Origin of the sequence: Pantoea sp. Ft-CA_14 (genome assembly GCF_024520875.1) — a bacterium.
In the GTDB taxonomy this organism is placed as follows: domain Bacteria; phylum Pseudomonadota; class Gammaproteobacteria; order Enterobacterales; family Enterobacteriaceae; genus Pantoea; species Pantoea agglomerans.
This window is the reverse complement of sequence record NZ_JALNPM010000001.1, coordinates 573,949-656,868: the sequence shown is the minus strand read 5'-3', so window position 1 is coordinate 656,868 and position 82,920 is coordinate 573,949. Positions and strand designations below refer to the sequence as shown.

Sequence of the window (82,920 nt, the reverse complement as noted above, 5' to 3'; positions counted from 1 at the left end):
ACCCGGTTATTCCATATCTGAGTTGTATCCGGATCCCCTGGAGTGCTGTCCAGCGTTCTGTAAGTGGATACAACTTTTTCGTTGTCGATAATCAGCGCTTTTGTCACAACCGCCGGTAAGGCCCGGGGAGTGAAAAATGCAAAATCAACTTCACCGTAGGGCATTTCGCCGGTGTCTTCCGGCGCCTGTGCCTCTCCAGCCCGGCAGCCGCTGACCATCACCAACATCAGCAGGGGAAAAAGTGTTTTCAGCCTCATACCTTCTTCCCGTCCATGCTGTAGACAGAGCGTTTCCACTGCTCATCCGGCCGGTTGATAAAGCCAATCAGCTCAGAGGGTGATGCGCCCCCGTGAATCAGACCGTCCGTATTGACCACGATGGCATTCCAGTTGGCCGAACAGTGAATATACTTCTCCGCAATCACGTCCAGCTCATCCTGACTGAACGCCTGTGGCGTCTGACCGCTGCGTGCTGCCTTACCCATCACCAGCGCTTTGTCACACAGGGGAGACAGTTCATCAGAAAGAGTCATGTTCGGATTAGCCGGGTCGACAGAGTCAAACACCACCCCGGCTTCCCGTGCGGCCTCAAGCATCACCCGCAACGCCACGCGTGACCAGTCGTTTCTGACGGTCCTTCCGCGCATGGTCAGCGCCGCAAAGCTGCGCTTCTGCATCTGGCCGTACCGGTCCGGGGGGAGCCGGGCGTCATGCCAGGTTTCTGCCGATATTTCATTTGTCCGCAGCAGCGGGGCCAGACAGGGCGATTTATCCAGGGTCTGCAACTGTGCTACTGCCTGCCGGTAAGCCTGCGTCTTCTCACCGGGCTGGCTGTACGGCACCGTCTCCGTTGCCGGGCGGGTCAGGAAAAGGTCTTCTCGTGTGACCGGCAGATAACCGCCGCCGATATCGGAATGCACGCCGGGCAGCGCCAATTCCGGCCAGGCCGGTTTAACGCTGTTCAGCGCAAAGTTAAAGCGGCACTCGTTCGCGGCGGTGATGTGAAAGACCTTCTCCGCCACACCGGGACGCAGGGTGAGTTTCACGTTCCCGGTATCCGCACTGTGCGGGTTCAGGCCATTAACCGGCGTACCTATCGCAGCAACGGTATCAAAGATGCCGATGAAGCGGGTCTTTCCTGAAGGAGAACCATTGAAAGTGATGCCCGTCATGGCCTGGCGGATGGCGCTGATAATGGCCGGGTCTTCTGACTGGATGCGGTTGGCAAAATGACGGGCTGCGGCTGCTCCGCGACTAAAGCCAAAGATGTCAAACTGAAGACAATTTATAACAATCTCACAGCCTGATTTGCTTCGTATATCCTCTGCAGCGTCTGAAATAGCTTTCACTAACTGAGATACGGCGTGGTTGGTTTTAGCAGCAACCCCTGTGTCGGATATACCAAATCCCTGGCCCAGCTTGTTGTCGGGTTTACCGGCTTCGGTACCAATACCATCAATGTAGATGCCTACCTGAACATCTGAATCTTTACCGGATATGGTTTGTTTATACAGTGTGCTCAGCCAGTGAATATTGGTGTAGTACCCGGTATAGCTGGTTGCGCCTGTACCCGACACGCCAAAATTTTCACGGGCGCATTTTGCCAGAATGGACTCGGCTTCCGGATCGTTCAGGTTGTAATGACCTGCGGTATAGGCCTTCAGCATGTTCTGCGTGTTAACGGCATTGTTGCCGGTACCGTCGAAGAACACGCCTATCGTCAGCGTGATCTCCCGTTTCTTTTTCTTTGCCGCCTGAGCATGTTGTTCCGGCTCCGGAGCGACTACCGGTGCCATCCGGGCTTTTGCCGCCGAAAGCTGCGGTATCGTACCAGGGGCAATCAGAAAATTGGTTCCCTGCGGGCATCCGCAACGGATCTCTGAGCCATCCACCGCCACAGCGGCGCTGTTTGAGTGCCGGTGATCGCCACTCACAATGATCCCTACTTCCCCGCACTTTGGGCAGGGGGTGGTTTTGTCACCGATATAGAGTTTCAGCAACCCCATGACCGACATACCGGGGCGGGTCGCGATACACTGCGCCCCTGTGGAAGTCTTATCCCCGTGCAGACCGACGTTTTTACCGTGAATGATACAGCCTCTTCGGGTCATCGGCTCAGCCCTCTGCCGGTAAAAAATCAGCATCCATCGGCAGACCTTTCAGCTCATTCAGCGTACATCCCGCCTGCGGGGTGCTGATAATCACATCACCGTTACTCAGCCGGCTGCCGACCAGCGCGATACTTTTACCGCCTTTCTGGAATTTCGCACCGCTGCCGGTGACAATCCGGGCGGTGGTGCCGTCAGGATAAACCACCTCATCACCTTCCAGCGCAACGCTGACCTTCTGTCCGTCCTCAGGCGCTATTTCAGAGCCGTTCCAGGCTGCACATACCACCCCGCCGCGGTGTGTCAGCGCCCCGTCAACCGCGATCCGGTAAATCGCCACCACCGGATGTTCAAGCAGAAATGCCTCCTGCTCTTCAACTGTCTGACGGGCACCTTCAGGCATCCCGGCCTTTTTCTCCGTCGAAAATGGCGGACGCGCCAGTAAGGCAGCTAATTCCGGGGTCAGTACGTTGGTATATTGCGGTTCCATGTCAAATCCCTTTTTTTCCTGTGATAAACGCGTCAGCAAAAGCTATGCGACGGCAGGCATCTCCCATAATGAGATACTGCAGGTTTACACAGGAATGATGGATATAAATTGAGCACAATCAATACAGCACGAGACATTAGTCATTAAAAGAATATAAGCCGGTCTATGTCCCGTCTGATAAAGCTTTAGGGCATTTTCGCTATGTGAACTGGATTATTAACCCGCCCCTGACGCAGCGATGGCTTCTAGTCCGGCAATGGCTGTGTATTCCTCCCATTTGTTGCCGCTGGCCTGTCCGGCGGCTGCTTCAGCTCTCTACAGAGTCAGCATCCTTAACAAAGCAGTGGCTGCTTAATCTGTTCGAAAGTCATCTGCCGAGCGCACCGGATGCAACCTGGCAACTTTATGCTTCATTCTGGCAGATGGCTGCGCATCACGAAGCCTATGCCGCGCTGGCAGAACAGATGACGGCAGCGTGGCAGGCGCTGGTGGAGGAGATAATTCGTGACGGCGTCACAGATGGAACGCTGCGTTGTGCCGATATACCGCGCACCGCCCGGCAAATCAGTGCGATGCTTAACGGCTATGCCGATTTGCTGACCATCAATCCGTCGGAGAAAAAGGCAAGCGAAGGGATGGCTGACTTAAGGCAGTTTATTGATCATCTCCTGTCGTAACGTGGATCTGACGCGTTATAAAGGCTTTAACAACGCCAGATTTTAATTAAATGTTAATAAAAGGTTTATTATTTTAATTGGTCTGCGCTTTTTACCCGCTATAAATGCAGCTTCTTCAGTCAAACTGACTTATGCTTTTTCCATCTGAAAAGGCCCCTTTTTGATAGCGTTTTGCCCCGGAAACAGCTATTTACACAGATTATTATCATTGACTTAGCACGCCCCGCGCCGGGTAAGCTGGTGTTTTTACGCCACTTATTAACTACGGACTAGCGAAGCGGCAATAATGTATACGTTCACAAACTCACCAAATGATTGATTCCTATAGCAAAGAATCTGTTATCTGCCGATAAAATTAAACATTGAGTCGGACCTTAAAAACACCTATATTGGCCGCGCTTAAAACACATACCCCAATTTAAATACATTTATTCAACTGCGACGCTACGCCCGTCCCGGTTGTAGGAGAGATATGATGACGGATAAAGTCCGTATTGATAGTTTGAATGCACAGAACTTAAACGCAACCAATGAAACCTATTTAGCCCGTCAGGCTGAATTTGAATCAAACGTTCGAAGTTATCCTCGCAAATTGCCGTTCGCGATTGCGAAAGCACAGGGTGTCTGGATCACAGACGTCGAGAATAATCAGTATCTCGACTGTCTTGCAGGTGCCGGAACGCTGGCATTGGGTCATAACCATCCAGACGTTCTGCAGAGCATTCAAAATGTCATTACCAGCGGCTTGCCGTTACATACTCTTGATTTAACCACGCCGTTAAAAGATGCGTTCTCTGAGTACCTGCTCTCGTTATTACCGGGTCAGGGCAAAGAGTACTGCCTGCAGTTTACCGGCCCGTCGGGCGCGGATGCCGTTGAAGCGGCGCTGAAACTGGCGAAAAAACACACCGGTCGTTCCGGCATCATCAGCTTCTCTGGTGCGTATCACGGCATGACCCACGGCGCGCTGTCTGTTACCGGCAACCTGTCACCGAAAGAAGCCGTCGACGGCTTGATGCCGGAAGTGCAGTTCATGCCTTATCCGCACCTCTACCGCTGCCCGCTGGGCATTGGCGGTGAAGCGGGCGTGAAAGCGCTGACCTACTACTTCGAAAACCTGATCAACGACGTTGAGAGCGGCGTTCGCAAACCGGCAGCCGTCATTCTGGAAGCGGTTCAGGGCGAAGGCGGTGTTAACCCGGCTCCGGCTGAGTGGCTGCAGCGCATCCGTAAAGTGACCAAAGAGCATGGCATTCTGCTGATCATCGACGAAGTGCAGGCGGGTATTGCCCGTACCGGTAAATTCTTCGCCTTTGAGCACGCCGGTATTGAGCCGGACATCATCGTGATGTCAAAAGCGGTCGGCGGCGGTCTGCCACTGGCGGTACTGGGCATTAAGAAAGAGTTCGACGCCTGGTCTCCTGGCCACCACACCGGCACCTTCCGTGGCAACCAGCTCGCAATGGCGACCGGCCTGACTACGCTGAAACTGCTGAAAGATAACAACATCGCTGACAAAGTTGCTGCACAGGGCGAATGGCTGAAAGGCAAACTGGGCGAGCTGCAGCAGCGCTACCCGGTAATCGGCAACGTGCGTGGTCTGGGACTGATGATCGGCATTGAGCTGGTGAAACCTGACGAAGCCGCTGATCACATGGGCAGCTTCCCGGCAGACGGCGAGCTCTCCGCGCTGGTACAGAAAAAATGTTTTGAGAACGGCCTGATTCTGGAGCGTGGCGGACGCCACGGCAGCGTATTACGTCTGCTGCCTTCCCTGCTGATCACAGATGCAGAACTGGACGTGTTTATGGATAAATTTGAAAACGCCCTGCTGTCAGCTGGCGTGAAACCAGTTTGAGTGGAGTGAATGCAATGTCCCGGTTAAACCCGATTCTGGCGGCCTCAGCACAAAGTACCGAGGCCTACCAGCAGGCGATTGCCCAGAGTAGCGCGGCCGTCGTGAAGTGGCTGGAACAACCTGAGATGTATCAGGGAAAAACCGTCGCAGAGCTGCGCGAGCGCATTAAGCTGGACTTCAATCCTCAGGGCCTGGGCAACCAGGCCGCGATTGAACGCGCCATTGAGTACTTCCTCAAAGACAGCCTGTCGGTTCATCACCCGCAGTGCGTGGCGCATCTGCACTGCCCGAGCCTGGTTATCAGCCAGGCGGCGGAAGTGCTGATTAACGCCACCAACCAGAGTATGGATTCGTGGGACCAGGCACCTTCAGCCACTCTGATTGAGATGAAGCTGATTGAGTGGCTGCGTTCCCAGGTCGGTTATCAGTCCGGCGACGCGGGTGTCTTCACCAGCGGCGGCACCCAGAGCAACCTGATGGGTCTGATGCTGGCGCGTGATGCCTGGTTTGCCCGCCAGGGTCATTCTGTTCAGCAGGATGGTTTAACCGGCGATCTGAAGAAGATTAAAGTCTTCTGTTCAGAGAATGCGCACTTCTCGGTTCAGAAGAACATGGCGCTGCTGGGTCTGGGCTATCAATCCGTAACGCAGGTGAAATGCGATCGCTTTGCCCGCATGGATATGGATGACCTGCGCCACAAGCTGGCAGCCTCCAAAGCCAACGGTGAAAACATTCTGGCGATTGTTGCCACGGCGGGTACTACCGATGCCGGTGCGATCGATCCCCTGCGTGAAATCGCGGCGCTGGCGGCCGAAGAGAACATCTGGGTGCATGTCGATGCGGCCTGGGGCGGCGCGCTGTTGCTCTCAGAAAAGTATCGTGACTATCTGGATGGCATTGAGCTGGTCGATTCCATTACCCTGGACTTCCACAAGCAGTTCTTCCAGACCATCAGCTGTGGTGCTTTCCTGCTGAAGGAAGCGCGCCACTATGAGCTGATGCGCTACCAGGCGGCCTATCTGAACTCTGAGTTTGATGAAGCGCAGGGTGTGCCGAATCTGGTATCCAAATCCCTTCAGACCACCCGCCGTTTTGATGCACTGAAACTGTGGATGGGTCTGGAAGCACTGGGTCAGAAACAGTATGCCGAAATCATCGATCACGGTGTGACACTGGCGCAGCAGGTTGCACAGTACGTTGATGAGCAGCCTGCGCTGGAGCTGGTGATGAAACCGCAGCTGGCCAGCGTACTGTTCCGCTATCGTCCGGCGCATCTGGCGCACTTCAGCAGTGCGGATATTGCGTTGCTGAATCAGCGCATCGGTGATGCCCTGCTGGAATCGGGCCGCGCCAACGTTGGTGTGACCGAGTTCGATGGCGTGACCTGCCTGAAGATGACCCTGCTGAATCCGACAGTGACGCTGGAAGATATCAAAGTGTTGCTGACATTGGTGGAAACCACGGCACAGCAGCTGGTGTAAATACTGGAAATAGTGGCGTTAAGGTCACTATCAGAGGCGCCTCAGGGCGCCTTTTCTTTTTCTGTGTTTATCCCTTTCATTCATCGGTGAGGCTACAGTGCCTGTGCGCTGGTTTGCCGGACACCTCTGCCTCTGACCCTTTTGTGTAGCCCCTATCCGATCTTGTATTGACTCACCCATTCGGCACAAAAATCCAGATACGCGAGTGTGATGGCTGAAGGATGTTTGTGCCGGACATAGACCAGATGTAAGGGCATCGAGTGAGTCGGATAATCGGACAACAACCGCACCAGCTTCCCGCTCTCCACATCAGGTTTCACTAAAAAATCAAACAACAGCGATACCCCGGCACCGCTCAGTGCATAGTGGCGCAGGCCCTGCGTGTTGTTCGAGGAAAAAAACGGCTCAAATTTTACCTTCTCGTCTCCGGATACCCACTCAAAGGAACCACTGTTAAGCCCTTCCCAGCTGGCTATCGGACACGTCGCCAGCGCCGCCAGCGTCTGCGGATGTCCAAAGCGTTCAGCCAGTTCAGGCGTGGCAACAAACCATGCCTCGACATTCATAACCGGTTTGGCAATCACATCTTCGGTATGCAACTCGCCCAGCCTGAGTGCCACGTCAATGCCATCTTCAAACAGATCCACCACTCTTTCCCCTGAGTGGCAAAACACTTTGATATCAGGATAGCGTTGCTGAAACGCATGCAGCAATTCCCACCAGATGGTGAAGTCAGGCGGCACCGATATTCGCAGCTTGCCCGCCAGTTTGTGCGCAGACCTGACCGTTTTGGTGGCCTCTTCCAGCAATTCAAGGCCAGGTCGCGATTGCTCAAAGAACTGTTGTCCTTTATAGGTCGGCCTGACCCCTTTCTTTGATCGCTCCAGCAACTGTACACCTAGTGCCTGCTCCAGCTCGTTCACTTTCCGCACCAGCGTAGAGATGGGGATAGTTGTTCTCTCACTTGCCGCTGAAAAGCTGCCTGCCTGAACGACTGCAATAAAGAGTTTTGTCGCGTTGAGATCCATTATCTTTCCATATCTGGCAAACATGTACCCAATTCTGACCATTTACTTCTTATTTTCAACTATTAAACTCCCTGTTTTGGCTAAGAGAATAAAAATAAAACGGCCCGTAAAAAATTCTTATTTCTAACGAATAAGTCTGGCTACACCGTATCCGGATAAGGAAAAAGCGATGAAAAACCGTGTGACAGAAATTCTGAATATTCGCTATCCCATTATTCAGGCACCCATGTACTTTCTGACCAATGCAACGTTTGTTGCCGCAGTATCAAACGCAGGCGGATTAGGCATAATTGGCCCCAACGCCGGGCAGGATACATTGCCGGACTCTCGTTTCATGGCGCTGGAGCGCATGCGTGAGCAAATCAGAAAAACCAAACAGCTGACCGATAAACCTTTTGGGGCAACCCTGATCAATGGGCCGGATATGAGTTTCTGGCGGCCAACAGCTGAAATGTTTGTTGAAGAGAAGGTAGAGGTCGTTTTAGTTAATGAAGTGCTTGATGCCGAAATATTCGATTTTCTGAAACAACATCGCATCAAAATCCTTTATCGCGCGCTGACGCCTGACGTTGCCAATTCACAACAGGCCGAAAAACTTGGCGCCGATATCATTGTCGCCACGGGATTTGATGAAGGCGGCACCGTGCCATCACGCATTATCGGAACGTTCAGCATCGTGCCTATGATCGCTGACAGTGTGAAAATTCCGGTGCTGGCGGCAGGCGGCATTGGGGATGTGCGTGGCGTGCGTGCAGCCATGGCGTTAGGTGCAGAAGGCGTCTGGATAGGCAGCCTGTTTTTAACCGCGCAGGAGAACCCGGCGGATGAGAAGGTTAAACAGCTGATTGTTTCATCGAGTGCAGAAGATCTGCTACTTTTTCGCACCCTGCCCGCTTATTACCGGACATTGCCAACGCCGCTCAGCCCCAGGCTGGCAGAACTTGATGCGCACGGCGCTGACCGTGAAACCCTGTTCACTGCAATGAATGGCTACCACTCTTTATGGCAGGCGATGCGACTGGGCAATCTTGACAAAGGCGTTGTTTCGACAGGCACCGGCATCTCGATGATCAAATCGGTGCGAACCGTTGCAGCCATCGTCGCCGATCTGGCACAAGATTTCATCACTCAGCCGGAGAAACAGAAATCTGACGACACCGTTCTCAGTCTGTAATCTGTTTAAAGTTAGGGATGACTGCCGCCACCAGCGGGATCCGGTTGTCGGATGAGTCCCGACCGGGTCCAGCGTGCTGCCCGCAGTGTTCAACTGTGGGCCGTTATTCAGCTTTTCCTCTTCACAGCCTGAAGCCATACAGGTTCAACCCTTTTCAGTCAAACAGACACAAGATAAATTAACAGCTTTTATTCCCTCATTTAGATTTCGTTTATTTAAGAATTTGCATGACGCCTTTATTTCAGCAGAGTCAGGAAAACCGCATCGCGATCAATATATAAAGATTTTACTTCAGCCATAATTAATCAACACTCACGTTAAGTCACTGATAAAATTGAGTAACATATTACAGATAAGAATAGTTTAATTTCACAGGAATTAACGCTTATGCTCCTGCGTAAAATAGTTATCATTCTTCTCGGTATGATTATGGCTGCTGTCATCATTATTGCCGACAACCATGCTCATAAAGTTAATTGCCGCGATCAGGTTTTCAGTTTGCCATCATCGCAAAGTGAATGACCTTGTCTGAATCCTTCTCTCCAGCATCCTCTTTGGCTTCAGACCTGTTGGCGGTGTTGATGACGCGAGAAGGTCAGTGACGTTGATCCGGCTGAATCGCTTACGGAATAAAACCCTGTTACATCGGCCTGAACAGAGCGGCACGTTACGCCAGTGATATTACAGCTGCATTTCTGATAAGCAGGCTGGTTTGTTGCCCTTCCCGGCAGACCTGTCAGTAAAAAAGGCTGCATAACACTTATGCAGCCTGAATTTCCCGCTCAGCTTGCTTGCCGACACTTAGCGCGACGGTGGCTCATCCAGTAGCCGCAGATGATCATCTTTGTTCAGGGTCATCAACGCAACAATACTGACCAGCGCAGTCACCATCACATACCAGGCGGGGATATCGGGATTACAGGTCTGTTTAATCAACCCGGTGATGATCAATCCGGCACAGCCGGAAAACACCGCGTTAGAAAGCGAATAGGCCAGACCCAGTCCGGTATAACGCACCCGCGTCGGGAACATCTCTGCCAGCATCGCAGGTCCCGGTCCGGCCAGCAACCCGACCACTCCGCCCGCGATAAACACCACCAGCGCTTTCAGCAGCAGCCCGGTGCTCTCTGCCTGAAGTATGTTAAGCAGCGGCAGAGAGAGCACCAGCAGCAATACCGCCGCCGTCACCATCACCGCACGGCGGCCAATCCTGTCACTCAGCATCCCGGCCGGGATGATGGTGGCAGCAAAGCCCAGGTTCGATATCACCGCAATCAGCAACGCCTGGTTAAAACCGGTGTGCAGCGATGCCTGCAGGTACGTCGGCATAATCACCAGCCAGGTGTAACCGGCCGCCGACCAGATCATCAGCCGACAGATACCGAGCAGGATCGTTTTAAGCGTATCGCCAAGGCTGGCGTCAACTTTTGCAACGGGTTTTGCCTGCTGCTGAATAAACGCCGGGGTCTCCTCCATCTGAACCCGCAGCCAGAGCGCGATAACACCCAGCGGCAGGGCAATGAAGAACGGGATGCGCCAGCCCCAGCTCAGCATCTGCTCCGGCGACAGCAGCAGCGAGAGCAGCGCTACGATGCCCGCGCCTGCCAGCAATCCCAGCGCCACAGTAAAAGATTGCCACGATCCATAAAGGCCCCGCTTACCGCGCGGTGCAAACTCGGTCATCAGTGATACCGCCCCGCCATACTCACCCCCCGCGAACAGGCCCTGCAGAATACGCAGACCGGTCACGATCAGTGGCGCCAGGATGCCCAGCTGGGCGTAGGTGGGCACCAGGCCGATAGCCGCCGTCGCCAGCGTCATCATGATCAACACAAATATCAGCGTGGGTTTGCGCCCGATGCGATCACCCATCCGGCCGAAAATGATTGCACCGAGTGGACGGAAGAAAAAGGCGATGGCGAATGACGCATAGGTCAGCAGAAGCCCGGTCAGCGCTGACTCCCCTTCCAGCCGGAAAAAGTTCTGCGCTATCACGGTGGCAAGAAAGCCATAGACGGCAAACTCATACCATTCAATGAAATTACCTACCGAACCGGCAATCAGAGCACGTTTACGGCTGGCGGAGCTGAGCAGATTATCGACGGGCACAGACATGGCAGGGGATCCTTTTTGAGCATCATCAGTCGCTTATGATTAGCACAATCGCCGCACGCCTGCGCACTCTTCTGCCTGTCACGTTAACTCAGACACATAAATCTGCGCTTAACGCGCCACGGCATGCCCTTTTTCACCTTCACGCCTTGCACAACGGCTTTACGATTGTCAGGATGTGCGGCATTGAATGAATCAGGCGGATAGATGATGAACGCACAAACCTCAAAAGATCCTCTGCATGGCGTAACGCTGGAGATGCAGATAAACAGTTTAGTCGCGCAGTATGGCTGGGCGGAGCTGGGAAAACGGATCAACATTAACTGCTTTAAAAGCGATCCGAGTGTTAAATCAAGCCTGAAGTTTTTGCGGCGCACGCCCTGGGCGCGGGCTGAAGTCGAAGCGCTTTATCTCGCCTCGTTAAAAGAGAAACCGGCCTACCGCGAAGCACCGTCTGAAGAGGCGGATCAAGCACCCGCAGAAGATCCCTGGGGCAACTGGCGCGGTAACCAGCCGGAGTAACGGGCAGACAACGCGGCAATAAAAAAGCCCGCGCAGGATAACCTGTGCGGGCTTTTTTTACGTCAGGTCGCTGTTACAGCGCCATGTCGTGCTTCGCTGAAGGCGCTGCCTGCTCAGGCTGTGCTGCTGGCGCCTCGGCTGCTTTGCCATCCATGTTGATAACCGGCGGTGTGGTCAGCTGCAGAGTCGCAGCGGTGTCATTCCATACCTGCTGCAGCATCGGCACGTTGTCATTCAGTTTCTGACCGTAGCCTGGGATCATCTTGTGGATCTTAGCCTGCCATTCCGCTGACTTAAACTCTTCCGGGAACAGTTTCTGCATCACGCTTAACGCGATAGGCGCAGCGGTCGATGCACCAGGAGAAGCACCCAGCAGTGCCGCCACGGTTTTCTGCTGATCGGTCACAATTTCTGTACCCAGTTTCAGCACGCCACCTTTGTCAGCATCTTTCTTGATGATCTGTACGCGCTGGCCGGCCTGAATCAGTTTCCAGTCCTCTTTCTTCGCGTCCGGGTAGTACTCTTTCAGCGCTTCGAAGCGATCTTCTTCTGTCAGCATCACCTGGCCAACCAGGTATTTCACCAGGTCGAAGTTATCCATACCCACGTCGGTCATTGGCACGATGTTATGGGTAGTGGTGGTGCTCAGCAGGTCAAACAGTGAACCATTTTTCAGGAACTTGGTTGAGAAGGTCGCGAACGGTCCAAACAGCACGACGCGTTTGCCATCCAGATAACGGGTATCCAGATGCGGAACGGACATCGGTGGTGCACCGGTAGACGCCTGACCGTAGACTTTCGCCAGGTGACGAGCGGCAATCGCCTTGTTTTCCGTTACCAGGAATGAACCGCCGACCGGGAAGCCTGCATAGTTTTCCGCTTCCGGGATGCCGGTTTTCTGCAGTAATTTCAGCGCGCCGCCGCCAGCACCAATAAAGACATATTTCGCGTCAACCGCACGCTCGTTGCCATTTTTGGCATCTTTAATGGTGACGTGCCACGAGTTATCACCGTTACGTTTGAAATCGGTGACTTCAGACGAGGTTTCCAGACGGAAGTTGTCATTCTTCTTCAGGCTGCCGATTAGCTGACGGGTAATTTCACCGTAGTTTACGTCGGTGCCAACTGGCGTCCAGGTTGCGGCCACTTTCTGCTGAGGATCACGACCTTCCATCACCAGCGGTGCCCACTGCTCGATCTGCTTGTGATCGGTAGAGAACTTCATGCCCTGGAACAGCGCGGTTTTCTGTAACGCCGCATAGCGTTTAGTCAGGAAGTCGACGTTGTCGCCCCAGACGAAGCTCATGTGTGGCGTTGAGTTGATGAAAGAGCGCGGATCGTGCATCACACCCTCTTTGACCTGCGAACTCCAGAACTGGCGTGAAACCATGAAGGCTTCGTTAATTTCCAGCGCTTTCGTCACGTCGATCGAGCCGTCTTTACGCTCTGGCGTATAGTTCAGCTCCATATTGGCTGAGTGACCGGTACCGGCGTTGTTCCAGCCGTTAGAGGATTCCAGTGCCACACCATCCAGCTTCTCAACCATGATCTGTTTCCAGCCAGGCTGCAGCTCTTCCAGCATGGTGCCCATTGAGGCGCTCATGATGCCACCACCAATTAACAGGACGTCGGTTTTTTCTGGTGAAGTTTCAGCATGCAGTGCTGAAGAAACTAACAAGGCCGCGAGGGAAAGAGTGGGGATAGCTTTCTTTGAATTCATCATTTTAATCTACAGCTCAGACGGTATTGGTTAAAAAAAGTCCTTAAAGTTTAAAATAATGTTATTTGTGAGTTAATGTGAAAATAGTTATAAAATTAAAAATAGCAATTTAGCCTTAATTTAATTACAAAAGGCTTACCGAATTGCTCACATATTTTAACCACACATTAAGGGTGTCCTTTGAATTATACAATCCCCTAACACAAATATTGTTCTCCGGCGATTGCCCGCGCGCAGACCGCTAAAACTGTACTGATGCGGTCAGTTAGCGTATGTTTCCGGGCGATCTCCCACCCGTGCTGAACGCCAATGACAAGCCAACCACAGAACCGACATGCCGTGACTAAACGACCCATGAAACTCAGTACCCTGACCACCCTGATGATGACTGCAGTTATCGTCACCGTGCTGCTCGCTGTCCATCTGCTCTATTTTGTGCAGATCGATAACTTTGCTCAGTCGCATCTTAAAGATAAGGCGATGGCAGTGGCACGCACTCTGGCAGACAGCCCTGAAGTGCAGCGTGGGTTACTGTTACCGGACGGCAGCAGCCAGATTCAGCCACTGGCTGAAGCCGCGCGCAAACGCAACGGCCTGCTGTTTGTGGTGGTGACGGATATGCGTGGCATTCGCTTTTCACACCCAAACGCGGCGGTGATTGGCAAACATTTTGTCGGCAACGATATCTATCCGGCCCTCAGCGGGCGGGAAAATGTGGCGGTAAATCACGGCGTGCTGGTAGAGGCACTGCGCGTATTTACCCCGGTCTATAACGCAGAGCATCAGCAGATTGGCGTGGTGGCGATCGGCATCGCGCTGAATGATGTGGCGGCGCAGATTGCCAAAAGCCGCTGGAACATCGTCTGGACTGTCTTATTTGGCGGTCTGGTTGGTCTGCTGGGGATTCTTATTCTGGTCAGGCGCCTGAAGAGCATATTACTCGGGCTGGAGCCGCACGAAATTTCCAGCCTGTTCGAGCAGCGTCAGGCGATCCTCAATTCTATTAAAGAGGGTGTGATTGCGGTCGACGATGAGTCGCGCGTCAGCCTGATTAACCACGCGGCGCAGCAGCTGCTGCATGAGACCACCCGCAAGATGCCATTAAGCGGCGATCTGATTGCTGAGGAGAGCGTGATGCACCGCCATCAGCAGGATGCGCTGCATGCGGGCAAAGCCTGGCACGATCAGGAGCTGACGCTGGGTAATCGCATCCTGATCAGCAATACCGTGCCGGTTCGCAGTCGTGACCGCATTATCGGCGCGGTGACCACCTTCAGGGACAAGACCGAAATCAGCCAGCTGATGCAGCGTCTGGACGGCATGGTAAACTATGTAGACGCGTTACGTGAACGTTCCCATGAGTTCATGAACAAGCTGCATGTCATTCTGGGCCTGCTGCATATGAAAAACTATGCGCAGATGGAAGAGTACATCCTGAAAACCGCCAACGCCTATCAGACGGAGATTGGTTCGCTGCTGCAAAAGATCAAATCGCCCATCATTGCGGGTTTCCTGCTCAGCAAAATCAACCGGGTGACCGATGAAGGCCATCAGCTGATTATCGATGAGGCGAGTTTTCTGCCCGACTGCGGCAGCGAGGAGCAGAGCGCGGTACTGATTACGGTGCTGGGCAATTTAATTGAAAATGCGCTTGAGGCGCTGGATCCGGAAACCGAAGGGGAAATCCACCTCATGCTGCATTATCAGAATGGCTGGTTAGCCTGTGAAGTGAGTGATGACGGACCCGGGATCGACGGTACGCAGCTCAGCGCCATTTTTGAGCGTGGCGTCTCGTCAAAAGGCGAAGATCGCGGTGTCGGATTGTTTCTGGTTAAGCAGCAGACCGAAAGCCTGGGCGGCAGTGTCAGTGTCGAGTCGGAACCGGGTGTATTCACCCAATTCTTAGTACAACTTCCGTGGGAGAGAGGAATGATTACCCAATGATCAATGTGTTAGTTGTCGATGATGACGCCATGGTAGCCGAGCTGAATCGCTGTTATATCGGGCAGATCCCAGGCTTTACCTGCTGCGGCACCGCCTCAACCTTACAGCAGGCCAAAGAGCGGCTGGCGCAGGCCGAACCTCAGGTTGATCTGATCCTGCTGGATATCTATATGCAGCAGGAGAACGGTCTCGACCTGTTGCCGGAACTGCGCAGCGCAGGACGTCCGGTTGACGTGATTATTATCTCGTCAGCAGCAGATGCCGCCACCATCAAAACCTCACTCAACTACGGTGTGGTGGATTATCTGATCAAGCCTTTCCAGTTTGCCCGCTTTGAAGAGGCGCTGACTGGCTGGCGACAGAAAAAATCGCTGATGGATAATCATCAGTTCTATCAGCAGTCGGACGTTGATCAGTTGTTGCATGGCAATCCGCCGGGGGCCAGCGAGCAGAAGCGACTGCCGAAAGGATTAACACCGCAGACGTTGCGCACGCTGTGTCTGTGGATCGACGCCCATCCGGGTACCGAGTTCTCCACCGACGAACTGGCAACCGAGGTGAATATCTCTCGCGTCTCCTGCCGCAAGTATCTGATCTGGCTGGCGCAGATTAATATTCTGTTCACCAGCATTCATTATGGGGTCACGGGCCGTCCGGTTTATCGCTATCGCCTGCAGCCGGAGTATCACACTTTACTCAAACAATATTGTCAGTGAACCAGCCGGTAATCGGTGTCCAGTAACTGAAAAGAAAAGTGACGTTGTGACGAGCAGATCACCTGCCTGTCACGGGTCACAAATATCGCTTCAATGCCCGGTTGCTCCGCCAGGCAGGCAATGCCCTGTTCAACGCCGAGGCCGTAAAGCAGTGTGGTGTAGATGTCGCCATCCAGTGAACGTTCAGAGATCACGGTGACGCTCAGCAGGTCGTTATCCAGCGGATAACCGCTACGCGGGTCGAGGATATGGTGATAACAGACGCCATCCAGCTCGAAATAACGCTCATAGATACCGGATGTCACCACCGAGCGATTATTCACCCCGATCACCCCGATCAGCTCATCGGCCTCACCAAAGGGTTTTTTCAGGCCGATTGACCAGCCCGCCTCTTCTGGCGGCGCACCCACCGTCTGCACGTTTCCGCCCAGATTAATCAGCGCACTGCTGACCTGCTGCTGGCGCAAAAAAGCCTGCACAACATCGGCGATATAGCCTTTGGCGATGGCGCCCAGGTCGATCTCCATCCCTGGCCGGGCCAGCATGACACTGCGGCTTACGTCATCAAGAATAACATCATGCGGATTCGTCAGCGCCATGCGCGCCTGAAGTTCTGTCTCTGATGGAACACGGTGACCCTGAAAGCCGATTTTCCAGCACTTCACCAGCGGGCCGATAGCCAGATTAAACAGGCTGTCGGGCAGCAGGCTCACCGCATGCGCGCAGGCGATCAGGTCAAACACCGGCTGACTCACGACCACCGGATGCTGCCCTGCCGCGTGATTAATCGCCATCACTTCCGACGCCCCGCGGTTAACCGTGAAGAGATTCTCCTGCTGTTTAATCAGGCGGAAGACCTGTCCGGCCAGGGTCTGATTATCGTCGAAGAGTTTGAGCAGGATGGGTGAACCCATTAAGACAGCGGAGTAAGCATAGACACGCGCATCAATTAACATAGGCGACTCTGCTTTAAAAAGAAAAGAGCGGCATCCGCAGAGCGCGGATGCCGGAGACGACCCTTAACGTCGGGCGTAAGCGGCGGCGTTACCACCGGCCAGAATGCCGAAGATAATGATATCGGCGACTGCGTTACCGCCGATGCGGTTCGCGCCGTGAATGCCGCCAACCACCTCGCCACAGGCCCAGGCGCCGTTAATCACCTGTTTCTGGCTGTCCAGCACCGCGGTGGTGGTGTCGATGGTGACGCCGCCCATGGTGTGGTGTACGCCCGGTGCAACACGAATCGCGTAGAACGGTGCTTCACTCAGAGGATGACGCAGCGCGGTCTGACGACCGAAGTCTTCATCTTTCTGCATGATAACGAAATTGTTGTAACGGGCCAGCGTGGCTTCCAGCGTATGATGCTCACTCATGTTGAGCTTCACCGCCAGTTCCGCCACGGTTGGCGCGCTGACCACAAAGCCTTTGGCGATATATTCGTCAGCCGCTTTGTTATTCATCCGCACCTGCTCGTCAAACACAATCCAGGCACTCTTCTCTGGCAAGGCGATAATCTGCGCCGAGACTTTATCGCGGGTTTCCATTTCGTTGTAGAAGCGCTCACCCGCCTGACTGACCAGGATAGCACCGCCGCCACGAATGGATTCGGAGACCAGATAAGAGGTGGTCTGTTCAACCGTTGGGTGAATCTGGATTTCGCCCATATCCACGGTACCGGCACCAATTTTTTCCAGCATGGCAATACCGCTGCCGGTGGCACCTTTGTGGTTGGTGGTGACAAAGCCATCGAGTTCAGGGCGATATTTCACTACCAGTTCACGGTTCGCACTGAATCCGCCGGTCGCCACAATCACGCTTTTCGCGTTCAGGATACGGCTGTCGTTGTACTCATCGACCACTCTCACACCCGCTACCGCGCCGTTCTCATAAAGGATTTCTGAGACTGAGGTTTCCAGCAGGACTTCGATGTTGCGGCTGTTGATGTTTTTAACCAGACCGCTGATCAGGAAGCCACCCACCGCTGAACGATCCGCCGGACGGTGGGTACGATCGATGCTCATCCCGCCGGTGATGGTGATGTCGTTAAGCTCAATGCCGTGATTCGCCAGCCACTCAATCGCCTCCGGAGCCAGCTCTACAAACTCACGCAGCAGCACCGGATTATTTTTAAACTGACCGCCTTTCAGCGTCTCCTCGTAGAACAGCTCTTTGCTGTCTTCGATGCCTTTGAGTTTCTGGAAACGGGTTTCCGCGGCGTTCATGCCCACTGAAGCTTTAATGGTGTTACCGCCGATGGTCGGCATCTTCTCGATGATGACCACGCGCGCACCTTCATCGTGCGCCTGAATCGCCGCCGCAAGACCGGCGCCGCCGCTGCCCACAATCACCACATCGTAATTCTGCGGTGCGTTAGGGTTGCCGCCCTCTTCAATCACATGCTCTTTGCTGGAGGTGGTCAGCGCGCGTGAAACCGCTTTTTTCAGCGCCTCACTCTGGGTAGTCGCACCGGTAATCGCATCGACGTGTGGGCTGTTGGCTACCAGGATGCGGCTACGCAGGCTTTCAAAGGTAGTGGTGAAGTCCACATCCAGGGTGTCATCCGGCACCAGCGAGATGTCGGTGATACGGTCAGTATCCAGCGTGACGTTGATTTTCAGTTTCAGCGCTTCGGCTTCGACTTTTTCCTGATAGACGCCCGCTTTGTATTTACGGCCCGATTCACTCATGTCGCGGATCATCGCATCGACCAGGGAGAAGCGCCACAGCGGTTCCGGGATCTGCAGCTCTTCGCGTTTGTTGCTGTCGATGTAGAGATCGAGGTGTTCGTTATTGATGATGCGGTCAGCCCAGTTCGGGTAAGCGATGCAGGCTTTACCAATCGCCACCAGATCGTAGCCCTTCTCCAGCGCCAGTTCGGCATCGGCTTTATTGACGACGCCACCAACGCCAATCACCGGCACTTTTGCCAGCACAGGCGAACGCATCGCGACGAATTTCTCAATCAGCGGCGTCGGATCCTGGGTATCAACAATTGACGGACGCAGCAGCTGGCCTACCGAGAAATGGACGTAATCGAGTCCGCGCGCCGCCAGTTTTTCCAGCAGATAGAGCGTGTCGTCAAAGCGAATGCCGGGCACTTCGATCTCTTCCGGGGAGAAGCGATAGCCGATGATGAAAGAGTTATGGGCGAAGCGTTCAGCCATCTTGTGGGTGATTTCCAGCACTTCCAGCGGGAAGCGTGCACGGTTATCGCGGCTGCCGCCCCACTTGTCATCGCGCTGGTTAGAGTTCGGCGAATAGAACTGCTGAATCAGGTAGGTGTTAGCACCATGAATTTCGACGCCATCGAAACCGGCCTTGATAGCGCGGTTCACCGCATCACCAAATTTGGTGATCATGGTTTCAACTTCTTCGGCGCTCAGCGCCAGGGGTTTGGTTGCCCCTTCACGCGGCGCCGCGATGGCGCTTGGCGCAACCGGCGTTTTGCCGCCAATCAGCTCCGGCTCCACCATACGGCCGCCGTGATAGATCTGCAAAATGGCCGTAGAGCCTTCAGATTTAATCGCGTCCGCGATGCGTTTCAGACCAGGGATTTTGTTGTCGCTGTCGATAGCAATGGCACCCGGAAATGCCGGGCCACGGTTGTCAATGAAGCAGCATTCAACGATCACGGTTCCGATGCTGCCTGCACGTGCGCGATAGTACTCGACCAGCTCACTGGTGACCGTACCGTCATAAAAGCCGGTACAGGTGGTCATCGGTGCCATTACCAGTCGGTTTTTCAACACAGCGCCGTTAGGCAGAGTCAATGGATTAAGGATGGGGGTGAGAGATTTCATTGCGATAAACTCCAAGATTTAAAAGTCTGGAAATTTTTTAGCGGACGCAAATTATCGCTTAATTAAGTGGTCCGATGTCATGAGACTAATATACCCTTTTCTTTGCCTTCATAAGCGATAAATTTACTTTTTTAACTTTTAAATGATTTAGAGTTTTTATTTGCCGAATGCATAAAGTGAAGTTATATTAATTGTTAATCATGGGTAACCAAAAATCAACCATTCGTTTACATAAAAAATAAATCGTTTATCATCATGTGGTTAAAGCAAGGCATTCAGTTTGCGTGAGCTGGTGATTTGTCGACCAGCTTCACAGAACCGTCAAAATGTCGATGCCGTAAATATAAATAAAAAATAAATGTTAAAAATGGGGAATAATGAATTAATTTCTTTGATCTGGATCAAAATCTATATTTGCAAAAATCGCATCATATTTACATGGATTTAAAAATGCAGCTCAATAGCTAAGCAGTCGATTAAAAAATCAGTGCATCGCGGTTTATTCACACTATTAAGAATAAGAAAGAAAGTCATCAGTGAAGGTCCGGGGCGCAAATCGCATTCTTCTTAACTTGCAGATAAAATACTATGAAACCACTCTCAGCTGTAACTGAACCCCCAAAAGTCGCACCTGCGGCGCCGGGTAAAAAGAAAGCTATCATGCTTGCTCTGCCGGTGCTCGTTGCCGTGTTGCTGTTGCTGGTGCCCACACCAGCCGGACTCGAACCCTACGCCTGGCACTTCTTCGCCATCTTCGTCGGCGTGATTGTCGGATTGATCTTTGAACCCCTGCCAGGCGCGGTGATCGGCCTGACCGGCGTGGTAGTCATCGCGCTGTTCAGCCAGTTTCTGCTCTTCAGCCCGGCTGAACTGGCTAACCCGAAATTCAAAGTCGCCAGTGAGTCGTTCAAATGGGCGGTCAGTGGGTTCGGCAACTCCACGGTCTGGCTGATCTTCGGTGCCTTTATGTTCGCCGCAGGTTATGACAAAACCCAGTTTGGTCGCCGCCTGGCCCTGATTCTGGTGAAGTATCTGGGTCGCCGCAGTCTGACGCTGGGTTATGCTATTACCTTTGCTGACCTGCTTCTTGCGCCCTTTACGCCGTCAAACACCGCGCGCAGTGGCGGTACCATCTACCCGATTATCGCCAACCTGCCGCCGCTTTACGGCTCTAAACCTAACGACCCGAGCGCCCGAAAAATCGGTTCCTATCTGATGTGGGTAGCGATTACCGCGGCCTGTATTACCAGTTCCATGTTCCTCTCTGCGCTGGCACCTAACCTGCTGGCACTGGCACTGGTAAAAAGCATCGTCGGTTTTGATATCTCATGGGGCATGTGGTTCCTGGCCTTCCTGCCGCTGGGTGTGCTGCTGATTCTGACCATGCCGCTGCTGGCTTACTGGTTCTATCCACCTGAAGTTAAAATCAATGATGAAGTGCCGAAATGGGCCATCGCTGAACTGGAAAAACTGGGCAGACTGACCCGCAATGAAATCCTGCTGCTGGTGTTTGTGGTCTGCGCCCTGCTGATGTGGATTTTCGCCACCTCGTGGATCGAACCTGCCATGGCGGCGCTGCTGGTGGTCGTTCTGATGTTGTGGACCGGCGTACTGACCTGGAATGACATCACCAGTAATAAACCGGCCTGGAACACCTTTGCCTGGTTCGCCACCCTGGTGGCACTGGCCGATGGTCTGGCCCGCGTCGGCTTTATTACCTGGTTAGGTAAAGAGGGTGGCATGCTGCTGCAGGGTTATGACCCGCAGGTTTCGGCCGTGGTGCTGTTAATCGCCTTCTTCCTGCTGCACTACCTGTTTGCCAGTACCACCGCACACACCACCGCGCTGTTACCGGCCATGCTGACCATTGCAGCCTCCATTCCGGGCATCAATATGCCGGTCTTCTGCCTGATGTTATGTACCTCTCTGGGTGTGATGGGCATCATCACGCCATACGGTACTGGTCCAAGCCCGATTTACTACGGCAGCGGTTATCTGCCTACCAAAGACTACTGGCGTCTGGGAACCATCTTCGGTGCCATCTTCTTAGGCTCCATGATGCTGATTGCCTATCCGTGGATGGTGTGGTTGTTCTGACGGATACAACATGCAGATCAACGCGTTATAAGATACCATTCCTGCACTTCCCCACCGCACCCGCGGTGGGGAAGCATAATAAACAATTAATTCGCCTATGATGTTGCGCCCCGCAGCCTGTCCGCGGAGGTTCAGCCGGTCATTAAGTGAGAAAAAATGTCGAACAAGCCTTTTGTCTATCAGAACCCTTTCCCGCTGTCCCACGAAGATACCGAATACTATCTGCTGAGTCGTGAGCATGTCTCCGTCTCCGAGTTTGAGGGTCAGGAGATCCTTAAGGTCGATCCGCAGGCACTGACGTTACTGAGCCAGCAGGCGTTCCACGACGCCTCTTTTATGCTGCGTTCGGCCCACCAGCAGCAGGTCGCCTCCATCCTTGATGACCCGGAAGCCAGCGACAATGATAAATATGTCGCCCTGCAGTTTTTAAGGAACTCTGAAATTGCCGCCAAAGGCGTGCTGCCAACCTGTCAGGATACCGGCACCGCGATCATCATGGGCAAAAAGGGCCAGCGCGTCTGGACCGGCGGCGGTGATGAAGCTGCGCTGTCACAGGGTATCTACAACACCTATATCGAAGATAACCTGCGCTATTCGCAGAATGCCGCCCTGGATATGTATAAAGAGGTGAATACCGGCACTAACCTGCCAGCGCAGATCGACCTCTACAGCGTGGATGGCGATGAGTACAAGTTCCTCTGTATCGCTAAAGGTGGTGGTTCCGCCAATAAAACCTATCTCTATCAGGAAACCAAAGCGTTGCTGAGCCCGGGCAAGCTGAAAAATTACCTGGTGGATAAGATGCGTACCCTCGGCACCGCAGCCTGTCCGCCCTACCATATTGCGTTTGTCATCGGCGGCACCTCGGCTGAAAGCACCCTGAAAACCGTGAAGCTCGCCTCAACTCACTATTACGACGGGCTGCCCACTGAAGGCAACGAGCACGGTCAGGCGTTCCGCGACGTTCAGCTGGAGCAGGAACTGCTGGAAGCGGCGCAGCAGCTCGGTCTGGGTGCGCAGTTTGGCGGCAAATATTTTGCACACGATATCCGCGTGGTGCGTCTGCCACGTCACGGCGCCTCCTGCCCGATCGGTATGGGCGTCTCCTGCTCGGCTGACCGTAACATCAAAGCGAAGATTAACCGTGAAGGTATCTGGATTGAGAAACTGGAAGCCAACCCAGGCCGCCTGATCCCGGAAGCACTGCGTCAGCAGGGCGAAGGTGAAGCGTTGCAGGTTGATCTCAACCGCCCAATGGAAGAGATTCTGGCGCAACTGTCCGCTTATCCGGTTTCAACCCGCCTGTCACTGACCGGCACTATTATCGTGGCGCGCGATATTGCACATGCAAAACTCAAAGAGCGCATCGATAACGGCGAAGGATTACCGCAGTACATGAAAGATCATCCGGTCTATTACGCTGGCCCGGCGAAGACGCCTGAAGGTTATGCTTCTGGTTCACTCGGCCCGACCACTGCCGGTCGTATGGATTCCTACGTGGATCTACTGCAGGCGCACGGCGGAAGTAAGATCATGCTGGCCAAGGGCAATCGCAGCCAGCAGGTGACGGATGCCTGTCATAAACATGGCGGCTTCTATCTCGGCAGCATTGGTGGTCCGGCAGCGGTGCTGGCGCAGCAGAGCATCAAAAGTCTGGAATGCGTGGAGTATCCCGAGCTGGGAATGGAAGCAATCTGGAAAATCGAGGTGGAGAACTTCCCTGCCTTTATCCTGGTCGATGACAAAGGTAACGATTTCTTCCAGCACATTGAGCGCGCGCACTGCGCGAAATGCGTTAAGTAACGAAAAAGACCTTTAATCGAACTGCCTCCGAAAGGCAGGACGCAGGAGATTTTAAAAATTTCCCCGGCTAATCAGTTTAAGGTTGGCCGGGGAACTCAACATAAATTCGCAAGTCTATTATCTGACAACTTTTCCCAGGATAGCTAACCCCCCTTCAGAACTCACGGGAAAGTGTCAAATATCCGTTGAATCGGACAGAGCACTCATCGTTATTTAGTATGCTGGAGACAATATATACATTTTTTGCGCCTTTCACATTGGCATAGGTGTATTTAACCGTCAGGTTCATTGCGCCGTTATTGTGGTAAATATCGAAGTAATCTTTGAGCAAGAGACCTTTACCTGTTATAGCGTCTTTCTGCGCAAACTGATGCGCTAACGCATCGGAAACGAGGGAAAGATTTAGCACTTCAACTATTGTTTTATCTCGCTCAATCCCATTAACACCTTCTTTGGTTATAGCAGATAAGAGCATCTCCTCGGCATAATGACCCCGAGCGGCGCATTCACTGCCAGATGTATCTGCTGTGTAACCAGCGAACGGTAACAGAGCCAGGGCCAGACTCAGCACATAATGATTAATCACCGCACCACCTCCAGAATTGCGCCGTAATCTTTACTAACCAGTAAGCGTGTTGATGGTCCCATAATTATGCAGCCAGCAGAGGCAAAACCTCTGATGCCGTGGCGTTTGTCTCCGTGCATCCTGAATGTACCCATATCACGCTCATAAGCGTTGACGCTGAGCGGAACCAGGGTAATTGTGAGCGGGCCTTTGCTGGTTCCGGTACTGCCGATTCTCCAGGTTCCTCGCGGGATTGGACCCATACCACGAACCTGCTCGCGATCAGGATTATTTTTGTTTGTAAGAATACCAGAGTAGCCTGTTTCAATTAACTTGCCATCGCGATATAACTCACCCGTACTTTGTTTATAAATCCATTTAGCCATTGTGATTTCCTTATGCTGTTTTCTGCTCTTCCAGGCTATCGGTGTGTTTAATATTGCCATCTGTATAATGCCAAGCTATTTGTTCATAACGCAGCCCGACATGCTCTACGTGACCGTGCCTTTCAAAATCCGGGTCTTTGGTATCGAACATAACCGTCACGACGTGACAAACCTTCACACACTCGAGTTTCGTTACGAAATACTCCTCTTCCTGACCGTTGTAATTGATGCGGTAGAAGCTGAACACTGCTTTTGCTAGCGTTTCCCCTGTTGTTAGCGCTTTATACAATTGCGGCGATGCGCTATCAATAGTTTTTTCAAAAGTATAAGCCTCATGTTGCCGCGCGCCTGTCACTGCACCTGTTGTGTCGTCCGTGGGAATAAATAAATTATGCTGCATCCCAGTTACCTCAATGCTTCCTTCGCGTTCAGTGACATCGACAGAGCCTTTTATTAACTTCCCTTCTTCATCGTAAAGCCACAGATATACTGGTATAGCCATTTAACACACTCCTTTGTCATATGAAGAGTGATAGTATCCTCCGCCTGCACTCCCATTATGAAATGCTGAATGATATTTAATTAATGGCAATCAATAAAAACGCATATATTTCTCCCTTTTCGGTCTGCTCACGCATCCTATCTTTGCCCTCAGGACACCCTCTTTTACTGTAATCTGAACTTAACCGGGCTGAAGCTATTGAGACGCAGGCTGATGCGTTCAGAGTTATAGTGGGGATCCCAGTGTCTATGACCTTTCTCTGCACAACTAATTCTATCTGACTCATCCAGAATGAAGTCCTGGGATTGAAGCGTGACGAAAAATCTTTTAGCTATCGCGTTATTAAAGCAGTTTCACTTACCCTAAGGACTCTGCACCACATCTGCTGCCCGAAGCTTTTAATGATAATTTGTGATCTGGATCTGCAACCGCAGTTTGATATGAAGCACGGGTGAATCAGCCGCTGATAGCCGCGTAAATGCCTTGACTGACATTTATTAACTCGCGCCGTGGCGGGATTTTCTGAACGACATTCGGACATGACTTCAGTACTGAAGGGGTAAATTATCGGAGAGAGTTAACGCTTTTCGCCGCAAACATAAAATACAGCTACCTCATTGCCCTCTTTTGATTAACGCTGCCACCGGTGCAGTCACGCTGTAAAATACTTACGACCGGCCATTTTCATGAGCGATATTTTCAGACGGGATAACTACATGGCGTATCATCGGCGTTCAGCCTTCAATTTGGTATTTGGCAGTTTTTCAGATAAATAATTGATGAGTAACGGCGTGGGTTTAACAGGCTAATTAATAATGAGCAGAGATTCGGCGACCAACAACCTTGCGCCAACGCCATAACGGGCAGCAGTTTCACGTTAGCCATCCCTCTTATTCCGGGTAATGTCTGACTACCGTAAACTGTAATACAGGAAAAGAGCCTGGACTCTTCCCTGAACTGCGTCTGATTAAGTTGAGTTTCCAACTTTTTGAGGCGGTTTTTTAGCCCCGCAGCAATCGCTGCAACGCCACATCAATCTGCACATCACCTTTGGTGAGTTCGATGATCTGATACTTAATCGCCGGATTTTCGATCAGGCCGACCAGTGTCGCCGCCACATCTTCGCGCGGGATCTCACCATACGGAATCGCCAGATCGGCATGAACCCGGCCGGTACCGGCTTCATCGGTCAGCGTACCTGGTCGCAGGATCACCCACTCCAGCTTACTCGCTACCAGCTCCGCATCCGCCAGACGCTTCACCCGCATGTAATTCTCAAATCCCTCTGAGGGAGTTTTACCGCGGCCCGCATCCGGGAAAGCGGAAACCAGCATAAAGCGTGATACCCCCGCCTGCTCTGCTGCGGCAACCGCCAGCTTCAGCCCTTCTCCGTCAATGGCATTGGTCAGCTCGATCCCGGCACCGCCCGCACCCGCCGTGAAGACAGCCACATCGTGACCGGTCATCAGATCTGCCAGTGCCGTCACGCTCAGTTGCTGAATATCGCCAGCCACTGGTTCAGCACCTGCGGCCTGCAGCATCTCTGCCTGTTCCGGTTTGCGATGCAGCGCCGTTACTGTATGGCCTTTACTGCTCAGCTGACGGGTCAGCTTTTGGCCCACTTTGCCCGCTGCGCCGATAATGAAACATGTCGCCATAGAATCCAATCCTCCATTTACTGATTGAGTGCCAGAGTATAGCTAGCAGCCTGAAACAAAACAGGCGCCTGATGCGGCGCCTGCTGGGTTATTGCGGGATCACTTTTTCCGCTTTCAGCTTATCAAACAGCTGAGTAAAGGAGTCAAGCGTGCTGCGATAGCCGGTGAAGCCCGCTTTGCGGCTCTTACTCATATCGGTAAAGGCTTCCATCGGACGTCCCAGGTCGGCATCGGTATGCCACCAGGAAGCCAGTCTGGTGACATCCGATTCACGCAACTGATGCTGCTCTGCAATCGCCTGCCACGCATTGGCGGCTTCCTGCATGCGATCTTCCAGCGGCATCATCTGCGCCGGGTATTCTGCTGCTTCAATGCCGAAATAGTCAGCCAGTTTTGGCCACATCCAGTTCCAGCGGAACACATCGCCGTTTACCGCATTGAAATCCTGATTAGCGGCATTAGGTGAGGTCGCCGCCCAGTGCAGCTGCTCAGCCAGCAGGCCCGCATCGGTCATATCAACGACACCGTTCCACTGCTCAGGTGAGCCAGGGAAGATAAACGGCCAGCCTTTCTCTTTACACAGCGTTGCGTAGACCGCCAGTGTCTGCCCCATATTCATCGCATTGCCTACGGCATAACCGATGATGGTGTGTGGGCGATGCACACTCCAGCGGTAGTCATACTTCTCTGCACCAGCGAACACTTCATCTTCCTGCGCATAGTAGAAGTTATCGACCGGCTGACGGCCCTGCTCTTCACGGAACGGCGTGACAGGCACAGCGCCTTTGCCGTAAGCTTCAAACGGCCCCAGGTAGTGCTTCAGTCCGGTTACCAGTGCCACGTGCGAACCCTGTAAGCGGTCGCCGAGTGCTTCAATCACATTCCGCACCATGCCGCCGTTAACGCGGATATTCTCTTTTTCATTTTCCTGACGCGCCCAGACGCTAAAGAACAGCGCATCCGGTTTCTCTGTTTTCAGCGCGTCCCGGACGGCATCCGCATCGGTCAGATCGGCCGTCAGGCTGGTGACACCTTCAGGTACCGCGCCACGTCCGCGTGACAGACCGCTGACCTGCCAGCCTTCCTTCTGTAATTTATCTGCCAGTCCGCGACCAATAACGCCACTGATGCCCACAATCAAAGCATGCTTTTTCATTTGATTTCTCCTCATTTTGCGTAATGCTAAGCCTAATAGAGAATTCAGTTCTTATCTCTGGCATTTATTCACAGCATTCTCAACCTGAGTTCATTAATCGATGCACGATCATCGCCTCAAAGATATTCTGCCGTTTGTTGCCAGCGTAGAGTGTGGCAGTTTTACCGCCGCTGCGGAGCGTCTGCACGTGACCGGATCGGCGATCAGTAAAAGCGTCAGCCGCCTGGAGACGCGATTAGGCTCGCGACTGCTGGAGCGCACCACACGGAGCCTGCACCTCACCGACGCGGGCAGCGCCTATTACCAGACCTGCCTGCGCATTCTGGAGGATCTGGCCGAAGCCGAAGCGGTGCTGGCGGCACAGCGAACGATTCCTTCCGGTCGCCTGCGCCTGGCGGTGCCCACCACCTATGGCCGCCTCAATGTGATGCCGCTGCTGATGCCCTTTTGTCAGCAACACCCGGAACTGGCTCTGAGCCTGAGTTTCTCTGACCGCTTTGTTGACCTGTTTGAAGAGGGCGTGGATGTGGCGGTACGGATCGGCGGCGCGCCCGACCTGCCTGCTTCGCTGGGCTGGCGTAATATGGGCCGCGAGCAGATGCAGTTCTGTGCCTCACCCGCTTATCTGGCACGTGAAGGACGACCTGAAGATGAGGCGGCGCTGCTGAACCACCGCGCCATCCTTTATGAGCGTGTAGATGGCAGCACCAAACCCTGGCTGTTCACCACCGAAGATGGTCAGCCGCACTGGCGCGAGGTGCCGTACCGGCTGGCACTGGGCGACGTTGATGCCCAGCTGCAGGCTGTCATCGCCGGGCTGGGCGTCGCACAAATGCCCTCGTGGCTGATTCAGCATGCCGTGAAACAGGGCGACCTGGAGATAATTTTGCCGCAGTTGCAGCCCGAGGGGCTGACGCTGAGCGTGGTGTGGCCACGCCGTAAACAGTTCCTGCCTAAGGTCGATGCGCTGTTATCGGCGCTCACCGCGCTGGAAATCCGCTAACCCGCCCTGCTATCTGTTTATCGCGGTTGGGATGTTTCATCCTGACCGCGATCATTTACTCTTTCCAGACGCTGATTTCCCGTTGTTCCGCCCTGCCTGAACCGCCGGTAACTTATCAACCTCCTCTATAACCCGCTTAAATTTAATGTTTTTATTTTCGCCTTGATGGAATCCCATCAAAATAAAAATGGCGGAAGGGTTGAGCTCACATAATGAAAACTAAGTTTCAAATATAATTTAACCCGAAATAAAAATATCAGTAGGGTGATGTCTTCTTCATGTTCTGACGTTTTGTCTTTGCCGTTATTACCAGGAGTATTCATGGAAAAAGAACTTTATATCTCGTCGAACCCGGCATCCGGTCCAAATAGCACCACCCGCACCGAGCCTTTTGTGAAGATTATTGCGCTGGTCGCCACCCTGGGTGGATTGCTGTTTGGTTATGACACCGGTGTAGTCTCAGGCGCATTACTGTTTATGCGCGGCGATTTGCATCTCACCCCATTTACTACCGGGCTGGTCACCAGCTCCCTGCTGTTTGGTGCAGCCTTCGGCGCGCTGGCAGCCGGTCATCTGGCGGATGGCCTCGGCAGACGACGCATTATCATTGCGCTGGCGCTTATCTTCGCTTTTGGCGCTGTCGGCTCGGCGCTGGCGCCTGATGTCACCTGGATGATCGCTTCTCGCCTGTTCCTGGGCTTTGCCGTGGGGGGTGCTGCCGCGACCGTGCCGGTCTACATCGCAGAAATCGCCCCCGCCAATAAACGTGGCCAGCTGGTCACCCTGCAGGAGCTGATGATCGTCAGCGGTCAGTTGCTGGCGTACATCTCCAACGCCACCTTTAACGATATCTGGGGCGGCGAAAATACCTGGCGCTGGATGCTGGCGCTGTCGATTGTCCCCGCTGTTCTGCTCTGGATCGGCATGATTTTTATGCCTGAAACCCCGCGCTGGCACGTCATGAAAGGCCGCAGTCAGGCAGCGCGTGAGGTCCTGGAAAAAACCCGTGCCGCCGACGATGTCGAGTGGGAACTGGAAGAGATTGAGGAAACCATTGAAGAGAACCGTCAGCGTGGCAAAGGCCGCCTGCGCGATCTCGCCACACCCTGGCTGATGAAAATCTTCCTGCTGGGCGTGGGTATTGCCGCCATCCAGCAGCTGACCGGGGTGAATACCATTATGTATTACGCCCCCACCATGCTGACCGCCGCCGGACTGAGCAACGATGCCGCGCTGTTCGCCACCATCGCCAATGGCGTGATCTCCGTGGTGATGACGCTGGCGGGTATCTGGCTAATCGGCAAAGTGGGACGCCGTCCGCTGGTGTTAATCGGACAGATGGGCTGCACCTGCTGCCTGTTCTTTATCGGACTGGTCTGCTGGCTGATGCCGGAATACCTCAACGGCACGGTCAACCTGCTGCGGGCTTATCTGGTGCTGGCGGGGATGCTGATGTTTCTCTGCTTCCAGCAGGGCGCATTGTCACCCGTTACCTGGCTGCTGCTGTCGGAAATCTTCCCCGCCCGGATGCGTGGCATCTGTATGGGTGGCGCTGTCTTCTCGCTGTGGATCGCCAATTTCGCCATCTCCATGGCCTTCCCGCTGTTATTAGCCGCATTTGGTCTGGCCGGAGCCTTCTTTATATTCGCGGCTATCGGCATCGGCGGTTCTGTTTTTGTTGTGAAGTTTATTCCCGAGACCCGGGGAAGAAGTCTTGAGCAGGTCGAGCACTATTTCTATGCGCTTTATAACGGCAACGGCAAAAAATAGTGCCTGAAACGTCCGTATTGAAAAACTCACGGCCCGCGTCATTACGCTGACTACCCGATTGCTATTAACACTGTACCCCTACATTCAAGGAAATTGTTATGAGCCTGAATATTCCCAACGCGCGCTTTTGCATCAACCGTAAAATTGCGCCCAGCCTCACCCTTCCGCAGTTTTTTAAACTGGTTAGCCAGCTCGGTATCCATAATGTCGAACTGCGTAATGATATGCCCAGCGGCCGCGTCACCGACGATCTCACCGGCGACGAGGTAAAAGCTCTGGCACGTGAGTCAGGCATCCGGATTGTGACCATCAATGCGCTCTATCCCTTTAATCAGCTGAATGAAGAGGTGCTGCAACGCACCCGCCAGCTGTTAAGTGATGCGCAGGCGGTCGGCGCTGAATCGCTGGTGCTCTGCCCGCTTAATGACGGCACGCCGATTAGCGCTGCAGACACCGTAAGCGCGCTGAAAACCCTGGCCCCGCTGTTCGCTGAGGCAGGTATTCAGGGGCTGGTGGAACCGCTGGGCTTTCCGCAAAGCTCGCTGCGTTCAGCAACTCAGGCTCAGACGCTGATCCAAGAAGCGGGTGTGCCATTCAGATTGCTGATCGATACCTTCCATCATCATCTGTTTGAAGATGCGGAACAGACTTTCGAACAGGAGATCGATATTCAGCAGATCGGTCTGGTTCACCTTTCCGGCGTCACCGACCCGCGCCCGGTTAATCAGCTAACCGACGAAGAACGCATCATGCTCAGCGCGGACGACCGCTTGCGCAGCAAGCAGCAGGTCGAGCGACTGGAGAAAATGGGTTACACCGGCCTTTACGCCTTTGAGCCGTTCTCCTCAGTGATGAACAGCTGGCAGGAAGCGGACATTGCCCGCGAAATTCGCGACAGCATCCAGCTGTTAAACCACTCAGCTTAAGGAATTATCATGACTATTAATATTGGCGTCATCGGCACCGGCGCAATCGGTCGCGAACACATCCGCCGTTGCAGCACCGTGTTACAGAATGCGCGCGTGGTGGCGCTTAACGATATCAACCGTGAAAACTGCCAGCAAATCGTTAACGAGCTGACGCCGGAAGCGCGTATTTATGACAATGCTATCGATCTGATTAACGATCCGCAGGTCAATGCGGTGCTGGTCACCTCCTGGGGCCCGACGCATGAAGCCTTCGTGCTGGCCTGCATTGAGGCGGGTAAAGCGGTGTTCTGCGAAAAACCGCTGGCGGTCACCGCGCAGGGCTGCATGAACATTGTGGAAGCAGAAATTAAGGCAGGACGTCAGCTGGTGCAGGTCGGGTTTATGCGCCCTTATGACAGCGGCTATCGCGCACTAAAAGCGGTGATCGACAGCGGCGAAATTGGTGAGCCTTTGATGCTGCACTGCGCACACCGCAACCCGGAAGTGGGCGACAGCTACACCACCGACATGGCGATCACCGACACCCTGATCCACGAACTCGATGTGCTGCGCTGGCTGCTGGATGATGATTATGCCAGCGTGCAGGTGATCTTCCCGCGTAAAACCCGTAAGGCGTCGTCAAATCTGCGCGATCCGCAAATCGTGCTGCTTGAGACCACCAAAGGGGCGCGCATTGATGTCGAAATCTTCGTGAACTGTGAATATGGTTACGATATTCAGTGTGAAGTGGTGGGTGAAAGCGGCATTGCTCGTCTGCCGGAGCCGGTCTCTGTGCAGCTACGCAGCGCGGCTAAGCTCTCCACCACCATTCTGACTGACTGGAAAAAGCGTTTTATCGATGCGTATGACGTGGAGTTGCAGGCATTTATCAACAACGTCATCAGCGGTGAGATGACCGGTCCCTCCGCCTGGGATGGTTACGCCGCCGCGGTGGCCGCTGATGCCTGCGTCGCGGCCCAGACTTCCGGTGAAATTGTGCCGGTCACTATGCCAGCAAGACCGGCGTTTTATCGCTGATAGCAACGCTGCACGGCGGGTTCCGCCGTGCATTTTCCCCTCCGTTTCATCTTTTCCAGCGGCTCTTCACGCATCATCGGTAACCGGATAAAGCCGCCAGGCAGGACATTGAGTCATACCGGCCTGAGCGCGCAGCACTGCTCACTGTTAACTCATTATCACGGCGCAGTAATCACAATTGCCACACGCCGATTTTGCGCGCGTCCCTGTGCACTATTGTTACTGGTAACCGGTGCACTCATGCCTAATCCACGTGTGATAATATTTTCGCGCGGTATAGCAGCCCCTTCCGCCCACTGTGACGCGACTGCGTTAGCTCTTTTTAGCGACAGCTGTTGGTTATAATCCGGTTTGCCGTAATTATCGGTGTGCCCGTCAATTCGCACATGCTTAATACCGGTCGACGCCAGGTTTTTTGCCATCCCCTGAATGTTACTTTTGCTGGAGGGTGTAAGTTCTGATTCGTTTACACCAAACAGGATCTTATCTGATAAGCCTAATCCCCAGCCTTCCCTATTTTGAGTGAATCCCGCACGCTTCATCGCTGCGATCTGCGCCTCAGTAAAACGTTCTTTAGACTGACAACCGACCAGCGCCAAAATAAGCAGCATCAGGGAAATATTTTTTTTCATCTTTAAGCCTTATTTGTTCGCTTATTTTTATACATATTCATGTCAGCGCGTTCGAGAATAGACTCAACCGTATCGCCGTGTTGTGACCAGGCGTAGCCAATGGTAACCGAGGTATTTATCGGCGTACCTTCTGCAAGGATGATTTTTTCCATGATGAGGTCATGGATGTCCTGCATGAGTTGCTGTAATTGCTCCTCACTGACCTGACTGCTCACCAGCATGGCAAATTCATCCCCACCTAAACGGGCGACTAAATCCTGTTCAGATGCCAGTGATAGCAGGCGTGCTGCTATCGCTTTTAATACCTCATCCCCGGCGGCATGGCCCCAGTTATCATTGATACTTTTAAAGCGATCGCCATCAAGAAACAGTAAGGCAAAACGCTCCTCAGCATATTGCTGGTCGAGAAGCCGGGAAAGGTGAGCAGCAAACGCGCTGCGGTTAGCAAGACCGGTTAACGGGTCCTCCAGCGCTTTGGCTGCCAGCGAGCGATTATCTCGGATAAGCGAAGCCTTTAGCGATTGCATTTCCCTCAGCAACGAATTCAGATCATCTGAAAATAGCTGAAACTCACTCGTCGTGCTCTCCGGTATACGCAAGGAAAAATCACCGGAATGAATCACATAGTGAATCGAGCTGGTAATGTTGCGCAGTGTAGCGAGCATACCCCGATGCAGAAATTCACTCAGCAAAAGGGAGATAATCAGTACACATAGCATACCGCTGGTCAGAATCATGAAGGAGTATCGAATGAAACTCACCGCGCCGGTCACGGTGCCTTCCAGCGTTAATGTACCGACAGCAACGTCAGAGTGAATGATACTGACGTTAAGCGGTTTAAGATAAATCCACTCACGTAATAACCGCGAATACCAGCCCGTCTGCTCCTGCTGAGCATGCCAGTTGACCAGAACAATGTGATCTTTAGTGACCAGTTTCGCAGACGCGTACATCCCTTCATTGCCGAGCCGTGCAATTTTATTGTGCGCATCGTAACTGTCGGAAAAAACGGTCGCAGCGGTTAGCGTGGTGCTGAGGGTTGCGCCGATTAATTCAAGGTTTCGCTTCTCGTAATTTTTAATGAATAGCAGCGACGTCGAAGAGAGCAACAGCCAGCACAACAGTAATATCACCGCAGCGTTGATGGTGCTTATTTTTCGCAGTTTATTGCGTATCGATGATTTGTCATTTCTTAATTTATCGAATTTCATTTTATTCGCTTCTCTCGCGGGACAGCAAAAGCACGTCCGGACTCACCCTGACACCGCTTCTGGCAAGCGAATCAAGGTTAACGGAAAAAAGCGTGTGGCCCGGATGAAAAATCAGGCAAAACGCGGCGCCCCGCGTGCAATCCGCATTGTTCTCCGCGAGGGTAAGGACGGCTCTGCCCTTAAACTGCTGAATCAGGTCCACCTGCTGTTGTGACGTCTGATCGCCGAAATAGACGGCGTCGCATCTGTGCGACGGCAGGTCGCCTGCGCTGGCAAGATAAACAACGGTGAATGTGGCTGCCGCAGAGGAGGCATTGTCCGGCAAGGAGAGATGCCGTGCTGAAGAAAAAATACATAATTGAGGCGGTTGTTTTAAGCCCGTCCACTGGGTGAAGCTGATAATACCACTGACGATATCATTGGCTTTGCCATCTTTTATTTCGGCACTGGCAATATGAGGAATAAGCAGCAGCAAAATAAGTCCCGTATAAACGAGTTTGCAGATGTGGCGTATGAAAAGCAGCACATCGACGTCATGATGAATTTGATATTTATCGATCATACTGCGTTCCCAAAAATTCTACGCATGGCAGGACGCCTTAATAAGCGCGGAAATATTAGCATAGCGGTGATTAAATTTGTACTTCTGGTTTGGTTCGCCACATACCCTGTTGGTGTACTTTTATCTGGCGTAAGAATCACTGTGCTATCTGTCAAAATAAGGTTTTAAAATTTCTTCTGTCCAGTGCATAAAGGCTCTGACACGCCGCGACAGATTTCGTCGGTGTGCGACAACAAAAGAGGCACTGAGCGGCTCAGGACACAGATCGGTAATGACTTCAACCAGCGCACCGCGCTCAATATAGGGCGCGAGTGTGGAGTAGCCGCCCTGGATCAAGCCCAGCCCGGCCAGTCCCGCCTCATGATAGGCTGGTACGCTGTTGACCCTTATTGTGCCGGGTAACATCAGCAATTGATAGCCGTCATCCGCCGGATACTCCCAGCCATCTGGCTTCGAACCAAAGCTCCGCTGGTAATGAACCATCTGATGGCCCTGATTGAGCAGATCATCAATCGTGTGCGGTACCCCGAAGCGCGCCAGATAGCTGGGGCTGGCGGCATTGATCATGCGCAGCTGCCCCAGCGGGCGAGCAATAAGCGTGTCATCAACGATTGGCCCCAGACGGATAACACAATCAAACCCTTCATGAACTAAATCAACGCGCCGATCAGTACTTGAAAGCTCGATCTCCAGTTCAGGGTGTGCCTCCAGCAACTGAGGCAGCGCGGGGATCACCACGCATTGTGCCAGCACGGCAGGCATATCAACGCGTATTCTGCCCCGCAGTGACATCCCCTCGTGAGAGAACATAGACTGTAATTCTTCGGCTTCCGATAACAGATCGCGGGCGCGTGAGTAAAAAGCCCGTCCATCTTCCGTTAACTGCACTGTTCGCGTGGTGCGATGCAGAAGCGTCGCGCCTGTCTCCCTTTCGAGTTCGCGCACCACTAATGAGGCGCGTCCTTTCTGAATTCCCAGGCTTTCAGCTGCCTGAGTAAAACTCTTCATTTCCGCCACGCGTGCAAAAATAATCAGCGCCTCAAGGTTTTTCATTCATTGTTCTCCTTCAGAGTAACAGTGCGTTATTTCTTACGTTATTTATCACCATATTAATGGGTAATAGACTGCTTTCACACCGCGGATATTGCAGAACGCGATCTGAACGTTATGAGGGTGAATCGTCTCTCTGAAAGGCTCAACGCCGTTGCGAACTGCCATGCAGGTTTATGTACATAAGCACTGGTTCAGATCCCCGCATCATTCAGAGCACTGTCGGTTCGCGGCAAACATTGCTCAGGGTATCGGGAAGCACTCAGTGAAAAGGTTGTTACTCACCACTCAATCCGTTGACCCGAAGGAAGATTTGAAAACTTAGCCCCCATTCCGGATTTGGTTAACGCCAGTCGCGCTGCCTTACGCTGGATTTCACCCCCCCTGTCAGGAAGGAAAAGAGAAATGAACAAAGGTTATTTAATCGCTCACGTGACCGTATCGGACCCTGTCGCATACGCTGACTATGCCAGAGCTGCAGGCGAAGCCATGCAGGCGTTTAATCCGAAGATCGTTGCCTGGTCAGGGCAGTATGAAAATCTGGAGGGAGAGGCGAGAGGCGCATGAACGGCATGTGGTATTTGAGTTCGAATCTTTTGCGGAAGCCAAAGGTTTTTATGAAAGCCCTGCGTATCAGGCTGCCAGGCTGTTGCGTGCAGGGGCTGCGCACGGGACGTTTGTGCTGGTTGAAGGGGCAAGCCTTTAAACACTTCACCGTCATGTGCCGATGCAGACTCCAGCGAACCAGGGGCCCGCAGGATGTCATCAGCATGCAAAGTGGTGCCTGAATTAACCGGAGAACGCGGCGTTTAATGTTCTGTGAATTGACGCTATGCCGGTTAGGTAGCGTGTAACAGGCAAGGGGGTGGCGGTGTCTGACTTAATGACTTCCGCAGATCGCTTCCATCCCCCTCTGCTTTCATTAAAGCAGCACCGATTAGGTTTTCGTACAGGCGCTCACTTTCGGGGCAGGCGCAAGCCAAAGATAGTGCGCCCGTTCTTATGCCGGTAGTAAGCACTTCCGCCATGTAAAGCGGCGATGGCGCGTACCAGCGACAGTCCCAGCCCGCTTCCGGCCGTATGACGGACGTTATCGCCCCGCCAGAAGCGTTCAAATAATTTTTCAGGCTCCTCCAGCGCTTCGCCCGCGTTCGACACCTCAATCTCAACATAGTCAGCGTGATGACAGGTACTGACCTGAATCATGCCTTTCTCTGGCGAATAACGAATGGCGTTGATCAACAGATTACTCATCGCACGCTGGAACAGCATTTTATCCGCGGTGAGGCTGCCTTCGGCGATCAGCTCAATGACTTTATCCTGCTCTTCCGCAACCGGTTCAAGAAAGTCGATCAGCGCTTCCAGCGCGTCCTGCAGCAGGAAGTCCTGTTTATTGAGTCTGATATTGTGGTGCGTGGCGCGAGCCAGAAAGAGAATGTTTTCAGTGAGACGCGACAGACTCTCAAGCTCTTCAATGTTGCCTTCGAGCAGCGTCTGATATTCAGCGGCTGAGCGTTCATGACCCAGCGCGACCTGATTCTGGCCCAGTAACACATTAATGGGCGTGCGGATTTCGTGCGCCAGATCGTCAGCAAACTGAGTCAGACGGATAAAGTCCGTGGATAAGCGCTGACGCATAGCGTTAAGCGCATTGCCAATCGGTAGCAGCTCCTGCGGGATAGCCTGTAGCGGCACGGGCTGATTTAACCGGTCACTGGCCGTTTCTGCCACGATCTTACTTAACCGGCCGATCGCCCTTAGCCCTCTGCGAATCAACAGCGGACTGACTGCGGCGCACAGCAAAATGGCCGCAAGTGAAACCAGAATGCTTTGCTGGCGATAACGCTCCAGCATCAGTGCTCGCTCCCGCGCGACCCGGGCAAGCGTAATAGTTACCGGCCCGAGCGAGGAGTTTGCCTGCAGGCTTAACGCCGACGCTTCCGTCTTATCCGCATTGATCCAGCGGTGCAGCTGTTTCTCACTGGGTGGCGTACTGACCGGCGTGGGCGAGATCGCGGGCAACGTTATCCCGGTATGATTAATACTGACGTTTTGCTCATGCTGCGAGCGGATGCCGAGAATGTCCTGATGGATATCGACCATCCGATTGAAGTAGAGCGGCAGCGAGCTGGGATGGGCACCATCTTCAAGCAGTTGTCTTAACTGCGCCGCCCGATTAATCAGCGTTTGATCGTCCCGCCAGACCAGTTCACTGCGTAACGCTTTATACAGAATCAGGCTGATGCCGCCACAGGCCATCGCCATGATCAGCGTAAAAATCGCGGTCAGCCGCAGCGTCAGAGAAGGGCTAGTCACCCTCGCCTCCTTTTTCTGACAGGCAATATCCCATGCCCCTTACCGTAGTGATGAGCTTTTTAGGAAAGGGGTCGTCGACTTTACGGCGCAGGCGGCGGATAGCAACATCGACGATATTGGTTTCACTGTCGAAATTAACGCCCCATATTTCGCTGGCCAGCAGCGTCCGCGGCAGAATCTCACCGTGACGGCTGGCGAGCAGCCATAACAGCATGAACTCTTTGCGCGTCAGTGCAAGAGTGACACCGTCACGCAGAACCTGAAAGCGCGCTGAGTCCAGCACCAGATCGCCCACCCGTAGTACGCTACTGTGCGGCTGCTGCTGCCGGAGCTGATTCCTTACCCGAGCCAGCAACTCCGCAAAAGAGAACGGCTTAACCAGGTAATCATTGGCCCCCAGTTCCAGCCCTTTCACCCGATCATCCACCGAGTCTCTGGCAGTCAGGCAAATTACCGGAATCTGACTGGCGGTACGCAGGGTTTTCAGCACCTGCCACCCATCCATCCCCGGCAGCATAATATCCAGTATCACTAGGCTGAAGGGATGTGACAGCCCGAGATGCAGGCCATCCCGGCCGTCTGCGGCGTAATCCACGATATAGCCCGCTTCTTCCAGCCCCTTACGCACCCAGGCGCTCGCCTTCTGGTTATCTTCAATCAGTAATAGTTTCATCGGCGCAGTTTGCCATGAAATTTATGACCGCCACAGTGTTTCAGCGACAGATGACAATATGGTCATCTTTCTGACAGGCAGAACGAACAACCGTACAGGTATAACAGCGGGGTGATTAACACCGGAGTATTAAAAAATGAAAAAGAGTCTCACTGCCCTGGCCCTCACTACGCTGCTTGCCGTCCCCGCGGTCACCTTCGCGGCCAGTAAAAATCCGCTGAGCGTTCACGTGCTGAACCAGCAGACCGGGCTGCCGGCCTCAGAGGTTGAGGTAATGCTTGAGCAGAAACAGGGAGAAAGCTGGAAAGTACTGAATACCGCCAATACTAATCAGCAGGGTCGGATTGATGCCCTTTGGCCAGCAAAGCCCTTTGAGGCGGGAGACTATCGGGTGATTTTTAAAACCGGTCACTATTTTGCGGCACATCAACAGCAGAGTTTCTTCCCCGAAATCCCGGTGGAGTTCCATATCACCAATACCACGACCACCTATCACATTCCGTTGCTGCTGAGCCAGTACGGATATTCCACCTATCGCGGGAGCTGAAATAAATGAAACGTTTACTGCTGGCATTGATGATGACTACCGGACCTGCCGTGGCGCTCGCTGCTGAGCCAGCCTCTGTCTATGACATGACGCAGGCGCTGAGTAATCAACTGGCAACGGAGGCTTTGTCCGCCTGCCATAACATGAATCGTCAGGGCGTGGTCGCCGTGGTGGATCGGGGTGGAAATCTGGTCACACTGATGCGGGATGACAACGTGGGGCCGCACAACACCCAGGCGGCATGGCGTAAAGCGTTTACTGCGCTCTCCACCAAAACGCCGACCAGACAACTGACCATAAAGGCGCAATCCTCACCGGAAAGCGTCAACCTGAATACGGTTAATGAGCTATTGCTGCTTGGCGGCGGCGTGCCGGTGCAATATCGCGGCCAGTGGATCGGCGCTATCGGCATGGCGGGCACCGGCGGCGCGGAATCCGACGATCAATGTGGGACCGCAGCGATTAACAAAGTGCTGGGTAACAGCAAGCAACCGTAATCATGATGAACGCGCGGCGGGTATATTCCTGCCAGACACGGGGAATAAACTGTTCCCCGTGTTGTTTAAATAAGTCGCCGCAAGAACGGCTGGCTTTGTGCCAAAAGCGGACATTGTATATTTGAATACTGCGAGAAATTTTTGATAATTATGCATATGCATTAAAAAGACAATTATCGGAGTGGCCTGTTAACAGTTCTTATGCAGATTACGATAGCCTCCTGGCGTTCTTCCGGTATGACGTTTGAAGGCCAGAGAAAAAGAGGGAACAGATTTATATCCGGTTAATCTGGCTATCTCAGTAATACTTAAGTGATGCTTTCTGAGTTCAGCGCATGCCAGCTCCATTCGCCATGACGTCAGATAATTCCCGGGCGTTGAACCGGTAAGCTGATGAAACCTACTGGCGAACGCACTGCGGGACATAGCCGATTTTGCAGACAGACTTGCCAGCGTCCAGTCTGCAGATGGAGAAGAATGTATCAGTGTCAGTGCGGGTCCTATTTTCCTGTCACCGAGGGCATTCAGCCAGGATGTCCCTTTCTGATTAATCTCTAAGTATTCCCTCAGCATCTGCACCAGAACAAGTATTGCCATGCTACTGGCCACAATGTCGTGTCCGGGACGAAGCGCTGATGTTTCATGCGAAAGCAAAGTGATAAGGGCGGTGAGTGCAGGAGAAGAACTTTCCTCTCGTCGTGAAACCAGCACCTGAGGCAGATGTTTTAAAAGCAGCGGGCTGGAAGCCTCCTCAAATACGAATCTCCCCCCAATCCCCTCACTGATAAGTTCTCCCTGTCCGTAGCGGACCACACCATCCGCTTCACGGTGAGAAGAGAAAATCTGCCGTCCGTCACTTACCATCAATGCCGGACTTGAGCCACAGCAGTAAGCGTCACCCGAAGTCAGAAGATAGAAGTCCCCTTTTTCAAGCAGCAGAGGCTGCATTCCGTCCATCCAAAGCCAGAATTTCCCCTCAAGCACAGTGCCGAACTTAATGTGTTTATAAGAGGGAAACCGCATTGCCCAGGGGCCACGTGCTTCCATACGGGCCGTAAGGATGGCCTCTGCCTTCAGAAGTGAAAGAATATCAGACAACGGATCCATAACTTCCTGGACGAATGAATAATAAAAAAGGGATTTCTATAATAAAAGAAAGCGTTTGTCTGCGTCATTATCATTTGAAGCTTAACGGAGAAAACAAAATGAAATACGCAGAACTGGGTAAAACTGGGATTTATGTTTCACGCATTTGTCTCGGGACGATGACATTTGGCGGGGCGGATAATGCCGCCGGTAATGCCATCGGCCGCCTGACGGGCAAAGAGGCGGACATTATCGTTGGTGAGGCGCTGGACGCCGGCATCAATTTTATTGATACCGCGGATATCTACGGTATGGGGGGCTCTGAAAGCGTGCTGGGCGAAGTGCTGGCACAGCGACGCAGTCAGGTTTTTCTTGCAACAAAAGCGCACAGCAGAATGAATGCGGGCGCAAACGATGCAGGGCAGTCGCGCTATCACCTTATGCAGGCGCTGGAAGCCAGCCTTAAAAGGCTTAAGACCGATCACATTGACCTTTATCAGGTCCACAATTTTGATACCGTAACACCGATTGAAGAGGTTCTGCGGACACTGGACGACATGGTGCGTCAGGGCAAGGTTCGCTATATAGGCTGTTCGAATTATGCCGGCTGGCAGATTGCCAAAGCTTTGGGTATTTCAGGTGAACATAAGCTGGAGAAATTTGCCAGCGTACAGTCTTTTTATTCACTGGCCTGCCGCGACATTGAACATGAACTCCTTCCGGCAATTAAGGATAGCCAAACCGGACTGTTATGCTGGAGCCCTCTTGCAGGAGGCCTGCTTTCAGGCAAATTTGACCGCAGTGGTAGTCATGAGGCCTCTGCAAGACGCGCAAAAATTGAATTTCCACCCGTTGATAAAAGCCTGGCATGGGACATCGTGGATGTTCTCAAAACAATTTCTGAAAAACACCGCACTACTCCTGCCAGCATCGCAATAGCCTGGCTGCTGTCTTCTAAGCAGGTGACGAGCGTCATAGCGGGTGTGCGCAATGTGCATCAGCTCAGAGATAACCTTAGCGCGCTGTCTGTTAATCTCAGCGAGGAGGAAAAAGAAATGCTGGACAAGGTCAGTCATCCGGGTACACGTTATCCCGGATGGATTCAGTCATATAATGCCGCGAGCCGCTATCCGGCAGGCTTTCCTGATACCGGGCCTAACTGGATATTAGGTGAATCCCCTGTTTAACACGGGCTCAGAGCTATAAAAATAACTAAGCTTTTAATAACTTTGCTGAGTCCGGGTTCCTGACGGGCTCTGCTGACTCAGGTAGTGAACATTATGGTTAGCATCTATTGCTGTTAACATCTTCAATTTAACTCACTCATGCTGTTAGTTCCTTACGCCGGCTGAAAACTTTCGTAGAGAGTAAAATTTTATCCTATCAAACTATTATTAAGTATAATCTAATATAAAAGCTGATTGACATGGTAAGGCTGAATATTAATGTTTTTCATATGCATCTATTTGTTGCATGAAAAAAGGGTCTATATTTAAATCGCGTCAAAAATCCAGAGTAAATAATACTTTAAATATTGCCATTATTTATTGTGGCAAATAATTCTACTCATTGTTTAATGATATGATTCTGTTAAAAATTAAATGCCATTTTGGTCAAACTTAGAGTCGGCTGATTTGTTCGTAAGGAATGCGATGTCTCGCAGCGTTGCTTTTGAAAAAGTTCTATAAGTTCAAGTTAATTTTTATGCGAGTAAGTTTTATGTATTTCTTAAAGTATAGTTTTGTTGGAGTGTTACTCTTAATTTTAAGTGAAATTTATTTGTCTTTTATGTGAAAAGAATATAAATTGAAGTTAAGATTGTAACGCTGGCAGTGTTATAGATTACTTACTATAGTTTGATAGTGACGAAACCTGTTAAAGTAAATACGATAAAATATGAAAAAATTAACTATTACTGAGTTTGCAAAGAAAATAGGTGTAGGTGTTGCAACAGTTGATCGGGTGCTTAATGATCGGGGTGGAGTATCGCCGGCCATGGAGAATCTAATACTCAAGGCCGCCCGTGATGCGGGACTTAAGCGTATTCTGCCGGAAAAGCATAGCCCCTCCTGGCAGCTTGAGGTCCTGTTGAGCAGTAATAAATCTTTTTTTTTCGAACAGCTTGCTAAAGATTTTTCCATGCTGGCTGATAACTTAGGCTATCGCAGAATAACACTTCATAAAACTTTATTCTCTGAAGCTTCTCCGGAAAAAATGGCAAAACACATTGAAGCCAGCAGTAAAAAAATGGACGCTTTGATTATATTTGCACATGAGAGCCCACTTATTTATGAAATGCTGACCCTGTGTAAATCTCGCGGTGTCCCGGTAATAACCCTTGTGGCAGATTTACCAGGATCTGATAGATTGTGCCACGTAGGAATTGATCAATATAGCGCAGGCCGTACATCAGGCTTTGTACTTGGTGGTATGCTACCATCACATGGGGACGTGGTGATAATTAGCGGCCGTACGCAATACGCAGTCCATCGTCAGCGTGTCGATGGCTTTATTTCAGTAATGCAGAAATTTTATCCTAAAATCAATGTGCGCGAACCTATTTACAGTCAGGATGAACGGGAGCTTATCAGTCTTTTATTAAACCGAACCCTTGCATCTGATAAAGATATTGTCGGAATTTATAATACAGGCATGGGTAACACTCAGGTTAGTGAGATTTTGAATGATTATAATCTTAGAGGTAAAGTAGTTTACGTCACTCATGAACTTTACAATACAACACGGCAATTACTCGAACAACGAGTGCTGACATTGACCATAGATCAAAATACGTTGAGGCATGCTCAGCTGGCAATAACACTGGCGCTACATTATCTTGAAATGGGTGAGCAGCCTGATGAATATAAGTCAGGAAAGGTTGATTTTATGCTGTACACTCCTGAAAATTATAGGTGATATAAAATTGGTTACGATTGATTCAGAATAATGGCCCCCTCATTAGTACTCTTAATCTTCCGCTGGTTGGTAAAACCCCTATAACTCTGAATGTCGGACCGCAACGAGCTGTCGCAGATACAATATGTTGTAGTTTTCTAAGCTACTATCGATACTACACATAGTAGATTCAAGATAAGCGGCAAGCCAACACCAGGCTAGGGATTCAGGAGTTTTCAGCCACTGCACGTCTTCGGCCCCCTGCGGTTTTTTTTTGCCTAAAGCGGGTTATTTATCCTGCAGATACCGTGGGATCCGTCCGGAACGCGGCCCGAGATACGCTTGCTATCTTGCCGATGCCTTTTATCATTAAGCTCAAACGGCGGCTGCTCCGACCGGCCACGATAAGAGCAAAAGCCACTGAATACCTCTTTGAACCGCCTGCACGGCGGTTTTTTTATTCTTCTCTCGGCGTTACGTGATCGGCAGCACATGGTTTGTGCCGTTCGCTTTTTTTTAGCAAGGCTTACAGGTGACAGCGTTCGCTGAACGCCGGATTTTCCGGGATGCATAACCTTTTCTCCCCGGCTGCTTCCGCAGCTGACCCACTCAGATGGCGGTTTTTTGCCTGTCGCCTGCATGTGCGATAGGTATGTTATGTCTATTTTGGCAAAACTACACTGTCATCGTACATTTGACGGCCGCTTTTCGCTCAAAGCGGACCTTGCAGCACGTATGTCCGCTTTGTGCCAAAGTTACGTAAGGAAGGAATTAAGCCATCCCGTAGGATGGCTTATGAGATACTGTTACTGAGATGACAGACCTCAGAAATGCGCCGACAGCACGCCGTTTACAGACATATAAAAGAAGCACTTAACGGAAATTTTAACCAGCGTTTGTGCGGAACACGCTAACAGCGTCCCTCAGATTAGCGGCTCGACTTGCAAGTTCATCAGCAGACGATGCTGACTCTTCAACGAGCACGGCATTCTGCTGTGTGACCTGATCCATCTGAGTAACGGCAATATTTATCTGCGATACCCCTGCACTTTGCTCTTTTGAAGAAGATGAAATTTCTCTCACCAGCTGTGCTGTCTGTTCAATCGCATCCATACTCTCCTTCACTTTTTCACCTGCATCCCGGGCCATCGAAATGCCCTGCTCAGCATTCTCCACAGACTTTTCGATCAGTCCTTTAATTTCTTTCGCCGCGCCAGCCGAGCGCTGTGCCAGCGACCTGACTTCCGCCGCAACAACGGCAAAGCCTTTACCGTGCTCACCGGCCCGGGCAGCTTCAACAGCCGCGTTTAACGCGAGAATATTCGTCTGAAACGCAATCCCATCAATGACAGAAATGATTTCCTTAATCTGCCCTGCACTGCTGCTGATTTTCTCCATGGAACCCAGCACTGATTCCATTGCCTGACCGCCACGCAATGCCGCGCTGGTAGCCGAGCTGGCCATTTCTGCAGCATGGCGGGTGTTTTCAGCATTGTTGCCGATGATCGAAGAGAGCTGTTCCATACTGGCGGCTGTTTCAGCCAGTGATGCAGCCTGTTCTTCCGTCCTCGCAGAAAGATCGCCGTTACCGCGGGCAATCTCCTCAGATGAGGTGGCAATGGTGACGGCATTAGATTTAATGTTTTCTACCGTCACCGTCAGGCGCTGACTCATCTGCAGTAATGCCTTAAGCAGACCGGCTGTTTCATTGCGTCCTGTCACGGAAAAAGATGCTGTCAGATCGCCTTCTGCTACTTCAAGCGCAAGCTTTGACGCGGCACCGATAGGTCGTGTAACAGAACGGATAATGATCAATGCGAAAAAGACAGAAAGCAGGACCATAAAGAGAAGAACGCTCAGCAAACCATACTGTGCATTCCGGTGGTCCGTAATCTGCTGGTTCAGCATGTCATTCAGTTCATTACCGCCCGCAATCGCGTAGGTGCTGAATCTGTTAATCGCGCTGGTAAAAATTGCGGCATAGTCCTGAGGATTCTGATTCGTCATACTGCGGCTAATAAATAACGCCCCTGCAGTTTTCAGGGCATTTTGGGCTTCCTGCACGGCCGCGTCTGCATCGGCACTGAATTTCTGCTTCAGCCCTGTATCAGACGAAAAAAGCTTCTCTGAGTCCTGAGCAAACATATCCAGATTATAGGCACCCGTGCTGATTAATGATTCCATACGGACAGAGTCAGCCTCACTAACGGCTTCTTTCCTGGCAAGCAGTGAAGTCCCGAACGCACGAATTTTACCCAGACTTTCGGTAAGCTCAGGCAATGATGAGAAATTGCTGATAATCAGGCGGTACGTACTGATATCTGAATCAAGCGACAAACCGTAAAAATCCAGCACGTCGCGGTTTGTGTTAAGAAGTTTGCGGATGAGTTGCGCATGTGCGTCAAGACTGGTCGTTTGATTCAGTTTCGAAGCATCAATGTCCTGCTGCAGCGCGTCCCACTGTGCACGCACCCCATTGATTTTTTCGATTAAACCCGCACTGCCTTCTGTCTGCGCCATCTCTTTCTTGATGGCATCGGTGATAGTAACAATGTCATCTCTAACACTTAGACGCGATGAGGTGGCAGGATTTTTTTGCGCAATAGCGAGGGCTGTTTCAGCGCGATGGCGCTGTATCAGATTCAACAGGGCAAGGATTTTGTTTTCAGCAGGCACTCCTGTTACTTCTTTCTGCTTGTCCTGAATATATTTATTACCTTCTGACACAAAAAGCACGGTAGGAACTGAAAAAAGAACAAGGCAAAACAAGCCCAGAATTGCAAACTTAGCGGTAAGATTAATATTGTTAAGAATATTACTCATTTTTACACCCTGCTGAATTAATTTTTATAAGAACACAAATAATGCAGATTAAAAGCATCTTAATCATCATTATCGGTTAACTATTCATTAACTTTATAGCAGGCGTAAGAAAGAGAATATTTAGGTTGAATCGCAACAAGGTCTAACCTGTTACCCAGTAATTAGACAATACTGATGTTAACAATTACCTCATAAGAGGTAGGAAAGATTGTTAATATCAACTTCTCTCTTAACGAATTTTATACATGATTCATGTCCACTTTGTGCCAGGAGCGGACGTTCATGATTTTGAGATAAGCATAAAAGTGCATACGATTTCAGAAAGCATTAACTGCCTGGTACAGATTACAGAGACAGGCCGGACTCACCAATAAAATCGACAAAGCAGCGTATTCTCGGTGAGAGATACCGGCTGGCTGGCCAGAGTGCCGAGAAAACCCCCTGCCTGGTACAGCTACCTGGCAATACCTCTTTCAGTTGCCCCGTGTTCAAAGATTCGCGAACGACAAAACCGGGCACATAGCAAATCCCCATACCTGACAGGCTCAGGCGAACAGAAGCCTCTATATTATTTACGGTCAGAACAGAGGCTGTCCTCAAATCAGCACCCGGGCACATACCGCGCAGTTCCCAGGGCTGGAGCAGCCCCGTTGAGGGAAAACGAAAAGAAATGCACCTGTGCATCGTTAAATCCGCTGGCGAGCCGGGTACGCCATATTCATTCAAATAGGAAGGGCTGGCGCAGAGCACAAAACGAAAATCACCAACCTTTTTAGATTTCAGTCGGGAGTCCGTCAGTTCACCGCTTCGTATGGCTACATCAAATCCTTCATCAATGATGTTTACCAGCCGGTCGCTGAAATCGAGATCGAGTTCTACATGAGGATAACGGCGGGAAAAGTCCGGCAGAAGAGGAAGGATCAACCTGTAGCCAATGACAGGAAGTGAAACCCTGAGCTTCCCGGCAGGCTGCGCTAAGCTGCTCGTCAGTTCTGACTCCGCCTCCTGTAATTGCTCAAGGATATGCTGGCACCGGATTAATAAAGCCGCCCCCTCCGCTGTCAGACTCACGTTTCTGGTGCTGCGATTTAAGAGACGTACGCCCAGTTTATGCTCAAGTCTGGCGACATTCTTCCCGACCGCTGAGGCAGAAATCCCAAGCAACCTTGCGGCCTGTACAAAACTCAGCGTCTCCGCTGTCCGGACAAACGAAGTAAGAGAGGTCAGACTGTCCATTGATTATAAACTTAATGTCCGTTAAGAAGAGATTTTCAGTGTATTTATTCACTCTAATGTCTGCAATAACATTGCTGAAGTTTGTTAACCCATCCGCTTTTCGGAAACATAAGGTCACCCAATGGCAACTTCAGCCAGAACACCCAGTCCATATGCCAGGAATATGGCAGCCTTTTCTGTCTATCTGGCGGCTGTATTGCTGCCGTTAAGCTTTACCGGTGGTGTAATCTCCACGCCGGCAATACAACAGGCTCTTGGCGGCTCGCCTGCCGCGCTGTCATGGCTGACGAATGGATTTATGCTGACTTTCGGCAGTTTTTTGTTGTCAGCCGGTGTTGCTGCGGATGTTACTGGCAGAAAGCGCATTTTTACCGCAGGCTCAGCCCTGTTTTGCCTGAGCAGCGTTATGATCTGCCTGACACAGGATATCTTTATGGCTGGGTTGTTCAGGTCACTGCAGGGTCTTGCTGCGGCCTTGATATTGGCCAGCGGCAGCGCCGCACTGGCCCGTCTCTATGAAGGTCCGGACAGGACCCGGGCCTTCAGCGTACTTGGCACTATGTTTGGCGTGGGCCTGGCGTTCGGCCCTGTGTTGATGGGTTTCATTACGGATGCTTTGGGCTGGAGATGGTTGTATGCCATGTTAGCTCTGCTTTCAGGCATTGTAATTTTGACCGGTGCTGCGTTTCTGCCAGCATCAGAAGAGAGCGGACATCAGAAACCAGACGGCACAGGATTAATCATGTTTACTGCATCCCTGATGTTATTTACATCAGCGGTGATGCTTATACCTGCCTTTGGGTTTTTATCGTTTCCCACATTCGCCCTTTTCATTTCCGCCATGCTGCTTTTCAGCGGGTTCGTAGTGCGTTGCCTGGGGGTTGAAAATCCTGTTCTGGATATCTCTCTGCTGCTGCGCCCGCGCTTTGCCGGCGTTCTGCTACTGCCGATAGCAACATGCTATTGCTATGTTGTGCTGCTGATTATTATTCCGCTGCATTTTATGGGCGGTGACGGGATGAGTGAGTCCCGGAGCGCTTTTTATCTTATGGCGCTGACGTCTCCAATGCTGGTTTTCCCTTCCATTGCCGCACTGCTGACAAGGTGGTTTTCTCCAGGAACCGTTTCAGCTGCAGGACTTATTATTGCATCAGTCGGGCTGCTTTTCCTCGGATACGCACTACCGCGTAACAGCAGTAATTTTCTTGTGCTTTCACTGATTATGACGGGTACCGGCGCTGCGCTTCCATGGGGACTGATGGATGGTCTGGCACTTTCAGCTGTATCTGTGGAGAAAGCGGGCATGGCCGCAGGCCTCTTTAATACCGTTCGCGTTGCCGGAGAAGGGATCGATCTGGCGATGGCGTCAGCATTTTTAACAGAAATGAATGATTTGAATCTGAAAAACACCGTTCACGGGTATGCGCCAGAGGTCATTCACCAGGCTGCCGCATGGCTGGGGGGCGGCAGTACTGAGCAGGCCGCTGCGATGTTACCCGGTATTTCACGATTATTGCTTCAGGACAGTTATGACACTGCGTATACGTTTCTTTTTAGAGTTCTGGCTGCTGTCACGCTGATTTGCGCGCTGATGGTCTGGATCACGCTGGGTCGGCAGAGGCAAGGCTGTGCTGCAGGCAATACGCTGGCCAGAGATGAGTGAAAAATCGTGATCGAATAAGGTCGTAAGCGTTCATTTCATCGCATCCGCTTTTCGCTCATAGCGCGCATTATCCGATGTCAGACCACTCTATGCCAGGAGCGGACGTTGTTGAGTTCACACAGCATGAATTCATGAAAACAGGAACGTCATATTTTGTCTTGATTAACGCGGGATGAAAGCTCCTCATGGCTCTCTTTTCGTTCACTGTAGCGATCGGCAAGGTAACCGGTCTGTCCCTTGAGTATAAGGGTGATTTTAAACAACTCTTCGGCGACATCGACGATACGATCATACCAGGACGAGGGTTTCATTCTCCCGTTCTCATCAAATTCCTGCCATGCTTTGGCCACTGAAGACTGGTTGGGGATCGTAAACATCCGCATCCAGCGTCCCAGAATTCGCATCTGGTTCACGGCATTGAAAGATTGCGAACCGCCGCATACCTGCATGACCGCCAGAGTTTTTCCCTGGGATGGGCGAACGGCCCCTTCGCTTAAGGGAATCCAGTCGATTTGTGCCTTCATCACGGCACTCATTGCCCCATGCCGCTCCGGGGAACTCCACACCATCCCGTCACACCACCTGACCAACCCGCGCAACTCGGTGACTTTTGGGTGCGTATCCGGGGCGTCGTCCGGCAGGGGTAAACCTGAAGGGTTAAACAGTCTGACCTCCGCTCCCATCGCCTCCAGCAGGCGACCTGCTTCCTCTGCTGTAAAACGACTGTAAGAACGCTCTCTTACCGAGCCATACAGAATCAGAATGCGTGGCGGCTCATGGAGCTGCAGACGTTCAGCAATATGCTGATCGAAGCAATCAGCGTTCAGGGCAGGAAAGTGCTCCATTTTTTCTCCTTCGGGTGGCTCTGGTGATTTCAAAATAAACACATATGATTTAACATATATGTATTCTAAAGGGAATGGAGTAATAAATGCTACAGCCTGTTCAGCTTTTTAAGATCCTGTCGGATGAAACCCGGCTCGCAATTGTCATGCTTCTCCGGGAATCGGGCGAACTGTGCGTATGCGATATATGTGCGGCTACCACTGAATCACAGCCTAAAATTTCCCGTCACATGGCTATCCTGCGTGAGGCTGAACTGGTACTGGACCGTCGGGAAGGGAAATGGATTCACTACCGTCTCTCACCCCACATGCCCGCATGGGCCGGCGAGACGATAACGACGGCATGGCACTGCCTGCGCGATGATGTGCGTGAACGACTGGAAAAATCCGCATGTACTTCTTGCTGAGAAGCTTAATCACATACACATAAGCATATATAAAGGAGTCTGAGCATGTTTCTGGCAGGAAGTATCTTTATACTCACGCTGGTCCTGGTCATCTGGCAGCCCAGAGGCCTCAGCATTGGCTGGAGCGCAAGTATCGGAGCCGTGCTGGCGCTGGGAACGGGAGTCATCCACTTTGAAGATATCCCTGTCGTCTGGAATATCGTCTGGAATGCAACAGCGGCGTTCATTGCGGTAATCGTCATCAGCCTGCTGCTCGATGAGTCTGGTTTCTTTGAATGGGCCGCACTGCATGTTTCCCGCTGGGGTAACGGGCGCGGTCGCCTGTTGTTTACGTGGATAGTACTGCTTGGCGCTGCTGTTGCTGCGCTGTTTGCTAACGATGGAGCAGCACTGATACTGACACCGATTGTGATTGCGATGCTGCTCGCTCTGGGGTTCAGCCAGGGAACGACACTGGCATTTGTCATGGCTGCAGGATTCATCGCTGATACCGCCAGCCTGCCGCTGATTGTCTCTAACCTGGTAAATATTGTCTCGGCGGATTTCTTTGGCCTGGGCTTTACACAGTACGCCTCCGTGATGGTTCCTGTGAATCTGGCAGCCATTGCTGCCACGCTGGTCATGCTGCATCTCTTCTTCCGCCGCGATATCCCTGCCAGATATGACGTCTCACTGCTGAAGATTCCTGGCAGTGCGATTAAGGATCCTGCGACGTTCAGGGCTGGCTGGATTGTTCTGCTGTTCCTGCTGGTCGGTTTCTTTGTTCTTGAGCCGCTGGGGATCCCTGTCAGCGCTATAGCAGCAGTTGGCGCAGCGGTGCTGTTCGTGGTGGCAAAGAGGGGCCAGGCCATTAATACCGGGAAAGTGCTTCGTGGTGCGCCCTGGCAGATCGTGATTTTCTCGCTGGGTATGTATCTGGTCGTCTATGGCCTGCGTAATGCCGGACTCACTGAGTATCTTTCTGCCGTACTCAATATGCTGGCAGACAACGGTTTATGGGCTGCCACGTTCGGCACCGGCTTCCTGACTGCCTTCATGTCGTCGGTGATGAACAATATGCCGACGGTGCTGATTGGTGCGCTGTCCATTGACGGGAGTACTGCGACTGGCGTCGTCAGAGAAGCAATGATTTACGCCAATGTGATTGGCTGCGATTTAGGTCCCAAAATTACCCCAATCGGGAGTCTGGCAACCCTGCTGTGGCTGCATGTACTGGCACAGAAAAACATGAGCATTACCTGGGGATATTACTTCCGGACAGGCATAATTATGACCCTGCCCGTGCTGTTCGTTACTCTGGCCGCGCTGGTATGGCGGCTCTCTGTCACTTTGTAATGAGATACTGATATGAGCAATATTACCATCTATCATAACCCGGCCTGTGGCACCTCACGTAACACGCTGGAGATGATCCGTAACAGCGGCAACGAACCAACAATTATTTATTATCTCGATACGCCACCGACACGAGAAGAGCTTACCAGGCTGATTTCAGAAATGGGGATTTCTGTACGTGCATTGCTGCGTAAGAATGTTGAGCCTTATGAGCGATTGGGTCTGGATGAAGATAAATTTTCTGATGCGCAGTTGATCGATTTTATACTTCAGCACCCGATCCTGATTAACAGGCCGGTAGTAGTGTCACCGTTAGGGACACGACTTTGCCGTCCCTCAGAAATTGTGCTGGATATTCTCCCTGAAGGTCAGAAAGGTTCTTTCACCAAAGAGGATGGAGAAAAGGTGACTGATGAGGCAGGGAGACGGTTTAAGTAACCTGGCGAGTTCACATTAGCGGACACCGGGCGTCCGCTTCCCGCTCATAGCGGCCCTTCCAGAGCGCAGGTCTTCTGCGTGCAAAAGCGGAACTCGATGAGAGATGAAGAAGATCACCTATCACGTTGCTTTTCTAACCGGATGAAAGTGCCATCCAGATTTGCTTTATTACCCCAGCCGAGTTGCATGTAAAATTTTGCCGCACGGCTGTTTTCATCGGTTTCCAGCCAGGCAATTTCGTGATGTCTGAATAACTCCTGTTCCGCAAGCATAGTGAGTCTGCGACCTATACCTCTGCTTTCGTATTCAGGAAGAACAAAAAGACCATAAAGGCAGCCTTTATCCTTTAAAATCATTGAAAAACCGATAATTTCGTCATTATCACAGGCAACCCATGCACAATGGTCGTTTTTGATCATATCGCCCACGACGCTTTCTGTGATCCCCATTCTTCGCATTTCTTCGCGGCTCAGATGATTCTCCGTAACAGATGTTCGGACTGAGAAAATTCCATCAACATCAGAAAGTTGTGCTGGCCTTATACCTATACTCATAAGACTTACTCCATGTATGACAAAGCTAAATCCTGATGATAATGAATTCAGATCCTCTTAGGAGCCACAGAACCGTCAATGAGATGCCTGCTATTTATTTTCCGTTCCTCGCTCAAAACGCATTTTAACCAGCTTCTGCAGTTAACCCGCCCCTTTGCCAACAGACTCAGCCAGCAGGCCCGGAACGCTGTGCGGTCCGGGGATGTTAAGCTGTTCGATTGAGGTCTCCCGACATCTTAAAATGTCACTGAAATGGTCAGTTTTGCGTTCCTTCAGCTGATGGCGAGACCCTGACCCGGAATGCAATAACCAGCGCGGCAGTGAACATGATACAGGCAGCTGTAATGAATACCCCCGTTACCCCGTTGAGGCCATATATCAGGCCACCTATTGCTGCACCCGCGGCAATGGAGGATTGAACGGCGGCAACCACCATACCCCCTGCGCTCTCGGCCTCATCGGGAAGAGTCCGGGCGACCCAACCTGACCACGCCACCGGTATGCCACCAAATGCCAGCCCCCACAGCATGACCAGCGCCGTAAGCCCGGCGATTGATAACGGCAGAGTGATCATACCCAGTGCCGCTGCTCCCACCAGAGCAGGCATAATAATCAGCGTAAAACGCAGGCTGCGTTCCATCAGCCACCCTGCCGACAGTGTCCCGATAAAGTTAGCAACGCCAAACACCAGAAGTATTAACGCCAGCCCTTTTGCGTCTATGTGTGCGAGCCCTTCCAGCGCCGGCCGTATATAGGTAAACAGCGCATACTGGCCGGTGTGTGCAAGCACGCACCCCAGCATGCCCACACTCACGCCCGGCCTCTGGAGCAGAGAAAATACGGATGCCGTCCTGGTCCTGACTACCGGCGGCATTCCGGGCAGCGTCAGCCACTGAAAAATAAAAGAGAGTGCGCCAACCGCAGCAGCGGCAACAAACGCGCTACGCCAGCCAGACATCTCGCCCAGATAACTTCCCAGCGGTACGGCAACAACAGTACCTACCGCGATTCCACTAAAAATGATCGACAGCGCCCGCGGTACCAGCCTCTCCGGCACTAGCCTCATCGCAACCGCCGCTGCCATACTCCAGAATCCACCCAACGCGATACCCAGCAGGATGCGCATTGCCAGCAGCATGACAATACCTGAAGAGAGCGCCACGAGCAGATTTGAGAAGATCATAAGGGCGGTAAAGCTCAACAACACGACGCGCCGGTCCAGCGCACGCGTTAATCGCGGTATCAGTAATCCGGCAAATAACGCAATCACCGCCGTCACTGTTACGGCCTGTCCTGCAAGAGATTCTGACACACCCAAATCCCGTGCAATAGGCGTTAATAAGCTGGCAGGCAGGTACTCTGCGGTGAGCAGGCCAAAAACACCCATGGTTAACGAAAAAACCGCAAGCCAGGCTGGCTGGATTTTCTCATCTCTTTGCACTCTTTCTTTGTGAACCCTGATAGAAGTTTCATCCGTCATTTCTAAGTCTCCTGGAAAGTCGTTTCAGGAGAAGAAGTCTATTCAGGCGCAGCTGGATGATCTATGCTCTAAAACCCTCACTTTTTTACCCAAAACCCGAAAAGGCATATGACTTCATCCTTCGCTCTGTCATCAGAACTCATCAGCGAGCTGCTTTCCGGTCTACGGCTATACGGCGTGCGATATCAGCGTATCCAGACGGGAGATACGTTTGGCCTGAACTTCGCAAGCAGGCCCGGTCATGCTTATCTGCACTACGTCGCTGTAGGGGAGATGGTGCTTCATAGTGCAAACGGCGAAGTTCTTACGCTTTCAGCCGGAGAGGCTGTATTTCTTCCCCACGGCGAACGGCATCAGCTTTTGTCGGCAACAGCCGCCGACGTGCTGGATATCGACAATATTGAAACGGCACCACTCGATGAAAAAGTGAGTGGGATTGATACCTGCCCGAGTACTCAGGAAACGCCAGGTGCTGTGCTGTTTTTTGGTTGTATGAAAATCGATCTGGGAAGCATGCAGCGGCTGGCGGATGTGCTGCCTGAAATTATGCATGCCGATGCAAAGGGGATTCAGTGGCCGGGACTCATGCATATCCTTGATGCGATGAAGCGTGAGATATGCTCCGGACGCGTGGGCTATGCAGGTATTCTCGCCAGGCTTGCCGATGTGGCTGGAGCGATGTTTATCAGAGGATGGGTGGAAGATGGTTGCGGCAATAGCCCTGGCCTGGCTGCAGCACTGCGCGATCCGCGTCTGGCTCAGGCCATCCTGGCGATTCATCGCGAACCGGGCCGGGACTGGAGCGTGGCAGAACTCGCCGCCGAATCGCATATATCCCGCTCCGCATTCGCCGAAAGGTTTCAGACCACTATCGGCGTCCCACCGCTACGGTATGTAACGGAAGTAAAGATGCATCTCGCTGTCCGCTGGCTGTCGTCAGAAAACATCACCGTCGACACCGCATCGCAACGGTTGGGATACTCCTCTCAGGCTGCTTTCAGCCGGGCTTTTAAGCGTGTAACGGGCAAGTCTCCAGGCGCGGTTCGTTTGCTTAGCTAATGGTGTTTTATCCCTGGCGGGGCTAGCAGTAATCGCGACGCAGTTTGACTTCCTTTGTGCTCCAGCAAAGGCAGCATTAAATAAATAAATCACATTAAAAACAGTGTCCGTTTCTGGCATATAGCGGTCATCAGCCCGATGACAGTCCACTTTGTGACAGGAGCAGACGTCAGTTCCAATTAATATAGTCAGCGCAATGCCTTTGAGAAACAGATAGCTTCTGTCCTGCCTATATATGGGCCGTAATTCTCAATAGGGACATAACCATTTTTCATGTAGAAATTTACAGCACGATAGTTGATGTGGCGGGTTTCCAGCCTAACTTCGATATATCCCATCTCTTTTGCTGATTTTTCAAGGAAAGTGAGTAAAGCACCACCAATCCCTGACTCACTTCGGTCTGAAAACATTCTTTTAAGCTCGGCTATATTTTGGGTAAATGGCCGTATAGCACCGCATCCCACAGCTTTGCCTTGAGAATTCTTTGCTAATGCCCATAAAGCTTTGTCATCACCCATTGCTTGGGTGGTGAAATTGCTTTTGCCGTTATCACCAGTAATAGCGGCAAGTTCTGCTGATAGCATTTCGATTAAACGATGGGATTCTGAAGAGAATAGATCTGATTTTTCTACTTTTATCATGGTTATACCCTGCAGGATGAGTGTGACCAACATAAAGCATCCTGCTAAGAAAAGCATCAGCTCAAAACGGGTAAAGGGATATCACTTATTCAAACCATCCCTGGGGTCATGGCTGCTCCTCACTCATAGCGGACATAAATCTGAACTTAGTCTGGCCCGCCTCATTGCTGTTGCCAGAAATTAATACAAAGGTAATACAGCTTGAACGTTAAACTGGAAGGCATACGGACATGATAGCTGTTTAAATTGCTCATCGGCCGAATAGGTGACAGCAATTTGTCGAAGCATTTTAATCATAACATGGCTGCAAAGATATGAGGTTCACAATCAAGATAATATAGTAAACAGGGACTTTTAAAACACAATTAATTTAAAAGCCATCCTATACTAATGCTTAAAGCATCAGCTGAAAAAATATTATTTTTTTTTGCAGTTTATCATTTTATAAAAGAAGCCGGAATGCGCATTTTCGATGATAAAACGATCATCGTAATTAGGACGTCTTACGAAGGTTATTCCGTTAACAGTAGCCTGCTGTTTAATACCACCCATGACACTTTCAAGCGCTGGGGATGCTACCTCATTACCCAGCATTTTCACTTTGTAGTTACTTCCATTGTCTTCAACGACAGCAGCTTTTGGCAAAAGCTGCGTCTCTGTATGAGAGCTGGTTATCCGGACATCACATAAATATGTCCCCAAGCCTAAATCTTCAGCTGCGGAACATAAACCGGAAAAAAACAAAGCAATCATACAATAAACAAATTTATTCATATCTGTCTTCCAGGACTTTGGATCGTTAAAAAATCGTTATCGGCAAAATATTTTGTGACTTGAGGAGTTGGTGATGTCATACGTGTATAGAGCTGATTTATGGATATTAATTTTGTTGTGGGTAAGGTTGGATGAGCCGGGTGCTATGTTGGATGCAATGGTAACAGTCAGTCATTAAGAACGGAACGTCCGCTCCTTGCTCATAGCGGACACTCACCACATGTATCTTCTTTTTATGTTGCGATCCTTAATATCCTGGCCTGATAAGAACGGCTTTCAGCTCTAATGCAACATAACATCTGTGACCAGCATGCCGCGATTCAACCCGTTCCCCTGCAGAAGAGGCCGGGGTTATGTCACAGGAGTCGGCAGAGGCCGGGCGGGAAATGGATCGTTGGGTGGTGCCGGATAAACTGCCATCACTCAGGCTGACACTATGCGATGTCTTTTAAGGAAGATCGGGATTTACTGGTGCCGGTAAAAACGACTGATATGACTTCACCGGCTTTGCAGTTCAGGCCTGGCAACCCGGTGTCTCAGCATTGCCTTGCTGTCTGCTTAGTCTGTATGCATGAAGTCGCCGGGGTCATCAATCTCCGGCAAACCACGTTAACGGCATAGGGATAACTATTTAGCTCCACTCATCCCGGGAGAACCATCATGTCCTCCCTCATTCCCGCCACTGCCACCCTGCCCGCCGACGCCGCCAGGACCCGCATCGCCTCCGTTTCCGCCATTACCTGATCCGTCACCATTACCGCCGTTCCCTCCATTTCCTCCGTTTTCACCACCATTACCGCCGTCGCCGCCATTTCCGTTGCTGCCAGAACCAGCATTCCCTCCGTCTCCCCCGTTTCCGTCACCGCCACCGTCACCACCGTCGCCACCGTCGCCACCGTCGCCGTCTGCCCATGCCGCAGTGCTGAATATTCCGGCCGCCAGAGAAGAGGTTACCGTGAGTACGACCATGAAAGGTCTCAGTAATGCTGAGGTGAGAATAATGAGATATACAGCTTTCATGAGAAGGTTTTTCATATCATCCTCTGCGCTATGACTTATATTCCGCCGCCGCTATCACCGTCATCACCACCATCACCACCATCACCACCGGATGAGTTGTTCCCGCTTCCTCCGTTGCCACCATCCCCTCCATCGGCTCCGTTAGTGCCGCCATTTCCGCCATCTCCGCCATTTGAGTTGGAGCCTGTACCAGCATTACCGCCGTTACCGCCATCCCCTCCGTTTTCGCCCGGACCACCGTCCCCGCCGTTTCCACCATCAGAAATCAGTGATAAGGAATCAGGAAAAGGAATCGGGGAGGCCGGAGAGGCATAACCGTAGTGTGTAAAAATCACCAGTATCAGAGTGGAGCACCTTAGTAGGGTACGGTATCGTTTACAGATGTTCTGACTGGTCATTGTTACCTCCATCACCGCCAGCACCTCCGGGCGCATTGTCAGTTGAACCACCATCACCCCCGTTGCCACCATTGGCGCTACCCTGTCCATTTTTATGATGTTTGTGGTGTTTATGGTAGGGTTCAGTCGCGGCGCCTGCCCCATTTCCCCCATTTCCGCCGTTACCACCTGTAGCAGAACCGTTACCGCCGTTACCTCCGTTCAGACAGCCTGTACCGGGCACGCCGTCTTTACCACTTTCTCCATCAGGCGAACTGCCGTTCCCATCTTGTCCGTTCAGGCTCTCACAGGCAGACAGCTGAATAGTGTCCTGCGGGAGTGTCTGACTGAATACCGGCAGGGAAAGGAGCAGCCCTGCAGATAGTGGAAAAAAAATCAGCGTGCTGTGTAGCTTTGACATAGAAGTTTCATCCTTTAATTAATGGCCGCCTTCATGAGGCGACCATTTTTAGTTAGATTCTGCAGCCTGATTACGCACCGCCGCCATCACCACCACCACCATCGCCACCGCTATCACCACCATCACCGCCGCCGTCACCGTCTCCGGAACCATTACCGTTAGCGGAGCCGTTGCCAGTGCCGTTATCATTACCGCTGCCATTCCCGTTACCGCTGGCGCTGTTATTTCCTCCATCGCCGCCAGGGCCACCAGGAGAATTAGAACCAGAACCCCCTTTGCCGCCGTCACCTCCATTAGCATCGCCGACAAGTAAGAAGGTCTGTGGGGAGTGATTCGTAAACGGTTGGTTATGTAACGGTGCAGCGACTGCAAGTCGCGCCGCAGAGAGAACAAAAACAGCCAAAGCAAGCGTTAATTTTTTATGTCTCATAATCCATCCTTAAAGATAATAAATACATGAGATAATCGCTGGCCCACCCCATAGCTAATGAGCTATTTCATTAAAAGTAAATTATCTAAAAAATAAAAACTATGGAGTGTAATGAAACGTTTTTCGTTGTTTTAGAATGTTTTCGTTTAATTTTAAAAAAAATTTTCGGGGATGCTATTTTTTAACTAACTAGTTAATAGCTAATGACATTAAAGGCTAATAATTACCCTGCTAACAATTTACTCTTTTCATGAAATAATACATATTGCATTTTTATTAAGGCACTTTTTTCATAAGCAGGGAATGACAATCCTGAACTCAAAAAAAAGCAAAAGCATATATCATTTTCTATAATTCATCTGACTTTTAAGAGGTATGGTAAGGGGACACTGTTTAACCACTCAGAATTAATTTTCCTGAACCTCAGAAATCCGTAATTTCAGGAAGCACTACCCTAACTGCTGCAGGCGGGACCTCGCGGGGCTGAATAAAGGTGAAACCCGTAACGCGCAGATGCATGCGATATTTATGCACCGGCTGGAAGAAATCAGGGCCCGAAATCCGGCAAATCAGAGCTGCATGTTGCGCAGTAAAGTAACTGCCCCGCTTCCCATTGATAAAGACCGCCTGTTTCGATGGTGTGCTGACATGCGGCAGAGCGGGCTAAAGCCGCCCCTGTAAACGCCTGTCGTCAGACATATCCCATCATTTTCAGCAGCGACTGCACCTGATTCATCGCTTCGCTGCGATGGGTGACGCCCAGCTTCTGATAGAGATTACGGATGTGGGTTTTGATGGTGGTGGAGGCCACCGCCAGCTCACCGGCGATTTGATCGTTGCTGTAGCCCGAATAGATCAATCCCAGCACCTGCCATTCACGCTGCGTCAGCGGACTGGTTCGGATCAGCTCCGGCACGTCAGGATGGTTAAGCAACCGGCTGACAAAGCCTTCATCGAAATGAGCGAACTTGTGACGGTGATATTTGTTGATCTCCAGCAGGATGCGCCGGGCGCGGTGGCTGTCCAGTTCATTCAGGGTATTCAGCTGGATCAATTGCCGCAACTGCTGCGCCATCATCTCGCCTTCAATCACGAAATGGCTGATAAAACCGGTGCTGCGCGCCAGTTTCAGCGCCTCTATCAGGACACGCTGCGCCTCCGCTTTGCGGTCGGTCTGCCAGTAGATCTGATTCAGCAGCAGCAGATTACGGTTTAAATCGCTCATCAGGCGCAGGGCACGGGCATTCTCATTCAGCTCCTCCAGCACCACTTCCGCCTGGCTGACATCACCCAGCAGGATCTGCGCGCGGGCGATGTTCCGCCATTGTCCCTGCAGAAAATGATTATTGGCAAAGGCAGGTTTAGGCGTCTGCCGCATCCAGTCACGGGCGTTCTGGCTGTCGCCGGTCAACTGCCAGTAAATGACCCGGACTTTGTCGGCATTGGCTATCCAGTCGCTGTGCCAGTTGCCATTGTTCAGCAGGTTTTCCAGCCGGTTCAGGTAGCTGCGGGCGTTATCCAGATTGCCGCGTGCCAGTGAGCACTGCACCAGCAATCCCAGACACTGAATCTGCTGCTGCGGCTGAAAACCGTTCAATACTTTGATGCCTTCCCGGGCCGCCTGCTCCGCCTCTTCCAGCCGTCCCCAGGCCCACAGCAACTGAGCGCGGATGCGCAGCAGAAACTCATGCAGCGGGAACTGCGCCAGGTGCTGCTCGTCGACCAGCACAAAGGCGCGGCTCTGGATCTCATAGGCTGCCTGCAAAAAGCCCTGAGCAAACAGAATCTCGCTCTGCTGAATCAGGCTCCAGAGGGCGTAGTGCCACACTTCATCGCGCCGCGCCATCTGTTCGGTCTGCCGCATCAGTTTGAGTGAATCATCCAGCTCGCCTTTGCAGTGCATCACTTCACCATGCACTGAGGTTGCCACAATGCGGCTGTAGTGACGGCTCGCTGGCAGGGTGTCGAGCGCCACTTTCGCCAGCCGCTCCGCTTCATCGGTATTACCATCGTTAATCGCCACCTGGGCGCGCAACGCATTAAATTCACCGCGCAGTGCTGTATCGATCTCGCAGCGGCTGGCCTGTTCAAAACGCGCCAGCAGACTGTCGACTTCGGAGAAGCGATGCTGACTCTGCATCAGCCACGCCTGCAGCAGTACCAGCATTGGATTTTCCAGCATCATCTCCCACGGCAGTGCTTTCAGGGAGTTCTCCAGCAGCGGCAGCTCGCTCTGATTAAACAGCGTCCAGGCGTGCTTCAGGAGCACGTCCCGCAGCATAGTGGCGTCGCCAGAGGCGAGCGCATGATGAATCGCCTCGCCGGGAAAGCCCTGCGCCATCCAGCTCTCAGCCGCAGCCCGATGCAGCGCAGGCAGTTCCGCCGCCAGTTCCCACTGGCAGCGCTGACGCAGGAAGTTACCAAACAGCGGATGGTAGCTGAACCAGCAGCCGGAATCGTCCATGCGCTGCAGAAACAGACCCTGACGCTCAATCTCTTCCAGCCGCATCTGGCCGTTCTCTTCGCGGGTGACACAGGCGATCAGTTCATCGTTCATTGAACGCAGCAGCGCGGTTTTCAGTAAGAAATGGCGGGTAGGCAGATCGACGTTATCCAGAACTTCCTCAACCAGATAATCGGAGAGGTGGCTGGCATTAATACCAGAGAGACGCCGCGCGGAGTGCTGAGCCGAACTGGCACCCTGTCGCGCCGACAGCACGATCAGTTGCAGCGCCGTAGCCCAGCCCGCTACATCATCACAGAGTCGGCTGCTCTCTTCGCTTTCCAGCGGGGCCGCCAGTCGGCAGTCAAAAAACTGTCGCGCCTCCTGGTGGGTAAAAGCCAGCTGCTGGCTGCCCAGCTCAATCAGTTGCTCACGCACCCGCAGGTTGGCGATACCGAGTTGCGGCAGGTTACGTGACATCAGAATCAGCGTCAGATTTTCAGGCTGATGGCGCAGGAAAAAGCGCATCGCGTCGTGGATCACCGGATTGGTGATCAGATGGTAGTCATCAACGATCAGCCACAGCGGCTGCTGCCACTCCACCAGCTCGATAAAGAGCTGAGAAAACAGCGCATTGAGATTGACATACTGCCGCTTCTGCGCCAGCAGTTCACTGCGCGGACAGCCACCGTGGGTGGCCTGTTGCAGTGCAGCGATCACGTAATCGGCAAAGCGCTCCGGCTGATTATCGCCCTCATCTAAAGAAACCCACCCCAGATCGCTTTTCCCTGCCGCCCACTGCGACACCAGTGTGGTTTTACCGTAGCCCGCCGGACTGGTGACCAGCACCAGCCGATAGTTACCGGCAGCGGTGAGTTTTTGCAGCAATCTCTTCCGAATCACAGTGCCTTCAAGACGCACCGGGCGGCTGAGTTTAGCGGGTATTAACATGGGCGCGCGTTTCTCCATTTGTCGAGCGCATCATTATTTTACGCTTCGTAATTATTCCTTACACAGGTTCAGCATTTCGTCAGATGAATGCAAGCAAACCCATTAATTAAACTTTACAAAAGCGTGCGCAATCACACTCCTTCAACGATTTCGGATTAGCCTCATCCTCTCCACCCTCCCCATCCTCCTCCGCTAATTCTTTGCAGGAGGATGAGCGAGGGTTTCCGCGCGGGCAGACTGTCGCCACATTGATCCATTTTCCGTTTTCACAGGACATCAACCATGACACAGCCCGATTTCAACCCGATTCAGTTCAATGCTGCCCTGACCCGTCAGTGGCAGCGTTTTGGCCTGCGCGATGCGCAGGAGATGACCACGACACAGTGGTGGCAGGCACTCAGCGGTGCGCTGGCCGATATGCTGGTCGCGCAGCCTGCTCCCCCGGCCCCGACAGAACTGCGCCATGTTAACTATCTGTCGATGGAGTTTTTGATCGGTCGCCTGACCGGCAACAACCTGCTGAACCTGGGCTGGTATGACCCGGTCAACGAGGCCCTGGCCGCCTGGGATATCTCACTCACTGACGTGCTGGAAACCGAAACGGATCCGGCGCTGGGTAATGGCGGCCTGGGTCGCCTGGCAGCCTGTTTCCTGGATTCCATGGCGAATGTGGGTCAGCCCGCTACGGGCTACGGTTTGAACTATCAGTACGGTCTGTTCCGCCAGCGCTTCGAACAGGGCGCGCAGATTGAAGGCCCGGATGACTGGCAGCGCGACCGCTATCCGTGGTTTAACCACAACGCCGCGCTTAACGTGCGGGTCGGGCTGGGCGGTAAAGTGGTGACGGTTGCGGGTCAGCCACAGTGGCAACCGGCGTTTGAACTGCTCGGCGAAGCCTGGGATCTGCCGGTGGTGGGTTATCAGAATGGTATCAGCCAGCCACTGCGTCTATGGCAGGCGAAACATGCCCAGCCGTTTAACCTTGATCGCTTCAACGACGGCGACTTTCTGCGCGCTGAACAACAGGGTATTGATGCTGAAAAACTGACTAAAGTGCTCTACCCCAATGACAATCATCAGAACGGTAAAAAACTGCGTCTGATGCAGCAATATTTTCAGTGCGCCTGCGCGCTGGCTGACATTCTGCGTCGCCATCATCGGGCCGGACGCAGCATCGAAACCCTGGCCGATCATGAAGTGATCCAGCTTAATGACACCCATCCGACGCTGGCCATCCCGGAGCTGATGCGTCTGCTGCTGGATGAGCATCAGCTGAGCTGGGATCGCGCCTGGCAGATCACGCAGCACACTTTTGCCTACACCAATCACACCCTGATGCCGGAAGCGCTGGAGTGCTGGGATGTGCGTCTGGTGCGCAGCCTGCTGCCGCGCCATATGATGATCATCAATACCCTGAACGCGCAGCTAAAAACGGCTGTCACCGCGCGCTGGCCGGACGATGAAGCGAAGTGGGCCAGACTGGCGCTGGTGCATAATAACCAGCTGCGGATGGCGAACCTCTGCGTGACCAGCGGGTTCGCGGTCAACGGTGTGGCGGCGCTGCACTCGAAACTGGTGGTGCAGGATCTCTTCCCGGAATATCACCAGATGTGGCCGGAGAAATTCCACAACGTGACCAACGGCATTACGCCGCGCCGCTGGATCAATCAGTGCAACCCGGCGCTGAGTGCCCTGATCAACCGGACATTGCAAAAACCCTGGCTGAACGATCTCGATGCCTTGCAGGGGCTGGAAGCCTTTGCGGATGACGCCGCCTTCTGCGCGGAATATCGCGCCATCAAGCAGCAGAACAAAGTCGCGCTGGCGCACTGGGTAAAACAGCGGACCGGCATTGAGATTGACCCTACCGCGCTGTTTGACGTACAGATCAAACGACTGCATGAGTACAAACGCCAGCATCTGAGCCTGCTGCACATCATTGCGCTGTGGCAGACGCTGGTCACCGATCCGCAGGCTAACCGGACGCCGCGCGTGGTGCTGTTTGGTGCCAAAGCCGCGCCCGGCTATGCACTGGCGAAAAACATCATCTATGCCATCAACAAAGTGGCCGAGGTGATCAATCAGGATCCCCGTATCGGTGACCGGCTGAAAGTCGTGTTTATTCCCGATTACAACGTCTCCGTCGCCGAGCGGCTGATTCCCGCCGCCGACCTTTCCGAGCAGATCTCCACTGCCGGTAAAGAAGCGTCCGGCACCGGTAATATGAAGCTGGCGCTGAATGGCGCACTGACCATCGGCACACTGGATGGAGCGAACGTCGAGATCGCTGAGCAGGTTGGCAGCGAGAACATCTTTATCTTCGGGCATACCGTGGAACAGGTGGTGGCGTTAAAAGCAGACGGTTATGCCCCGGCGCAGTGGCGCAAGAAAGATCCGCAGCTCAATCAGGTCTTACAGGCGCTGGAAGATGGCACCTTCAGCCAGGGCGACTGCCACGCCTTTGATGCGATGTTGCAGAGTCTCGGCCCGGAAGGCGGTGATCCCTATCTGGTACTGGCTGACTTCCAGCCCTACCTTGACGCACAGGCGCAGGTAGAAGCGCTGTGGAGCGATCAGGAGGCCTGGACACGTGCCACCATCCTCAATACCGCACGCTGTGGCATGTTCAGCTCCGATCGCGCTATCCGCGATTACCAGCAGCGCATCTGGCAAGCGAAACGCTAAGGAACGCCATGAAAACAGATCCGGTTATGGATGATTTCTCCCGGGCGGGCATCGCCGCTGAGTATATCAATGCTCACGGCAAGCCACAGGCGATCCCGACCCTGACCCGCCAGCGTTTGCTGGCGGTGATGCAGCCTTCCCATCCGCTGAGCACGCCGCTGCCACCGGTGGTGATTTTTCGCAGCGGCGATCTTATGAGCCTGTCGCCACAGCTCGCTGACGATGCCCACTGGCATCTCACCAGTGAAGCGGGTGAAATCAGCTCAGGTCGCTGCCAGCCCGCTCAGCCGCTGCATCTGCCGCCGCTGCCAGAAGGCTATCATCAGCTGACGCTGCAACAGGGCGCGCAGCAGTGGTCGTGCCGGATAATAATTGCCCCGGCCCGCTGTTATGAACCCCCGGCCCTGCTGGCAGGTGAGTCATTATGGGGCGCCTGCGTGCAGCTCTATACTTTGCGCTCGGCGGAGAACTGGGGAATCGGCGACTTTGGCGATCTGCGCCGGATGCTGCCGGAGGTCGCTGCACGCGGCGGCGCGTTTATCGGTCTTAACCCTATCCATGCGCTGTTTCCCTCCAGCCCGGAGAGTGCCAGCCCTTACAGCCCCTCGTCCCGGCGCTGGCTTAATGTGCTCTACATCGATGTGGGCGCAGTCGCTGACTTCCGGCAGAGCGCTGCCGCTCAGGCCTGGTGGCAACGTCCGGAAACAGAACAGGCGCTGGAACAGGCTCGCGCAGCAGATTGGGTGGATTATGCGGCGGTGACCCGGCTGAAAATTGCCGCGCTGAGACTGGCGTGGCCGCAGTTTACTCAGCGTGACGCCAGCGATCCCGAGGTGCAGGCGTTTAATGGATTTATACGTGAAGGAGGCGAGAGTCTTCAGCATCAGGCGCTGTTTGATGCGCTGCACGCCGATCAGATAGCACAGGATAGTGATCGCTGGGGCTGGCCGGTGTGGCCGGAGGCGTTGCAGGATCCCGGCAGTCCGGCCGTGCAGACCTTCCTGCAACAGCACGCCGATCAGGTGCGCTTCTGGCTCTGGCTGCAGTGGCTGGCCGCGAAGCAGTTTGCCGACTGCTGGGACATCTGCCAGCAGCAGCAGATGCCGATTGGACTTTACCGCGATCTGGCGGTGGGTGTTGCGCAGGGTGGTGCAGAGACCTGGAGCGAGCGCGATCTCTACTGCATGGATGCCAGCATCGGTGCGCCGCCCGATATTCTCGGCCCGCGCGGCCAGGACTGGGGATTGCCGCCCATGGATCCGCAGGTGATGCGTCAGCGCGCCTGGGAGCCGTGGATCGCCCTGCTGCGCGCTAACATGCGGCACTGCGGCGCACTGCGCATTGACCATGTGATGGCGCTAATGCGGCTGTGGTGGATTCCGGCCGGTGATAGCGCGATGCACGGTGCCTACGTGCACTATCCCATCGACGATCTGCTGGCGATTCTGGCGCTGGAAAGTCAGCGTCATCGCTGCATGGTAATTGGCGAAGATCTCGGTACGGTGCCGGAAGCGATTGTCGATAAGCTGCGTGATGGCGGGGTCTACTCCTATAAGGTGCTCTATTTTGAGCAGGAGTCAGCCCACAGTTTTCGTCCGCCCGCCGAATGGCCACGACAGGCAATGGCGGTCGCGACCACTCACGATCTTCCGACGCTGCGTGGCTGGTGGCAGAGCGATGATTTGACCACCGGCGCACAACTCGGCCTCTATCCCGACAAAGTGGTGCTGGCCGGGCTATATCAGGATCGGCTGCGAGCGAAGCAGGCGCTGCTGCAGAGTCTGCATCGCGTTGGTGCCCTGCCGAAACGTGCCGGACGCGATGCACGTCGCACCGGCATGAGTAAGGCATTAAACCGGGCGATGCAGCGCTATCTGGCTGACAGTCACAGCGCCCTGCTGGGACTGCAACCGGAGGACTGGCTGGATATGGCGACGCCGGTCAATATTCCGGGCACCAGCGATGAATATCCGAACTGGCGACGCAAGCTCAGCGCCACGCTGGAAACGCTGTTCAGCGATCCTGCCACTGACACGCTGCTGCGTGATCTGACGGCACGCCGGAAGCGACTACTGCGCGACTGAAGGTTAACACGCGACTCAGACTCGTATCTGACGCAGCCTGTTTTACATAATTTTCAGTTATTACAGCGTGCGGGACGGCAACTGCTCGCACGCTGCTACTGTAATCAGCGCCTCTCAACAGTGATAAGATCACCCTGAGCACGAGCGTCTGAAAAACAAACCAGATTCTGTTCAGGATTTAATGAACTTAAGAATTTGTATTCGCCCAATCCTGAGATTGCTTTAACAGCAATGCCCAGTCGTCAGGTGGATAGCCGTTATGCAACATTCCTGAAAATACTTTATAGGCGTCACGCTTACTGCCATAAGCACGTTTGGTCTCAGCGTCATTCATCCATGCAAGAATGATGGTTTTATGTTGCTCGCTGAATCTAAAGAACAAACGATACTGCATCAAAAACTTTGCACGGAACCAATGCTTATTTTGTTCTCCCAGCGTATCGCCCTGGCGAAACTTTGCCTGATGTGGATCGGCGCAAATCTCACTATTGATAACTTTAAACACAGCGGCTAAAAGCTTCGTCGTCGCTTTTCGCTGGTAACTTTCAGGATATTTAGCCCTGAGTAACTCCACTTCATTGGTCAGCGCAATCAGTTGCGATTCAAAACAGGGAGGAACATAAACGTGCCATCCATTTATAACCGTGCTGTCTTCCATACTTAATTACTCATCGTCCATGAGTGGAGCATCCAAATCAACGTCCATACCTTCGGTCAACGATGTAATGCGAGTTAATAATCCTCGATCCAGCATTTTAATATTTGCAGCCGTGTTGCGCCTGTCAGCAGGAAGAAAACTCAGAAAGCTCGCCTTCACTGGATCATCATCAGCCACCGTTTCCTGACGGGTAATAAGGACTTTGCCGCCCGGCAGAACAGCGTATTCGATATTCTCACCAGGTTGCAGATTCATCGCATCACGAACTGCGGCAGGGATGGTGGTCTGTCCGCGGGCTGTCAGTTTTGATGAAGCACGCAGAGAGATGTTTGCATGAGTCAGAGTTCCCATCGTGGATTCTCACTATTATTAACCAGGATAAGTCAGCAGTGATGCAGTTACATTGGTAATGCAAATGCATTGATCGCGATAAGAGCGAATGTTTTGTTACTAAGTCTTCATTAAAAGTTTCTGATTATGCTTTTCCGTATCGCCTGAAAAATTGGCGCCCTGTTTTATTTCCTGCCAGACATCAAACTCTTCGCGACTGATAAGCACAGCAGCAGAACCGCCCCGCCGGGTGATAATCACAGGCTCACCCGCCATCACGATATCCATGATTTCAGCAAGAAATTTTCGGGCCTGGGTTGTCGTGTAACTTCGCATATAGCCTCCAGAAAAGTCATCCCTGAAACAGCTTAGTTAGCCTAAATTCATCAAACGCTATTGCCCACAGCATGACTTACGTAATGCGTAAAACCACGCAAAAAAATCATGCAATCAGGATCTCTGCAACAAAAAAAGGTGCGCCGCAGCGCACCAGATGGAACAACATCAGTATTGTCGGGGCAGCTTCACCCCTTGCCTTTAACACTACTGATAAAGGTCTGCCGTGCAGAGGTGGAACCCAGCCGCTCGGCTTCATCCAGCAGTTTCAGCGCCTTATCGATATTACCGCTGTTCACTGCCTGTCTGATCTTCTGGTTAAAGTAACTCTCGGTGTCGCTCATGATCGGTTCCGCACGGGCTTTTGGCGCGGGCGCTGCGGCGGGTGCAGGCCCCGGTGCTGCGCTGTACGCTGCCGCAGGTGCGGTATTGCCGACGGTCACCGCGCTCGGGCCGGATGAACCAAACAGCGGCCCGACCAGAATGGATGAGCCGGAACTGGTCTGCATCTTCAGCTTGATTGTCCCTTCCCGGCTGTGGCGGGCGACGGGATCGGGAATATCCGGTACCGCATGACCGGTGCCCTGGGCGTAGGCCTTGGCCGGGTCAAGCAGCGTGGTGGTTTGTATCAGATCGCTGTCGGTGGTAAACACCAGCAGGTAGATTTTTTGCTGACCCAGCGCCGGGGTTAATTTCATCACCCCTTCCAGCCGATCTGCCGCCATCACGCCCGGCTTCTGATAGGTAAAGTAGCGGCTGGGGAACCAGGCCGCAGGACGCAGGTTTTCATCCAGCACCAGCACGTTCGGTGCGAAAACCTGACCGTTCGCCACTTCACTGCTCAGCGTCAGCGTCAGTTCGCCGATATTGGCGGGCAGACTGTAGGCCGCGACCGGACCGGCAATGTGTGGCGCATTCAGCGTCTGTCCGCTGTTAGCAAGTTTTGTGGTCTGTGTCTGAGAAGCAGACAGCGGTTGCCAGCTCAGGCGTTGCAGTGTCTCGGGTGCCACGACCGGTGCGGACGAGAGATCCTGCGGCACCAGATTGACATCCGCCAGGGCGGGAAGCGCGTGTCCTGTCAGTAACGCCGCACTCAGGCAGAGTGCAGCCAGTTTTTTCATTTTCATTATGTCTACCTTATTGCAGGTCGCGGCGTGAACCAGGCAATGGCACACCGCGACCAAAGAGATCCATCAGGCGCAGGCGCGCCTGTCAGAAAAGGTGCTGGCTTACCACCAGATTTCCATCTGCGCGCCGAAGGTCACTTCATCGTCTTTACCACGGCTGTTGGTCAGGATGCCGTTGCCGCTGGTGTCCGCAGAGGCGAAGGTGGTGAGATCGCCTGAGTTATCTTTGTTGTAACCCCACTTTTCATCCCATTTGGCGTAGGTCGCGAACAGACGCAGAGCCGGACGTGACCAGATGCTGTCGCCCGCCTGCCACTGCTGCGCCAGCGTCACTTTGTACTGGCCGTTGCGCTCGTTAGCCTGCTGTGATTTGACGTTGTCGTAGCCCAGTTCCAGCAACGTGCTCATAATCGGCGTCCATTTGTACATCGGACGCACACCCACGGTGTACCACTCGGTGCCGCGGTTGTTGTCCAGATCGATGTTCTGGTACATAGCGACGTACATCAGATCCCAGCGTTCGGCCAGCGAGATCGCACCGTGGTCGAGGATGCGGTACATGTCACCATTGTTGTTGAGGCTGGTGCCCTGCGGCACGCCTTTGCCCTGAGAGGTCAGCGCATCGGTGGCATACTGCAGTACGAATTTGTTATAGCCCTTCAGCATGCTCTGGGTATGTTCAGCAGTGAACATCCAGCCATCTTTAGAGGCACCCTCTTCCAGACGGTAGTCGTCACGGGCATTAGCGCGACCGTAGTCGACACCCAGCTCCAGCACGCCGTTGGTGTTGGTTTCCAGACCGGCCAGACGCACATCAAACACGTCGTTGGCAGTGCTGGTGGCGAAGTCACGGATACGATCGCTGGAGAAGGTGTAAGAGCCGCCCGCTTCAGATGAACGGGTTGCGGCGAAAGAGAGTTTACCGAAGCCGAGATCGACATCTTCCAGACCGGCACCCGGACCGGAAATATCCCAGTAGTAGAAGTCGATCATATGAACGTCATGACGCTGATAGAAACGCTTACCGGCCCAGATGGTAGATCCTGGCAGCGCGTCGATCAGGTTTTTACCTTTTACGTTGGCTTCACGGAAGGCGGGCGATGTGGCTTCCCAGTCATTCTGCTGTGCCACGGAGTAAGCCACGTTGGTGTCGAAATAGAAGCTTTTTTCGCCCTCTTTCCACACTTCCTGGCCTAATTTCAATTCGGCATAGGTTTCACATTCGTTGCCCAGACGGTATTTACTTTGGGCGCCGGTGGCCTGGAAACATTGCTGTTCACCACCGCTGCCGGTCCAGCCAATGCCGGAACGGGCGTAACCGGTAAAATCAACCGCCATCGTCGGGGCGGAGAGGGTTCCCACCGCGACGGCAACGGCGATGGGAAGTTTGCGCAGAGTTAACATTTTCTATCTCCTGAGGTCATTGCTTTTATTGTTTTTGGCAGGGCTATACACCCGGCTCCTGATACAGCCTGCGGCACGCGCTCCCGTCCTCGCGGAACAGGTGACAACGCTCGGGCGGCAGGCCAATACCGAGGATGGCGCCCTCTTTTACCAGCACGACGTCCTCCTGGCGGTAAACCAGGTTCTGACGGATAGCGGGAATCTCGATGTGGATCTGTGTTTCATGCCCCAGCTGTTCCACCACCTGCACTTCCCCTTCCAGGGTGACGTCGGCGATATCGCTGGAGAGCAGATGTTCCGGGCGAATACCCAGTGACATGTTGCTGCCGACCTGCACACCGGCGCTGTCAACCGGCAGCCAGACCAGCTGCTGATTCGGCAGCCGCACCTGAACCTGATCGATGGCGGTGGCGGTCACTTTGACCGGCAGGAAATTCATTTTTGGTGAGCCGATAAATCCGGCGACAAAGCGGTTGGCGGGATAGTGGTACAGCTCAAGCGGCTTACCGACCTGCGCAATGCGTCCGGCATCCAGCACCACGATTTTGTCGGCCAGCGTCATCGCTTCGATCTGATCGTGGGTTACGTAAATCATGGTACGCTTCAGGCGCTTATGCAGACGGGAGATCTCAATCCGCATCTGAACGCGCAGCGCGGCGTCAAGGTTCGACAGCGGTTCATCCAGCAGGAAGACGCGCGGTTCAGCCACCAGCGTGCGGCCAATCGCCACGCGCTGACGCTGCCCGCCAGAGAGAGCTTTAGGCCGACGATCGAGCAGATGCGCCAGTTGCAGAATCTCCGCCACCTGATTAACCCGCTGCTGGATCTCCGCTTTTTTCACCCCGGCCAGTTTGAGGCCAAAAGACATGTTCTCCGCCACCGACAGATGGGGATAGAGCGCATAGGACTGAAACACCATGCCGATGCCGCGTTCGGCGGGTGGCACTTCATTCATGCGCCGGTCGCCGATTAACAGCTCGCCGCTGGTGATGGTCTCCAGTCCGGCAATCATGCGCAGCAGCGTCGATTTGCCACAGCCTGATGGGCCGACGAAAACAACAAATTCCCCTTCACGAATAGTGAGATCGATATCTTTCGACACCACCGTATCGCCCCAGGCTTTCGTGACATTGCGTAACACAACGCTCGCCATGATCCCTTCCCTCTTAGCTGCATAGTCGTGTCTGCCCAGCGGCAGACGGGTTCCGGGGCTCACTATGCGAGAGGAAACAGACGGTAACATCCTCCACCGCACTGCATTCCGCTGGGGGAGGAGGCGGGAGGAGGAGAAACGCGGGCTGACGCCGCGGCCCGCACGCTGCCGCACTTTTTTGTGATCGCTCACGCAGACCCGCAGGAATTTTTGCCGCGTAAGCGCCCGCTTGAGGGGCTTTTTGCCAGCGCGATCACAGCGGCAGGCCGAGGGGCGTAGAGCAGAGGAGGATGAGAAGCCCTGGCGGATAAGCACAATGATGCCGGTACAGCATTCACCACTTCCGCTAACAGGATGGATTTATGACGATGAAAACCGGAGCAAGAATTCTGGCCCTTTCTGCCCTCTCTGCCGTGCTCTTTTCGGCCAGCGCGATGGCAAAAATTGAGGAAGGTAAACTGGTCATCTGGATCAACGGTGACAAGGGCTACAACGGCCTTGCCGAAGTGGGTAAGAAATTTGAGCAGGAGACCGGCATCAAAGTTACGGTCGAACATCCTGACAAAATGGAAGAGAAGTATCCGCAGGTCGCGGCGACCGGCGATGGCCCGGATATTATCTTCTGGGCACATGACCGTTTCGGCGGCTATGCGCAATCCGGCCTGCTGGCTGAGATCACGCCGGATGCCAGCTTCCGCGAGAAGATTTTCCCGTTCACCTGGGACGCGGTGCGCTTCGACGGCAAGCTGATTGGCTACCCGATTTCCGTTGAGTCGCTGTCACTGATCTACAACAAAAAGCTGCTGCCGAACCCGCCAAAAACCTGGGAAGAGATCGCCGGTCTCGACAAGCAACTGCGTGCCAAAGGCAAAAGCGCCATCATGTTTAACCTGCAGGAGCCCTACTTCACCTGGCCGCTGCTGGCCGCAGGCGGTGCTTACGCCTTTAAGCTCACCGACGGACATTATGACGTGAAGGATGTCGGCGTCGATAACGCCGGTGCTAAAGCGGGCATGCAGTTCCTGGTCGATCAGGTTAAAGCCAAAACCCTGAATGCGGACACCGATTATTCGATTGCTGAGGCCGCCTTTAACAAAGGCGAAACCGCCATGACCATTAATGGTCCGTGGGCGTGGGGCAACCTCGACAAGAGCGGCATCGACTATGGCGTCACCGAATTGCCAACCCTGAACGGTAAACCGTCGAAAGCCTTTGTCGGCGTGCTGAGTGCCGGGATCAACGCCGCCAGTCCTAACAAAGAGCTGGCGAAAGAGTTCCTGGAGAATTATCTGCTGACTGACACCGGTCTGGATGCGGTCAACAAAGATAAGCCGCTGGGTGCTGTGGCGCTGAAATCTTTCCAGCAGACGCTGGAAAAAGATTCGCGTATCGCCGCCACCATGAACAATGCCCGTCAGGGTGACATCATGCCGAATATCCCGCAGATGGCGGCATTCTGGTATGCGATGCGCACCGCTACCCTGAACGCGCTGGGCGGTCGTCAGAGCGTCGACGCCGCACTGAAAGATGCTCAGGCCCGTCTGAAGAAGTAATTCTCCCCTTGCAGCCGGGGCACCCCGGCTTGAGTGACCGTTAAGGAAAACCGCATCATGTCAGGAAAACCGAAAACGCGCAGTGTGCTGTTGAAAAGCGTTCTCATCGGGATCTGCTGTCTGCTGGTCGGCTATCTGCTGGTGCTGATGTACGCGCAGGGCGAATATCTGTTTGCGTTGCTGACGCTGATCCTCAGTGCGACCGGACTGTGGATTTTTGCTAACCGTCGCGCCTATGCGTGGCGTTATGTCTATCCCGGCGTGGCGGGAATGGCGCTGTTTGTGCTGTTCCCTCTCGCCTGCACGATTGCCATTGCCTTTACCAACTACAGCAGTAGCAACCAGCTCACCTTTGAACGGGCGCAGCAGGTTTTGCTGGGCCGCACCTTCCAGTCGGGTGAAGCAGTCAGTTTTTCTCTGTTCCCGGCCGGCGATCGCTGGCAGCTGGTGCTGAATGATGGCAAAGACTATGTTTCACCGCCGTTTCAGTTTGGCGCTGAACAGACACTGAAAATGGCCCCTGCCGCACCACCTTCAGGTGAACGGGCAAACTTCAGAGCGATCACGACCCATCGTCAGGCACTGAGTCAGATCCGGGCTGAACTGCCGGATGGTCGTCAGTTACGGATGAGTTCGCTGCGCCAGTTCTCCGGCACCCAGCCACTCTATCGGGTTGGCACGCAGGATGAGCTGATCAATCAGCAGAGCAACGCGCGCTATCGTGCAAATCCGCAGACTGGTTTCTACCAGGCGATTAACGCCGACGGCCGTTGGGCGAACGAAACCTTAAGTCCCGGCTTTACCGTGAATACCGGCTGGAAAAACTTCGTGCGGGTGTTTACTGACGAAGGGATTCAGAAGCCGTTCCTGGCGATATTTGGCTGGACGCTACTCTTCTCGCTGATCACGGTGGTGCTGACCGTCGCGGTGGGGATGGTGCTGGCGTGTCTGGTGCAGTGGGAGGCGTTGCGCGGCAAAGCGGTCTATCGGGTAATGCTGATTCTGCCCTATGCCGTGCCGGCGTTTATCTCGATCCTGATTTTCAAGGGGTTGTTCAACCAGAGCTTTGGTGAAATCAACGTGATGCTCAGCGCGCTGTTTGGCGTGAAGCCGGCCTGGTTCAGCGACCCGACGCTGGCGCGCACCATGCTGATTATCGTCAATACCTGGCTCGGCTACCCCTACATGATGATCCTCTGCATGGGCCTGCTGAAGGCGATTCCGGACGATCTCTATGAAGCCTCGGCGATGGACGGTGCGGGACCGCTGCAGAACTTCTTCCTGATTACTCTGCCGCTGCTGCTGAAACCACTGATGCCGCTGATGATCGCCAGCTTTGCCTTTAACTTTAATAACTTTGTGCTGGTGCAGTTACTCACCAACGGCGGGCCGGATCGCCTCGGCACCACCACGCCAGCCGGTTACACCGATTTGCTGGTGAACTACACCTGGCGTATCGCCTTTGAAGGCGGCGGCGGGCAGGACTTTGGGCTGGCCGCCGCTATCGCCACGCTGATCTTCCTGCTGGTGGGTGCGCTGGCGGTGATTAACCTGAAAGCCTCGCGGATGAAATTCGACTAAGCGTCTGGCCCGACAGGCGTCATGCTTGCAGGCAGTCCGGACGCGAAGAGCGTGGAACAACCGGAACCTGGGAGGTGAAGATTGTGAGCACTGCCCGGGTTCAGACTGACAAATAAAATAGCCTGAGGGACCAGGCTCTGAGGAGTTGTTATGGCTATGGTACAACCGAAATCGCAACGGCTGCGTCTGTTCACCACGCATCTGCTGCTGCTGTTATTTATCGCGGCGATTCTCTTTCCCCTGCTGATGGTGATTGCGATTTCGCTGCGTGCCGGGAACTTCGCCACCGGCAGCCTGATCCCGGAGCAGATCTCGTGGGAGCACTGGCGTCTGGCGCTGGGTTTCAGCGTGGAACATGCGGATGGCCGGGTGACACCGCCGCCCTTCCCGGTGCTGCTCTGGTTATGGAACTCGATCAAGATTGCGGCAATCAGTGCGCTGGGCATCGTGGCGCTCTCTACCACCTGCGCCTATGCCTTTGCCCGTATGCGCTTTACCGGCCGTGCCAGCCTGCTGAAAGGAATGCTGATATTCCAGATGTTCCCGGCGGTGCTGTCGCTGGTGGCGCTCTATGCCCTGTTTGATCGTCTCGGCCAGTATCTGCCCTTTATCGGGCTGAATACCCACGGTGGGGTGATCTTCGCCTATCTGGGCGGTATCGCGCTGCATGTCTGGACCATCAAAGGCTATTTCGAAACTATCGACGGGTCACTGGAAGAGGCGGCCGCGCTGGATGGCGCAACGCCGTGGCAGGCGTTCCGGCTGGTGCTGCTGCCGCTGTCGGTGCCGATTCTGGCGGTGGTGTTTATTCTGGCGTTTATCGCCGCGGTGACTGAAGTGCCGGTCGCCTCGCTGCTGCTGCGCGATGTGAACAGCTACACCCTGGCGGTCGGGATGCAGCAGTACCTCAATCCGCAGAACTATCTGTGGGGCGATTTCGCCGCTGCGGCGGTGCTCTCCGCGATTCCGATCACCCTGGTTTTCCTGCTGGCGCAGCGCTGGCTGGTGAGCGGTTTAACCGCGGGCGGGGTGAAAGGCTAAAACGATCATCATTGTACGTTGCCACTACTTACACAACGCCTGTTGTGGTTGAAGGATTCGGCGGCCTGCGGGCCGCCTTTTTTATGCTAATCCGATTCCGGCGCGCGGCTGCCTGCCACCAGCGCCACGACCATGGCAGTGATCGCCTGCTCTCCTTCCCGTTTGCTGACATCGCCGCGTGCCACCGCACCTGCGATGGCATCCGCGCCCCCCAGCAAGCCCCACATGCCTGCTTCCGGAATACTGCTGCTGCCTGCCAGAGGGACAAACCAGCGCTGACAGCGGGCGATAAGGTCGAGCTGATAGTGGCGTTTGACGGCAGCCAGTTCCGGTGAGGTGCTGAGCGCTGACAGCAACTCCGGAATCTCACGCCCCTCCGTCATCACACAATCCACATAACAAGCCGCAAGCACTTCCGCTTTTTGTTGCATCACCATCGGCGCGGCATTCATCGCCGCTTCCATCTTTTCGGTCTGGCGGCGATCAAAATCGTCATACAATGCCGCCAGCAATCCATGACGGGTGGTGAAGTGGTCATAAACCACCGGTTTACTGACCCCCGCCGCGTCGCCGACTCTGGCCAGCGTCAGTGCCTCGCTGCCTTCGGTTTGCATTATCTGCCACGCGACGTCTGACAACTGCCTGCGTCGTGCTTCGCGTGACAGACGCTTACGGGGTGTTTTTTCAACGGTCATGCTTTTCCTGATGGGCGAACAGACGCTGGCCCAGTTGATGCGCCAGCTGATAGTGTGACTCAGGATAACCTTCATCGCCGCTAAGCAACAGTTCACTGGTCACCACCGGCGCACCGCAATAGTCAAAGATGCCGTGATCAATCTGATTCCGCATGCTGGCGAAATAGCCGCGCCGCAGAAAGGTTCGGTTGTCAGCCGCGCCAATCGCAAGCAGATGCACGGGAAGATGGCCGAGGCGTTTTACGATATGGCCATCCTGCTCATCAAAGGCCCAGCCCGCGATGAAGACGCGGTCTATCCAGCCTTTAAGCTGTGCCGGAAATGACCACCAGTAGACCGGATAGACCAGCACCAGCGCATCGGCACGATCCAGCCGCTGCTGTTCTGCCAGCACATCGGGCGGCGTCGGTGCCAGACCGTTGAAATGTTTGTGATCGCTGAGCGTGAAACGCGGATCAAACCCTTCTGCCGCCAGATCGGCCTTTTCAGCCGTATGGTGGCCTGTCGCGATAATGCCCTGCGCCAGCTGGTCCGCCACGCGATGGGTGTGAGCGTCCTGATTGGGATGGGAAGTCACTATTAATGCATTCATCGTCGTCACCTTAATGATTAGCCATTAAGCTACTAAAGGTAAGTTACTATTGGTAGGTTAGCAAGCGGCGACCGTTGATCGATTCGCTGACCGCACTTACTGTTTAAACGCAGAAGTCGCCAGCAAGGCCTGCTCCAGCAGAGGGTGATCGAACGTAAAGGGAAGGTGCGCCAGGCTGGCGGAGGGGAAATGGATCTGCTGCGCAATCTCTCTTACCCTGTCCGCGTTAATCGCCGCAGGCAGCGTCAGAGGCGAGTGGAAACGGCGCAGCAGCGCCAGCAGTTCAGGCTCCACCTGCTTACCCTGCTGTTCAATCCAGGATTGTACCAGCAAGCTGAAACCGACCTTTTCACCATGCAGCCAGTGATGCAGCTCCGGCTGGTGAGTCAGGCGATCGTGGATGATATGGGCAAAGCCGGGAGTCGCCATCGCATCCTGAATACTGTTAGCCAGCCCCGCCAGCACAATGTTGGCTTCAATCACTTTCTCCAGCGCCGGGGTGACCTGCTGCCTGATGTTATCGGCCACCGCCGTGTCTCCCCAGCGTTTCAGCACCGTTACCGCCTGCCAGGCGGCTGCGACTTTAAGATCCAGCGCCAGCTGGTGCGGCATCTGTCGCTGATAAGGCTCAAATTCAAACCATTTGGCCAGCGCATCGACGATTCCGGCCCGCAGATAGCGTACCTCGCTGCGGGCGATAACCTCGCTGTCCACCAGAATCCGCTCCGGCATGGCATTAAGCGGCTGGCTGCGCAGATGGCCGCCGCGCTCATCATAGATAATCGCCAGCGGAGACCAGGCGGCACAGGTGGCGGCCAGCGTGGCGAAGTTCACCAGCCGGATATCCGGCAGCGCGTCGTTGACCGCTTTGGCGCAGTCCAGCACCCGCCCGCCGCCGACTGCCAGAATCAGGGTAGCGCCGTGCGTCTGCACCTGCTGTTGCAGGGCAGCAATCGCCGCGTCGGTACACTCACCGGTCAGGGTGTCGAGCTGCCAGCGGATCCCCGCCCGTTCCAGACTTATGCTCATGTCAGGATTCACCGCCTGCCAGGCCCGCGGCGAGGTGAGGATGTGAATATGCGAGGCAAGCGGCCGGATAATTTCTCCCACCCCGGCACGCAGCCCTGGCCGTTGCAGATAGCCTTTCGGCGACATCACGCGAAACATGGTTGCTCCTTATCGACGATAAGCCAGCGAGCGTACCAGCCGGTCGCCGAGTTTCTGAATAAGCATCACAAGCGCCAGCAGCACCACAATGGTGGCCGCCATGATTTGGTTATCGAAACGCTGATAACCGTAGCGAATCGCCAGATCGCCCAGCCCGCCACCGCCAACCACGCCCGCCATCGCCGAGAAGCCAATCAACATCACAATCGTCAGGGTAACGCCCGCCACCAGCGCGGGAAGCGCTTCCGGCAGCAGCACACGGCTGACGATATGCCACAGGGTACCGCCCATTGATACCACCGCTTCTATGCGGCCGCGGTCGACCTCATCCAGCGCGTTCTCCACGATGCGGGCAAAGAAGGGAAATGCCCCCAGCGTAATCGGCACAATGGCGGCAGTGCTGCCCAGCGTGGTGCCGACCAGCAGACGGGTAAAGGGGATCAGCGCAATCAGCAGCACCACAAACGGCAAGGCGCGTCCGGTATTTACCAGCGTATTCAGCAGCAGTGAAATCGCGCGATTTGGCAGAATGCCTTTTGGCCGGGTCAGAAACAGCAGCACGCCTACCGGCAGCCCTATAGCGACCGTGAAAAGGGCCGCCAGCAACACCATATACAGTGTTTCGCCAGTGGCGTTCAGCAGCAGTTCCTGAAACCGCTCACTACTCATGCTACGCATCGGGTTAACGCCTCATGCTGATATTTTTCGATAAACGCCCGGTCTGCTTCGCCATCCTTCAGCAGCATTTTGCGCAGGCGTCCCTCTTCACGTCCCATGATCTGGCTCAGGCTGCCGCTCTCAACCAGCTGGCCATTCTCAAGTAGCGCCGCCCCGTCACAAATCCGCTTCACCACCGCCATTTCATGGGTGATCAATACAATGGTGATATTGAGCTGCTGCTGAATATCGGCCAGCAGATCGAGAATCGAAGTGGTGGTTTCGGGATCCAGCGCGCTGGTCGCCTCATCGCACAACAGATAACGGGGTCGGGCGGCCAGCGCGCGGGCGATGCCGACGCGCTGTTTCTGTCCACCGGAGAGCTGCGACGGCCAGGCCGCAGCAAAGGAGGCCAGCCCCACCAGTTTCAGCAGCGATGCGACCCGCTCGCGACGTTCAGCCGCAGGCACACCCGCAATCTCCAGTGCCAGATCGACGTTGTCCTGCACGTTGCGCGAATGCAGCAGATTGAAGTGCTGGAAGATCATCCCCATCTGCTGTCGCTGCTGACGCAGTTGCGCCAGGCTCATCGCCGCGAGATCCTGTCCGTCAATTTCAATCAGGCCGCTGGTGGGACTCTCCAGCCGATTGAGGCAGCGCAATAGTGTACTTTTTCCCGCTCCGCTCCGACCGAGGATGCCAAAGATGGTCCCTTCTTCGATGGTGAGTGAGATGTCGTCTAACGCTGGCGCAGATGCGCCAGGATACTGTTTGCTGAGATGACTGAGTTTAATCATGCTGCTGGTCCGCAACCGGAATCACTGAGCCCTGATAATTTTTACGGATAAACTCCGCTACCTGCGGCGAGCGCAGATCTTTCGCCAGCTGTAACACGCGGGGATCTTTCGCCAGTTCTGGCGTCGTTACCAGCAGGTTGGCGTAGGGATTATGTGCTGCAGACTCCAGTCCCAGCGCATCTTTCGCCGGGGTCAGACCGGCTTCCAGCGCGTAGTTGCCGTTGATAATTGCGGCATCCACATCATCCAGCGAGCGTGGCAGTTGCGGCGACTCAATCTCAACGATCTTAATTTTCTTCGGGTTTTCACTGATATCTTTCGGTGTCACCAGCGTCGAACCCGTTTCACCCTGCGCGTTGAGTTTGATCACCCCTTTGTCCTGCAACAGCCAGAGTGCGCGGCTCAGGTTAGTGGTGTTGTTCGGTACCGCAATGCTGGCCCCTTCAGGTAGCGCCGCTAAACTTTTCACTTTCCGCGAATAGATACCCAGCGGCTCGATGTGAACACTGGCGGCCACGGCAAAGGTTTTCCCCAGCGCCTTCTCCTGATCTTTCAGGTAAGGCAGATGCTGGAAGTAGTTGGCATCCACATCTCCGGCGGCCAGCAGCTCATTGGCATTCACGCCCCCGCTCAGCTCAACAATTTTGAGATCCAGTTTCGGATCCAGGGTTTTGACATACTCCAGGATTTCCGCATGGGGCAGCGGATCGGCCGCTACGCGCAGCGGCGCGGCCTGTAAACTCTGGGCAATCAGCAGTGAAAGACCGGCAAGGGCCAGAAAGCGCTTTTTAATCATCATCATTTATCTCTTATCGTTATCAGTGGGTGTTGTGTTCGGGGTAGAAACGCTGGGCAACTTCCGGATGCGAACGCAGCCGGCCTTTAAGGTAGTTCCAGCCCACTTCGCGCAGCAGCGGATTAAGCGGATCGCTGCTCGGTCCCTGTGCCAGTTCAGCCAGCTGAGGAGGCAGTTGATAGATCGGCACCACGGCGTCGAGTTGCGCGCCAAGGAAAAAGGCGATTGATAAGCGCTCGCTGCTCTGCGGTGGCGACACCACACGGTGCACCGTTGCGCGAAGATAACCGTTGGTTGCCAGCTCCAGCAGCTCGCCAATGTTCACCACAAACGCGCCCGGCAGTGGTGAGGCATCGATCCAGTTGTCCGGCGTCACTTCCACCTGTAAGCCCGGCTGATCGTCCTGCAGTAACATCGTCAGGAAGCCTGAATCTTTGTGCGCGCCAACACCCTGGCGTGATTCGCCCTCCGTGCGGCCCGGATAACGGATCAGTTTGATATGTTCGTTGGGATAGTCGCCATAGAGGTTATCGAAGGCGTTGCGCGGCAGATTCAGTGCCCCGGCAAAGGCGCGCAGCAGCTCCAGCGCCACCGCTGTCATCTGCTGCTGCCAGCGGGTGACCACCGTTTGCAGTTCAGGTAAAGCTTCAGGCCACTGATTCGGCCCCTGCATCCGTTGCCAGGTGGGTGAATCGGCGGTAACGGGCAGCGCTTCCCGTTCCGCACCAATATCAAACTGCTCGCGATAGTCAGGCTGGCTGCGGGTTATTTCAACCCCCGCCAGGTTATAGCCGCGAAAATGCGGCGAGTTCGCCATCGCCACTGCGGATTTATCCGCCTGTGGCAGGGCAAAAAATTTCCGCGCGACGTGCTGAACCTCATCTAACAATTCACGGTCGATGCCGTGATTGATTAAATAGAAGAAACCGACATCACGCGCGGCCTGGCTTAATTTTTCCAGGACCTGTTGCTGCTGCTGTTGATTACCTGACAATAATGCGAAATCAATTACCGGCAATTCTGCTGTGGTTAACGCGCTCATGATTGACACTCTGTTGGCATGGAATCGCTTTACACTGCCATTTCATTTATGCGTTAACTACCAACTAATCCTGCTATGTATATGCGACGGATGGGAATATCCCACCACGCCGCGGGCTTTAAACCCGCAGATTACTCTGCGCTCCACGCCACGAATGCCGGCGGTAACCATGCCGTAATCTCAGGCAGAGGCTGTTGATAAAGCGCAATCTCGACAAAACAGGTCTGCGCACTGCACCCCTGGCCGAGTCGTGAACTGCCGCTATCCTGGGTCAGCACATTGGGATTGCCGTGTTTATCCAGCGGCTGGCCCTCCTGCTGATCGAGCGGGTCATACCAGGC

73 protein-coding genes and 2 pseudogenes (1 of these 75 only partly in view) are annotated in these 82,920 nt (G+C 53.4%); 29 read left to right on the top strand and 46 right to left on the bottom strand.

Annotation, left to right across the window (positions count from 1 at the left end; all coding sequences use genetic code 11):
* From NR195_RS03185 to NR195_RS03175, 3 genes and pseudogenes are all read right to left on the bottom strand, one after another.
* Positions 1 to 257, bottom strand: a pseudogene (locus NR195_RS03185) (DUF2931 family protein); the annotation flags it as partial.
* On the bottom strand, positions 254 to 2,110 hold the full coding sequence (locus NR195_RS03180; RefSeq protein ID WP_060679120.1) for a phospholipase effector Tle1 domain-containing protein: 1,857 nt from the start codon (positions 2,108 to 2,110) through the stop codon (positions 254 to 256). The pseudogene NR195_RS03185 and the gene NR195_RS03180, both read right to left, overlap by 4 nt.
* A gap of 4 nt (positions 2,111 to 2,114) precedes the next feature.
* The gene (locus tag NR195_RS03175) at positions 2,115 to 2,597 is read right to left on the bottom strand and encodes a PAAR domain-containing protein (protein ID WP_256844098.1); all 483 of its coding nucleotides are present in this window, start codon (positions 2,595 to 2,597) and stop codon (positions 2,115 to 2,117) included.
* A 203-nt stretch (positions 2,598 to 2,800) separates the two neighbouring features.
* Between NR195_RS03175 and NR195_RS03170 the strand changes: the two genes are divergently transcribed.
* From NR195_RS03170 to NR195_RS03160, 3 genes are all read left to right on the top strand, one after another.
* Positions 2,801 to 3,274: a TetR family transcriptional regulator C-terminal domain-containing protein gene (locus tag NR195_RS03170; protein ID WP_256844097.1), complete on the top strand. Its 474-nt coding sequence runs from the start codon at positions 2,801 to 2,803 to the stop codon at positions 3,272 to 3,274.
* A 472-nt stretch (positions 3,275 to 3,746) separates the two neighbouring features.
* The gene (locus NR195_RS03165; RefSeq protein WP_022624771.1) at positions 3,747 to 5,132 is read left to right on the top strand and encodes a diaminobutyrate--2-oxoglutarate transaminase; all 1,386 of its coding nucleotides are present in this window, start codon (positions 3,747 to 3,749) and stop codon (positions 5,130 to 5,132) included.
* A gap of 14 nt (positions 5,133 to 5,146) precedes the next feature.
* The gene (locus NR195_RS03160; RefSeq protein WP_010247242.1) at positions 5,147 to 6,613 is read left to right on the top strand and encodes an aspartate aminotransferase family protein; all 1,467 of its coding nucleotides are present in this window, start codon (positions 5,147 to 5,149) and stop codon (positions 6,611 to 6,613) included.
* A 152-nt stretch (positions 6,614 to 6,765) separates the two neighbouring features.
* Here NR195_RS03160 and NR195_RS03155 read toward each other — a convergent pair whose 3' ends face one another.
* The gene (locus NR195_RS03155; protein ID WP_256844096.1) at positions 6,766 to 7,641 is read right to left on the bottom strand and encodes a LysR family transcriptional regulator; all 876 of its coding nucleotides are present in this window, start codon (positions 7,639 to 7,641) and stop codon (positions 6,766 to 6,768) included.
* A gap of 169 nt (positions 7,642 to 7,810) precedes the next feature.
* Between NR195_RS03155 and NR195_RS03150 the strand changes: the two genes are divergently transcribed.
* Both NR195_RS03150 and NR195_RS03145 read left to right on the top strand, forming a co-directional pair.
* Entirely contained in the window at positions 7,811 to 8,815 is a 1,005-nt protein-coding gene (locus NR195_RS03150) for a nitronate monooxygenase family protein (RefSeq protein ID WP_060679112.1), read from the top strand.
* A gap of 387 nt (positions 8,816 to 9,202) precedes the next feature.
* A complete protein-coding gene (locus tag NR195_RS03145; protein WP_254920067.1) occupies positions 9,203 to 9,337 on the top strand; it encodes a hypothetical protein in 135 nt (44 codons plus the stop codon).
* A 279-nt stretch (positions 9,338 to 9,616) separates the two neighbouring features.
* Here NR195_RS03145 and NR195_RS03140 read toward each other — a convergent pair whose 3' ends face one another.
* Positions 9,617 to 10,930 carry an MFS transporter gene (locus tag NR195_RS03140; protein ID WP_256844095.1) on the bottom strand — a complete coding sequence of 438 codons (1,314 nt, stop codon included), beginning with the start codon at positions 10,928 to 10,930 and terminating at the stop codon, positions 9,617 to 9,619.
* Between the two features lie 207 nt (positions 10,931 to 11,137).
* Here NR195_RS03140 and NR195_RS03135 point away from each other — a divergent pair, with 207 nt between their 5' ends.
* Positions 11,138 to 11,449: a VF530 family DNA-binding protein gene (locus tag NR195_RS03135; RefSeq protein ID WP_256844109.1), complete on the top strand. Its 312-nt coding sequence runs from the start codon at positions 11,138 to 11,140 to the stop codon at positions 11,447 to 11,449.
* A gap of 73 nt (positions 11,450 to 11,522) precedes the next feature.
* Here NR195_RS03135 and mqo read toward each other — a convergent pair whose 3' ends face one another.
* Positions 11,523 to 13,172 carry a malate dehydrogenase (quinone) gene (gene mqo, locus NR195_RS03130; protein WP_256844094.1) on the bottom strand — a complete coding sequence of 550 codons (1,650 nt, stop codon included), beginning with the start codon at positions 13,170 to 13,172 and terminating at the stop codon, positions 11,523 to 11,525.
* A gap of 351 nt (positions 13,173 to 13,523) precedes the next feature.
* Here mqo and NR195_RS03125 point away from each other — a divergent pair, with 351 nt between their 5' ends.
* The gene (locus NR195_RS03125; RefSeq protein ID WP_010670312.1) at positions 13,524 to 15,113 is read left to right on the top strand and encodes a sensor histidine kinase; all 1,590 of its coding nucleotides are present in this window, start codon (positions 13,524 to 13,526) and stop codon (positions 15,111 to 15,113) included.
* Positions 15,110 to 15,829 carry a two-component system response regulator DcuR gene (dcuR, locus tag NR195_RS03120; protein ID WP_009093030.1) on the top strand — a complete coding sequence of 240 codons (720 nt, stop codon included), beginning with the start codon at positions 15,110 to 15,112 and terminating at the stop codon, positions 15,827 to 15,829. The genes NR195_RS03125 and dcuR overlap by 4 nt, the downstream gene beginning before the upstream one ends.
* Here the strand turns inward: dcuR and NR195_RS03115 are convergent.
* On the bottom strand, positions 15,823 to 16,785 hold the full coding sequence (locus tag NR195_RS03115; RefSeq protein WP_256844093.1) for an FAD:protein FMN transferase: 963 nt from the start codon (positions 16,783 to 16,785) through the stop codon (positions 15,823 to 15,825). The two genes, dcuR and NR195_RS03115, sit on opposite strands and share 7 nt — an antisense overlap.
* 63 nt (positions 16,786 to 16,848) lie before the next feature.
* Entirely contained in the window at positions 16,849 to 19,629 is a 2,781-nt protein-coding gene (locus tag NR195_RS03110) for a flavocytochrome c (RefSeq protein ID WP_031592419.1), read from the bottom strand.
* Between the two features lie 588 nt (positions 19,630 to 20,217).
* Between NR195_RS03110 and NR195_RS03105 the strand changes: the two genes are divergently transcribed.
* Together NR195_RS03105 and fumA are read left to right on the top strand one after the other, a co-directional pair.
* Positions 20,218 to 21,726, top strand: a complete 1,509-nt coding sequence (locus tag NR195_RS03105; RefSeq protein ID WP_010247273.1) for an anion permease — start codon at positions 20,218 to 20,220, stop codon at positions 21,724 to 21,726.
* A 156-nt stretch (positions 21,727 to 21,882) separates the two neighbouring features.
* A complete protein-coding gene (fumA, locus tag NR195_RS03100; RefSeq protein ID WP_256844092.1) occupies positions 21,883 to 23,529 on the top strand; it encodes a class I fumarate hydratase FumA in 1,647 nt (548 codons plus the stop codon).
* Positions 23,530 to 23,683: 154 nt separating this feature from the next.
* Here fumA and NR195_RS03095 read toward each other — a convergent pair whose 3' ends face one another.
* The 5 genes from NR195_RS03095 to NR195_RS03075 form a co-directional block, all read right to left on the bottom strand.
* Positions 23,684 to 24,115, bottom strand: a complete 432-nt coding sequence (locus tag NR195_RS03095; protein WP_256844091.1) for a Shiga toxin A subunit — start codon at positions 24,113 to 24,115, stop codon at positions 23,684 to 23,686.
* A complete protein-coding gene (locus NR195_RS03090) occupies positions 24,112 to 24,480 on the bottom strand; it encodes a DUF2778 domain-containing protein (protein WP_062759225.1) in 369 nt (122 codons plus the stop codon). The genes NR195_RS03095 and NR195_RS03090 overlap by 4 nt, the downstream gene beginning before the upstream one ends.
* Before the next feature lie 10 nt (positions 24,481 to 24,490).
* Positions 24,491 to 24,982 carry a type VI secretion system tube protein TssD gene (gene tssD / locus NR195_RS03085; RefSeq protein WP_033760320.1) on the bottom strand — a complete coding sequence of 164 codons (492 nt, stop codon included), beginning with the start codon at positions 24,980 to 24,982 and terminating at the stop codon, positions 24,491 to 24,493.
* Between the two features lie 1,001 nt (positions 24,983 to 25,983).
* On the bottom strand, positions 25,984 to 26,640 hold the full coding sequence (locus tag NR195_RS03080; RefSeq protein ID WP_256844090.1) for an SDR family oxidoreductase: 657 nt from the start codon (positions 26,638 to 26,640) through the stop codon (positions 25,984 to 25,986).
* A gap of 88 nt (positions 26,641 to 26,728) precedes the next feature.
* Positions 26,729 to 27,796: an SDR family oxidoreductase gene (locus NR195_RS03075; protein WP_256844089.1), complete on the bottom strand. Its 1,068-nt coding sequence runs from the start codon at positions 27,794 to 27,796 to the stop codon at positions 26,729 to 26,731.
* A gap of 100 nt (positions 27,797 to 27,896) precedes the next feature.
* Here NR195_RS03075 and NR195_RS03070 point away from each other — a divergent pair, with 100 nt between their 5' ends.
* From NR195_RS03070 to NR195_RS03055, 4 genes are all read left to right on the top strand, one after another.
* A complete protein-coding gene (locus tag NR195_RS03070) occupies positions 27,897 to 28,799 on the top strand; it encodes a LysR family transcriptional regulator (protein ID WP_010247278.1) in 903 nt (300 codons plus the stop codon).
* Between the two features lie 321 nt (positions 28,800 to 29,120).
* Positions 29,121 to 30,569, top strand: a complete 1,449-nt coding sequence (locus NR195_RS03065; RefSeq protein ID WP_022624758.1) for a sugar porter family MFS transporter — start codon at positions 29,121 to 29,123, stop codon at positions 30,567 to 30,569.
* A gap of 98 nt (positions 30,570 to 30,667) precedes the next feature.
* On the top strand, positions 30,668 to 31,495 hold the full coding sequence (locus tag NR195_RS03060; protein ID WP_010247280.1) for a TIM barrel protein: 828 nt from the start codon (positions 30,668 to 30,670) through the stop codon (positions 31,493 to 31,495).
* A 9-nt stretch (positions 31,496 to 31,504) separates the two neighbouring features.
* Positions 31,505 to 32,515 (top strand): Gfo/Idh/MocA family protein, encoded by a 1,011-nt coding sequence (locus NR195_RS03055; RefSeq protein ID WP_256844088.1) that lies wholly within the window; start codon positions 31,505 to 31,507, stop codon positions 32,513 to 32,515.
* A gap of 158 nt (positions 32,516 to 32,673) precedes the next feature.
* On the opposite strand, the gene NR195_RS03050 is transcribed toward NR195_RS03055, so the two are convergent.
* From NR195_RS03050 to NR195_RS03035, 4 genes are all read right to left on the bottom strand, one after another.
* Positions 32,674 to 33,147, bottom strand: a complete 474-nt coding sequence (locus tag NR195_RS03050; protein ID WP_201500561.1) for an OmpA family protein — start codon at positions 33,145 to 33,147, stop codon at positions 32,674 to 32,676.
* Between the two features lie 2 nt (positions 33,148 to 33,149).
* Entirely contained in the window at positions 33,150 to 34,358 is a 1,209-nt protein-coding gene (locus NR195_RS03045) for a diguanylate cyclase domain-containing protein (protein WP_060679096.1), read from the bottom strand.
* Position 34,359: 1 nt separating this feature from the next.
* Entirely contained in the window at positions 34,360 to 34,920 is a 561-nt protein-coding gene (locus tag NR195_RS03040) for a YfiR family protein (RefSeq protein WP_010670301.1), read from the bottom strand.
* A 144-nt stretch (positions 34,921 to 35,064) separates the two neighbouring features.
* Entirely contained in the window at positions 35,065 to 35,973 is a 909-nt protein-coding gene (locus NR195_RS03035) for a LysR family transcriptional regulator (RefSeq protein WP_256844087.1), read from the bottom strand.
* A 402-nt stretch (positions 35,974 to 36,375) separates the two neighbouring features.
* Here NR195_RS03035 and NR195_RS03030 point away from each other — a divergent pair.
* Positions 36,376 to 36,676, top strand: a pseudogene (locus NR195_RS03030) (DUF1330 domain-containing protein).
* A gap of 251 nt (positions 36,677 to 36,927) precedes the next feature.
* Here the strand turns inward: NR195_RS03030 and NR195_RS03025 are convergent.
* Positions 36,928 to 38,286: a heavy metal sensor histidine kinase gene (locus NR195_RS03025; protein ID WP_256844086.1), complete on the bottom strand. Its 1,359-nt coding sequence runs from the start codon at positions 38,284 to 38,286 to the stop codon at positions 36,928 to 36,930.
* A complete protein-coding gene (gene hprR / locus NR195_RS03020; protein ID WP_256844085.1) occupies positions 38,279 to 38,959 on the bottom strand; it encodes a response regulator transcription factor HprR in 681 nt (226 codons plus the stop codon). The genes NR195_RS03025 and hprR overlap by 8 nt, the downstream gene beginning before the upstream one ends.
* Before the next feature lie 136 nt (positions 38,960 to 39,095).
* Here hprR and uraH point away from each other — a divergent pair, with 136 nt between their 5' ends.
* Both uraH and NR195_RS03010 read left to right on the top strand, forming a co-directional pair.
* Positions 39,096 to 39,506 (top strand): hydroxyisourate hydrolase, encoded by a 411-nt coding sequence (uraH, locus tag NR195_RS03015; RefSeq protein ID WP_010247303.1) that lies wholly within the window; start codon positions 39,096 to 39,098, stop codon positions 39,504 to 39,506.
* Between the two features lie 5 nt (positions 39,507 to 39,511).
* Positions 39,512 to 40,003 (top strand): heme-binding protein, encoded by a 492-nt coding sequence (locus NR195_RS03010; protein ID WP_163851964.1) that lies wholly within the window; start codon positions 39,512 to 39,514, stop codon positions 40,001 to 40,003.
* A gap of 189 nt (positions 40,004 to 40,192) precedes the next feature.
* Here the strand turns inward: NR195_RS03010 and NR195_RS03005 are convergent, their stop codons facing one another.
* Positions 40,193 to 41,110 carry an AraC family transcriptional regulator gene (locus NR195_RS03005; RefSeq protein WP_010670295.1) on the bottom strand — a complete coding sequence of 306 codons (918 nt, stop codon included), beginning with the start codon at positions 41,108 to 41,110 and terminating at the stop codon, positions 40,193 to 40,195.
* 98 nt (positions 41,111 to 41,208) lie between these two features.
* On the opposite strand from NR195_RS03005, the gene NR195_RS03000 reads away from it, so the two are divergent.
* Positions 41,209 to 42,276 (top strand): aldo/keto reductase, encoded by a 1,068-nt coding sequence (locus NR195_RS03000; protein WP_033760287.1) that lies wholly within the window; start codon positions 41,209 to 41,211, stop codon positions 42,274 to 42,276.
* Between the two features lie 709 nt (positions 42,277 to 42,985).
* Positions 42,986 to 44,005, top strand: a complete 1,020-nt coding sequence (locus tag NR195_RS02995; RefSeq protein WP_256844084.1) for a LacI family DNA-binding transcriptional regulator — start codon at positions 42,986 to 42,988, stop codon at positions 44,003 to 44,005.
* Positions 44,006 to 44,869: 864 nt separating this feature from the next.
* Here the strand turns inward: NR195_RS02995 and NR195_RS02990 are convergent.
* Positions 44,870 to 46,807: a methyl-accepting chemotaxis protein gene (locus NR195_RS02990; RefSeq protein WP_256844083.1), complete on the bottom strand. Its 1,938-nt coding sequence runs from the start codon at positions 46,805 to 46,807 to the stop codon at positions 44,870 to 44,872.
* A 345-nt stretch (positions 46,808 to 47,152) separates the two neighbouring features.
* Positions 47,153 to 48,043, bottom strand: a complete 891-nt coding sequence (locus NR195_RS02985; RefSeq protein WP_207254632.1) for a LysR family transcriptional regulator — start codon at positions 48,041 to 48,043, stop codon at positions 47,153 to 47,155.
* A 121-nt stretch (positions 48,044 to 48,164) separates the two neighbouring features.
* On the opposite strand from NR195_RS02985, the gene NR195_RS02980 reads away from it, so the two are divergent.
* Positions 48,165 to 49,706 (top strand): MFS transporter, encoded by a 1,542-nt coding sequence (locus NR195_RS02980; protein WP_256844082.1) that lies wholly within the window; start codon positions 48,165 to 48,167, stop codon positions 49,704 to 49,706.
* A gap of 146 nt (positions 49,707 to 49,852) precedes the next feature.
* Here the strand turns inward: NR195_RS02980 and arsH are convergent, their stop codons facing one another.
* Positions 49,853 to 50,551, bottom strand: a complete 699-nt coding sequence (gene arsH, locus NR195_RS02975; RefSeq protein WP_031592440.1) for an arsenical resistance protein ArsH — start codon at positions 50,549 to 50,551, stop codon at positions 49,853 to 49,855.
* 86 nt (positions 50,552 to 50,637) lie between these two features.
* Here arsH and NR195_RS02970 point away from each other — a divergent pair, with 86 nt between their 5' ends.
* Genes NR195_RS02970 through arsC form a run of 3 tightly spaced genes read left to right on the top strand, consistent with a single transcriptional unit; the run spans position 50,638 to position 52,731 of the window.
* Entirely contained in the window at positions 50,638 to 50,958 is a 321-nt protein-coding gene (locus NR195_RS02970) for a transcriptional regulator (protein WP_022624488.1), read from the top strand.
* Between the two features lie 45 nt (positions 50,959 to 51,003).
* Positions 51,004 to 52,293 carry an arsenic transporter gene (locus tag NR195_RS02965; RefSeq protein WP_115758187.1) on the top strand — a complete coding sequence of 430 codons (1,290 nt, stop codon included), beginning with the start codon at positions 51,004 to 51,006 and terminating at the stop codon, positions 52,291 to 52,293.
* A 12-nt stretch (positions 52,294 to 52,305) separates the two neighbouring features.
* A complete protein-coding gene (gene arsC / locus NR195_RS02960) occupies positions 52,306 to 52,731 on the top strand; it encodes a glutaredoxin-dependent arsenate reductase (RefSeq protein WP_256844081.1) in 426 nt (141 codons plus the stop codon).
* 113 nt (positions 52,732 to 52,844) lie between these two features.
* Here arsC and NR195_RS02955 read toward each other — a convergent pair whose 3' ends face one another.
* On the bottom strand, positions 52,845 to 53,285 hold the full coding sequence (locus tag NR195_RS02955; protein ID WP_256844080.1) for a GNAT family N-acetyltransferase: 441 nt from the start codon (positions 53,283 to 53,285) through the stop codon (positions 52,845 to 52,847).
* A gap of 256 nt (positions 53,286 to 53,541) precedes the next feature.
* Positions 53,542 to 54,765 (bottom strand): MFS transporter, encoded by a 1,224-nt coding sequence (locus NR195_RS02950; RefSeq protein WP_256844079.1) that lies wholly within the window; start codon positions 54,763 to 54,765, stop codon positions 53,542 to 53,544.
* 108 nt (positions 54,766 to 54,873) lie between these two features.
* Between NR195_RS02950 and NR195_RS02945 the strand changes: the two genes are divergently transcribed.
* A complete protein-coding gene (locus tag NR195_RS02945; RefSeq protein WP_022624746.1) occupies positions 54,874 to 55,824 on the top strand; it encodes an AraC family transcriptional regulator in 951 nt (316 codons plus the stop codon).
* A gap of 188 nt (positions 55,825 to 56,012) precedes the next feature.
* On the opposite strand, the gene NR195_RS02940 is transcribed toward NR195_RS02945, so the two are convergent.
* The 7 genes from NR195_RS02940 to malT form a co-directional block, all read right to left on the bottom strand.
* Entirely contained in the window at positions 56,013 to 56,498 is a 486-nt protein-coding gene (locus NR195_RS02940; protein ID WP_060679080.1) for a GNAT family N-acetyltransferase, read from the bottom strand.
* A 384-nt stretch (positions 56,499 to 56,882) separates the two neighbouring features.
* Positions 56,883 to 57,239 carry a hypothetical protein gene (locus NR195_RS02935; RefSeq protein WP_187511108.1) on the bottom strand — a complete coding sequence of 119 codons (357 nt, stop codon included), beginning with the start codon at positions 57,237 to 57,239 and terminating at the stop codon, positions 56,883 to 56,885.
* Between the two features lie 641 nt (positions 57,240 to 57,880).
* The gene (locus tag NR195_RS02930; protein WP_022624743.1) at positions 57,881 to 58,126 is read right to left on the bottom strand and encodes a hypothetical protein; all 246 of its coding nucleotides are present in this window, start codon (positions 58,124 to 58,126) and stop codon (positions 57,881 to 57,883) included.
* 161 nt (positions 58,127 to 58,287) lie between these two features.
* On the bottom strand, positions 58,288 to 58,518 hold the full coding sequence (locus tag NR195_RS02925) for a hypothetical protein (protein ID WP_256844078.1): 231 nt from the start codon (positions 58,516 to 58,518) through the stop codon (positions 58,288 to 58,290).
* Between the two features lie 116 nt (positions 58,519 to 58,634).
* Positions 58,635 to 59,057: a hypothetical protein gene (locus NR195_RS02920; RefSeq protein WP_256844077.1), complete on the bottom strand. Its 423-nt coding sequence runs from the start codon at positions 59,055 to 59,057 to the stop codon at positions 58,635 to 58,637.
* A gap of 48 nt (positions 59,058 to 59,105) precedes the next feature.
* Positions 59,106 to 59,258 (bottom strand): hypothetical protein, encoded by a 153-nt coding sequence (locus tag NR195_RS02915; protein ID WP_232526453.1) that lies wholly within the window; start codon positions 59,256 to 59,258, stop codon positions 59,106 to 59,108.
* A 920-nt stretch (positions 59,259 to 60,178) separates the two neighbouring features.
* Positions 60,179 to 62,881, bottom strand: a complete 2,703-nt coding sequence (gene malT / locus NR195_RS02910; protein ID WP_256844076.1) for an HTH-type transcriptional regulator MalT — start codon at positions 62,879 to 62,881, stop codon at positions 60,179 to 60,181.
* A 282-nt stretch (positions 62,882 to 63,163) separates the two neighbouring features.
* Between malT and malP the strand changes: the two genes are divergently transcribed.
* On the top strand, positions 63,164 to 65,566 hold the full coding sequence (malP, locus tag NR195_RS02905) for a maltodextrin phosphorylase (RefSeq protein ID WP_256844075.1): 2,403 nt from the start codon (positions 63,164 to 63,166) through the stop codon (positions 65,564 to 65,566).
* 8 nt (positions 65,567 to 65,574) lie between these two features.
* Positions 65,575 to 67,650, top strand: coding sequence for a 4-alpha-glucanotransferase (malQ, locus tag NR195_RS02900; protein ID WP_256844074.1), 2,076 nt, complete (start codon positions 65,575 to 65,577; stop codon positions 67,648 to 67,650).
* A gap of 187 nt (positions 67,651 to 67,837) precedes the next feature.
* Here the strand turns inward: malQ and NR195_RS02895 are convergent, their stop codons facing one another.
* The 6 genes from NR195_RS02895 to malK all read right to left on the bottom strand — a co-directional run bounded on the left by NR195_RS02895 (position 67,838) and on the right by malK (position 72,658).
* Complete coding sequence (locus tag NR195_RS02895) at positions 67,838 to 68,308, bottom strand: type II toxin-antitoxin system YhaV family toxin (RefSeq protein ID WP_010670281.1); 471 nt, start codon at positions 68,306 to 68,308, stop codon at positions 67,838 to 67,840.
* A 6-nt stretch (positions 68,309 to 68,314) separates the two neighbouring features.
* On the bottom strand, positions 68,315 to 68,659 hold the full coding sequence (locus NR195_RS02890; RefSeq protein ID WP_256844073.1) for a type II toxin-antitoxin system PrlF family antitoxin: 345 nt from the start codon (positions 68,657 to 68,659) through the stop codon (positions 68,315 to 68,317).
* Positions 68,660 to 68,758: 99 nt separating this feature from the next.
* Positions 68,759 to 68,974 (bottom strand): type II toxin-antitoxin system Phd/YefM family antitoxin, encoded by a 216-nt coding sequence (locus NR195_RS02885; protein ID WP_158132275.1) that lies wholly within the window; start codon positions 68,972 to 68,974, stop codon positions 68,759 to 68,761.
* A gap of 188 nt (positions 68,975 to 69,162) precedes the next feature.
* Positions 69,163 to 70,101, bottom strand: a complete 939-nt coding sequence (gene malM / locus NR195_RS02880; RefSeq protein ID WP_256844072.1) for a maltose operon protein MalM — start codon at positions 70,099 to 70,101, stop codon at positions 69,163 to 69,165.
* A gap of 102 nt (positions 70,102 to 70,203) precedes the next feature.
* Positions 70,204 to 71,505, bottom strand: coding sequence for a maltoporin (locus NR195_RS02875; protein ID WP_154210296.1), 1,302 nt, complete (start codon positions 71,503 to 71,505; stop codon positions 70,204 to 70,206).
* A gap of 43 nt (positions 71,506 to 71,548) precedes the next feature.
* Positions 71,549 to 72,658 (bottom strand): maltose/maltodextrin ABC transporter ATP-binding protein MalK, encoded by a 1,110-nt coding sequence (malK, locus tag NR195_RS02870; protein ID WP_010247360.1) that lies wholly within the window; start codon positions 72,656 to 72,658, stop codon positions 71,549 to 71,551.
* Positions 72,659 to 73,020: 362 nt separating this feature from the next.
* On the opposite strand from malK, the gene malE reads away from it, so the two are divergent.
* The 3 genes from malE to malG all read left to right on the top strand — a co-directional run bounded on the left by malE (position 73,021) and on the right by malG (position 76,833).
* Entirely contained in the window at positions 73,021 to 74,211 is a 1,191-nt protein-coding gene (malE, locus tag NR195_RS02865) for a maltose/maltodextrin ABC transporter substrate-binding protein MalE (protein ID WP_010247363.1), read from the top strand.
* A 57-nt stretch (positions 74,212 to 74,268) separates the two neighbouring features.
* On the top strand, positions 74,269 to 75,792 hold the full coding sequence (malF, locus tag NR195_RS02860; RefSeq protein WP_089414820.1) for a maltose ABC transporter permease MalF: 1,524 nt from the start codon (positions 74,269 to 74,271) through the stop codon (positions 75,790 to 75,792).
* A gap of 150 nt (positions 75,793 to 75,942) precedes the next feature.
* On the top strand, positions 75,943 to 76,833 hold the full coding sequence (gene malG / locus NR195_RS02855) for a maltose ABC transporter permease MalG (protein ID WP_010247369.1): 891 nt from the start codon (positions 75,943 to 75,945) through the stop codon (positions 76,831 to 76,833).
* A gap of 86 nt (positions 76,834 to 76,919) precedes the next feature.
* On the opposite strand, the gene NR195_RS02850 is transcribed toward malG, so the two are convergent.
* The 8 genes from NR195_RS02850 to NR195_RS02815 all read right to left on the bottom strand — a co-directional run.
* Entirely contained in the window at positions 76,920 to 77,528 is a 609-nt protein-coding gene (locus NR195_RS02850) for a TetR/AcrR family transcriptional regulator (RefSeq protein ID WP_256844071.1), read from the bottom strand.
* Positions 77,518 to 78,120 carry an NAD(P)H-dependent oxidoreductase gene (locus NR195_RS02845; RefSeq protein WP_256844070.1) on the bottom strand — a complete coding sequence of 201 codons (603 nt, stop codon included), beginning with the start codon at positions 78,118 to 78,120 and terminating at the stop codon, positions 77,518 to 77,520. The genes NR195_RS02850 and NR195_RS02845 overlap by 11 nt, the downstream gene beginning before the upstream one ends.
* A gap of 96 nt (positions 78,121 to 78,216) precedes the next feature.
* Complete coding sequence (locus NR195_RS02840; protein WP_256844069.1) at positions 78,217 to 79,287, bottom strand: iron-containing alcohol dehydrogenase family protein; 1,071 nt, start codon at positions 79,285 to 79,287, stop codon at positions 78,217 to 78,219.
* A 9-nt stretch (positions 79,288 to 79,296) separates the two neighbouring features.
* Complete coding sequence (locus NR195_RS02835) at positions 79,297 to 79,965, bottom strand: methionine ABC transporter permease (RefSeq protein WP_022624728.1); 669 nt, start codon at positions 79,963 to 79,965, stop codon at positions 79,297 to 79,299.
* Positions 79,953 to 80,741 (bottom strand): methionine ABC transporter ATP-binding protein, encoded by a 789-nt coding sequence (locus NR195_RS02830; protein WP_050498567.1) that lies wholly within the window; start codon positions 80,739 to 80,741, stop codon positions 79,953 to 79,955. Before NR195_RS02830 ends, NR195_RS02835 begins: the two co-directional genes overlap by 13 nt.
* A complete protein-coding gene (locus tag NR195_RS02825) occupies positions 80,734 to 81,537 on the bottom strand; it encodes a MetQ/NlpA family ABC transporter substrate-binding protein (RefSeq protein WP_010670746.1) in 804 nt (267 codons plus the stop codon). The genes NR195_RS02830 and NR195_RS02825 overlap by 8 nt, the downstream gene beginning before the upstream one ends.
* A 22-nt stretch (positions 81,538 to 81,559) precedes the next feature.
* Positions 81,560 to 82,579: an isopenicillin N synthase family oxygenase gene (locus NR195_RS02820; RefSeq protein WP_010670745.1), complete on the bottom strand. Its 1,020-nt coding sequence runs from the start codon at positions 82,577 to 82,579 to the stop codon at positions 81,560 to 81,562.
* A 131-nt stretch (positions 82,580 to 82,710) separates the two neighbouring features.
* Positions 82,711 to 82,920 carry the 3' portion of a molybdopterin-dependent oxidoreductase gene (locus NR195_RS02815; RefSeq protein ID WP_033773839.1) on the bottom strand. It continues 2,106 nt past the right edge of the window, so only the last 210 of its 2,316 coding nucleotides appear in the window; its start codon lies beyond the right edge, outside the window — the gene reads right to left on this strand; its stop codon occupies positions 82,711 to 82,713.

Bases quoted from the DNA above. Each gene is read 5' to 3' on its own strand.
- NR195_RS03045 (WP_060679096.1), bottom strand. From the start codon at position 34,358: ATGAAATTCGATAAATTAAGAAATGACAAATCATCGATACGCAATAAA.
- NR195_RS03000 (WP_033760287.1), top strand. From the start codon at position 41,209: ATGAAATACGCAGAACTGGGTAAAACTGGGATTTATGTTTCACGCATT.
- NR195_RS03055 (WP_256844088.1), top strand. From the start codon at position 31,505: ATGACTATTAATATTGGCGTCATCGGCACCGGCGCAATCGGTCGCGAA.
- NR195_RS02925 (WP_256844078.1), bottom strand. From the start codon at position 58,518: ATGGTGGAAACGGCGGGGACGGTGGTCCGGGCGAAAACGGAGGGGATG.
- NR195_RS02830 (WP_050498567.1), bottom strand. From the start codon at position 80,741: ATGATTAAACTCAGTCATCTCAGCAAACAGTATCCTGGCGCATCTGCG.
- NR195_RS03075 (WP_256844089.1), bottom strand. From the start codon at position 27,796: ATGAAAAAGCATGCTTTGATTGTGGGCATCAGTGGCGTTATTGGTCGC.
- NR195_RS03040 (WP_010670301.1), bottom strand. From the start codon at position 34,920: ATGATCGATAAATATCAAATTCATCATGACGTCGATGTGCTGCTTTTC.
- NR195_RS03050 (WP_201500561.1), bottom strand. From the start codon at position 33,147: ATGAAAAAAAATATTTCCCTGATGCTGCTTATTTTGGCGCTGGTCGGT.
- malP (WP_256844075.1), top strand. From the start codon at position 63,164: ATGACACAGCCCGATTTCAACCCGATTCAGTTCAATGCTGCCCTGACC.
- fumA (WP_256844092.1), top strand. From the start codon at position 21,883: ATGTCGAACAAGCCTTTTGTCTATCAGAACCCTTTCCCGCTGTCCCAC.
- NR195_RS03080 (WP_256844090.1), bottom strand. From the start codon at position 26,640: ATGGCGACATGTTTCATTATCGGCGCAGCGGGCAAAGTGGGCCAAAAG.
- NR195_RS03060 (WP_010247280.1), top strand. From the start codon at position 30,668: ATGAGCCTGAATATTCCCAACGCGCGCTTTTGCATCAACCGTAAAATT.
- NR195_RS03065 (WP_022624758.1), top strand. From the start codon at position 29,121: ATGGAAAAAGAACTTTATATCTCGTCGAACCCGGCATCCGGTCCAAAT.
- NR195_RS02835 (WP_022624728.1), bottom strand. From the start codon at position 79,965: ATGCGTAGCATGAGTAGTGAGCGGTTTCAGGAACTGCTGCTGAACGCC.
- NR195_RS03145 (WP_254920067.1), top strand. From the start codon at position 9,203: ATGCTCCTGCGTAAAATAGTTATCATTCTTCTCGGTATGATTATGGCT.
- dcuR (WP_009093030.1), top strand. From the start codon at position 15,110: ATGATCAATGTGTTAGTTGTCGATGATGACGCCATGGTAGCCGAGCTG.
- NR195_RS03140 (WP_256844095.1), bottom strand. From the start codon at position 10,930: ATGTCTGTGCCCGTCGATAATCTGCTCAGCTCCGCCAGCCGTAAACGT.
- NR195_RS02950 (WP_256844079.1), bottom strand. From the start codon at position 54,765: ATGACGGATGAAACTTCTATCAGGGTTCACAAAGAAAGAGTGCAAAGA.
- malE (WP_010247363.1), top strand. From the start codon at position 73,021: ATGACGATGAAAACCGGAGCAAGAATTCTGGCCCTTTCTGCCCTCTCT.
- NR195_RS03160 (WP_010247242.1), top strand. From the start codon at position 5,147: ATGTCCCGGTTAAACCCGATTCTGGCGGCCTCAGCACAAAGTACCGAG.
- malF (WP_089414820.1), top strand. From the start codon at position 74,269: ATGTCAGGAAAACCGAAAACGCGCAGTGTGCTGTTGAAAAGCGTTCTC.
- NR195_RS02920 (WP_256844077.1), bottom strand. From the start codon at position 59,057: ATGTCAAAGCTACACAGCACGCTGATTTTTTTTCCACTATCTGCAGGG.
- NR195_RS02940 (WP_060679080.1), bottom strand. From the start codon at position 56,498: ATGTTGGTCACACTCATCCTGCAGGGTATAACCATGATAAAAGTAGAA.
- NR195_RS03175 (WP_256844098.1), bottom strand. From the start codon at position 2,597: ATGGAACCGCAATATACCAACGTACTGACCCCGGAATTAGCTGCCTTA.
- NR195_RS02980 (WP_256844082.1), top strand. From the start codon at position 48,165: ATGGCAACTTCAGCCAGAACACCCAGTCCATATGCCAGGAATATGGCA.
- arsC (WP_256844081.1), top strand. From the start codon at position 52,306: ATGAGCAATATTACCATCTATCATAACCCGGCCTGTGGCACCTCACGT.
- NR195_RS02890 (WP_256844073.1), bottom strand. From the start codon at position 68,659: ATGGGAACTCTGACTCATGCAAACATCTCTCTGCGTGCTTCATCAAAA.
- NR195_RS02895 (WP_010670281.1), bottom strand. From the start codon at position 68,308: ATGGAAGACAGCACGGTTATAAATGGATGGCACGTTTATGTTCCTCCC.
- NR195_RS02985 (WP_207254632.1), bottom strand. From the start codon at position 48,043: ATGGACAGTCTGACCTCTCTTACTTCGTTTGTCCGGACAGCGGAGACG.
- NR195_RS03165 (WP_022624771.1), top strand. From the start codon at position 3,747: ATGATGACGGATAAAGTCCGTATTGATAGTTTGAATGCACAGAACTTA.
- NR195_RS03105 (WP_010247273.1), top strand. From the start codon at position 20,218: ATGAAACCACTCTCAGCTGTAACTGAACCCCCAAAAGTCGCACCTGCG.
- NR195_RS03035 (WP_256844087.1), bottom strand. From the start codon at position 35,973: ATGAAAAACCTTGAGGCGCTGATTATTTTTGCACGCGTGGCGGAAATG.
- NR195_RS03110 (WP_031592419.1), bottom strand. From the start codon at position 19,629: ATGAAATCTCTCACCCCCATCCTTAATCCATTGACTCTGCCTAACGGC.
- arsH (WP_031592440.1), bottom strand. From the start codon at position 50,551: ATGGAGCACTTTCCTGCCCTGAACGCTGATTGCTTCGATCAGCATATT.
- NR195_RS02970 (WP_022624488.1), top strand. From the start codon at position 50,638: ATGCTACAGCCTGTTCAGCTTTTTAAGATCCTGTCGGATGAAACCCGG.
- NR195_RS03180 (WP_060679120.1), bottom strand. From the start codon at position 2,110: ATGACCCGAAGAGGCTGTATCATTCACGGTAAAAACGTCGGTCTGCAC.
- NR195_RS03090 (WP_062759225.1), bottom strand. From the start codon at position 24,480: ATGGCTAAATGGATTTATAAACAAAGTACGGGTGAGTTATATCGCGAT.
- malT (WP_256844076.1), bottom strand. From the start codon at position 62,881: ATGTTAATACCCGCTAAACTCAGCCGCCCGGTGCGTCTTGAAGGCACT.
- NR195_RS03115 (WP_256844093.1), bottom strand. From the start codon at position 16,785: ATGTTAATTGATGCGCGTGTCTATGCTTACTCCGCTGTCTTAATGGGT.
- NR195_RS03135 (WP_256844109.1), top strand. From the start codon at position 11,138: ATGAACGCACAAACCTCAAAAGATCCTCTGCATGGCGTAACGCTGGAG.
- malK (WP_010247360.1), bottom strand. From the start codon at position 72,658: ATGGCGAGCGTTGTGTTACGCAATGTCACGAAAGCCTGGGGCGATACG.
- NR195_RS02825 (WP_010670746.1), bottom strand. From the start codon at position 81,537: ATGATTAAAAAGCGCTTTCTGGCCCTTGCCGGTCTTTCACTGCTGATT.
- NR195_RS03070 (WP_010247278.1), top strand. From the start codon at position 27,897: ATGCACGATCATCGCCTCAAAGATATTCTGCCGTTTGTTGCCAGCGTA.
- malG (WP_010247369.1), top strand. From the start codon at position 75,943: ATGGCTATGGTACAACCGAAATCGCAACGGCTGCGTCTGTTCACCACG.
- NR195_RS02945 (WP_022624746.1), top strand. From the start codon at position 54,874: ATGACTTCATCCTTCGCTCTGTCATCAGAACTCATCAGCGAGCTGCTT.
- NR195_RS02845 (WP_256844070.1), bottom strand. From the start codon at position 78,120: ATGAATGCATTAATAGTGACTTCCCATCCCAATCAGGACGCTCACACC.
- NR195_RS03005 (WP_010670295.1), bottom strand. From the start codon at position 41,110: ATGGATCCGTTGTCTGATATTCTTTCACTTCTGAAGGCAGAGGCCATC.
- NR195_RS02850 (WP_256844071.1), bottom strand. From the start codon at position 77,528: ATGACCGTTGAAAAAACACCCCGTAAGCGTCTGTCACGCGAAGCACGA.
- NR195_RS03010 (WP_163851964.1), top strand. From the start codon at position 39,512: ATGAAACGTTTACTGCTGGCATTGATGATGACTACCGGACCTGCCGTG.
- NR195_RS02995 (WP_256844084.1), top strand. From the start codon at position 42,986: ATGAAAAAATTAACTATTACTGAGTTTGCAAAGAAAATAGGTGTAGGT.
- NR195_RS03125 (WP_010670312.1), top strand. From the start codon at position 13,524: ATGAAACTCAGTACCCTGACCACCCTGATGATGACTGCAGTTATCGTC.
- NR195_RS02965 (WP_115758187.1), top strand. From the start codon at position 51,004: ATGTTTCTGGCAGGAAGTATCTTTATACTCACGCTGGTCCTGGTCATC.
- NR195_RS02875 (WP_154210296.1), bottom strand. From the start codon at position 71,505: ATGTTAACTCTGCGCAAACTTCCCATCGCCGTTGCCGTCGCGGTGGGA.
- NR195_RS02840 (WP_256844069.1), bottom strand. From the start codon at position 79,287: ATGTTTCGCGTGATGTCGCCGAAAGGCTATCTGCAACGGCCAGGGCTG.
- uraH (WP_010247303.1), top strand. From the start codon at position 39,096: ATGAAAAAGAGTCTCACTGCCCTGGCCCTCACTACGCTGCTTGCCGTC.
- NR195_RS02820 (WP_010670745.1), bottom strand. From the start codon at position 82,579: ATGAGCGCGTTAACCACAGCAGAATTGCCGGTAATTGATTTCGCATTA.
- hprR (WP_256844085.1), bottom strand. From the start codon at position 38,959: ATGAAACTATTACTGATTGAAGATAACCAGAAGGCGAGCGCCTGGGTG.
- mqo (WP_256844094.1), bottom strand. From the start codon at position 13,172: ATGATGAATTCAAAGAAAGCTATCCCCACTCTTTCCCTCGCGGCCTTG.
- tssD (WP_033760320.1), bottom strand. From the start codon at position 24,982: ATGGCTATACCAGTATATCTGTGGCTTTACGATGAAGAAGGGAAGTTA.
- malM (WP_256844072.1), bottom strand. From the start codon at position 70,101: ATGAAAATGAAAAAACTGGCTGCACTCTGCCTGAGTGCGGCGTTACTG.
- NR195_RS02955 (WP_256844080.1), bottom strand. From the start codon at position 53,285: ATGAGTATAGGTATAAGGCCAGCACAACTTTCTGATGTTGATGGAATT.
- NR195_RS03150 (WP_060679112.1), top strand. From the start codon at position 7,811: ATGAAAAACCGTGTGACAGAAATTCTGAATATTCGCTATCCCATTATT.
- NR195_RS02885 (WP_158132275.1), bottom strand. From the start codon at position 68,974: ATGCGAAGTTACACGACAACCCAGGCCCGAAAATTTCTTGCTGAAATC.
- NR195_RS03155 (WP_256844096.1), bottom strand. From the start codon at position 7,641: ATGGATCTCAACGCGACAAAACTCTTTATTGCAGTCGTTCAGGCAGGC.
- NR195_RS02915 (WP_232526453.1), bottom strand. From the start codon at position 59,258: ATGGCAGCGGTAATGATAACGGCACTGGCAACGGCTCCGCTAACGGTA.
- NR195_RS02935 (WP_187511108.1), bottom strand. From the start codon at position 57,239: ATGAATAAATTTGTTTATTGTATGATTGCTTTGTTTTTTTCCGGTTTA.
- malQ (WP_256844074.1), top strand. From the start codon at position 65,575: ATGAAAACAGATCCGGTTATGGATGATTTCTCCCGGGCGGGCATCGCC.
- NR195_RS02990 (WP_256844083.1), bottom strand. From the start codon at position 46,807: ATGAGTAATATTCTTAACAATATTAATCTTACCGCTAAGTTTGCAATT.